The 113,438-nt window shown below is 70.0% G+C and carries 103 protein-coding genes, 1 tRNA gene and 1 pseudogene (1 of these 105 cut by a window edge); 50 read left to right on the plus strand and 55 right to left on the minus strand.

What is annotated here, in order from left to right; translation table 11 throughout:
* Window positions 1-13: 13 nt before the first annotated feature.
* From ACIHFB_RS22730 to ACIHFB_RS22770, 9 genes are all read right to left on the minus strand, one after another.
* Window positions 14-994 (minus strand): aldo/keto reductase, encoded by a 981-nt coding sequence (locus ACIHFB_RS22730; protein ID WP_400127725.1) that lies wholly within the window; start codon window positions 992-994, stop codon window positions 14-16.
* A 5-nt stretch (window positions 995-999) separates the two neighbouring features.
* Window positions 1,000-1,554 (minus strand): carboxymuconolactone decarboxylase family protein, encoded by a 555-nt coding sequence (locus tag ACIHFB_RS22735; protein ID WP_400127726.1) that lies wholly within the window; start codon window positions 1,552-1,554, stop codon window positions 1,000-1,002.
* Window positions 1,555-1,595: 41 nt separating this feature from the next.
* Entirely contained in the window at window positions 1,596-3,158 is a 1,563-nt protein-coding gene (locus ACIHFB_RS22740) for an FAD-dependent oxidoreductase (protein WP_400127727.1), read from the minus strand.
* A gap of 15 nt (window positions 3,159-3,173) precedes the next feature.
* A complete protein-coding gene (locus ACIHFB_RS22745; RefSeq protein ID WP_365272385.1) occupies window positions 3,174-3,467 on the minus strand; it encodes a putative quinol monooxygenase in 294 nt (97 codons plus the stop codon).
* Window positions 3,464-4,156: a histidine phosphatase family protein gene (locus ACIHFB_RS22750; protein ID WP_400127728.1), complete on the minus strand. Its 693-nt coding sequence runs from the start codon at window positions 4,154-4,156 to the stop codon at window positions 3,464-3,466. Before ACIHFB_RS22750 ends, ACIHFB_RS22745 begins: the two co-directional genes overlap by 4 nt.
* Window positions 4,157-4,159: 3 nt before the next feature.
* A complete protein-coding gene (locus ACIHFB_RS22755) occupies window positions 4,160-4,420 on the minus strand; it encodes a phosphopantetheine-binding protein (protein WP_365272391.1) in 261 nt (86 codons plus the stop codon).
* 91 nt (window positions 4,421-4,511) lie between these two features.
* Window positions 4,512-5,513: a beta-ketoacyl-ACP synthase III gene (locus ACIHFB_RS22760; RefSeq protein WP_400127729.1), complete on the minus strand. Its 1,002-nt coding sequence runs from the start codon at window positions 5,511-5,513 to the stop codon at window positions 4,512-4,514.
* Window positions 5,510-6,523 carry an AvrD family protein gene (locus ACIHFB_RS22765; protein WP_365272397.1) on the minus strand — a complete coding sequence of 338 codons (1,014 nt, stop codon included), beginning with the start codon at window positions 6,521-6,523 and terminating at the stop codon, window positions 5,510-5,512. Before ACIHFB_RS22765 ends, ACIHFB_RS22760 begins: the two co-directional genes overlap by 4 nt.
* Window positions 6,520-7,011, minus strand: a complete 492-nt coding sequence (locus ACIHFB_RS22770; RefSeq protein WP_400127730.1) for a hotdog fold thioesterase — start codon at window positions 7,009-7,011, stop codon at window positions 6,520-6,522. Before ACIHFB_RS22770 ends, ACIHFB_RS22765 begins: the two co-directional genes overlap by 4 nt.
* Before the next feature lie 237 nt (window positions 7,012-7,248).
* Between ACIHFB_RS22770 and ACIHFB_RS22775 the strand changes: the two genes are divergently transcribed.
* Window positions 7,249-8,226, plus strand: a complete 978-nt coding sequence (locus ACIHFB_RS22775) for an aldo/keto reductase (RefSeq protein WP_365272400.1) — start codon at window positions 7,249-7,251, stop codon at window positions 8,224-8,226.
* Between the two features lie 7 nt (window positions 8,227-8,233).
* Here the strand turns inward: ACIHFB_RS22775 and ACIHFB_RS22780 are convergent, their stop codons facing one another.
* Together ACIHFB_RS22780 and ACIHFB_RS22785 are read right to left on the minus strand one after the other, a co-directional pair.
* Complete coding sequence (locus ACIHFB_RS22780; RefSeq protein WP_365272403.1) at window positions 8,234-8,920, minus strand: LuxR C-terminal-related transcriptional regulator; 687 nt, start codon at window positions 8,918-8,920, stop codon at window positions 8,234-8,236.
* Between the two features lie 231 nt (window positions 8,921-9,151).
* Window positions 9,152-9,952, minus strand: coding sequence for a helix-turn-helix domain-containing protein (locus ACIHFB_RS22785; RefSeq protein ID WP_365272406.1), 801 nt, complete (start codon window positions 9,950-9,952; stop codon window positions 9,152-9,154).
* A 185-nt stretch (window positions 9,953-10,137) separates the two neighbouring features.
* Between ACIHFB_RS22785 and ACIHFB_RS22790 the strand changes: the two genes are divergently transcribed.
* Window positions 10,138-11,394: a beta-ketoacyl-[acyl-carrier-protein] synthase family protein gene (locus ACIHFB_RS22790; protein ID WP_400127731.1), complete on the plus strand. Its 1,257-nt coding sequence runs from the start codon at window positions 10,138-10,140 to the stop codon at window positions 11,392-11,394.
* Window positions 11,395-11,466: 72 nt separating this feature from the next.
* Here the strand turns inward: ACIHFB_RS22790 and ACIHFB_RS22795 are convergent, their stop codons facing one another.
* From ACIHFB_RS22795 to ACIHFB_RS22825, 7 genes are all read right to left on the minus strand, one after another.
* Window positions 11,467-12,786, minus strand: coding sequence for a cytochrome P450 (locus ACIHFB_RS22795; RefSeq protein WP_400127732.1), 1,320 nt, complete (start codon window positions 12,784-12,786; stop codon window positions 11,467-11,469).
* On the minus strand, window positions 12,783-13,676 hold the full coding sequence (locus tag ACIHFB_RS22800) for a menaquinone biosynthetic enzyme MqnA/MqnD family protein (RefSeq protein ID WP_400127733.1): 894 nt from the start codon (window positions 13,674-13,676) through the stop codon (window positions 12,783-12,785). The genes ACIHFB_RS22795 and ACIHFB_RS22800 overlap by 4 nt, the downstream gene beginning before the upstream one ends.
* Before the next feature lie 10 nt (window positions 13,677-13,686).
* A complete protein-coding gene (locus tag ACIHFB_RS22805; RefSeq protein WP_400127734.1) occupies window positions 13,687-14,481 on the minus strand; it encodes a class I SAM-dependent methyltransferase in 795 nt (264 codons plus the stop codon).
* 156 nt (window positions 14,482-14,637) lie between these two features.
* Window positions 14,638-15,327, minus strand: a complete 690-nt coding sequence (locus tag ACIHFB_RS22810) for a hypothetical protein (RefSeq protein WP_400127735.1) — start codon at window positions 15,325-15,327, stop codon at window positions 14,638-14,640.
* A 12-nt stretch (window positions 15,328-15,339) separates the two neighbouring features.
* On the minus strand, window positions 15,340-17,484 hold the full coding sequence (locus ACIHFB_RS22815; protein ID WP_400127736.1) for a glycoside hydrolase domain-containing protein: 2,145 nt from the start codon (window positions 17,482-17,484) through the stop codon (window positions 15,340-15,342).
* A gap of 15 nt (window positions 17,485-17,499) precedes the next feature.
* On the minus strand, window positions 17,500-18,036 hold the full coding sequence (locus ACIHFB_RS22820) for a peptidase inhibitor family I36 protein (protein ID WP_400127737.1): 537 nt from the start codon (window positions 18,034-18,036) through the stop codon (window positions 17,500-17,502).
* Entirely contained in the window at window positions 18,033-19,007 is a 975-nt protein-coding gene (locus ACIHFB_RS22825; protein ID WP_400127738.1) for a hypothetical protein, read from the minus strand. The genes ACIHFB_RS22820 and ACIHFB_RS22825 overlap by 4 nt, the downstream gene beginning before the upstream one ends.
* A gap of 190 nt (window positions 19,008-19,197) precedes the next feature.
* Between ACIHFB_RS22825 and ACIHFB_RS22830 the strand changes: the two genes are divergently transcribed.
* Window positions 19,198-20,229 (plus strand): winged helix-turn-helix domain-containing protein, encoded by a 1,032-nt coding sequence (locus ACIHFB_RS22830; RefSeq protein ID WP_365272430.1) that lies wholly within the window; start codon window positions 19,198-19,200, stop codon window positions 20,227-20,229.
* 35 nt (window positions 20,230-20,264) lie between these two features.
* Here the strand turns inward: ACIHFB_RS22830 and ACIHFB_RS22835 are convergent, their stop codons facing one another.
* The 5 genes from ACIHFB_RS22835 to ACIHFB_RS22855 form a co-directional block, all read right to left on the minus strand.
* Entirely contained in the window at window positions 20,265-22,547 is a 2,283-nt protein-coding gene (locus tag ACIHFB_RS22835; RefSeq protein ID WP_400127739.1) for a transglutaminaseTgpA domain-containing protein, read from the minus strand.
* Window positions 22,544-23,701, minus strand: coding sequence for a DUF58 domain-containing protein (locus ACIHFB_RS22840; RefSeq protein WP_400127741.1), 1,158 nt, complete (start codon window positions 23,699-23,701; stop codon window positions 22,544-22,546). The genes ACIHFB_RS22835 and ACIHFB_RS22840 overlap by 4 nt, the downstream gene beginning before the upstream one ends.
* Entirely contained in the window at window positions 23,701-24,681 is a 981-nt protein-coding gene (locus ACIHFB_RS22845) for a MoxR family ATPase (protein ID WP_365272439.1), read from the minus strand. Before ACIHFB_RS22845 ends, ACIHFB_RS22840 begins: the two co-directional genes overlap by 1 nt.
* Window positions 24,678-26,882: a hypothetical protein gene (locus tag ACIHFB_RS22850; RefSeq protein ID WP_400127742.1), complete on the minus strand. Its 2,205-nt coding sequence runs from the start codon at window positions 26,880-26,882 to the stop codon at window positions 24,678-24,680. Before ACIHFB_RS22850 ends, ACIHFB_RS22845 begins: the two co-directional genes overlap by 4 nt.
* Window positions 26,883-27,029: 147 nt before the next feature.
* Complete coding sequence (locus tag ACIHFB_RS22855) at window positions 27,030-27,425, minus strand: hypothetical protein (RefSeq protein ID WP_400127743.1); 396 nt, start codon at window positions 27,423-27,425, stop codon at window positions 27,030-27,032.
* A gap of 325 nt (window positions 27,426-27,750) precedes the next feature.
* On the opposite strand from ACIHFB_RS22855, the gene ACIHFB_RS22860 reads away from it, so the two are divergent.
* Together ACIHFB_RS22860 and ACIHFB_RS22865 are read left to right on the plus strand one after the other, a co-directional pair.
* On the plus strand, window positions 27,751-29,328 hold the full coding sequence (locus tag ACIHFB_RS22860; RefSeq protein ID WP_400127744.1) for a helix-turn-helix domain-containing protein: 1,578 nt from the start codon (window positions 27,751-27,753) through the stop codon (window positions 29,326-29,328).
* A 145-nt stretch (window positions 29,329-29,473) separates the two neighbouring features.
* Window positions 29,474-29,959, plus strand: coding sequence for a hypothetical protein (locus ACIHFB_RS22865; RefSeq protein WP_365272448.1), 486 nt, complete (start codon window positions 29,474-29,476; stop codon window positions 29,957-29,959).
* 41 nt (window positions 29,960-30,000) lie between these two features.
* On the opposite strand, the gene ACIHFB_RS22870 is transcribed toward ACIHFB_RS22865, so the two are convergent.
* Entirely contained in the window at window positions 30,001-30,633 is a 633-nt protein-coding gene (locus ACIHFB_RS22870) for a TetR/AcrR family transcriptional regulator (protein WP_365272451.1), read from the minus strand.
* Between the two features lie 239 nt (window positions 30,634-30,872).
* On the opposite strand from ACIHFB_RS22870, the gene ACIHFB_RS22875 reads away from it, so the two are divergent.
* Window positions 30,873-31,505, plus strand: a complete 633-nt coding sequence (locus ACIHFB_RS22875; protein ID WP_365272454.1) for a nuclear transport factor 2 family protein — start codon at window positions 30,873-30,875, stop codon at window positions 31,503-31,505.
* A gap of 119 nt (window positions 31,506-31,624) precedes the next feature.
* Here the strand turns inward: ACIHFB_RS22875 and ACIHFB_RS22880 are convergent, their stop codons facing one another.
* Entirely contained in the window at window positions 31,625-32,404 is a 780-nt protein-coding gene (locus ACIHFB_RS22880) for an MBL fold metallo-hydrolase (RefSeq protein WP_365272456.1), read from the minus strand.
* Between the two features lie 65 nt (window positions 32,405-32,469).
* Between ACIHFB_RS22880 and ACIHFB_RS22885 the strand changes: the two genes are divergently transcribed.
* Both ACIHFB_RS22885 and ACIHFB_RS22890 read left to right on the plus strand, forming a co-directional pair.
* Window positions 32,470-33,123, plus strand: a complete 654-nt coding sequence (locus ACIHFB_RS22885) for a TetR/AcrR family transcriptional regulator (RefSeq protein WP_400127745.1) — start codon at window positions 32,470-32,472, stop codon at window positions 33,121-33,123.
* 144 nt (window positions 33,124-33,267) lie between these two features.
* On the plus strand, window positions 33,268-34,902 hold the full coding sequence (locus tag ACIHFB_RS22890) for a serine hydrolase (RefSeq protein ID WP_400127746.1): 1,635 nt from the start codon (window positions 33,268-33,270) through the stop codon (window positions 34,900-34,902).
* A 50-nt stretch (window positions 34,903-34,952) separates the two neighbouring features.
* Here ACIHFB_RS22890 and ACIHFB_RS22895 read toward each other — a convergent pair.
* Window positions 34,953-35,026: transfer RNA gene (locus tag ACIHFB_RS22895), tRNA-Gly, on the minus strand.
* Between the two features lie 502 nt (window positions 35,027-35,528).
* On the opposite strand from ACIHFB_RS22895, the gene dcd reads away from it, so the two are divergent.
* On the plus strand, window positions 35,529-36,104 hold the full coding sequence (dcd, locus tag ACIHFB_RS22900; RefSeq protein ID WP_365272465.1) for a dCTP deaminase: 576 nt from the start codon (window positions 35,529-35,531) through the stop codon (window positions 36,102-36,104).
* A gap of 7 nt (window positions 36,105-36,111) precedes the next feature.
* Window positions 36,112-36,609: a phosphoribosyltransferase gene (locus ACIHFB_RS22905; RefSeq protein ID WP_400127747.1), complete on the plus strand. Its 498-nt coding sequence runs from the start codon at window positions 36,112-36,114 to the stop codon at window positions 36,607-36,609.
* 67 nt (window positions 36,610-36,676) lie between these two features.
* Here the strand turns inward: ACIHFB_RS22905 and ACIHFB_RS22910 are convergent, their stop codons facing one another.
* Window positions 36,677-38,890: a trypsin-like serine protease gene (locus tag ACIHFB_RS22910; RefSeq protein ID WP_400127748.1), complete on the minus strand. Its 2,214-nt coding sequence runs from the start codon at window positions 38,888-38,890 to the stop codon at window positions 36,677-36,679.
* A 52-nt stretch (window positions 38,891-38,942) separates the two neighbouring features.
* Window positions 38,943-39,449 (minus strand): hypothetical protein, encoded by a 507-nt coding sequence (locus tag ACIHFB_RS22915; protein WP_400127749.1) that lies wholly within the window; start codon window positions 39,447-39,449, stop codon window positions 38,943-38,945.
* 466 nt (window positions 39,450-39,915) lie between these two features.
* Here ACIHFB_RS22915 and ACIHFB_RS22920 point away from each other — a divergent pair, with 466 nt between their 5' ends.
* Window positions 39,916-43,470 (plus strand): chemotaxis protein, encoded by a 3,555-nt coding sequence (locus tag ACIHFB_RS22920; protein WP_400127750.1) that lies wholly within the window; start codon window positions 39,916-39,918, stop codon window positions 43,468-43,470.
* A gap of 3 nt (window positions 43,471-43,473) precedes the next feature.
* The gene (locus tag ACIHFB_RS22925; protein WP_400127751.1) at window positions 43,474-43,884 is read left to right on the plus strand and encodes a hypothetical protein; all 411 of its coding nucleotides are present in this window, start codon (window positions 43,474-43,476) and stop codon (window positions 43,882-43,884) included.
* Between the two features lie 75 nt (window positions 43,885-43,959).
* Here ACIHFB_RS22925 and ACIHFB_RS22930 read toward each other — a convergent pair whose 3' ends face one another.
* The 7 genes from ACIHFB_RS22930 to ACIHFB_RS22960 form a co-directional block, all read right to left on the minus strand.
* Window positions 43,960-44,988 carry a Yip1 family protein gene (locus ACIHFB_RS22930; RefSeq protein ID WP_400127752.1) on the minus strand — a complete coding sequence of 343 codons (1,029 nt, stop codon included), beginning with the start codon at window positions 44,986-44,988 and terminating at the stop codon, window positions 43,960-43,962.
* Between the two features lie 100 nt (window positions 44,989-45,088).
* Complete coding sequence (locus tag ACIHFB_RS22935; RefSeq protein ID WP_400127753.1) at window positions 45,089-46,558, minus strand: FG-GAP repeat protein; 1,470 nt, start codon at window positions 46,556-46,558, stop codon at window positions 45,089-45,091.
* Window positions 46,559-46,644: 86 nt separating this feature from the next.
* Window positions 46,645-48,090 (minus strand): hypothetical protein, encoded by a 1,446-nt coding sequence (locus ACIHFB_RS22940; RefSeq protein WP_400127754.1) that lies wholly within the window; start codon window positions 48,088-48,090, stop codon window positions 46,645-46,647.
* Window positions 48,091-48,125: 35 nt separating this feature from the next.
* Window positions 48,126-49,565, minus strand: a complete 1,440-nt coding sequence (locus ACIHFB_RS22945; RefSeq protein ID WP_365272479.1) for a hypothetical protein — start codon at window positions 49,563-49,565, stop codon at window positions 48,126-48,128.
* Between the two features lie 215 nt (window positions 49,566-49,780).
* Entirely contained in the window at window positions 49,781-51,079 is a 1,299-nt protein-coding gene (locus ACIHFB_RS22950; protein WP_400127755.1) for an FG-GAP repeat domain-containing protein, read from the minus strand.
* 80 nt (window positions 51,080-51,159) lie between these two features.
* Window positions 51,160-51,447, minus strand: coding sequence for a zinc-ribbon domain-containing protein (locus tag ACIHFB_RS22955; protein ID WP_400127876.1), 288 nt, complete (start codon window positions 51,445-51,447; stop codon window positions 51,160-51,162).
* A gap of 100 nt (window positions 51,448-51,547) precedes the next feature.
* Window positions 51,548-53,830, minus strand: coding sequence for a (Fe-S)-binding protein (locus ACIHFB_RS22960; protein ID WP_365272482.1), 2,283 nt, complete (start codon window positions 53,828-53,830; stop codon window positions 51,548-51,550).
* A 181-nt stretch (window positions 53,831-54,011) separates the two neighbouring features.
* Here ACIHFB_RS22960 and ACIHFB_RS22965 point away from each other — a divergent pair, with 181 nt between their 5' ends.
* From ACIHFB_RS22965 to ACIHFB_RS23000, 8 genes are all read left to right on the plus strand, one after another.
* Window positions 54,012-55,031 (plus strand): MraY family glycosyltransferase, encoded by a 1,020-nt coding sequence (locus ACIHFB_RS22965; RefSeq protein WP_365272485.1) that lies wholly within the window; start codon window positions 54,012-54,014, stop codon window positions 55,029-55,031.
* A gap of 94 nt (window positions 55,032-55,125) precedes the next feature.
* Window positions 55,126-56,976, plus strand: a complete 1,851-nt coding sequence (dnaK, locus tag ACIHFB_RS22970) for a molecular chaperone DnaK (protein ID WP_365272488.1) — start codon at window positions 55,126-55,128, stop codon at window positions 56,974-56,976.
* Window positions 56,973-57,626: a nucleotide exchange factor GrpE gene (gene grpE / locus ACIHFB_RS22975; protein WP_365272491.1), complete on the plus strand. Its 654-nt coding sequence runs from the start codon at window positions 56,973-56,975 to the stop codon at window positions 57,624-57,626. The genes dnaK and grpE overlap by 4 nt, the downstream gene beginning before the upstream one ends.
* A 45-nt stretch (window positions 57,627-57,671) precedes the next feature.
* Window positions 57,672-58,850, plus strand: coding sequence for a molecular chaperone DnaJ (dnaJ, locus tag ACIHFB_RS22980; RefSeq protein WP_365272494.1), 1,179 nt, complete (start codon window positions 57,672-57,674; stop codon window positions 58,848-58,850).
* 5 nt (window positions 58,851-58,855) lie between these two features.
* Window positions 58,856-59,305 carry a heat shock protein transcriptional repressor HspR gene (locus ACIHFB_RS22985; RefSeq protein WP_365272497.1) on the plus strand — a complete coding sequence of 150 codons (450 nt, stop codon included), beginning with the start codon at window positions 58,856-58,858 and terminating at the stop codon, window positions 59,303-59,305.
* A gap of 278 nt (window positions 59,306-59,583) precedes the next feature.
* Window positions 59,584-61,557, plus strand: coding sequence for a DNRLRE domain-containing protein (locus ACIHFB_RS22990; protein ID WP_365272500.1), 1,974 nt, complete (start codon window positions 59,584-59,586; stop codon window positions 61,555-61,557).
* A gap of 686 nt (window positions 61,558-62,243) precedes the next feature.
* On the plus strand, window positions 62,244-62,960 hold the full coding sequence (locus ACIHFB_RS22995) for an amidase domain-containing protein (RefSeq protein ID WP_365273409.1): 717 nt from the start codon (window positions 62,244-62,246) through the stop codon (window positions 62,958-62,960).
* A gap of 17 nt (window positions 62,961-62,977) precedes the next feature.
* Window positions 62,978-63,259: a hypothetical protein gene (locus ACIHFB_RS23000; protein ID WP_365272502.1), complete on the plus strand. Its 282-nt coding sequence runs from the start codon at window positions 62,978-62,980 to the stop codon at window positions 63,257-63,259.
* Window positions 63,260-63,328: 69 nt separating this feature from the next.
* On the opposite strand, the gene ACIHFB_RS23005 is transcribed toward ACIHFB_RS23000, so the two are convergent.
* Entirely contained in the window at window positions 63,329-64,744 is a 1,416-nt protein-coding gene (locus ACIHFB_RS23005) for a cellulose 1,4-beta-cellobiosidase (protein WP_365272504.1), read from the minus strand.
* Window positions 64,745-65,039: 295 nt separating this feature from the next.
* Here ACIHFB_RS23005 and ACIHFB_RS23010 point away from each other — a divergent pair, with 295 nt between their 5' ends.
* Window positions 65,040-66,146 (plus strand): substrate-binding domain-containing protein, encoded by a 1,107-nt coding sequence (locus ACIHFB_RS23010; protein ID WP_365272507.1) that lies wholly within the window; start codon window positions 65,040-65,042, stop codon window positions 66,144-66,146.
* A gap of 67 nt (window positions 66,147-66,213) precedes the next feature.
* Here ACIHFB_RS23010 and ACIHFB_RS23015 read toward each other — a convergent pair whose 3' ends face one another.
* From ACIHFB_RS23015 to ACIHFB_RS23040, 6 genes are all read right to left on the minus strand, one after another.
* On the minus strand, window positions 66,214-67,056 hold the full coding sequence (locus tag ACIHFB_RS23015) for a transglutaminase family protein (RefSeq protein ID WP_365272510.1): 843 nt from the start codon (window positions 67,054-67,056) through the stop codon (window positions 66,214-66,216).
* A 2-nt stretch (window positions 67,057-67,058) separates the two neighbouring features.
* Window positions 67,059-67,991 (minus strand): alpha-E domain-containing protein, encoded by a 933-nt coding sequence (locus ACIHFB_RS23020; protein ID WP_365272512.1) that lies wholly within the window; start codon window positions 67,989-67,991, stop codon window positions 67,059-67,061.
* Window positions 67,988-69,532, minus strand: coding sequence for a circularly permuted type 2 ATP-grasp protein (locus ACIHFB_RS23025; protein ID WP_365272515.1), 1,545 nt, complete (start codon window positions 69,530-69,532; stop codon window positions 67,988-67,990). Before ACIHFB_RS23025 ends, ACIHFB_RS23020 begins: the two co-directional genes overlap by 4 nt.
* A gap of 109 nt (window positions 69,533-69,641) precedes the next feature.
* The gene (locus tag ACIHFB_RS23030) at window positions 69,642-69,896 is read right to left on the minus strand and encodes a type II toxin-antitoxin system RelE/ParE family toxin (RefSeq protein WP_400127756.1); all 255 of its coding nucleotides are present in this window, start codon (window positions 69,894-69,896) and stop codon (window positions 69,642-69,644) included.
* Complete coding sequence (locus ACIHFB_RS23035) at window positions 69,893-70,240, minus strand: hypothetical protein (protein ID WP_400127758.1); 348 nt, start codon at window positions 70,238-70,240, stop codon at window positions 69,893-69,895. Before ACIHFB_RS23035 ends, ACIHFB_RS23030 begins: the two co-directional genes overlap by 4 nt.
* A gap of 64 nt (window positions 70,241-70,304) precedes the next feature.
* Window positions 70,305-70,742, minus strand: a complete 438-nt coding sequence (locus ACIHFB_RS23040; RefSeq protein ID WP_400127759.1) for an ATP-binding protein — start codon at window positions 70,740-70,742, stop codon at window positions 70,305-70,307.
* 232 nt (window positions 70,743-70,974) lie between these two features.
* Here ACIHFB_RS23040 and ACIHFB_RS23045 point away from each other — a divergent pair, with 232 nt between their 5' ends.
* Window positions 70,975-71,862, plus strand: a complete 888-nt coding sequence (locus ACIHFB_RS23045) for a helix-turn-helix domain-containing protein (RefSeq protein ID WP_400127760.1) — start codon at window positions 70,975-70,977, stop codon at window positions 71,860-71,862.
* A gap of 5 nt (window positions 71,863-71,867) precedes the next feature.
* The gene (locus ACIHFB_RS23050) at window positions 71,868-72,053 is read left to right on the plus strand and encodes a DUF397 domain-containing protein (RefSeq protein WP_400127761.1); all 186 of its coding nucleotides are present in this window, start codon (window positions 71,868-71,870) and stop codon (window positions 72,051-72,053) included.
* 67 nt (window positions 72,054-72,120) lie between these two features.
* On the opposite strand, the pseudogene ACIHFB_RS23055 reads toward ACIHFB_RS23050, so the two are convergent.
* From ACIHFB_RS23055 to ACIHFB_RS23085, 7 genes and pseudogenes are all read right to left on the minus strand, one after another.
* Window positions 72,121-72,318 (minus strand): annotated as a pseudogene (locus ACIHFB_RS23055) (IS256 family transposase); the annotation flags it as partial.
* A 551-nt stretch (window positions 72,319-72,869) separates the two neighbouring features.
* Window positions 72,870-73,619 (minus strand): ABC transporter ATP-binding protein, encoded by a 750-nt coding sequence (locus tag ACIHFB_RS23060; RefSeq protein ID WP_400127762.1) that lies wholly within the window; start codon window positions 73,617-73,619, stop codon window positions 72,870-72,872.
* Complete coding sequence (locus tag ACIHFB_RS23065) at window positions 73,616-74,089, minus strand: hypothetical protein (protein ID WP_400127763.1); 474 nt, start codon at window positions 74,087-74,089, stop codon at window positions 73,616-73,618. Before ACIHFB_RS23065 ends, ACIHFB_RS23060 begins: the two co-directional genes overlap by 4 nt.
* A gap of 95 nt (window positions 74,090-74,184) precedes the next feature.
* The gene (locus ACIHFB_RS23070; protein WP_400127764.1) at window positions 74,185-75,450 is read right to left on the minus strand and encodes a hypothetical protein; all 1,266 of its coding nucleotides are present in this window, start codon (window positions 75,448-75,450) and stop codon (window positions 74,185-74,187) included.
* 62 nt (window positions 75,451-75,512) lie between these two features.
* On the minus strand, window positions 75,513-75,872 hold the full coding sequence (locus tag ACIHFB_RS23075; protein ID WP_400127765.1) for a hypothetical protein: 360 nt from the start codon (window positions 75,870-75,872) through the stop codon (window positions 75,513-75,515).
* Between the two features lie 218 nt (window positions 75,873-76,090).
* Window positions 76,091-76,480, minus strand: a complete 390-nt coding sequence (locus tag ACIHFB_RS23080) for a DUF6281 family protein (RefSeq protein ID WP_400127766.1) — start codon at window positions 76,478-76,480, stop codon at window positions 76,091-76,093.
* A 12-nt stretch (window positions 76,481-76,492) separates the two neighbouring features.
* Window positions 76,493-77,509, minus strand: a complete 1,017-nt coding sequence (locus ACIHFB_RS23085) for a matrixin family metalloprotease (protein ID WP_400127767.1) — start codon at window positions 77,507-77,509, stop codon at window positions 76,493-76,495.
* A gap of 552 nt (window positions 77,510-78,061) precedes the next feature.
* Between ACIHFB_RS23085 and ACIHFB_RS23090 the strand changes: the two genes are divergently transcribed.
* Window positions 78,062-79,084 (plus strand): helix-turn-helix transcriptional regulator, encoded by a 1,023-nt coding sequence (locus tag ACIHFB_RS23090; RefSeq protein WP_365272539.1) that lies wholly within the window; start codon window positions 78,062-78,064, stop codon window positions 79,082-79,084.
* Here ACIHFB_RS23090 and ACIHFB_RS23095 read toward each other — a convergent pair.
* Window positions 79,047-80,030 (minus strand): helix-turn-helix transcriptional regulator, encoded by a 984-nt coding sequence (locus ACIHFB_RS23095; RefSeq protein WP_400127768.1) that lies wholly within the window; start codon window positions 80,028-80,030, stop codon window positions 79,047-79,049. The two genes, ACIHFB_RS23090 and ACIHFB_RS23095, sit on opposite strands and share 38 nt — an antisense overlap.
* A 23-nt stretch (window positions 80,031-80,053) precedes the next feature.
* Window positions 80,054-81,067, minus strand: coding sequence for a helix-turn-helix transcriptional regulator (locus ACIHFB_RS23100; RefSeq protein WP_365272542.1), 1,014 nt, complete (start codon window positions 81,065-81,067; stop codon window positions 80,054-80,056).
* A 276-nt stretch (window positions 81,068-81,343) separates the two neighbouring features.
* Here ACIHFB_RS23100 and ACIHFB_RS23105 point away from each other — a divergent pair, with 276 nt between their 5' ends.
* On the plus strand, window positions 81,344-81,682 hold the full coding sequence (locus ACIHFB_RS23105) for a hypothetical protein (protein WP_210585133.1): 339 nt from the start codon (window positions 81,344-81,346) through the stop codon (window positions 81,680-81,682).
* Between the two features lie 148 nt (window positions 81,683-81,830).
* Here ACIHFB_RS23105 and ACIHFB_RS23110 read toward each other — a convergent pair whose 3' ends face one another.
* The gene (locus ACIHFB_RS23110; RefSeq protein WP_365272546.1) at window positions 81,831-82,247 is read right to left on the minus strand and encodes a TIGR03618 family F420-dependent PPOX class oxidoreductase; all 417 of its coding nucleotides are present in this window, start codon (window positions 82,245-82,247) and stop codon (window positions 81,831-81,833) included.
* Between the two features lie 117 nt (window positions 82,248-82,364).
* Between ACIHFB_RS23110 and clpB the strand changes: the two genes are divergently transcribed.
* Together clpB and ACIHFB_RS23120 are read left to right on the plus strand one after the other, a co-directional pair.
* Window positions 82,365-84,962 carry an ATP-dependent chaperone ClpB gene (clpB, locus tag ACIHFB_RS23115; RefSeq protein WP_365272549.1) on the plus strand — a complete coding sequence of 866 codons (2,598 nt, stop codon included), beginning with the start codon at window positions 82,365-82,367 and terminating at the stop codon, window positions 84,960-84,962.
* Window positions 84,963-85,109: 147 nt separating this feature from the next.
* Complete coding sequence (locus ACIHFB_RS23120; protein ID WP_210585131.1) at window positions 85,110-85,637, plus strand: YbjN domain-containing protein; 528 nt, start codon at window positions 85,110-85,112, stop codon at window positions 85,635-85,637.
* A gap of 165 nt (window positions 85,638-85,802) precedes the next feature.
* On the opposite strand, the gene ACIHFB_RS23125 is transcribed toward ACIHFB_RS23120, so the two are convergent.
* On the minus strand, window positions 85,803-86,993 hold the full coding sequence (locus tag ACIHFB_RS23125; protein ID WP_400127769.1) for a pyridoxal phosphate-dependent aminotransferase: 1,191 nt from the start codon (window positions 86,991-86,993) through the stop codon (window positions 85,803-85,805).
* 129 nt (window positions 86,994-87,122) lie between these two features.
* Between ACIHFB_RS23125 and ACIHFB_RS23130 the strand changes: the two genes are divergently transcribed.
* The 8 genes from ACIHFB_RS23130 (at window position 87,123) to ACIHFB_RS23165 (ending at window position 95,068) form a co-directional block, all read left to right on the plus strand.
* Window positions 87,123-87,386 (plus strand): hypothetical protein, encoded by a 264-nt coding sequence (locus ACIHFB_RS23130; RefSeq protein ID WP_365272555.1) that lies wholly within the window; start codon window positions 87,123-87,125, stop codon window positions 87,384-87,386.
* Between the two features lie 385 nt (window positions 87,387-87,771).
* A complete protein-coding gene (locus tag ACIHFB_RS23135; RefSeq protein ID WP_365272558.1) occupies window positions 87,772-88,311 on the plus strand; it encodes a DUF2617 family protein in 540 nt (179 codons plus the stop codon).
* An 86-nt stretch (window positions 88,312-88,397) separates the two neighbouring features.
* Window positions 88,398-90,035 (plus strand): polyamine aminopropyltransferase, encoded by a 1,638-nt coding sequence (locus ACIHFB_RS23140; protein ID WP_365272561.1) that lies wholly within the window; start codon window positions 88,398-88,400, stop codon window positions 90,033-90,035.
* Window positions 90,036-90,142: 107 nt separating this feature from the next.
* The gene (locus ACIHFB_RS23145) at window positions 90,143-90,910 is read left to right on the plus strand and encodes an SRPBCC domain-containing protein (protein WP_365272564.1); all 768 of its coding nucleotides are present in this window, start codon (window positions 90,143-90,145) and stop codon (window positions 90,908-90,910) included.
* A gap of 119 nt (window positions 90,911-91,029) precedes the next feature.
* Window positions 91,030-91,827, plus strand: coding sequence for an aldose 1-epimerase (locus ACIHFB_RS23150; protein ID WP_400127770.1), 798 nt, complete (start codon window positions 91,030-91,032; stop codon window positions 91,825-91,827).
* A 10-nt stretch (window positions 91,828-91,837) separates the two neighbouring features.
* Complete coding sequence (gene pyrE / locus ACIHFB_RS23155) at window positions 91,838-92,389, plus strand: orotate phosphoribosyltransferase (protein WP_365272569.1); 552 nt, start codon at window positions 91,838-91,840, stop codon at window positions 92,387-92,389.
* Window positions 92,390-92,505: 116 nt separating this feature from the next.
* A complete protein-coding gene (fbaA, locus tag ACIHFB_RS23160) occupies window positions 92,506-93,537 on the plus strand; it encodes a class II fructose-bisphosphate aldolase (protein WP_365272572.1) in 1,032 nt (343 codons plus the stop codon).
* 64 nt (window positions 93,538-93,601) lie between these two features.
* On the plus strand, window positions 93,602-95,068 hold the full coding sequence (locus ACIHFB_RS23165; RefSeq protein WP_365272575.1) for an MFS transporter: 1,467 nt from the start codon (window positions 93,602-93,604) through the stop codon (window positions 95,066-95,068).
* A gap of 148 nt (window positions 95,069-95,216) precedes the next feature.
* On the opposite strand, the gene ACIHFB_RS23170 is transcribed toward ACIHFB_RS23165, so the two are convergent.
* The gene (locus ACIHFB_RS23170) at window positions 95,217-95,636 is read right to left on the minus strand and encodes a DUF3151 domain-containing protein (protein ID WP_365272578.1); all 420 of its coding nucleotides are present in this window, start codon (window positions 95,634-95,636) and stop codon (window positions 95,217-95,219) included.
* A gap of 147 nt (window positions 95,637-95,783) precedes the next feature.
* Between ACIHFB_RS23170 and ACIHFB_RS23175 the strand changes: the two genes are divergently transcribed.
* From ACIHFB_RS23175 to ACIHFB_RS23245, 15 genes are all read left to right on the plus strand, one after another.
* A complete protein-coding gene (locus ACIHFB_RS23175) occupies window positions 95,784-96,761 on the plus strand; it encodes an endonuclease/exonuclease/phosphatase family protein (protein ID WP_365272581.1) in 978 nt (325 codons plus the stop codon).
* A 71-nt stretch (window positions 96,762-96,832) separates the two neighbouring features.
* Window positions 96,833-97,999, plus strand: a complete 1,167-nt coding sequence (locus ACIHFB_RS23180) for a magnesium and cobalt transport protein CorA (RefSeq protein ID WP_365272584.1) — start codon at window positions 96,833-96,835, stop codon at window positions 97,997-97,999.
* Window positions 98,000-98,135: 136 nt separating this feature from the next.
* On the plus strand, window positions 98,136-99,233 hold the full coding sequence (locus tag ACIHFB_RS23185; RefSeq protein ID WP_365272587.1) for a magnesium and cobalt transport protein CorA: 1,098 nt from the start codon (window positions 98,136-98,138) through the stop codon (window positions 99,231-99,233).
* 149 nt (window positions 99,234-99,382) lie between these two features.
* Window positions 99,383-100,222, plus strand: coding sequence for a tryptophan 2,3-dioxygenase family protein (locus ACIHFB_RS23190; protein WP_365272590.1), 840 nt, complete (start codon window positions 99,383-99,385; stop codon window positions 100,220-100,222).
* The gene (gene kynU, locus ACIHFB_RS23195) at window positions 100,215-101,408 is read left to right on the plus strand and encodes a kynureninase (RefSeq protein WP_400127771.1); all 1,194 of its coding nucleotides are present in this window, start codon (window positions 100,215-100,217) and stop codon (window positions 101,406-101,408) included. Before ACIHFB_RS23190 ends, kynU begins: the two co-directional genes overlap by 8 nt.
* A gap of 269 nt (window positions 101,409-101,677) precedes the next feature.
* Window positions 101,678-102,613, plus strand: a complete 936-nt coding sequence (locus ACIHFB_RS23200; protein WP_400127772.1) for an alpha/beta hydrolase — start codon at window positions 101,678-101,680, stop codon at window positions 102,611-102,613.
* A 165-nt stretch (window positions 102,614-102,778) separates the two neighbouring features.
* Window positions 102,779-103,960 carry an alpha/beta hydrolase gene (locus ACIHFB_RS23205; protein ID WP_400127773.1) on the plus strand — a complete coding sequence of 394 codons (1,182 nt, stop codon included), beginning with the start codon at window positions 102,779-102,781 and terminating at the stop codon, window positions 103,958-103,960.
* 52 nt (window positions 103,961-104,012) lie between these two features.
* Window positions 104,013-105,239 (plus strand): acyltransferase, encoded by a 1,227-nt coding sequence (locus ACIHFB_RS23210; RefSeq protein WP_365273415.1) that lies wholly within the window; start codon window positions 104,013-104,015, stop codon window positions 105,237-105,239.
* Between the two features lie 93 nt (window positions 105,240-105,332).
* Window positions 105,333-106,694, plus strand: coding sequence for a sensor histidine kinase (locus ACIHFB_RS23215; protein WP_400127877.1), 1,362 nt, complete (start codon window positions 105,333-105,335; stop codon window positions 106,692-106,694).
* Window positions 106,691-107,365, plus strand: coding sequence for a response regulator transcription factor (locus ACIHFB_RS23220; RefSeq protein WP_365272598.1), 675 nt, complete (start codon window positions 106,691-106,693; stop codon window positions 107,363-107,365). The genes ACIHFB_RS23215 and ACIHFB_RS23220 overlap by 4 nt, the downstream gene beginning before the upstream one ends.
* 112 nt (window positions 107,366-107,477) lie before the next feature.
* Window positions 107,478-108,818 (plus strand): histidine kinase, encoded by a 1,341-nt coding sequence (locus tag ACIHFB_RS23225; RefSeq protein ID WP_365272600.1) that lies wholly within the window; start codon window positions 107,478-107,480, stop codon window positions 108,816-108,818.
* On the plus strand, window positions 108,815-109,480 hold the full coding sequence (locus ACIHFB_RS23230; RefSeq protein ID WP_210585113.1) for a response regulator transcription factor: 666 nt from the start codon (window positions 108,815-108,817) through the stop codon (window positions 109,478-109,480). The genes ACIHFB_RS23225 and ACIHFB_RS23230 overlap by 4 nt, the downstream gene beginning before the upstream one ends.
* A gap of 55 nt (window positions 109,481-109,535) precedes the next feature.
* The gene (locus tag ACIHFB_RS23235) at window positions 109,536-109,979 is read left to right on the plus strand and encodes a VOC family protein (RefSeq protein ID WP_400127774.1); all 444 of its coding nucleotides are present in this window, start codon (window positions 109,536-109,538) and stop codon (window positions 109,977-109,979) included.
* Between the two features lie 26 nt (window positions 109,980-110,005).
* Window positions 110,006-111,211 carry a cytochrome P450 gene (locus ACIHFB_RS23240; protein WP_400127776.1) on the plus strand — a complete coding sequence of 402 codons (1,206 nt, stop codon included), beginning with the start codon at window positions 110,006-110,008 and terminating at the stop codon, window positions 111,209-111,211.
* An 88-nt stretch (window positions 111,212-111,299) separates the two neighbouring features.
* Window positions 111,300-111,902, plus strand: a complete 603-nt coding sequence (locus tag ACIHFB_RS23245) for a Uma2 family endonuclease (protein WP_400127777.1) — start codon at window positions 111,300-111,302, stop codon at window positions 111,900-111,902.
* A gap of 10 nt (window positions 111,903-111,912) precedes the next feature.
* Here ACIHFB_RS23245 and ACIHFB_RS23250 read toward each other — a convergent pair whose 3' ends face one another.
* Window positions 111,913-113,438: the 3' portion of an ABC transporter permease gene (locus tag ACIHFB_RS23250; RefSeq protein WP_400127778.1), read on the minus strand. 79 nt of this gene lie beyond the right edge of the window; 1,526 of the gene's 1,605 nt are visible here — the last part of the coding sequence; its start codon lies off the right edge, out of view; its stop codon occupies window positions 111,913-111,915.

Consider the following 113,438-nt stretch of genomic DNA (forward strand, 5'->3'; position numbering starts at 1 on the left):
CTCCACCTGCCTGTCAGACGTATTCCACGACGGCGTGCGGCACATAGGGCGCCTCGAGCCGGGCCACTTCGGTGTCGTCCAGCTCCAGTTCCAGGGCGGCCACCGCGTCCTGGAGGTGATGCGGCCGCGTCGCGCCGACGACGGGCGCGGTGACCGCCGGCTGTCGCAGCAGCCAGGCCAGGGCGACCTGGGCCATGGGGACGCCCCGCTCGGCGGCGATCTGCGACGCCATCCGGGCGACCGCGCGGTCGGCCTGCTCGGTCGGGCCGTAGAACCGGTCCTGGATCGGGTCGCCCGCGGTGCGCACCGACTCCGTCTCCCAGTCCCGGGCGAGCCGGCCGCGGGCCAGCGGGCTCCACGGGGTGACGCCGACGCCCTCGGCCAGGCAGTACGGCAGCATCTCCCGCTCTTCCTCACGGTTGATGAGGTTGTAGTGGTTCTGCATGCTCACGAACCGCGTCCACCCGTGCAGGTCGGCGACGTACTGCGCCTTCACGAACTGCCAGGTGTGCATCGACGAGGCGCCGATGTAGCGGACCTTGCCGGCGCGCACCACGTCGTGCAACGCCTCCATGGTCTCCTCGACGGGCGTCTCGTGGTCCCAGCGGTGGACGATGTAGAGGTCGATGTGGTCGGTGTCCAACCGGTGCAGGCTGGCGTCGAGTTCGCGCATGATCGCCGAGCGGGACAGACCGCCCGACAGCGGGTTGGCGTCGAGCTTTTCGTACACCTTCGTCGCGACGACGACGTCCTCGCGCCGGGTCAGCTTCTTCAACGCGCGGCCGAGGAACTCCTCGCTCGTGCCGAGGGAGTAGATGTTCGCGGTGTCGAAGAAGTTGATGCCGAGGTCGAGGGCCTGGGCGATGAAGGGCAGGCTCTCCTCCTCGGGCAGCGACCACGGGTGGGTGCCGAGGCCGGGCTCGCCGTAGCTCATGCAGCCCAGCGCGAGGCGGGAGACCTTCAGGCCGGACGAGCCCAGTCGCACGTACTGCAACGCACTCAGCCCTTCACCTGGTCCTGCACCTCGGTCAGCCGGCCCCAGGAGGCGATGCCCTCGTCGAGCGGGATGTCCAGGCTGGCGAGGTACATGGCGGTCATGGCGCTGTGGCCGGCGAGGTGGGTGACCTCGGCGATCTCGTTCTCGGAGTAGTACTCGCGCAGGCCCCGGTACGCCTCCTCGCTCGCCTTGTGATCGACCATGCAGTCGGTGACGTAGCGGACCAGCGCGGCGCGGCCGGCCGGAAGTTCGTCGTACAGGCCGTCCTCGATCGCCTTGATCTCGGTGTCGTCCAGGCCGGCCTTCTTGGCGAGCGGGTAGTGCAGCAGACGCTCGAACTCACTGTCGCGCAGCTTGGCCACGCGCAGCACGATCACCTCGCGGTCCAGCAGGCTCAGCAGCCCGACCGTGAAGGTGCCGCCGAGCGCGAGGTGAGCGGCGGCCGAGTTCTTGGTCAGCAGCAGCGCGCGGGTCAGGTTGGACTCGAACTTCTCGTACACCGCGCGCTGTTCGGGCGTCATGTCGGCGACTTCGGTGAGGGTGACGCGAGGGGACATGCCGGGCTCCTTGTGTCTCGGAGGGGGTTGGTGAGTGAGGGTCATGCGGGTACGGCGGTGAGGGGCGCCGTTGCTGTGTCGCGCACATGGCGGGCGAGGGCCCGGGCGACCGTGTGCACACAGGTCTCGGGGGATCCGACGTCGAGTGGGACCAGGGCGTCCAGGTGACCGTCCGGGCGGACGGCCAACGCATGCGCCCCGCGCGGGAGTTTGCCGAGCAGCAGGCCCGGCGGCCGGCCGCCCAGGTCGACGAGCGCCGCGCCGGACACCTTGGCGTGCAGCGCGTCGACGACCTGCGTCCAGTACTCGTGGCGGTACTCCAGCCCCGGCCACAGCAGGACCGTGAAGCGGTCCACCGAGAGCACGGGCTGGGTGCTCGACTCACGCCAGCCCAGGGGCAGTCGCTCACCCGGCACCAGGGTGCGCCGCCTCGGCCGAGCACCGTAGTGGGTGTCGATCTGGGCGAGCCGGGGAGCGAGGGCCTTCTCCAGGGTCTGGGTCGCGGTGCCCAGCCGGTAGACGGCGTCGCGGGCCAGGGTCTGGCGCCGGGAGGAGTACAGCCCGATCCGGGCGAGCCGGGTGGACAGCGCGGCCACCTGGTCGACGGCCGGCCGGCGTTCGGGGTCGTAGCTGTCGAGCAGTTCGGGCCGGTAGTCGCCGCGCACCACACCGGCCAGCTTCCAGCCCAGGTTGACCGCGTCCTGGATACCGGTGTTCAGACCCTGCGCGCCGGACGGGCTCATGGCGTGCGCCGAGTCGCCGACGAGGAAGACGCGGTCGCCGCCGTATCGGGCCGCCGAGCGGACGTGCGCGGTGAAGACGCCGCTGAACCGCATCTCACCGAGGCGCCGGACCCCGGGAACGCGTTCGGCGAGCAGTGTCTCGAAGAAATCGCGGTCGGGGGTGTCGCCGGTGTAGTCGTCGGGCACGCTCGCGCCGACCCGGAAGACGCCGTCACCGAGCGGCGCCAGCACCATGTTGCCGGTGCGGGTCAGGTAGTAGGCGGCCTCGCTGCTGGTCGTCTCGCCCAGGATCTCGGCGTCGGTGATGGCCAGCCGGGTCCGCAGGGTGCGGCCGGTGAACCGGAAGCCGAACACCTCGCGGACGACGCTGCTGTAGCCGTCGGCGCCCACGACGTAGTCGTAGGCCCGGGTCTCCTCGGTGCCGTCGGGCAGGCGGAGCCGGCAGTCCACGCCGTGCGGATGCCGGGTGCCGTCGAGGAACGTGTGGTCGTAGTCGATGCCGCCGCCGAGCCCGGTCAGGTGCTCTTCGAGGATGGCCTCGGTGCGCCACTGCGGGATGGTGATGGCGAACGGGTAGCCGACGCCCCGCAGCCGGTCGAAGCGGACCAGGCCGATCATTTTCTTGTTCGAGTAGTAGTTCATCTGGTCGAAGTAGTGGCCGCCTTCGACCAGCTTCCGGCCCACACCCACCCGGTCCAGCAGTTCCAGGATGCGGGGCCACAGGATGGTGGCCCGGGAGTGCGGGCTCTGCCTGCGGAGCTTGGAGATCACATCGGCCCGGACCCCGTGTGCGAGGAGCTCGGCGGCGAGCACCATCCCCACGGGACCGGCCCCGACGACGAGGACGCGCGGTCGCTGCATGTCGCTCACCACGGGTCAGGCGTCGAGCGCGCGCAGGCGGTGGACGTACGGCGGGTTGACGAACGCGCCCTCGGTGCGGGCGAGGAAGTCGGCGACGTACGGCTCCTTCATGTGCAGGTCGATGGCCTCCTGGCCGGCCCAGTCCTCGACCAGCACGACGACGTTCGGGTGCTCCTCGGAGCGGAAGGCGTCGAAGCGCAGCGCGCCCTCCTCCTGCCGGGTCGCCTCGCACAGCTCCTGGAAGGCGGCCGCGACCGAGTCCATGCGGTCCGGTACGACGTCGAAGAGAACGGTGATCTCGATGCTCATGTGCGGGTCACTTCCTTGGCGATGAGGTCGTCGAGGTCGACGAAGGTGACAGGTGTGGAGGGCCGGTCGGTCCCGGCGCACTCCCGTGGGTCGGCGTTCCACCGGCCGAGCGCGATCCGGGCACGGCCCCGTGCGGTCCACTCGGCGTCCAGGCAGAGCGCACGGCAGGTGCCGACCATGGCCCGGGGCTCGTCGTCGTGAGCGGCGACGAGCGCTGCGGCCAGCAGGTTCAGCACCCCGCCGTGCGCCACGACGAGGAGCCGCTCGGCGGTCCGCTCCGCGGTGAGCACGGAGTGCAGCGCCCGGCAGAAGCGGGCCCGCGCGGCATGGCCGCTCTCGCCGCCCGGCGGGGCGTACCCGGGGTCGGTCAGCAGCCGTGCCATGGTCTGCGGATCGGTCCGGGCGAACTCGGCGCGGTGCAGCCCGTCGAGGCCGCCGAGATGGCGTTCGCTCAGGCCGTCGATGCGGTGGTGGGGCACGTCGAGCCGGCCTGCGGCGTACGCGGCGGTCTGGGCCGCCCGTGCCATCGGTGAGGAGTAGACCGCTGCCCAGCCGCCGGGCGGCAGTGAGCGCGCGGCCCGCTGGGCCTGCCGTACCCCGTCGTCGTTGAGCGGGATGTCGGCCTGGCCCTGAAAGCGGTCGGCGGCGTTGCGGTCGGTCTCTCCGTGCCGGAGCAGGACGACACGCACGGCTCAGACGGTGCCGGCGGCGGCCGCCGGCGCACCGAGGGACTCGACGGCACGGGCGGCCTCGTCGATGCTCTGCTGGGCGGACAGCACGCCTTCGGCGATCGAGACGCCGAGCCGCTTCTCCAGCAGCAGCGACATCTCCAGCAGGGCCAGGGAGTCCACCGCCAGGTCCTCGAAGACGGTGCTCTGGGCCACCTCCTCCTCCGGTATGTCGAACTTGCCGGTGAGGATTTCGATGATCATCGTGGATACGGAACCGGTCATGGGTCACCTCGAAAACGTGGTGGGTGCGGGGGAGTCGGGCAGGCCGCGACGCTGCGGTCTGCCGGGTTCGGCCGGAGGATCCGGCCGCGGCTCAGCCGATCGGCAGGTCGGGCCAGACGAGGGTGGCCGAGCCCCAGGTGGCGCCGCCGCCGAAGGCGGTCAGCAGCACCCGGTTGCCCTTCGTGAGGGTGCCGTCGGCCAGGGCGTCGGCGAGGGCGAGTGGGATGGAGGCGGCGGAGGTGTTGCCGACGCGCTCGATGTTGAGCACGGCGCGCTCCGGGGGCAGTCCGAGCTGTTCGGCGACGGCGTGGACGATGCGGATGTTGGCCTGATGGCCCACGAGCCGGTCGACTTCGGCGATCTCCCAGCCGGTGCGGGCCAGCACCGTGCGCGAGGACTCCGCCATACGGCGCACCGCGGCGAAGAACACGGACTTGCCGTCCATCCGGAAGTACCGGTCCTCCGGACGGGGCGTCCCGCCCCGGGACCGCTCCTCGGCCCCACCGCCGCGCACCGTGATCAGGTCCGCCATCGAGCCGTCGCTGCCCAGGTGGACGTCCAGCACGGCTCCCGGCTCGGTGCGCTCCCCGGCCCGCAAGAGCACCGCGCCCGCCCCGTCGCCGAAGATCACGGATGTGGTGCGGTCCTCGGGGTCCAGGATGGTGCTGTACGACTCGGCGCCGATGACCAGCACCCGTTCGGCGAATCCCGCGGTCACGGCGGACGCGCCGGCCTGGAGGGCGTAGACGAAGCCTGAGCACACGGCCGCCACGTCGTACGCCGGTACGTCGGTCAGCCCCAGGCGGGCGGCCACGGTCGGCGCCGTCGCCGGGCACGGGCGGTCCGGGGTGGTGGTGGCGACGATCACCAGGTCGGCGCCGCCCCCACCGGCGTTCTTCAACGCCCGTTCACCGGCCGCGGCGGCCAGGTCGCCGGTGCTGGTTCCCGGGTCGACGACATGGCGCCGGGCGATGCCCGTCCGGGTGCGGATCCAGTCGTCGGAGGTGTCCAGCCGCCGGGACAGTTCGTCGTTCGTCACCACGCGCGGGGGCACGAAGCCGCCCACGCCGGCGAGCACGGCCGCTCGGGTCATGCCGCCACGTTCCCTTCCGGGAGCTGGTGGGCGACCGCCGAGCGCACCTGGAGTCCGGCGAGTTCGGCCACGACGTCCAGCGTGCGCCAGGTGCCGCCGCCCATGTGCAGCAGACCGGGTTCGTCCAGCCGGGTCGTCACCGGTATCGCCTCCGTGGGGCGGTCCGGGCGTGAAGCGGTCAGCGTGGTCTGGCGCATCCACAGGGTGTTGCTGTCCTGACGGCGCATGCCGTCGAGGTCGTAGAGCATGATCTGGGCGAGTTGGAGGGCCGTGACAAAGGCGTCGATCATCGACACGGACGGCTGGTGCGCCCCCTCCAGGCCCGAGGCGGGCACCGCGGCGCCGTCCTCGTGGCCGACGGTCAGTGCCGCGTCGGCGCGCAGCGCCCGGTGGTCCACCGCCACGTCTCGGACGAGCTGGCGCCGGGTGGTGAACCCGGTACCGAAGTAGCGGTCCGCCGCCGGGCCGAGGAGGGCGTCCAGACCGGAGTACGTGCGTGCGTCCTGCGCCGTCCCCGTCGGCAGGGCGTGGACGATCTCGCACCGCACTCGCATGGTGCCGATCGTGCAGTCGACCAGGGAGACGGCGCGTCCGGGTTCCCCGACGAGCGGGTCGGTGCGGCGCAGCGTCGCCTCGGCCGGGAGCCGGTCGAGCTCCTCCTGCGGACTGGTGCCGGCCGTCATCCGTACCCTGCGCAGCCAGCCGTCGCGCAGGTCCGCCACGAGACCGGCGAGGCACGCCTCGGCCAACTGGGCGGCCACGACGAGGCCGTCGACGGTGCTGAAGTGGGGGCGCAGATCGGTGCCGGCCGCCTTCTTCGACCAGTCGGCCGGGTAGCTGACGCCCACCGAGGAAGCGGCCCGCCCGGTCCCGTCCGCGCCGCGGGTGAGGCGCAGTTCGCCGATGTCGTAGCCGACCCGGCGAAAGCCACGGCCGAAGAAGCGCTGCTCGGCCGGGCCGAGATGATCGTCGACGGACGCCACCACGGTCCGTTCTGAAGTCGGGGTCATCGGTGCTCCGTTCGTCTGGGTTGGTCCCCTGCCGGCCGCGGTACGGATGCCGTGCGCCCGCCCGGTCTGCGGCCACCGCCGCGCCGGATGGCGCACGTGAGCCGTGCCGTGCAGGTCCGGTTGCCGGAGTCATCGGTGATGACGATCTCGTACGAGGCCATGGCCTGCCGTTCGCTCAGGGGCCGGCACACTCCGGTGACGGTTCCCGAGGAGACCCAGCGGTGGTGGGTGCAGGACAGGTCGACGCCCACCGCGTTGCCGCCGGGGCCCGCGCATAGGAAGGCCGCGAGGGAACCCAGCGTCTCGGCGAGCACGGCGTTGGCGCCGCCGTGCAGAATTCCCACCGGCTGGCGATTGCCGGAGACGGGCATGGTGCCCACCACAAGTCCCGGTTCGCAGGTGATGATTTCAATACCCATGCGCCGGGTGAGTTGTTCGCCTTCGTATGCGCCGTCGACCCGCATCGGGCCGAGCATCAAGTTCGGCATCAAGGTCTCCGTCTGTTTCCGGGGCCCGTACCGGCGGGCCAATCCGAGTCAAACACCGTGAGGTGAGCGGCAACAGGCTCATGGCCTGTTGCTGCCAAGCAGTTGGCGCCTTTACCGAATCCAGGAATGCTTGTTCTGGAGAAGTAACCCGGCGGAAATATTGGAATGCTTCGGTGCGCTCACCCAACTGTGCTTGGGTGGACATGGGTTGAGGATCAGGAAGGGAGCGCGGTCTCAGTGCAGCGCGTTTTGCTCGGCGGGCTCGATGTATCACGCATCGGCCTGGGTGCCATGTCGATGTCCGACTACTACACGGGAGCGGGCAGCGACGAGGAGGAGGCCGTCCGCACCATCCGGCGGGCCTTGGATCTCGGCGTCGGCTTCGTCGACACCGCTGAGATCTACGGCCCGTTCGTCAATGAGGAACTCGTCGGGCGGGCGATCGCCGGACGGCGCGACGAGGTGGTGATCGCCACCAAGTTCGGGCTGGTCTCGCACGACGGTGCCGGCCCGAACGTGCTCGACAGCTCACCGGCCAATGTGCGCAGGGCGGTCGAGGGTTCGCTGAGGCGCCTGGGGACCGACCGCATCGACCTGTACTACCAGCACCGCGTCGACCCGGACACACCGATCGAGGACACCATGGGCGCACTGGCCGAGCTGGTGCGGGAGGGCAAGGTCCGGCACGTCGGGCTGTCGGAGGCCGGCCCGCAGACCATCCGGCGCGCCCATGCCGTGCACCCCGTGACGGCGGTGCAGATCGAGTACTCGCTGTGGTCCCGTGAGCCCGCCGAGACGCTGCTGCCGCTCTTCCGCGAGCTGGGCATCGGGCTCGTCGCCTACTCGCCGCTCGGCCGGGGCTTCCTCACCGGCACGATCCGCTCCACCCAGGAGTTCGCCCCGGACGACTTCCGGCTGACCACGCCCCGGTTCGCCGAGGGCAACTTCGAGCAGAACCTGCGGATCGTCGACGAGGTGGAAGCCGTGGCCCAGGACGTCGGGGCCACACCCGCGCAGGTCGCGCTGGCCTGGCTGCTGGCGCGGGGCGAGGACGTCGTCCCCATCCCGGGCACCCGGCGCGCGGCCCGCGTCGAGGAGAACGCCGCCGCGGACGCGGTCGTCCTCACGGCCGGGCAGCTGGCTCGGCTCGACGCCCTCACCCCGCCGGCCGGCGCACGCTACGCCGAGCAGGACCTGGCCCGAACGGGGCTGTAGGCCCGCGTCAGATCCAGCGCCGCCGAGCCGCTTCCGCCCCCGCCTGGAAGCGGCTCTGGGCACCCATCCTGGACATCATGCCCGCCACGGTCCGGCGAACAGTGCGGACCGACAGACCGGTCCGCCGGGAGATGCCCTCGTCGGTCAGCCCCTCCGCGAGCAGCAGCAGTGCCTCCCGCTCCCGCTCGTCCAGCGCGTCCGGCCCCGCCGTGCCGGCAGGGCCGTCCGTCGGTGCGGAACTCGCCCACACCTGGTCGAAGAGAGCCTGGTGGGCCGCCACCAGAAGCCGCCCGCGCAACAGCGTCGCCGAGGAGTCGCCCACCCCGGGGTCCGACGGCACGATCGCCAGGTCCCGGTCGGCCACGGCCATCCACACCGGCAGATGCGGCAGCGCCCGCAACTGCGCGCCGGACGCGGCGATCCGCCGCAGATCCTCGTCCTGGACGGGATCGCGGGCGAGGTCCTCCAGGTGCAGGACGCGCACCCGCGCCCCACGGCGCACGAGCTCCGCGCTGAGCAGGGCCGCCCGTTCCCGCACCCGGCGGTCGTAGGGGCGACGGGGCAGCGCGAGCCGTAACTCCCGCACCGTACGCAGGCGCAGGAGGTCCAGCTGGGCCGCCACGGAGTCCGAGTCGGTCAGTGGTTGAAGTGCCGTCCGGGTGGTGTCGGATCTGACGAGCGTCTGACTTTCCATGTCCCCGTTCCGCAGTAAAAGAGATACTCGGATCTGGCACGGACCCCCCGTGCATCAGGCGCCAACCCCAACAAGAGGTGAAGAGCCGGCTGTGCAGCCGGCGGAAACCAAATGGGTGTCAGTTGCGCCTGATTGAGGTTGCAAGGCTTGTTTAGGGCTTGTCAAGCGGCAAAAAGTTGCCGCTTGGCAGTCGTCGCTTTCTGTGTAGAGTTGGTTGCGGAGCGGGTGCTGCTACGCCGGCATCAGAGCCACGAAGCGGGCGCCTGTTCGGTACGGGGGGAGGAGGACCTGGGCGGTGACAATCAACTCGGTCTGTGAAATGTGGGGGAGTGCCAGGCGGAATCTTCCGCCCTGCCGAAACGCAATGATGCGTGGCCCGGCATTCCAGAGTTCACGGCACACCGGCTCGTGCTGGACGCGCGTCAGTAAATCATTCAGGGTCGGATCGTCCGGACTCCGGAAGAGTGCGAATCTCAACTGCGCAAGGTACAGCGCGGCCTGTTTCTTCCAATCCACTATCTGTTCACGCGATTCCGGGCTCAGTAGAACCCAGCGCATCAGATTGGCTTCCGGCTCACGGACCCAGGGAAACCACAGGGCCATGAGCGCGTTGTAGGCGATGACATTCCACGCGTGGTCGATGAGGTAGGCGGGAAACGTTGTCTGTGCGTCGACCAAATCCTTGAGTCGGCCGAACCTGCCGCCGTCGGCCACCGACTGCTTCTCGTCCGACACCTCGGTCAGCCGGTACCAGTACAACGCCGTACGTTCATCCGGGCCGAGGGCCAGTGCGTCCGCCAGCAGGGTCAACGTGTCGAGGGTGAGCGGAACTTGAGCTCCGCTCTCCAGCGCGCGGTACCAGCGCTCGCTGACGCCCATCCGCTGGGCGACCTCCTTCTGCGGGAGGGCTTTGCCGCGTCCCAGTTTGTTGCCTGCCTCGGTGCGCCAGGCGCGCAGCAGGTGCGGAAGGTCGGCGAATTCCAGCTGGAATTCCGCTGGTTCAGGTATGTCTGAATTGCTTGATTTCGTCATGGCTCCCCCGTTCGCGCTATGTGATCGAACGATCAAACAGTAGCCGGAGGCGCCATCGACCCCTTCAGACGTGAGCATGCCTGAAGACCGTCCGCTCCGCAGTCGATCAACCGGTCTGCCGGGACAACTGGCAGAGTTCACACGAGAACGAAGGGAAATCGTTCACCATGGGTAATGTCAGGTCCATGTCCAAAGTGGTCGTCACCGGACTGGGCGCCGTCACGCCACTCGGCGTCGGCACCGCATCCCTCTGGGAGGGGCTGCTCGCCGGCCGTTCGGGTATCCGGCCGCTGACGGGGCCCGAGTTCGCCGGCCACCCGGTCCGGATCGCCGGAACCGTCCCTGCCGACCCCGCCGGGCTGTTGCCCAAGCCGCAGGCACGGCGCATGAACCGGGCCGCTCTGTTAGCGGTGACGGCGGCCCGCGAGGCGTGGCGGGACGCCGGGTTCACCGAGGGCGGCTCCCGGAACAGCGGCCTGGACCCGGAGCGGGTCGGCGTCTGCGTCGGCACCATCATCGGCGGCGCCGGAGTACTGGTGGAGGGCGACCGCCGACTGCGGGACCGAGGGGTCCGGGCGGTGCCGCCGCTCACGGCGCCCATGACCGTGCCCTCCCAGGCGGCCTCCCAGATCTCGCTCGACCTGTGCATCACCGGGGAGGCCCGCACCGTGGTCAGTGCCTGCGCCTCCGGTACCGAGGCCATCGGGCAGGCCATCGACCGCATCCGGTACGGCCGTGTCGACGTCGTGCTCGCCGGCGGTGCGGAGGCCGCCGTGACGCCCGAGGTCATGGCCGCGTTCACCGCGATGCGCGCGCTGTCCGCCCGCAACGACACACCCGAGGCCGCGTCCCGGCCCTTCGCCAAGGACCGGGAGGGCTTTGTGAACAGCGAGGGGGCGGGCCTGCTGGTCCTGGAGTCGGAGGAACACGCGCTGGCCCGCGGCGCCCGGATCTACTGCGAGGCCGCCGGCTGGGGGCTGTCGGCCGACGCGCACCACATCGCCGCGCCGGACCCGACGGGCAGCGGAGTGGCGTCCGCCCTGCGGCGCGCGGTCGAGGACGCGGACGCCGGCACCGCCGATGTGCTGCACATCAACGCGCACGCCACCGCGACCGTCGAGGGCGATCTCGCGGAGGCCGCCGGACTCAGCGCCGTCTTCGGCAACGCGGAAGGCGTCGTCACCGTGCCGGTCACCGGGCTCAAGGGGAGCCTGGGGCACCTTCAGGGCGCTGCGGGCGGTGTGGAGGCGGTGGCAACGGCGCTCACCCTGCACCACGGGATCATCCCGCCGACCATCGGCTGCGACGACCTCGACGACGCGATCCCGCTCGACGTGGTCACGCGCCTCGCCCGCCCGCTGCGCGCCCGTGGCGACCTGGCCCTCAGCAACTCCTTCGGCTTCGGCGGCCACAACGCGGTCCTGGCGCTGCGGCGCCGTTGACGTGCGCGGTGGTTCGGCGAGGTCCGCGCAAGCCGGTGGGGTGCGTGCCTTCCGCACCCCACCGGCCCTGCGTCAACGGGCGGCCGTGCCGGGCTGGTCGGACCGTTCTCGGCGAGGTGGCGCCCAAGGAGTGGCGCGGTCGAGGATCGCCCGGGTGCGCAGAGGCAGGGACGCCGGGCCGCGCAGGACGACATGCGGACGGTAGTGGGGCGGTCCGTCGGCGAGTTCCGGCCCGACGACCCGCTGGGCGAAGCGGGTGAAGGCCAGTTCGGCCTCCAGCCGGCCCAGCGGCGCGCCGAGACAGTAGTGCGTGCCCAGGCCGAAGGACAGGTGGCGGGAGGCATCTGCGCGCTCCGCGTCGAAGCGGTGCGGGCAGCCGAACGCGGCGGAGTCGCGGTTCGCACCGGCCAGGAGCAACACCATGGTGGTGCCGCGCGGGACGGGGGTGCCCCGTACCTCCATGTCCTCGCGGGCGTGCCGGTGAACGAGCTGGAGCGGTGGCTGGAGCCGCAGCAACTCCTCGACCACGGCGGGCGCCGTCGCCACGGGGTCGTCGCGCAGCGCGGCCAGGGTGCCGGGGTGGTCGAGGAGGGTCAGTAACCCGTTGGCGATCAGGCTGACCGTCGTCTCGTGCCCGGCGTTCAGCAGCAGCCGGCAGGTGGTGACGATCTCCTCGTCCGTGAGCGGTTCACCGTCGATCTCCGCCGCCAGCAGACGGGAGACCATGTCATCGCGCGGCTCGACCCGCCGCTCGGCCGCCAACCGGCCGAAGAACTCGGTGAGTTCGGCCTCGGCCCGCCGACGTTCCGCCAGGCCCGGCGCGGGTACTCCGAGGAACGCCAGGTAGGGGTCGACCGCCTGGCCGAGCAGGGAGGAGCGGGTGCGGTACCACTCCCGCTCTCCGGTGTCGATGCCGAGCACCCGGCAGATGACGGTCACCGGCAGTGGAGACGCGAGGTCCGCGACGCCGTCCAGGTGTCCTCTGGCCGCCGCCTCGTCCAGCAGGTCGTCGGTCAGCTCCCTGATCATCGGCGCCAGCCGCCGCACGGCCCGTGGAGTGAAGCCAGGGGCTGCCAGGCGGCGCAGGGCGCTGTGCCGGGGCGGATCCATGAACAGGAACGACGGGAGTTCCGCCGGGACCGGCGCCGCACCGCCCGCGGTACCGGGCGGCCGGTGCAGCAGGGCGTGGTGGCGGTCGTTGCTGGCCCGCGGGTCGCGCAACACCGCCTCGCACGCCTCATGGGAGGCGAAGACCACCACGGGGCGGCCCGGCACCCACACGGGTTCCGCGGCTCGGACCTCCTCGTACAGGGGATACGGGTCCGGCCTCGACCGGGGATCGAGGATGTGCGGCAACACCACCACCGCGTCCTGCCCGGCCTCGTCCCTCATGGCGCCCCCTCGAACCGGCGGATGGCCCAGTCCTCGGAGAGCAGTCCACGGTGGGCGGCCAGGTCGGCGAAGTGGCGGATGGCGTGCTCGCCGTCCCGCGTCAGTTCATAGCGCAGGGTCTCGTAGTACGACAGCAGTTGTGCCGAGGTGAAGTCCGATGTCCGGGCCGCCTCGGCGGCGACCTGCGGCAACTGCGCCAACCCGCAGTCGCGGGCGGCCAGCAGCGCCCGGTGCACCGCGGCGACCGCGTGCGGCTCCCGCTCGGCGTACTCCCGTCGGACCGCCCACACGGCGAACACCATGGGCAGCCCGGTCCACTCGGTCCACAGCTCCGCGGTGTCGTGGACGATCGTGCGGCCGTCCTGTGGCACGCCGTCGAAGTGGACCCGCAGTGCGGGGTCGCCGATGACGACCGCCGCGTCGCCCCGGCGCAGCAGGGCTGCCGGCTCGGGCGGTCCGGTGAAGTAACGCGGTGTCAGCCCCAGCCGCTCCTCCAGCAGCAACCGGGCCAGCAGCACCGTCGTACGGCTGGTGGACGTCAGCCCCACGCGCAGGTCGGCGGGTACTTCGTGCAGCGGGGCCCGCGTCACGATGTGGCACGACATGACGGGCCCTTCGGCCGCGATGGCGAGTTCCGGAAGCAGCAGCAGGTCGTCGGTGTGCCGCAGGTACTCGGCGAGGCTGACCGGCCCCAGGTCGAGTCGGCCCGCGATCAGCCGGTCACCGGCCGCCTCAGGGGAGAGCGACAGCAGGTCGAGCCCGGGCAGGAGCCCGAGACGCCGCAGCCCCCACAGGACCGGACGGCAGTTGAGGAACGAGAGGAGACCGACGCGGGGCGGCCGCTCGGCGACGGCCTCCGGACGGGTGGCGGTGGTGCTGGTCGGCGACATGGACGCGCCCCTACTTGTGGCCCCAGGACTGCACCAGGGCGGGTGCCAGGTCCCAGAAGCCGTCGTCGCGCAACAGGCCGTAGAACTCGTCCAGTTCGTACGGCGTCACGAAGCCGCCCGCGATCAGCTGTTCGCGCGACATGTCCACGGTCAGTCGCCAGAAGTCGGCGAGCTGCGTGCCGCCGCGCAGGTTCTGGGTGACCGTGTTCGCACCGACGTCGCGGTAGCCGTAGTCGAGGAAGGACCCGGGCTGGCTGCGAGCCCACCAGCTGTCCGTGCCGAGCGTCCCGCAGATGAGGCTGCTCCAGCGCTGCATCACCTTGCGGTACGTCGGATGCGGCGCACTGTCGATGGGGAACCAGCAGAACGACTCGATCAGCACGAACCCGCCGGGACGCAGCCAGCGCATCATCCGCCGCATGACGTCGTCGCGCTGCGGGAGGTGGCTGAGCACCAGCCGGGCGTGGATGACGTCGAAGGAGCCGTCCGGGAACGGGTCGGTGGTGACGTCGTGCACCAGCCGGCGCAGCCGGGGCTCCGCTACGCGTTCGAGCAGACGCAGGTCCAGGTCCGTGGCGATCACTTCGCCGTCCGGGGCCTGCCCGCACAGCCACTGCGCGACGGACCCGGAACCGGCCCCCACCTCCAGGCAACGGGCGTCACGGGCCACGCCGAGCGCGTCGAGGGTGCGCGTGCACAACGGGTCGAAGACCTCGGCGAGCAGACGCAGACGTATCTCCTCGTCCTGGTCGAGAGCGAAGAGCGTCTCGCCGTATTTCTCCATCTCGGGCCCTCCGGAAGACATCGGATTCCTGGGAACTCCGGGCAGCCAAACAGCTGAACGGCGGCCGCACCGCGCGCTCCGGGCTTACTGGCCGGTTGCTGCCAAGTCCCCGTGGGCCGAGCACTCGGGTCGGGGGGCGTGCCCGCTGTGGCACGCCCCCCGACCGTCACGTCCTGCTCAGTTGCCCTGAATCCGTTGCAGGCGGCGTGCCTTGGCCCGGCGGGACGGGGCGGCCGGGTCGGCGACCGTGCCCGCTGTCTGGGTCCGGGACGCCGTGGGCCGGCCGGTGTCCAGCCGGGCCGCGACCCGGGCCAGGGTGCTGTCCCCGGGCCGGGCGGCGATGTGGAAATGCGAGACCTTCACCGGGGTCAGATCGCCGCCCCAGACGACCGTGCCCTCGCAGTCCGCGAGGATGTCCCGCACGATCGCCTCCTGGTGCGGCCACAGCCCCTCGCTCCCCTTCAACGGGTAGGCCGTGGGGTGAAGGGCGACGGCGGTCCCGGAGAGGTGGTTCGATTCGAAGTCGGCGCCGACCGTACGCCGTGTGAGGTGGCCGGTGACACCACCGCCCTCGCCCGTGTCGAGCGGGGCGATCTCGTAGTGCCATCGCCGTGCGACGTGCAGCAGCACGGCTCCGGCGTCACCACGCCGCAGGCCGAGCGAGGCCGCGGACCCTTCGACATGGTGGACGGTGACGGAAGCCGGGGCGATCCGCCAGCCGTTGGCGGACACGTCACCGGACCACTGCCCCGCCGACGGCGCGGCGGCGGAGACGGGTGTGTTGAGTGCGCCCGACGCCACGGCGAGCACACCGGTGCCGGCGGCGGCACGCAGGAGACTGCGTCTGGAAATCATCGGCCTCGTCATCGGCATCCTCCTTCACCCTTGGCCGACGGCGGACACACCGGGATCACTGCCGTCACGCCAGATGTTGTGGTCCAGGCCCCAGCCCGGCTGGAACGCGTACTCGTGGATCTGGTTGAGCGACCAGTTCTCCGGCAGCGGGAAGCCCAGGTTCCCGGAGAATCCCCAGGACATCCCGGAGACGAACGACCAGCGGGCCCCGGCGTCCTTCGACACCCGGATGCACACGTTGCGGGACCCGTAGACGCCGAAGGTGTAGCGGCCGCCCAGCTCGGCGAGACCGGCCTTGACGCCGTTGAAGTACGGCACCACATGACTGGTGATCTCCTCCTCCGTGGCGTCGTAGTCGACCCCGAAGTAGATGCACGTGCCGGCGCCGATCCCGTGTTCCACGGCTTTCTGGTGGGCCTTCTTTCCCTGGTCGTATCCCTTGTCGTAGGTGAAGTTGCCGAGTTCCGTGCCGTTGTACTGGAAGATCGGGAACAGCCTCAGCCCGGCGTTCAGAATGGTCTGCGGCTCACCGGGCTTGAGGGCCTTGCCCAGGTAGTCCGGGTCACCCGGGGCGAGATGCTCGTCCAGATAGCGCCCGACGATGCGGTAGCCGTTGGCCTTGAGCAACTGCCCCCGCTGCGGGGTGATCTCCGTGATGCAGTCGCAGCCGGTGGCGTCCCGAGAGGTGTCACCGGACGACACGAGCAGCTGCGCCCAGGTCGTGTAGTCGTTGTGGCCCGTGACGGGAATCTGCGAGAACCTCTGGAAGGACTGGAGCCACCCCAGGTGCGTGCCGGTCTGGGCATCGGTGCCGAGGTCCGCCGCCAGATAGTCCGCCTTTCCGTTCGCCGTGTACGTCGGTGAGTTGAAGTAGCACGCGGCACGGAAGAGGTACCTCAGATCGCCCGTGAGGGTCGCCGCCCCCTTTCCCTTGAGGGCGGCCTGCGTTCCCGGCCCGAAGTATCCGTTGATCGACCCCGGGGCGATCCCGATCTCGTACTGGATGGCCATCATGAGCCCCTGCTGGACATCGCGGGAGTAGATCCCGTCGCAGGGCACCAGACTCATCGCGGGAATGCCGATGCCCGCGACATAGCGGGAGTTCAGCCGCTGCTGGATCGCCCTGACATGGGGGTCGCCGCCGGGCACGAGCCGGAACTGGTCCATGCGCAGCAGCGACTTCAGCACATGCGGCCACATGGCCAGGCGCTGCTCGACGTTCCCGTAGTCCAGGCCCATGTCGCCGTAGAGCCGCTGGAGGGAGGACTGGGAGTCGTCGCCCCAGCCGACGAGGAAAGGGGAGGCCCAGTAGCCCTTGGACCACAACGCCCCGTTGTAGAGGCGCAGGAGGTTCTGGTTCGGCTCGGCATCCGGCAGCAGCCGGCGGTTCTTCACCGCGTCGAACGTTCCGGGGCCGAAGTTCTGGACGGTGGGAGATATGCCGAGTTCGTGCTGGAGTCCCTGGGTGAGGGCGAGCACGGTGTTCCAGCCGGTGTAGCCGGTCTCGGGGCAGGCCACGTACCCGGGTGCCGTCTCGTAGGTCTTGTTCACCCACCTCTGCGTCCGGGACACGTAGATGTCGGGGAGCGCTCGCCACGTCGCGGACGGGTCGACCACCGATCCGGGCCGCGCGTACATGTGCAGGTCGCCGGGGCAGTCGGTGTCCCATCCGAAGGAGTGCGGAAGGATCATGTTGCCGGTCTTGCGGGTGGCGTAGTTGCGCAGGTGGTCGATCAGACCCCTGATCCCGCGCACCAGTGCCTCGCTCGCCACGTCCCCGGAGCGGATCATGCCCACGATCGAGTAGAAGCCCTCGTTGCGCCCCGCCCCCTCGATGAGTTCGCCTTCGCCGGCGTTCCCCTCGCCGCGTTGGTCTCCGCGCCCCTCGTAGACGTGGCCGTGCGGGCAGACGAGGTAGTTGTAGGCGATGTCTCCTTCGAATTCGCCACCGGTCTTGTGGTCCACGTAGACCTCGGCGATCGCCTTGCGGCAGTCCTCTTCCGTTTGGAGGTCGCTGGTGCTGCCGGGGCCGAGGTAGTGCAGGAACACGCCCTTCGCGCCGGTCCATTTCGGATTCTTGCTCTCCTCGGGAGGAGCGGAGGCGTGTTGCTCCAGGTACCAGGGGGCGTACTGCCCCCAGGTGGCACGCGGGTTGATGGTGATGGCCACAGTTCCTCGCTTCGGTCAGCAGGCGTAGTGCGGGTCGTGGATGTAGTCCGCGTCGTCGGTGAACCAGCGGTGGCCGCTGACCTGGTTGTCCGCCCAGCCGCCGTCGAGGAACTTCTCGTAGCCGAGGGACAGGTCGCCGTAGTAGTTGCCCGCCTCGATGCAGAACACCGACTGGTTCGTGCTGGGGTTCACGTCACGGCGGAGCGAGACCTCGCTGAACAGGCCGGGGAACCCGTTGTTCCACACGGAGGTGGCGCGGTCGTTGAAGTTGCCGCAGTCATTGCCCCACCACTCGTCGTCGCGGTCCCAACGGCACCAGTCGCCTTGGAAGTTGGGCAGGTCGTAGGCGTAGAGGTAGCCGTCGGCGCCGTCGGCCGCGGCCAGCCCGCTGAGATCGGCGCCGGGCCGGACCGGGGTCGGCGCGCCGGACGCGGCGTCGGCCGTCGCCGGTGCGGACGGCCTCGCGTCCGAGGCGGCCATGGCGGGACCCGCTGTGGCGACCAGCCCGATCACGGCCGCCGTCGTCAGGACGCTCCGTAGATACTGCTTCATCTCGTACCTCTCTTCTGGGTGTTGCTCCGGGTGTTGCTCAGGGCGTTGTTCTGGTTGTCGGGCCGCGACGGGTCTTCGTCGCGGACGATCTGTTGCGCCTTCGGCAGCGCGGCGAGCCGCATACGACGGGCGTTGGTCACGTCGGCGAGATAGCGCTCGCGCACCTCGGCGAGATGCCGTTCCCCGACGTCCACGGCGACCTCCGCCAGGCCGGAGTCGACGGCGCACTCCGCTTCGGCCACGGCGTACTCGATCTCCTTGGCCGTGGGCGCCGAGTCGCCCAGCGCGGCCCGCAGGCGTTCCGGCGACTCATGGGGCAGTCCCCGTCCGGTCACGCAGTCCGACCAGTTCCGCAGCGCTTTCGTGTAGGCGGGATCCGCCTGCGTGCGGCTCATCGCCAGCGCGCTGACACCGCGGTCCACGGCGTCCGCGCCGAACCACACACGGAAGTCGCCGTACAGCTCACCGCGCGCCTCGCTGGTGCACCCGCGGGTGCTCCGCCCCGTCGTCGCGCCGCCCGGCAGGGTGACTTCGACGGTGTCCACGCCGCCGCCCTGCCACACGCGCAGCGCCTCGGCGCGCCGCTTCGGCGACAGGGCACGCAGGTAGTCCCCGACCGGGTCGTTCGCCCGCAACCGGGCGGTCTCCTCGGGAGTACGGACGCGGGAGCCGTAGCCGTGCTCGCGGGCCCAGTCCGCATCGGCGAGGACGAGCGCCATCGGTGGTGGCTCGGTCCCGGTCCGGGCCGGTTCGGGTGCCGCCGGCAGCCGGAACCCGGCGCGGGCCATGCAGCGGCGCTCCAGGATGTCCTCGGCCCGGCGCAGCGCCGTCAGCTCACCGGTGGTGGCCTCACGTGGCAGCGCCGCGTCGGGCGCGGTGCGCTGAGCGGGCGCGGCCGGATCACCGGGCCCGCAGGCGGTGAGCGTTCCGATTCCGAGCAACAGCACTGACAGCACGGCGAATCCACGCACCAGGTCTCCCCCCACACCCGCACGTCGTCGGTCGCCATCAGGGTGTCCGGGGGGCCGAGCGCACCGCACACACTTTCGGTCTCAACCGAAAAGCCCAGCCACACAGGGCCCTTGTGCACGGAACGAGGCAACTATCACCCCGGCGTCGCACTCTTACTGCGCAGCCAGTCACCTCGGGGGGGATCTGCCTGTGCTGAACATTCATTTTTCTTCTGAAGATCTGGGCCGGGTCCGCCTCGCCTCGGCGCCGGACCCGGCCTGGGAGATGCTCCTGAGCCTGCACGCGCTCGGCGGTTCACCGGACCACGTCGTGTTCGGACCCTGGCGGGCCACGGCCCTCAACCCGCTCGACCCGTCCATCTCCTTGCTGCGAGGCCTCACGCCACCGCGCGGCTACTCGCCCGACTTCCTGACGCCGGGCGCGGGCACCACCCTGGAGACCGCGGTCGACGCCGTCATGAGCGTCGGTCGTACCCGGCTGCGCAGCGAACTCGCCCTGCTGCCCGCCCGGCGCCACACGGCTCCATGGATGCGTCGACTGGCCCAGGGGGAACCGGAGGCGATGCGCCGGCTCGGCGGCGCCGTACGCCGCTACCACCAGCGGGTGCTCGCCCGCCCGTGGCCCCGCATCCGCGCGGTGATCGAGGGCGAACGGGCCCTGCGGGCGCGCGATCTCCTCGACGGCGGCGTCGAACGGCTGCTGGGCAACATCCACCCGCTGGCCCGCTGGGAGCCACCCGTGCTCAGAGTGGACTACCCGGTACACCAGGACCTGGCCCTGAACGGCCGGGGCCTCACCCTGATCCCCTCGTACTTCTGCTGGGGCCGCCCCATCACGCTCCGCGACGCCGACCTGAACCCAGTACTGGTCTACCCCGCCAACCGCAGCCTCCAGTTACTCACGGAGGACCCGGCGACACCTCAACTGACCGCTCTGGTACGCCTTTTAGGACGCACCCGTGCGGCGGTCCTGGAAGAGATCGCCACCTCCAACGGCACCACCGGAGGGGAACTCGCCCGACGGCTGGGCATATCGGCCGCTTCGGTGAGCGAGCACGCGGCGACCATGCGGGACGCGAACCTGATCATCAGCCAGCGGGTGACGAACACCGTATGGCACACCCTGTCCCCTCTCGGCCAGGCGCTCCTCGAAGGGCGCCGGCCGAGCGGGGAGCCGGACCCACCGGCCCGGGTCCAGGCAGGAGGCCCTGTTCTCGTCTAGCAACGGCCGGGTGGATGCGGTGGATGCGGGATCTGTCACGCCCTCCGCCCACGCCCCGGGACAGCGGCGCGCAGGAGCCGGAGCAGTCGGGTGCGGCGCGGAACGCGTTGCCGGACGGTCTTCTCGACCGCGTCGCAGCCCGCCCACGCGGCGTCGGCGGCCGCGGCGTCAGGTCTGCGGCCCGCGTACTCGACCTCGTTGACCAGCGTGGCCAGTGCCGGCAGGCGCCGGCCCGCGGAGCCGCCCACGCGCTCCGCGCCGAAGTCGGCGACCTCCTGTGCCGTGTGCGCTCCCGTGGCGGGAAGGCCGATCTCCGTGAGGCGTTCGACGATCTGCTGCCAGGCGCCGAGGACCCTGCGTCGCGCGTCCGGGTCGCCTCGCCGTCTGCTGCGCCTGCTGTACGGCAGCCACAGCGCGTACAGCACATAGGCCGTGGCGAGCAGGAGCAGTGCGAGCGGAGCAGCGAGCCAGCCGGGCGGACCGGAGCCGGACGCACCCCCGGCGGCGGGGGCCGCTTTGTCCGGCGTGCGCGGCGACGTCGACGGCCGCGCCGTTTCGGTGGTCTCCCGGTCCGCGTTCTGACGTTCCTCGGGCTCCTGCGCCGATACGGCGGCGGAGCCGCCCTGAGCGGCCTCGCCGGGCGTCGGGTGGAACGGCACCCAGCCGACACCGGCGAACTCCACCTCCGGCCAGGCCAGCACGTCGCGCCCCCGCACCTGCCAGGTGCCGGCGCCGGTCCGCGTGCCGGGGCGGAACCCCACGGCCACCCGGGTCGGAAGACCCAGGGTGCGCGCCAGAACCGCGAACGCGGCGGCGAACTGCTCGGACGTGCCGCGCCCGCCGTCCGCCAGGAAGAACTCCAGACTCCGGTAGGTGTGGCCGGGCAGCGCCCCGGGGTCGAACCGGTACGTCGTGCGCAGCCAGTCGGCCAGTCGTACGGCCTGCTGGTAGGGGCGGGTGCTGCCCCCGGTCACCCGTTCGGCGATCTTGGTGAAGGACTGTACGGAGGGGACCGGCTGCCCGGCCGCGTCGACGCCGGGAAGGTCCACCCGTGCCGGGTCGTCGTCGGCGGCCGCGTACCGCAGCCGCTCGGCGTCGTACCGGGGGAGGTGCGAGGTCGCGGTGTAGGTGAAGCCGGGCGGGACCGTCTTTCCCGTGGAGAGCACTCCGCTGTCCGCGGCGACGGACAGGGAGGTGCCCTCGGGCGTGCTCACGGACGAGGGCCGGTCGGCGGCCGGGAGCCAGATGCCGGGCAACGACTGCACGGTGAAGCGCTGTTCGAGCGTCTTGGTACGGTCCGGGTCGGCGCCCTGCTCCGCCGGAACCCGGCCACCGGTACGGGTCAGCCCGGCGCTGCTGGTCCAGGTCGTCCCGTCGTACCGGTCGAGGACCGCCAGCCGGTAGTTCCCCGGGGCCGCGCCCGAGGTCCGTACGGTGAAGACCTCCTCGTCGCCGTTACGCATCCAGGCCGCGACCTGGTCCAACGGGCTGGTGAACTGCGGCCGTACGGTCGTCGCCGTGACCGTCTCCCGGAAGTCGTGGGGGGCGCCGAGACCGGGAAGGTGCGGACCCAGCAACACCGCGACGAGGGCGGGCGCGGCCACGACCGGCAGCCCGAGCGCGATGGCGCGCAAGGGGAGCCGGGCCCGTGAACGCACCAGCAACAGCAGGGCAGTTGCCCCGGCCAGCACACCCGCGGCCGGGTACGACGACCCCGGGCCGTCCGCGCCGAGCACCAGCGGGAAGCCGAAGGCGAGGACCGGGGGGAGGGCCGGGAGCAGCGGGGCGCGGGTGCGCAGGGCGAGTTCCGCGGAGACGGCGGCGGCCGTCCACACGACGGCGTGCGGCAGCACCAGCAGCTCGGGCTCGCCGGGCGCGGGCAGGATGGTGGAGAGCAGCGCGTACGGGGCGTCGAGCAGCGCGGACCACGCGGCCCGCAGCGCGGGCCCGCCGGGCAGGCCGTCGCTGACCTCGTGGAACAGCGTCGCGCTGACGACGACGGCCCAGGCGACGGCGGTCAGCAGCACGGACGGCCAGAGCGGCAGGGTGGCGCGGCCCTCGCGATTCCTGACGTTCTCGCGGGCGGGGCGGCGGCCGAGCAGGCCCGACAGCACCGCGGACAGGACGACGGGCGCGAACACGGCCACCGCCAGCACCGGAAGCAGCTCGGACGGTGGGAAGACCCGCGCGAATCCGTACCCCGCCGCGCCGGACATGGCCGCCACGGGCAGCAGCGACCACAGCCGTCGGGCCCGGTCCGGCTCCGGGGGTACGGCGCCCTGTTCGGGCGGAGAGGCCACTGCGGCCGTGGTGCTCATCGCACGGCCTTCCGGCGCCATACGGACATCAACTCGTCCAGCGACGCGACGGGCAACTGCGGTACGCCGGAACCGGGGCCGGACACCTCACGCGTGGCCGCGGCTTCGGCGCCGACGCGCAGCATGGTCACGCGGTCGAAGCGGCGCCGTACCCGGTCGACGGCTTTGAGCCCCCGGGTGTCGCCGGTGCCGGTGACGACGACCAGCGTCCCGCCCCCACGATGGCTTTCCAGCCCGTCGAAGGCGGCGGCCACGGACGTCAGTTCCGAGCGGCGGACGACGGCCAGCGTGTCCAGGAGCGCCTCGCCGTCGCTGCCCGAGCCGTCGGTGTGCAGAAGCGGTCCGGCCTCGCCGACCAGGTGCACGGGGAAGTGGGAGCGGGCGGCCGCGTATGCGACGGAGGCCGCACAGTCCACGGCCAGCTCGAAGTCGTCCTCGGAGGCGTAGGCACGCCGGCGGGTGTCGAGCACGAGCGTGGTGTGCGGGAGCGACACGTCGACCATCTGACGGACCATCAGCGTGCCGGTGCGGGCCGTCGACCGCCAGTGCACCCGTCGCAGGTCGTCGCCGAGTACGTACTCGCGCAGCGCGTGGAAGGTCAGCGAGCCGTCCTCGGCGGTGTCGGAGGCCGGCCCCTCCACATGGTGCGCCCGCCCGGACGGCAGTACGGGCAGCGGGCAGATCCGGGGCCGTACGAGCAGCGTGTCCGAGCCGCCGTACGGGCGCATGCGGCGGGCGAGCCCGAGCGGGTCGGTGCGTTCCAGCCGCAGCGGCCCGACCGGGACGCGGCCGCGGCGGGCGGTGGGCAGCGCGTACCGCAGTTCGTGGGACGTGCCCGGGCGCAGCGGCGGCACGTCGACGGTGATGTCCCCGTCGCCGCACCGGTCGACGGCGCGCAGGCTCCGCCGGGTGCGGCCCCCGGTGTTGGTGAGGGTGACGACTCCCTCGGCGGGATCGCCGTGGGCCACCCTGCTCGGCGTGATCCGTCGCTCGGCGCCCAGTACGGGGGCGGGCAGAGCCCACAGGACGGCGACGGTGACGGTGAGCAGACCGGTCGTACCGAGCACCGCGGCCTCGCCGTACCCGAACGCGTAACCGGCGGCGGTCAGTACGGCGCTCCCGGCCAGCGTGCCCCACCCAGTGGCCGACAGCATCAGACGCGTGCCCCGCTGTCCAGGGGAACGGTGGCCAGTACTTCGTCGATCACGTCCGTGCCGGTGCGGCCGCTCAGCTCGGCCTCCGGGGTGAGGATCAGCCGGTGCGCGAGGACGGGCCCGGCCAGTGCCTTGACGTCCTCGGGGAACACGTACGGCCTGGACTGCGAGGCCGCACGCACCCGGACCGCGCGCAGCAGGGCGACCGAGCCGCGCGGCGAGGCACCGAGACGTACGTCGGGAAGGGACCGGGTCGCCGCCACCACCCGCACCAGGTAGTCGTAGAGGGCGTCGGCCACCTGCACCTCGGCGGCGGCCTCGACGAGTTCCGCGATCTCCCGGGCGGTGGCGACGGGGGTCAGCGACTCGGGGGCGATGTCGGCGCCCTTGGTGAGGACCGCGATCTCGGAGGCGTGATCGGGGTAGCCGACGGTGATCCGCATCAGGAAGCGGTCGAGCTGCGCCTCGGGCAGCGGGTAAGTGCCGCCCATGTCCACCGAGTTCTGGGTGGCGAGCACCAGGAACGGGCGGGGCACCGGGTGGGTGGTCCCGTCGGCGGTTACGCGGCGCTCCTCCATCACCTCAAGCAGCGCGGACTGGGTCTTGGGGGAGGCTCGGTTGATCTCGTCGCCGAGCACGATGTTGGCGAAGACCGGACCGGGCAGGAACTCGAACTCGCCGGTGTTCTGCCGGTAGACGGTGACGCCGGTGATGTCGGACGGCAGCAGGTCCGGGGTGAACTGCACGCGCGCGAAGTCGGCCTCGATGGAGGCGGCGAGGCAGCGGGCAAGGGTGGTCTTGCCGGTGCCGGGCACGTCCTCGATGAGGAGATGACCTTCGGCGAACAGGCAGGTCAGGGCGAGTTCGATGGTGTCGCGCTTGCCCTTGACGACACGCTCGACGTTGTCGGCGAGGGCGTGGAAGCGGTCGGCTAAGCGGGCGGTGCTGTCGGTGGGGGGTGGAGTGGGGGGAGGGGTCATTCGCATTCCCAGACGTCGGGGTTGAAGCGGGCGTGGACGTAGACGTCGAACGTGTATCCGCTCATGCCCAGGTAGGTGATGCGAGCCCAGATGTCGGTCGTCTCACCGGCCTGCGTGAGTTCCTGGCCCTTTGTGTAGCAGGTGACGGTGACTTCGGGGCTCGTCATGCCTGGGATGCTGCCTGCCCGTTCGCCTTCCTGGATGCTGGGCTTCGTGCGGATCCCGACGGAATTGTTGTTGCTCTGATTGTTCACGATGGTCATCGTCTGAGGGCGTGGGATCAGGTCGAGCGTCCCGATCGCCGCGCCGCCCGACCCCGCGGGGTTGCGTGCCGTCACCGACACCACATGGGTGTAGCCGTTCTTCAGGTTCGCGTACGTGCGACCGGTGTCCCTGGTCTCCACGGTCCCGTCGGGTCCGCTGACGGTGTACGCCACCGGGCCGCCGGCATCTTGCGGCGGCTGCCAGGTCACCGTGCCGCCGTGACCTCCCTGGGCGGGAGTCACGGTGAACTCCTGCGGTGCCCCCGGCGCGATACACGGGCGGGCGCGTGCCGAGGGCGCGGACTCCTTGCCCGGTCTGCCACCGCCGTACTCCGCGACCACGGTGAAGCTGTACTGCTCCTCGCACGAGCCGCCCGAGACGTCGAACGTGAACGGGCCGTCGGGGCCGATCTCGTCCGGGGTGACCGTCTGGTCCGGGGCCAGTCCCTTGAGCACATAGCGCTCCGGGGTCGCGCCCAACGCCTCGGCGAAGGTGAGCCGGATACCGCCCGACCGTGACTCTGCCTGCGGTGCTCCTGGGGCACCGGGCTCCTGGGTCGGCGGGTCGGTCGGTTCCGGCGGGTCCGGCGGGTCCGAGGGGGCCGAAGGGTCTGAGGGGGCCGTCTGCGCCGGCCCGTTGACGGGCGTCTCCGGTGCCTGCCCGGAGGGGTCGTTCGGGGCCGGGGCGGCCGCCTGGGGTGGTGCCCATGCGGTGGGGACGCTGTCCTCGACGGGAGTGTCCCCGGGCTTCCGCGCGGACGGCACATCCGTCGCGTACTTGCCGATGTGCCTGACCTCGCCCTCGGCGTCGATCACCGCGGCGGCGGCACCGTCCTGGTCGTTCACCCACAACAGGCCGTCGCGGACGAAGAGTTCGAGCTCACCTGCCCCGTCGGTGACCGGCACCGGTTCGGCGAGCGAGGACAGGGAGGTGTCGTAGACCAGCAGTCGGCCGGTGGACTCGTCCGGTACGTAGACCCGCTTGCCGAGCAGCTGGGGTGCTCCCGGTTTCTGGCCCACGGGCACGCGGGCCCGCAGGGTGTGCCTGCTGCGGACGTCCACCACCATCAGATCCCCGCTGCCGGCGGCCAGCACCGGCACCTCGGAGCCGTCGGTGCCGGCCGGGACCAGGACCTCGCCCGGGTCGCCCCCGGCGAACGCGTCGCCGAGTTCGAAGGTGTTCCGTACGCCCGTGACCGTCAGCACCTTCATCGCGGCGGCGGTCCTGTCGGTCACCACGGGCCGGCCGTCGGCCAAGGTCAGCGCCAGATCGTGGCCCGCTTCGGCCACCTTGACCGCCGTACTCATCCGGCCCTGGACGAACGGCAGCACCGTGCCCTTGGCCGGCAGCGGCACCCACAGCGTGCCGTCCCCGTCCACCACGGCGGCTCCCGGCTTCCCGCCCAGTTCCACGGGCGGGCCCTCGGCCGTCGTCATCGCCGGGTCGATCGACTGGACGGTGCCTCTCGCGGGGTCGAGGACATACGCGTACGCGCCGCCGGCGACCAGTTGCAGCCCGGCCGCACCGTAGTCCGCGGACTGTTCGGCGGTCAGCTGGGAGGCGTCGATCCGTACGACCCGGCCGGTCCGCTCGTCCAGCACCAGAGTCGTGTCGCCGTCCTGCGCGACCGAGACCGGGTGGCCCGCCATCCCGGCCGGCAGGGCGGCCTTGCCGTCCACCGCGCCGGTCAGGCCGTGGGCGTGGGCGACCTCGCCCTTCTCGCTGCTCGCCAGCCAGGCGCCGATGTCGGCGAGCCTGGGCCGGGTGCCGGACGCGCCGGCTCCGACGGCGAGCGAGGTGCCGATGAGCGCGCCGACCGCGCCGATCGCCAGGTAGCCGGTGACGCGGTTGCCGGTCGGCCGCAGCCCTGCCCGGGCAGCCGTGACCAGCGTCGCACAACGTTGTCGGACCCCCGGCCTCGCGGATTCCCCCGACATCTCGTGCTCCCTGGTGAGACGCGCAACTCGTCCTGGCGTCAGGGTAGTTGACAGACGCGCGACTGTCAGGGACGGATCAAAACGCGGACGAGCAGCCGGAGTTCCCCCGAACGGACCCCGGCTGCCCGCACCTCCCGCGGTTCGACCTCAGTACGCGGTGATCCCGCTGTTCGCCCGGTCGAACTGCAGGTAGAACTTGGTGCCGTTGTTGACGTCGGTGGCCGCCAGTCCCCACGTGCCGGCGGCTATCCAGCGCTTCGCGTTGCAGTAGATGTCGCCGCTCGTGGGGTCGAAGCAGGTCTGCACGTAAGTGCCGCTGTTCGGCTTCACGTTGATGTCGGCGCAGTTGGACGTGGTGTAGGCCCAGGCCGGGTACGCGGGCCAACTGAGCAGGGAGTCCGTGGAGTAGTTCTTGGCGCTGCCGTAACAGGACTGGGCCACGGCGGGTGCCGCGCTTGCCGTTGCGGCGGTGGCGGCGGTCAGGCCGCCCGCCGTCAGCACGACGGTCGCCAGGATTCCGGCAGTACGTGAACGGATGTGCATGTTTCCCCTTGTGGTCGACTTCTTGCGGCTGCGCCCACGGATGTGTGCGCAGCGGCCCGGGTGTGGTGCGACCCTCGTGATCGGCCGATGCCCCCGTGGTCCGGCGGGCCGGAGAGCCGGTGCCGTGCCCGAGCCGTGCCGACGCTGGCAGGACGCTCCGGCGCCTGGCAACGAATCGCCGTCCGGTGGGATGCTGGGACGCCGACACACGTGGTGACCATGCACTCCGGGGGGCCTGCTGGGACGCCGGTGGGACGGGGGCAGTGGCGCGGCATGTCAGTGGGGCCTAGTGGGGCCCAGGTAAGGGCCAAGGGGGGCGGGACAAATGGCATCGCAGCCCGTGGAGTTCGACGAGTTCGCGGCCTGTCTGCGGGCGCTCAAGGAACGGGCGGGCCTCAGTTACGGTGCGCTGGCCGGCAAGACCGGAATCAGCGGCTCCAGCCTGCACCGGTACTGCTCCGGCTCGTACGTCCCGCAGGACTACGGGTCGGCGCACCGCTTCGCCACGGCCTGCGGGGCGTCACCGGCGGAACTGCGCCGATTACACCGGCTCTGGGCCCTGGCGGACGCGGCGCGGGATCCGGGGCGGGGGAGGGATGCGGATGGGAGGCCGGATGGCCAGGGCGACGGTCGTGGTGCAGACCGGGGTGCCGATCAAGAAGGCGACCAGGACGGGCCCCATGGAACGGCCGTGGACCCGGCCCCGACCTCGGACCCAGCCCTGTACCCGCACTCTGCCCCTGCCCCTGCCCCTGACCCAGCCGCCGTACCCGCCGCCTCGCGTCCGCCATGGCATCGCAGGAGATCATCGGCTCTCGTCGTGATCGTGCTGTCCCTGGCGTTGGGGGCGACGGCATGGGGCCTCACGGCCGGGTCCGGAAGCGGATCGGCCGACGACGAGGACCGCCCGCTGTTCTCGGCGGCGTGCACCGGGCCGGTCACCATGGGTCAGCGTGGCGCCTGCGTACGGGAGGTGCAGCGGCTCCTGGCCAGGGCCGGGGCCGAGCTGGCCGTCGACGGCGAATTCGGCCCGGAGACCCTGCGTCGGGTGACGGCCTTCCAGGTGCTGTCCCGGGTCGACGCCACCGGGGTGGTGGGCGACGAGACCAAAAAGGCGCTCTACGCATCGAAGACCCGCATGGACACCTGGTCGCCCGAGAAGGTGCGCCGGCGGATCCGCGAGGTGTTCCGCGAAGCGCCCGACCGTGCGGTCGCCATCGCGGACTGCCAGTCGTTCCTCGATCCGCTGCATGTCCTGCCGAACACCGATGGCACTCGGAACTGGGGCGTTTTCCAGATCTCCGATGCCACGCTACGGAAGCTCGGCGGCACACCTCGCGATGCCATGGACCCGGAGTGGAACATCCAGGCCGCCCACCGCTTGTGGAGCCGCGCGCAGAACTTCGAGGACTGGCCGCACTGCGACCGGGCGGCATCGCCTGCGACCGTCGGGCCGACCCTGGTGAAGGCGGTCGAAGGCCGGCCGGCGACACCGCCACCGGACACCCCCGCGTCCGACACGTCCGCAGCCGCCAACTGCCCAGCGCCGGGGCAGCGGTTCAGGACGTCAACCAACGACCGGGTGTACCTGGTCGGCCCCGGCAGCCGTCTGTACTACATCCCCGACGAGACCGTCTACCTCAACCTCTGGGACGACTTCCAAGGTGTCGCCACCGTCAGCGGCGGCATCTTCGCGGACTGTGCGTGGGACGAAGCGCGCGAGCTGGCCGATGCGTTCCTGGCCAAGAGGAGCGGGAGCTTGCGGGCCTACATCTGGGACGCGTGGTACGGCTACCGCTGGATCACGAACTGGACCGTCTTCAACAAGTACGGGTTCTCGGTGGCGAAGATCCAGACACGACCCTCCCTGTCCCCCGTCAGCGGCGACAGCAGGTGGCAGTGAGCGGGCCTGTCCCACGGTGGCCCAGCCCCCAGTCCCCAGTCCCCAGTCCTCAGTCCTCAGTCCTCAGTCCTCAGTACGCAGAACGCGGCCCGGGCCGCCGACCGAAGCACAGTCCACACCACCCACCGGCGGAAGCACGACTCTCATGACGGATGAACTGCGCGCGGGCGAAGCCGAGATGCGCATGCTGGTCACCACGCTCCGCATAACCGGCGAATCAGCGCCGGTGGTCTCGACGCAGGCCGGCCACCACCGCCAGGCCATACGGCGCGGCACGGATCGGTGGGGGATCGACGAACCCCGACTGCTGGTCGACTTCAACGGCGGCCTGCCCCTGTTGTTCGCGGACGGACAGCAGGTCGGCGGGCGTCACAGGAACACCGTACGACTGTGGTCCCAGGAGTACGACATCCACCGCCAATGGCTCTGGCCGAAGCTGCGCTTCACGGTCACCGCAGGTGAGTCCGCCGTTCTGCGGGTCCGCGAGCGGCTCGGACGCGACGGCGGCGCCCGCGTCTTCGACACGCAGAGCGACGCCGGACTCGACCCGCTCATCACGCTCGCCCTGATCCTGCTGGAGGGACGCCCCCACAAGATGGGCCTGGGCCGCGGCGACTCCTCCCCACCCTGAGCCGGTCGTCGTCGCCCGGGGAGATGCGGTATCAGCCCGGTTCAGCCGGCGTTCGGGGAACCGCACAACGCCCCGGCCAACACGGGGACCAGCCACCGCTCGATCTGCTCAGGGGGCTCGGCGGCCAGGTCGGTGCCTATGGGCGCCAACATGAGCCAGTTCAGCAGGCCGGCCGCGCACCGGATGCGGAAGTTCAACTCCCGCTCGTCGACTCCGGGAACCTGCGCCGAGAGCTGCCGGACGATGTCCCCCCGGGACTGCTGGAACTTCGTCGTCAGTCGCCCCCAGCCCTCAGGGGGGTCGATCCCGACGCGAGCCACCGTCCGCATGATCGCCAGATCCCGTCCACCGGCCACCAGCGCACGCATCATCGGCCCGGCGAACGCCGCGGCCAGATCTTCGACGCTGGATGAGGTGTCGAGCGAAGCGACCTCGTCGATCTGTGCGTCCAGGTACCGCTCCAGCGCGTTCTCGATCGCCGAATCGCACAGCGCCTTCAGCGACCCGAAGTGGTAGCTCACCGCGGAGACGTTGGCTCCCGCGCGGTCCGTGATCTCGCGGAGGGTCACGCCCTCCTGACCGCTTCGCGCGAGCAACTCCTGCGTGGCGGCCAGCAGGCCGTCCCGCGTCCGCTGCCCGGCCTCGCGGCGCTGATCTGCCCGTTCTGTCGCCATGGACAGAACTCAAACAGCTGCTTGATTTTGTTGTCAAGCGGCCAAGCGGACGCCCGTCCCCTCAGGGTCGCGCCCCCTCCCAACATATAAATCAAACATTCGCTTGACATGTCTCTCGCGTCATCCATACAGTCAATCGAGCGTTTGATTTGAAAAGTGCCGAGCCGGGTGCGAACCCGTCTCGACGAATCCCGGACCTCGGGAACAGGACCCCGAGAACCAGCATGGAGGAGCACGACATGAAGTCGCTCGGATGGAAGACGATCATCGCCACGGCCACAGTGGCGAGCCTGGCCGGTCTGGCCATCGCCGCCGCACCGACACAGGCCGCGAACCCCGCTGCCGGCTCGGAGGCCCACGCGGCCCTGAGCCCTCGCGAACTGGCGGCGCTGCCGCTCACCGACCGCCACCTGACCCGGCACGAGATAGCCAATCTCGCCGTCGTGCTGAACGCGTACCACGTGGCGGAGGGCAAGAATCTGGACGTCCCCGCCTTCGTCAACAGCTTCGCCAAGGACGGCGTCTTCAACGACGTGGTCGCCGGCCAGAGCTACCAGGGCAAGAAACTCGGTGACGTTCTGCCCTACATGGCCAACCTCTTCCCCGATGTTCACCGTGACCTCAAGCGCATCACCGTGAACGGCGACGTGGTCAGCATCGAGCTGTCGATCCAGGGCACCTTCGAGGGACCGCTCCAGTCCCCGGCGGGCACCGTCAAGCCGACCGGCGCGAAGGTCGACGTACCGACCGCCGACTTCTGGTCCCTGCACAACGGCAAGGTCAAGCAGTTCAACTGCTACGTCGGCTACACGAAGATGTACGCCGACATGGGCGTGAACCTCGACTGGTCCTCAGCGGTCAACAAGCCCTGAGCCGGTCGTGTGCCGTCGGCGCTCTTGTGCACATGCGCCACCGGTCCGCCGCCCGGGGGAACCCGGCAGACGGTGAAGAACTCACGTCGATTCCTTGGCAGGTCAGGCAGGAAGGAAGGTCAGTGGACGCCGAACTGCCGTGCCTGTCGGGTGGCGGTTCGGATGCCTCCGGCGAAGGGCTCACCGTGACCGGGTAGCAGCAGTTCCGCCGACGGTTCCGCCGTCAGTTCGTCGAGGCGGTCGAGCGAGGTGAGTGCGGCCCGGCTGTCGTGGGTGAAGCAGCGGCTCACGATCGTGGGTCCGGTGCGGTCGGTGAAGCCGTCGGCGGTGACCAGGGCGTCGCCGGTGAAGAGCAGTCCGCGGTCGGCGAAGAAGTACGCGGTGCTGCCGGGGGTGTGGCCGGCCAGCGCGACGGCCTGCGGAGCGCCGGGGACGCCCTTCAGCACCTGGTCGGCATCGAAGACCCGCGCACCTCGCACGGCAGGAGCGGTGAAGGCTCCGGCGCGGGCCAGCCGGAGGGGGAGGGCGAGTGCGGAGGGCCTGCGCAGCAGGTACGGGAGCATCGAACGCTCGGGCTTGGCATGGCGCATCGAGCTCCGCGGGCCGTCGCGCAGGATGGCGGCGTCCCGCTCGTGGATCCAGAGGTCGGCGCCGGCTTCTCGGAGGGGGTGGGCCAGTCCGGTGTGGTCGGCGTGGCCATGGGTCAGGAGTACGGCACGGACGTCGGTCACGGAGCGGCCGAGGCCCGCCAGCAGCGTGCGCAGCTGCTTCAGATGGGCGGGTGTTCCGGCGTCGACCAGGACGAGACCGTCGGGGTCCTCGATCAGGTAGAAGTTGACGTCATGATCGCCGAGGCGGTGGACACCAGGTGCGACCGGCGTGGGCGCGGGACGGGACATGTAAGCCTCCGGCGATCGGGCAATATTAGATACAGTTGACTGTAACAGAATTGGGGGGTGTGCCGATGGCAGCCGGAACGCCACGTCGGTCCTACAACTCCGAGGGCCGGCGCGAGGCCGCGCGCCGCAACCGTGCCGCGGTGCTGACGGCCTGCCGTGAGCTGCTCTTCCGGGAGGGCTACCACGCCACGACCGTGCGGGCGGTGGCCGAGCGGGCGGGCGTCTCCGCCGAGACGGTGTACAAGTCGTTCGGCGGCAAGCCGGGCATGGTCAAGGCCCTGTGGGACATCACGCTGGCCGGGGACGACGAACCGGTTCCCATGGCGGACCGCCCCCAGCTGCAAGAGATCCTGCGGACCGGAGAGTTGGGCGCCAAGCTCCGGCTCTACGCCGCGTACGCACGCGGCATCCATGAACGGATCGCCCCGCTGTTCGCCCTGTTGACCCAGGCCGGGCCGGACGTCGGGGAGGTCCTGGAGACCGGTGAGCGGGAGCGGCTGACCGGCGTCACCGCGTTCGTCGCGCATCTCGACGAGGTCGGCGCGCTGGGCCCGGAGGCGGATCCGGCCCACCTGGCGGACGCCCTCTGGGCGCTGGCCGGCCCCCAGTTGTACACCCAGTTCACGGCAGGACGGGGCTGGTCCGCCGACACGTACGAGGAATGGCTGGCCGCCACGCTCACCGCCACGCTCCCGCCCCCTTCACCCGGGAAGCGGTAGGCGCTCACCGCGCCCCCTCACCACCTCCAGCCAAGTTCGGGCACGTTTCTCAACCGACGTATTGACTGTGACGGCGTCATGCCGGACCCCCCGAACGGCCGCCAAGGCGCGACAGGTGCCGGGGGCGGGATTTCCATGGAAGACATGCCCCGACCCGACAGTGCATGCCCCCGCCCCCTTCGCTCCGCCGCGGCACTGGGCCTGGTCGCGGCACTGGCCGTCGGCTGTACCGGGTCCGATGCCGACACCACCGTCGCCGGGCGTGCGGCCGTCGCGACGTCGCCGCTGCCCACCGTCCCACCCGCCCAGCCACCGCCACAGCTCACCCGGGCGGAGGTCGAGAGCGCGGTGGGCAAGCTGGACGACGTCGTACGGGATGCCATGCGCCGCACCGGTGTGCCCGGTGTCGCCGTGGGCGTGGTGCACGACGACGAGGTGCTGTATGTGAAGGGGTTCGGCGTGCGGACGGCAGGCACGAAGGACGAGGTCGGAGCGGACACCGTCTTCCAGCTCGCCTCGGTCTCCAAGCCCCTTGCGTCCACCGTGGTCGCCGCGGCCGTGGGCGAGAAGACCGTCGGCTGGGACGACCCGGTCGTCGAACACAGCCCCGGCTTCGCGCTGAAGGACCCGTGGGTCACCCGCCATGTCACGCTGGCCGACCTGTTCTCGCATCGCAGCGGACTGCCCGACCACGCGGGAGACCTCCTGGAGGACCTCGGCTACGACCGCTCGTACATCCTGGAGCACCTCCGCTACGAACCGGCCGCCCCCTTCCGTGCCCACTACGCGTACACCAACTTCGGTCTGACCGAAGCCGGCGTCGCCGCCGCGCGAGCAGCGGGGACCAGCTGGGAGAAGCTGTCCGCCGAGAAGCTGTACCGGCCGCTCGGCATGGACTCCACCAGCTCTTCCTTCGCCGACTACGAGAAGGCGGACAACAAGGCCGCCTTGCATGTGAAGACCGGGGACACCTGGCGTGCCGAGCATGTGCGCGACGCGGACGCCCAGAGCCCGGCGGGCGGGGCCAGCTCCACGGCCCAGGACATGACGAAGTGGCTGCGCCTGCAACTGGCCAACGGCACATTCGAGGGGCGCAAGGTCGTCGACGCGGACGCGCTGGAGCAGACCCACCTGCCGCGCATGGTCTCCGAGCCGCCGCACGGGCCCGCGGGCAGGGCCGGGTTCTACGGGCTCGGCTGGAACGTGAGCTACGACGACCAGGGCAGGCTGAAGCTCGGCCACTCCGGCGGCTTCGCGCTGGGGGCGGCCACCAACGTCGCGTTGTTGCCCTCGGAGAAACTCGGCATCGTCGTCCTGACCAACGGCGAGCCCATCGGCGTGCCCGAGGCGATCGCCTCCACGTTCCTCGACACCGCGCAGACGGGCGGGCCGACCGTCGACTGGCTGACGTTCCTCGGGCCGATCTTCAAGCAATCCCTGCACGGGGAAGAGTCGTCGGTCGACTACAGCAAGCCTCCGGCCTCGCCCGCACCCGCCAAGGCGAACAGCACCTACACCGGAACGTACGCCAATGACTACTACGGCCCGATGACCGTCAGCGCCCAGGGGGACGAACTCACCATGCAACTTGGGCCCAAGAAGCAACGGTTCGCCTTGCGCCACTACGACGGTGACACCTTCAGCTACCGCACCACCGGCGAATTGGCCGTCGGCCTGTCCGGCGTGACCTTCACCGTCGGGCCCGGCGGACGCGCCGACAAGGTCCGGGTCGAGAACCTCGACACAACCGGCCTCGGCACCTTCACGAGGAACGACTAGGACCTGCGGACAACAAACAACCCCCAGGCCGCTGGCCTGGGGGCAAATTCTGGAGCGGGTGACGAGAATCGAACTCGCGCTCTCAGCTTGGGAAGCTGATGTTCTACCATTAAACTACACCCGCGTAAGACGCCGGTCAGGACCGGTGTCGGAACGCGTGGTCACTTTACCTCATGTCGGGCCCCCGGTGCTGAAGCCGTGGGGCCCGAGGGCGTTTTGAGGGGGTGATGAGGCTGCGAGGGGCGGGAGTTGGGGCGTACGGTGGAGGGGTGGAAGAGGGTCTGGGCGGGACCGGAGTGCCCCCTGGAGAGCCGTCCCATTCATCCCGTAATGTGGCCTTTCGTCGTCCGGCGGGCAGCAGCCGGACGCGGCTCTTGGGGAAGGGACTCTTGGACTTGATGGAGCGCACCGTCGTCCGATGTGCCGATGGGCACGTGTTCAGCACCGCTTCGTTCCCGATGCAGCAGGCCGAGCGGCTCGGACCCGGACGGCTCGTCCGATGTCCGCGGTGCGCCCGGCTCCGCAGTGTCGTGCAGGTGACGCTGGAGAAGCGGTAAGCGATCAGAAACAGGCGCGTGGAGTCGTCCGATTGTGGTGGCTCCGCGCGCCTTGCGTATCCTCGGGGCGTGCTTCTCTCAGACAAGGACATCCGGGCCGAGATCGATGCCGGGCGGGTACGGATCGATCCCTACGACGAATCCATGGTGCAGCCGTCGAGCGTGGACGTGCGGCTGGACCGCTATTTCCGGGTGTTCGAGAATCACCGGTACCCCCACATCGACCCCTCCGTCGAGCAGGCCGATCTGACGCGGCTCGTGGAGCCGGAGGGCGACGAACCCTTCATCCTCCACCCGGGCGAGTTCGTCCTGGCCTCCACCTACGAGGTCATCTCGCTCCCCGATGATCTTGCGTCCCGGCTCGAGGGCAAGAGTTCCCTCGGGCGGCTCGGGCTCGTCACCCACTCCACCGCCGGGTTCATCGACCCCGGTTTCTCGGGGCATGTGACGCTGGAGCTGTCCAACCTCGCCACGCTCCCCATCAAGCTCTGGCCCGGCATGAAGATCGGCCAGCTGTGTCTGTTCCGGCTCAGCTCGCCCGCCGAGTTCCCGTACGGCAGCGAGCGGTACGGATCGCGGTATCAGGGACAGCGGGGGCCGACCGCATCCCGGTCCTTCCTCAACTTCCACCGGACGCAGGTGTGATGGCGGCATGAGCGACGTACGGGAGAACCTCACCTACGAGACGTTCGGCACCGCGGTACGCGAACTCGCGCAGACCATCGCCGACGACGGGTACGAGCCCGACGTCGTGCTCAGCATCGCCCGCGGCGGCGTCTTCGTGGCCGGCGGGCTCGCCTACGCCCTGGACTGCAAGAACATCCACCTGGTGAACGTCGAGTTCTACACCGGCGTGGGCCAGACCCTCGAAATGCCCGTCATGCTCGCGCCCGTCCCCAACGCGATCGACTTCTCCAACAAGAAGGTCCTGATCGCCGACGACGTCGCCGACACCGGCAAGACCCTCAAACTCGTCCACGACTTCTGCGTCGACCACGTCGCCGAGGTCCGCTCCGCCGTCATCTACGAGAAGTCGCAGTCCCTCGTGAAGTGCGAGTACGTGTGGAAGCGGACGGATGAGTGGATCAACTTCCCGTGGTCGGTCGAACCGCCCGTCGTGAAGCGCGTGGGACAGGTCCTCGACGCCTGAGAGGGCCCTCGACGAAGGTCGAGGGCCCTCTCCGTTGCCGGGTCAACGGGGTTGACTGGCTGGCTGCTTACCGGGCCGCGTGGCCGAAGCGGTCGCCGGCCGCCGGGAGGCCGCCGGTGCCGGGCTGGTAGGTGGTGACCGCGGCGACCGTACCGCCGGCGGTGACATTGGACAGGGGCAGGGCGTAGAGGGTGCCGTAGCTGCTGGGGCCCAGGGGCAGGCCGACGTAAAGCCGGGTGCCGGTGTAGTGGATGCTGCTGCCCAGCTTCTGGCCCGCGCCCGGGGTGCCGGGGATGCCGTCACCGTCGCCCGCCTCGATCCAGCGGTCGTTCGCGCCGGGCGTGCCGAGGAGCGAGAAGGTGGCGAGGGCGCCCGCGCTCGCGGTGGTTTCGATGGCCTCGTCCGGGATGCCGACCGCGAGCTTCATCGTCGCCGTGGTGCTCACCGCACGCGGGGCGGTGTTCACCGCGGTCAGGGTCTGGCCGAAGTGGTCGCCGGCCTCGGAGGTGCCGGAGACGTCGTCGTCGCCGGTGCCCGAGTCGTAGCCCTGGAGCTGGCTGAACGCGCCCGCGGCGGTGATCCGGAAGGTAAGGACGAAGCCCGCCTCGGCCTTGCTCGCGCCGTCCACGGTCAGAGCCTCGCCGGGCGCGCCGACCGCGAGGATCGACTCGGTGGCCGCTGCCGCACCCGAGGGGCGGTAGGGGACCAGGGCCAGGGACTGGCCGAACAGGTCACCGGCTTCGGCGGCGCCGGAGACGGTGTCGAGGTCCTGGTCCAGGCCGAACCGCGGGGTGGGACGGCCCTCGGAGTTCAGCGTGTGGGCGAAGACGGCCAGGTTGCCGGCGTTGGCGTCGGAGCCGATGGCGTCACCGGGCGCACCGATGGCGATGTGATTGGCGTCGGCGGCGACGCTGGTGCCGAAGCCGTCGTTGGCCTCCGCCGCGCCGCTCACCCCGGTGGCCTCCTGGTTGACGGCGATGTTGGTGGTGCCGTGCAGGTAGATCGCGGTGCCGGCCTTGGCGATGGAGCCGAGGGCCTCGCCGGGCGCGCCCATCACCACGAACGGCTCACCGGCGGCGGTGGTGCCCGCGGCCAGGGCGTGGCCCAGGCGGTCGCCGCTCTCGCTGGTGGACGCGGCGAGCGAACCGGTGCCCGCGCCCTGCTCGAAGTGGGTGTCCTTCTTGGCGCCGGTGCCCAGGCCGCCGGTCGCGCCGTGCAGGATGTCGACCATGCCGGCGTCGGCGACGCTGCCGATGTCCTCAGCCGGGGTGCCGACGACCAGGTCGGTGCAGCCGTCCTCGTCGTAGTCGACGGTGGCCAGGGACTCGCCGAACGAGTCGCCGGCCTCGGCGGCGCCCGACACCCAGTCGAGGTCCTGGTTGATCTCGGCGGTGCCCTTGCCGCCGCCGTAGACGATCCGGACCAGGCCCGCGGTGCCGGCGCTGCCGACGGTCGCCCGTGGGTCGGAGACCGCGATGTCCTCGACGCCGTCGCAGTTGAAGTCGGTGACGCGGACCGCGCCGGTGGCGGAGTTCACCCAGGAGGCCAGGTCGTCCACGCGCGTGACGATGCCGCTGGTACGGGTCTCGGTGGCGTCGATGCCGTAGCAGCCGCCCTGGTACGACCGGCTGCCCAGCGCGGCCAGTTGGGCGGTGCCGCCACTGACCCGGACCAGGGGGCCGCCGGTGTCGCCCATGCACGCGGCCACGCCGTCCGTCCCCGTGACCGAGGCGGTCGTGGTGGTGGCGGCGTCGACGGTGAAGGTGCCGGTGTGCAGGCTCAGCGGTGCCCACTCGCTCGCGGTACGGCCGTAGCCGGCGAGCGTGAGGGTCTCGCCGGTGGTGGGCGCGGTGGTGGCGAGGGCGATCGGGGCGACGTTCGTGACCGGGCGGTTCAGGCGGGCCAGGACCGCGTCGCGGTCGGTGCGCGGGACGAGTTCGACGATCTCGCGGGCCGCTCCGGCGGTGCCGGTCAGGTCGGAGCGGCCGATGACCGCGGTGGTCTTGCGGGCCGGCTTGCCGGCGGGCACGGTCAGGCTCACGGCCGGGTCGTCGGCGAAGCAGCTGGCGGCGGTGAGCAGCCACTCGCGGTCGACCAGGACGCCGGAGCAGCCGCGCTCGTGGTCGCCGATGGTGATCTGGGCGGCGTAGGCGTGGGTGGTGTCGGCGGCGGCGACGGCGGGGCCGGTGACGGCGGCGGCGGGGCCGGCCGCCAGCGCGGCGGAGGTCAGGGTCAGGGTGGCGGCCAGTGCGGCGAGGCGCACAGGTCTGGCGTAGGTCATGAGGTGGGTTCCCTGGTGGTGGCGGATTCGGGCAGGAGGACTGGGCGGGGCGCTACTTGGAGGTCCGAAGCTCCAGGAGCGTCCACCAACGGGCCTGCTCGTCCGCGCTCTCACCCACGGGGGTCCAGGTGTTCTTGGTGATGTCGTACGTCGTTTCCTCGGTGCCGACCGTCATGTCCGCCTCGGTGGCGTAGTCGTTGCCCCGGATGAGGTAGACCGAGGGAAGTTCCAGGGTCAGCCAGCCGGAGTTGCCCTTGACGTCGAAGCAGATCTTGCTCTTGTCACGCGCCATGACCTCCAGCTGACCGGTGCCGGTCACACAGTCGGCGAGCGTGATGTGGCCGTCGCCCCGCTTGAGCAGGATGTTCTTCTCGGCGAGGATCTTGTCCGCCTGCGGGTAGTCGAAGGTCTCGACGGCGTAGCCGGGAGCCTCGTCGGCCACGGCCACCGCTGCCCCGGACGCGGCACCGCCCGCCGTGACGGCCCACGCCAGGGCCCCGGCTGCCACAGCCGCCAAGGCTGTGCCTATGAGTCTTTTGCGGTGCGATCTCGACGGCATGGGCAAACGTCCCTTCATCACAATCCTGGCTCGTTGCTCCGGACGAGGAATTACAGGACGGAATGCATTTCGCGCACGGGTGTGAAGGAATGCGAAATCAATGCGCAGCCCCCCACTCCCGGCAGTGAATAGCCCCCCCTGAGCACCCACCGGAAAACTGCTTGAGCGGCCTATGCAACATCGCGTTCTTGGACCTGTCCACTTCGTGAACTCTCATAAATCGGGCGATCTGTGGAGAGTTGATATGGGGTCGGTCACACTCCCGGAAGGTTGTGCAGGTTTGCATAAAGAAAGGATAACGAGAGGTTACGAGAGTCTGTCCTGAATGGTGAACAGTGGTGACGGTTTGGGTTAAGGGAGCTGTTGAAATTGCCCTTGAATCCGGTGTGGAAACTGTAAGGTGCGGTTAAAGAGATACGTGCTGAATTCAACGAGCTGAATCTCGACGGAACGAGGGAGTAACACGTTGAGTGTCAGATTGCGGGCGGTGCCGGGATGGCGCGGCTCCGTGGCGGCGCTGATAGCCGCGGTGATGGTCCTGGGTATCGACCCGAGTCCGGCGTCGGCCGAGGACGAGACATGGGTCTACTACCGGTCCGACGTACTGGAGGCCTGGGAGTACGGCGGTCCGGGCGTGCGCGCGGCGGCGGAGGTGGCCCTGGCCGGCCCGGACGCCGACATCCAGACGTTCATGAGCGTCGACATGCCGAGGCTGGAGGTGGAAGACCTCCGGGTGCAGGCGGCCACGCTCATGGCCGCCGGAGGTCCGGCCGTGCGGGACGCGGCAGGTACCGCCCTGAGCGGCGGCGAGGAGGAACTTCACACCTTCCTGGACAACGGATTCACCACCGCCTTCGAGGAGGATCAGCGCGTTCAGGTGGCGCAGATCATGGCCTTCGGCGGTCCGGGTGTGAAGAAGGCCGGCAATGCGGCGCTGAGCGGCACGGCCGACGACGTGAGCGCGTTCCTGAAGTCGGGGCAGTACACGGCGCGGGCCGACGACAACCGGGTCCGGGTCGCCCGGCTGCTGTACACCGGCGGCACGAACGTGAAACTGCTCGCGGGACAGGCGCTGGACGGTACGGACGACGACGTACAGGAGTTTCTGGACGATGGGTGGGCGGTCGCGGCCGCGCGCGACCAGGAGACGATCACCGTCGCGCAACTCGCCGAACTCGCCGACGCGGCGCAGAAGCGGGCCACCGAGCTGACCGAGACCGCCAAGGAAGAGGCGGCGAAGGCGGCGAAGGCCACGCAGGAGGCCAAGGAGGCGGCGCAGATCGCGGCGGCGGAGGCTGCCGAGGCCAAGGAGTCGGCCGGTGCGGCGGCGGCAGCCGCGTCCCGCGCCGCTGCCGCCGCCGACCGAGCGGCCCAGGCGGCCCGTACGGCGGTGTCCGCTGCTTCGGCGGCGAACGCGACCGCGCGAGTCGCCGCGACCGCCGCCGCCCAGGCGGCCTACGCGGCCAGCCGGGCGGGTGGCGCGGCCTCCGCGGCCAGGTCCGCCGCAGCGGCGGCGGCAGGCGACGCAAACCGGGGCGAACAGGCCCGCATTGCCGCGCAGAAGGCGCGCGACGCCGCCTCCGGGGCGGAGAAGGCGGCGGACGCCGCAGATCAGGCAGGCATCGCCGCCGACAACGCGGCGAAGGCCGCTTCCGCCGCGGCCAGCGCGGGCGCCAACGCTGCCGCTGCCGCGGCCGCCGCGGCCGACGCGGGCCGCTGGGCCGGCGAGGCCGGAGCCAAGGGTGACCAGGCCGTCGCTGCGGCGGCGCGGGCCAAGCGGCTCGCCGATCAGGCCACACGCGCAGCCAACTCCGCGCAGAGCAACGCCAACCAGGCCGCCACCGCGGCCCGGCAGTCGCGGGACGCGGCCAATGACGCGGCCGCGCACGCCAGGGCCGCCGCGACGGCGGCCGACGCGGCAGCCGACGCGGCGGGCGAGGCGGTGGACGCCGCCGCGGCGGCCACCGAGGCGGCGAACGGCGCAACCGCGGCCGCGAACAATGCGGTGAAGGCCGCGGAGCAGGCCTCGACCGTGGTGGAGCTGGCGCGCAAGGCGGACGCCGAGCGGCTGGCCCAGCAGCAGGAAGAAGAGGTGCTGTCGGCCGAGGAGGCAAGTCTGGCCTACGACTCCCGAGTGGCCGCCGCCCAGCACGAGATGGGCCGGCAGCAGGAGCTTCAGGCCCGGACGCGGCAACTGCTGACGGATGCCGCGGCGGCCGTCGACCCGGCGGTGAAGGCCGCCAAGGGCCGACAGGCCGCGGTCAATCTGCTGCCCGGCGCCGGGACCTGGGTGAAGCAAGCGGCCGAGATGGCCCTGGAGGGCACCGACGAGGACGTGGCCGAGTTCGTGGACACCACGCTCGCCGTGGCCATGGAGCAGGACGACCGGGCCAGCGTCGGCCACATCGCGGCGACCACCCAGATCTCCGCGCAGCAGGATGCCGCCCTGGATGTGATGGACGACCCGGTCGACCAGGTGCGCGAGTGGCTGAGCACCCGTGCCTATCCGGGCAAGGAGGACGACGACCGGGTCGCCGTGGCCAAGATCGCGGCCGCGGGCGGTCCGGGTGTGAAGGCCGCCGCGAGCAAGGCACTGGACGGCACCGCGGCCGACCTGGCGGAGTTCCTGGAGACCGGGCAGTACGAGGCGCGGGAGGACGACGACCGCGTCGCGGTCAGCGAGGCCCTCGCCACCGGCGGCCCGGAGGTCCAGGCCGCGGCGCAGGCCGTGCTGTCGGGCCCGCCGACCGGGCTGCGTCCCTTCCTGGAGATTGGTCTGTACAAGGCGCGCCAGCGGGACGCCAACGCCGCCGCGCACATCGCCGAGGTCAACGTCCTGCTGCTGGCCGCCCACAAGTCGGCGTCGCTCGCGCAGAAGGACGCCGCCGAGGCACAGAAGATCGCCGCCGAGGCTCGTAAGGACGCTGAGGACGCCATCGCGTGGTCCAACGCGGCAAATGAGTCCGCCGCGCGGGCGAACACGTACGCCGAGCAGGCCGATGAGTCGGCAGACCAGGCCGAGGACTCCGCGGACAAGGCGGCGCAGTCGGCCAAGACGGCCAGGAACGCAGCCGCGTCGGCCCAGCAGGCCGCGCAGTCGGCCGCCCGCTCGGCGCAGTCCGCCCAGCACTCCGCCGGAGTGGCCAGAGGGTACGCCGCGCAGGCGGACCAGTCCGCCTACGAGGCGAAGTTGTCGGAGCTGGCGGCGGGGAAGGACGCCGTCGCGGCCGCCCAGGCATACGCCGACGCGCTGACGATCACCGCGGAGAAGCTCGTCACGGAACTGAAGGCGCAGATCGAACAGGAACTCCAGGAGTCCAGCAAGCCGATCACGGACCAGGAGCTGCGCGAGGCGCTGGAGAAGCGACTGGTCCAGTACCGGCACGCCAACTGGGGCGACATCAAACCGGGTGAGACGCTCCTGGTCTGCGGCTCCGACGGAGCCGGCGGTATGGGCTGCATCACCAGCACGTACCTGGACCGCCTCATCGCCTCGTACGTCGGCGCGGAAGAGATCGAGAAGTGCCTCACCAAGCCGGAGGTCTCGTGCTTCGAGGGCCTCGCGATGTCGGCCCTGCACATCAAGCTCAAGGGCGTGAAGGCGCCCTGCGTGAAGAGCCTCAGCGGCATGTCGACCATGTCCCTGTCCGCGTCGTCCGACCAGTGCAAGCTGTGGGACAACCTCGAACCCGACGACAAGCCCATCCCGCTGGAGAGGGTGCCGCTCGAGAAGCTGGACGACCTGCACGAGGCGACCGGCCGGTTCGTGTACGTGGTTCTGCCGGGCGGTGAGCTGCGAGTCACCCGGATCGGCAGCATCTACGGGCACATCGACCTCGCACAGGGGCAGAAGGTCATCGCCGCCGGCGAGCTGAAGCTCTGGCAGGGCAACATCAAGTCCATCGACAACAGATCGGGTCACTACCAGCCGAAGGGACCGGAGGCACGGGCCGCCGCAGAGGAAGCCTTCCGTGGCGCCGGGTTCGAAGTCGGCGAGAAGTCCTACAAGGAACGGTGGTAACGGATGTCTCCATCGGAGCCGCAGCGGATGTACGAGCTGCTCGTCGACGGATTCCAGCAGGTGTCCGGGATCCTCGACGAGCGGAAGTCGACACTCGCTGCGGACCCAGTGCTGGCGGAGCTGGCGGACCGGGTGGCGGCGGCACCGGATCCGGAGTCGGACGAGGTGAAGCGGGCCTTCCTGCATGCCCTCGACTCCCGGGAGCTGTCCGCGGCCGCCGAGGTCGTCCAGTACTTCGCTCACCGGTTCCGGTGGGCCTGGCTGCACGCTGAAGTGGAACAGCGCCATCTCGACTGCCTCACACGGGTGGACCGCAGGCTCACCCGGCACTACGAGAGGATGCTGGAGGCGTTCTCCCCGGACTGGGAGGACAGGGACCTCTTCCCCAGTCTGGCGAAGCACAGCTCCCCATGAGCCAAGAGCTCCTGAGGTAAAGCGAAGGGCTCCCGGCCTCGGCCGGGAGCCCTTCGTCGTCGCAGCGCGCGAAAACTAGAACGTGCCCAGCTTCACGATCGACAGCAGTGCGATCAGCTGGATGGCGGACGCGCCGAGGGCCTTGGGCCAGGGGAGGTCGTGGGAGCGGGTGACCATGACGGTGAGGAGGGCGCCGGCGGCTACCCAGGTGGCCCAGCCGAGGAGCTGGACGAAGCTTGCGTCGCCGCCGAGGAACATGGCGACGACCAGGCGGGGGGCGTCCGTGATGGACATGATCAGCATGGAGAGGCCGACCGTGGGCTGCCAGGCGCCGTCGCCGCCGAGCTGGCGGGCGAGGGTGTGGGTGACCACGCCCAGGATGAAGGAGGAGAGGACCATCGCGACGGCGGTCGTCAGGACGATCGGGACCGCGTTCGAGAGGGTCGCGTTGATCGCGTCCTCGCGGGCGCCGTCGAAGCCGAAGACCGCGAGCAGGCCGTAGAGGAACGAGACGATGAGGGCCGGGCCCCACATCGCGTAGTCGCGCATCTGGAGGAAGGTCTGGTTGGGGGCGACCACGATGCCCCTCAGCAGCGCCTTCCAGCGCAGGCGCGGGCCGATGGGGCCGGACGGTGCGGCCGAGCCCGCGTGGTACGTCCCGCCCTGGTTGTACGGCTCCTCGCCGACCGTGAACGCCTGGGTGTGACCGGCGTTGTTGGCCGCGTACGGGTCCTGCCCGGGCTGCGGCGCGTGCGCGCCGCCGTCGCCGAAGTACTCCGGCTCGTCGTAGCCCCCCGCGCCCCGGCCGCCGCCGTAGGCGCCATGGCCGACATGGCCCTGGCCGCCGTAGCCCCCGCCCTGGCCGCCGCTGCCCTGCGGCCACTGCTGCTGCGGGGCGTACGGCTGCGGAGCCGTGGGATTGCCGTACGGCGGACCCGGTGGGGTCTGTCCGTACGGAGGTTGTTGCGGTCGCGCGTGAGGAGCGCCGTTGCTTCGGCCGCGTCCGATCCTGAATCCAGCCACGTCATCGAACGTACCTGGTTCTCGGGGGTCCCGTGCCGGGCCCGGGGTTTCGGGCCCGGCTTTGCTGCCGAGCTGTGACATCCCCTAAGGGGCGGATGGGGCTGTTCTCCGTGGTCGGTCAGGGTGGAGCCCTAGGGAAGGGTCCTTGACCTCCCGGTCAGAAGGGTCCTCGACCTCCCGGTCAGCCGGTGAGACCGGCGCCGAACGCGCCGTAGGTGCGGGCGAGGCCGAAGGTTCCCGGGCCGAAGGACTTGGCGCCGGTGGTGGTGATGCCGGAGGCGCCGCCCCGCAGGCCCCACACCGCGCCGACGCCCACGTCCTCGAAGCCGGCCGTGATGGTCAGGTCGGCGCGGCCGTCCTTGGTGACGTCGGAGAGGAGGACCTCCGAGCCGAAGTAGTCCGTCGACTCGGAGGAGCCGGGGACGCCCGGGGTGTTCTGGGAGAACGTACGGGCCCCGGTGCGGGAGACGCCCTCGGCCGAGCCGTTCATCAGGACGACCAGACCGGTGTCCTCGGCCGCGCCGATGTCCTTGAAGGTGACGCCGATGGCGAGTTCGCCGTAGCCGTCGCCGTTGACGTCGCCGATGGAGAGCGAGCCGCCGAAGGCGTCGCGTTCCTTGTCGGTGCCGGGGACTCCCGTGGAGGCCTGGGTGAGTTCGGCCATGGGGGCGTCGCCGTTGATCGGGCCGCCCCTGCTGCCGCGGATGACGACGACCTGGCCGCCGAGGGTGCCGGTGTGGTCGTCGTCCTTCCCGAAGACGTTGCCGATGGCGATCTCGTCGTAGCCGTCGCCGTCGATGTCGCCGAGGGCCAGGGTGGTGCCGCCGTTCAGCGGGCGCGGCTGGGTGACGACCACGCCGGTGGAGGCGCCGAGGTAGGCGGCGCCCTTGGACCAGCTGACCGTCTCGTCCGAGGGGAGCGGAGTGCGGTAGGTGAGCACCAGGTCGGCCTTCTTGTCGCCGTTGGTGTCGCCCGCGTCGATCGTGTCGATGCCGAACTCGGCCTTGTCGGGGGTGGTGACCTTCTGCGTGCCGCCGGTGGTGCCGGACTTGGTGAAGCCGCCCTTGACGATGTAGGCGTACGAGGCGCTGGTGCCGGAGGCCAGGTCGGTCTTCTTGTCGCCGTTGAAGTCGCCGGCGGCCAGGTTCCTGCCCCACCCGTTGTGCCTGGTGGGCGCCGGGTCCTTCACCGACGTGCCGTTCTTCAGGCCGCTCGCGGAGCCCCACAGGATCGTGACGGAGCCGCCGTCGATGTCCGAGCCGTTGTCCTCGCCGGGGGCGCCCACCGCGAGGTCGGTGTAGCCGTCGCCGTTGAGGTCGGCCACGGCGAGCGCCTCGCCGAAGGTGTCCTCGGCCTCGGCGGTGCCGGGGACGCCGGCGGTGTTCTGGCTGACGACGGTGCGTTTGGCGGTGTTGAGGCCGGAGGCGCTGCCGTAGACCACGGCGACATAGCCCGCCATGCCCTTGCCGGCGACCTTGGCGAAGGGGGCGGCGAAGGCGACGTCGCCGTAGCCGTCGCGGTTGAAGTCGGCCTGGAAGGCGCGGGCCGGTGTGGCGGCGGTCGCCGTGGGGGCCGTGAAGGTGAGCAGGCCGCCGGTCAGTGCGGCGGCGGTGACCGTCGCGAGGGCGAGTCTGCGGTGGTGTCCGATCATGAGGGATCTCCTGTGCTGAGGTCGGAGTCGGAGGGGGTGTGGCGACCGCGGTGGTCAGCCGCTCGGCGTCGCCCGTGGACGTGGCGTCAGCCGCCCAGCCTCGATCCGAAGCCCGGGGTGCCGGAGGTCGAGACGCCGGTGGTCGCCGGCCCGAAGCTCACCGCGCCGGACGTCGTCGGGCCGGTGGTCGTGCCGCGCAGGGACCAGACGCCGCCGTCCCCGGAGTTCTCGCCCGGCGCCGAGACGGTCAGCTCGGCGCGGCGGTCGCCGGAGTGGTCCAGCAGGGAGGTGCGGCCGCCGAAGCGGTCGGACTTCTCGTCGGCGCCGGGGACGCCCGCGGTGTTCTGCGTGTACGAGGTGGCGCCCGAGAGCTTCAGGCCGGAGGCCGAGCCGTACAGGACGGTGACCGAGCCGGTCGTCGCCGCGGCACCCGTGGATTCGCCGGACGCGCCGATCGCCAGGTCGGCGTAGCCGTCGCCGTTGATGTCACCGAGGGAGACACCGGAGCCGAAGGCGTCGGCGGTCTCGGCGGTGCCGGGGACGCCCGCGGTGGCCTGGGTCAGGACGAGTGGGGCGCGGTCCGGGTCCTGGCCGTCCGGGCCGCCGTAGACGACCGTGACCTTGCCGCCCTTGGCGCCCGCGGGGTCGGCGGACGTCTCGCGGTGGTTGCCGACGGCGATGTCCGCGTGGCCGTCGCGGTCGATGTCGCCGACCGCCGAGACGTAGCCGGCGGGCAGGTCCACCAGCCAGTCGGTGAAGTTGCCGATGCTGCCGTCCACCAGGCTGGTGACCGCGTCGTCGGTGCCTTCGAGGCGTCCGTGCACGACCAGTTGGTCGAACCCTCGGCCCATGACGTCGCCGGTGGAGAGGTATTCGATGCCGTACGACGCCGCGAGCGGGCGGGAGCCGTACGCGAAGGACCCGCCGTTGCCGCCGCCGCTGAAGTCGCCGGTCCTGGTGAAGGGCCCGGAGACGAAGTTGAGTTCGAAGCGGCCGGTCGAGCCGGTCGCGATCTCGGGCAGGCCGTCGCCGGTGAAGTCGCCCGCGGCCACCGCCTTGCCGTAGCGGTCGTTCTCGCGCTGGTTGTGGTTGACGAGCGTACGGCCGCCGGACAGCCCGGACTTGGAGCCCCAGACGATGACGATCGTGCCGTCGTTGGTGTCCGCCTCGTCCTCGCCGGGGGCGCCCACCACGAGGTCGGCGTAGCCGTCGCGGTTGAGGTCGGCGGAGGCGAGGGAGGAGCCGAAGGCGTCATCGGTTCCGGCCGTGCCGGGGATGGCCGTGGTGTTCTGGGTGATCAGCTTGTACGAGGACGGCTTGAGGCCGCTCGCGCTGCCGTACACGACGGACACGGCACCCGCCCGCGCCTTGCCGCCGACGGTGGCGCCGGGCGCGCCGATGGCGAGGTCTCTCCGGCCGTCGCCGTTGAAGTCGTACGGGGCGGCGGGCGTGGCCGCGTGCGCTGCGGGGGCGGAGAGCATGAGCGGGGTGAGGGTGGCGGCGAGGAGCGCGGCGGTGGCGCGGAAGCGCATGGGAGTCCTTGATCCATGAGGGAGCCGACGGGTCGTCACTGGGAGATCACCCAGCCGAAATCGGCACTGCCCTTGAGGGAGACGCCGGCGGCGGTGAAGGACTTGGCACCGGTGGTGGTCAGGCCGGAGGCGCTGCCGCGCAGGACGGTGATCGCGCCGTGTCCGTTCTCGTAGCCGGAGCCGGCGACCAGGTCGGCCTTGCCGTTCTTGTCGAGGTCGATCAGCCGGACCGAGATGCCGAAGGCGTCGCCGTACTCGTTGCTGCCGGGCACCCCGGGCGTGTTCTGCGTGTACGACTTGGCGCCCGAGCCCTTCAGACCGGTGGCCGAACCGAACAGGATCGTCACGGAACCCGAGTGCTTGGCGGTGCCGTTGGTCTCGTCGAAGGCGCCGACCGCGACGTCGGCGAACTTGTCGCCGTTGACGTCGCCGACGCCCACCGCCGAGCCGAAGAAGTCGCCTGACTCGCCCGCGCCGGGCACACCCGCGGTGTCCTGGTGGATGACGGTCGGCTTCTGCGCCGGGTCGGGCCCGTTCTCGGAGCCGTACCAGACGGCGATCTGGCCGCCCTTGTGTCCGGTGCGCTTGGTGGACGTCGGGTCCTGGGGGTCCCCGAGGACGAGGTCGCCGTAGCCGTCGCCGTCGATGTCGCCGACCGCGCCCACGGAGCCGTCGGCCTTCGGCAGGCCGATCCGGGCGTAGTCCGACTCGGGGTGGTCGGGCTCGCCCGCCGGGTCGTGACGGAAGTAGCTGATGTCGCCGCCCTCGTCGCCGTCGACGGCGAACGGGTACACGCGCTCGGCTGTCCGGTCGCCCGTCAGATCACCCGCGAACACCTCGTACGTCGAGCCGAGTTCATGGACGCCGGTCCAGCTCGCCGGCTTGCCGGTGCGGGCGAAGGGGCCCTTGTAGAGGCCGGTGTAGCTCTGCCCGGTGACCGTGACGTCCGTCTTGCCGTCGCCGTCGAAGTCGCCGGTCGCGACGCCGGAGGAGTGGCCGCCCCACTCGTTGAGCTGCGTCGCGGGCGGCTGCGGCAGGGCCGAGCCGCCGGTCAGTCCGGACTTGCCGCCCCAGATGACGGTGGCGGTGCCGATGCCGTCGCGGTCGCCGAAGCTCTCGTACTGGGAGCCGACGACGAGATCCGCGTAGCCGTCGGCGTTCAGGTCGCCGGCGGCGAGGCTGTTGCCGAAGCGGTCGCCGAACTCGGCGGTGCCCGGGACGCCGGTGGAGTTCTGCGTGACCACGGTCTTCTTGGCGGCCGAGACACCGGAGGACGAGCCGTACAGGACGACCACGGCACCGGCGTTCTGCACGGAGCCGACGTCGGCCCCGGACGCCCCGACGGCGATGTCGCGGTAGCCGTCACCGTTGAAGTCACCGGCCAGTCCGGACGGTGCGGCGGCGGCGCTCCCGGGCAGGGCGGTGAGCAGGCCGGTGGTCAGAGTGGCGGCCAGCAGAAAGGTGCGCGTGCGCAAGGCGGGTCTCCAACGGCGGGCGGGGATGCCACGCGGGCATCCGCAGTCAGCGGGGCGCGGACCGCTGCCACGCGCTGCGTCCGGCGCGGAGAGGTCGGCGATCAAGAGACCGCCGTTGGGGCGCAAGGGTTGTACGTGAGTTCGGTGGATCTTTGCGTCGGCTGTGCGGTTCGGCCCCCGAGCAACTCAGCAGATCCATGCGTCGGCTGTGCGGCTCAGCGTCCGAGGAACTCCGACGTGGAGAAGGTCGCCGAGGGTTCGGCAGCGATCAGCCCGTTCTTCTCGCCCGGGTAGACGGCGACGGTGTCCTTGGTCTCGCCCAGATACGTCCGTACGGCCAGGTCTGCCCGTCCGTCGCCGTCGAAGTCGGTGGCGGCCAGGACGCGGGTGGTGCCGCGTGCGGCGGGCTCGACGGTCACCGGCTGTGCCGCGGACAGTCCGGCCGTACGACCGCGGAACAGCCGTATCCGCGAACCGCTGGAGACGAGCTCGTCCTTGCCGTCGCCGTCGAAGTCGGCGGCGGTGAGCATGGAGCCGGGGGAGGGGAGGGTGGCTCGGGTGGGGATGGGCAGGTCGTAGCGGAGGGCGGTGTGGTCCATGGCGCCGATGGCGGCGTCGAGTCGGGGGCCTGTGCCGAACGCGCCGAGGGCGATGTCGATGCCTTCGGGGAGTTCGGCTCCGGTGCGGGTCGGTCCGGTCGGGCCGCCGAGGACGAGCGCCGCGCCGGCGGTGCCTTCTGCCGTACGGACGACCAGGTCGTCGTATCCGTCGAGGTCGACGTCGGCGGCGGGGCCGGTGGGCAGGTTGCCGGGCGCGGGGATCGGGGCGGTGGCGGCGCTCGGAGCGCCCTTACGGCCGAACGGGCCGGGCAGGAAGCTGAGTTGCTGGTCGGAGGCGTGGACGACCAGGTCCTCGGCTCCGTCGCCGTCGAAGTCGCCGCACACCGGCTGGTCCGGCCAGTCGTTGCCGGCGCGGGCCCGGTCGGGGATGGCGAGGGTGACGGCCTTGCCGGTCAGGCCGTCGGGGGAGCCGAAGAGGAGTTGGAGGGGGACCGGGGGCCGGCCCTGGCCGTCGTAGGGCGGGTCGGTGGAGACGACGAGGTCCGTGAAGCCGTCCCCGTCGAGGTCGCAGGCCGCCTCGGCGTCGAAGAGGGCGGGGAGTTGGCCCTTGGTGCGTGCGGCGTTCCTGGCCGGGGTCAGCAACTGCCGGGCGGCCGGGACGAGTCCGCGGGCCGAGCCGTAGACGACGCCGATCCCGGCGTCGTCGGCGTGGCTCTGCTCCTTCACCAGGTCGTCGAGGACCAGGTCGCGGTGGCCGTCGCCGTTGAAGTCGTCGGCGACCTTGCTCCCCTTGCCGCGGGGGACGGGAAGCCGGGCGGGACCGTCGTCCTTCGCGGCCTTCACGGGGGTCTGCTCGGCGGCACCGGTGTGCTGGGTCGGCCCGCAGGCGGCGAGTGGAAGAAGCCAGGCGATGGTTGCCGCCGCCACACCTACCGCGCATCTCCGCACGCGCACCGCTCACCTCGTCAGCCTCTTTGACAACGACTCGGTAATGATGCGCGTGTTCGGGCTTCGAGTTAAGAGGTGTGACGTGTTCAGGACTGATACGGCTGCTGCTGGTGCGGCTGTCCGTACGGCTGGCCGCCGCTCGCCGCCTGCACCTGAAGCTGTTCCGCCTGCTCCTTGGTGATCTTCTGCTCCGCGCCGCAGAAGGTGCACTGCGTCGTGTACTTCGTCGAGAACGGGAACAGCGGCACGAAGAACAGCGTGAACTTGGTGACGCGCTTGCGCAGCGTGTGGGCCGACGGGTTGCCGCAGTGTCCGCACACCAGCGTCAGTATCGCGAGCTGGTACAGGTAACCCTTGGTACCGAAGATGAAGATCATGCCGGGCCTTTCTCGGGGACCAGGCGGTCAGCGTACGGTGACGCCCCCTGCCCGGGAGGGACAGGGGGCGTGACGGTACAGAGCTGTACAGCGGTTGTTACTTCACCGGCTCCGGCTCCGGCGCGCTCGCCGTCTCCGTCTCGCCCGCCGGATCGACCGGCGTCCTCACGGAGTCCAGCAGCAGCTGGGCCACATCGACGACCTGGATCGACTCCTTCGCCTTGCCGTCGTTCTTCTTGCCGTTGACCGAGTCGGTCAGCATGACGAGGCAGAACGGGCAGGCGGTGGAGACGATGTCCGGGTTCACGGACAGCGCCTCGTCGACGCGCTCGTTGTTGATGCGCTTGCCGATCCGCTCCTCCATCCACATCCGCGCACCACCGGCGCCGCAGCAGAAACCGCGCTCCTTGTGGCGGTGCATCTCCTCGTTGCGGATGCCCGGGACGCTGGCGATGATCTCGCGCGGCGGCGTGTAGATCTTGTTGTGGCGGCCCAGGTAGCAGGGGTCGTGGTACGTGATGATGCCCTCGACCGGCGTCACCGGGATCAGCTTGCCCTCGTCGACGAGGTGCTGGAGCAGCTGGGTGTGGTGGATGACCTCGTAGTCGCCGCCGAGCTGCGGGTACTCGTTGCCGATCGTGTTGAGGCAGTGCGGGCAGGTCGCGACGATCTTCTTCGCGGACTTCGGCTTCTTGGTCGACTCGTCCACCCCTCCCTCCTCGTTGAGGGACTCACCGAACGCCATGTTCAGCGCGGCCACGTTCTCCATGCCGAGCTCCTGGAACAGTGGCTCGTTGCCCAGCCGCCGTGCGGAGTCACCGGTGCACTTCTCGTCGCCGCCCATGATCGCGAACTTGACGCCCGCGATGTGCAGCAGCTCCGCGAAGGCCTTGGTGGTCTTCTTGGCCCGGTCCTCCAGCGCGCCCGCGCAGCCCACCCAGTACAGGTACTCGACCTCGGACAGGTCCTCGATGTCGCGGCCGACCACCGGGATCTCGAAGTCGACCTCCTTGGTCCACTCCAGGCGCTGCTTCTTCGCCAGACCCCAGGGGTTGCCCTTCTTCTCCAGGTTCTTGAGCATCGTGCCCGCCTCGGACGGGAACGCGCTCTCGATCATCACCTGGTAGCGGCGCATGTCGACGATGTGGTCGATGTGCTCGATGTCCACCGGGCACTGCTCGACGCAGGCACCGCAGGTGGTGCAGGACCACAGGACGTCCGGGTCGATGACGCCGTTCTCCTCGGCGGTGCCGATCAGCGGCCGCTCGGCCTCGGCGAGGGCCGCCGCGGGGACGTCCTTGAGCTGCTCCTCGGACGCCTTCTCCTCGCCCTCCATGGACTTGCCGCCACCCGCGAGCAGGTAGGGCGCCTTGGCGTGCGCGTGGTCCCGCAGCGACATGATCAGCAGCTTCGGGGAGAGCGGCTTGCCGGTGTTCCAGGCCGGGCACTGCGACTGGCAGCGACCGCACTCGGTGCAGGTCGAGAAGTCCAGCAGGCCCTTCCAGGAGAACTGCTCGACCTGCGAGACACCGAAGACGTCGTCCTCACCGGGGTCGGTGAAGTCGATCAGCTTGCCGCCGGACGTCATCGGGAGCAGGGCGCCCAGCGAGGTCCCGCCGTCCGCGTTCCGCTTGAACCAGATGTTCGGGAAGGCCAGGAAACGGTGCCAGGCGACGCCCATGTCGGTCTTCAGGGCGACCACGATCATCCAGATGAAGGAGGTCGCGATCTTCAGGCCGGCGAAGAAGTAGGTGAGGTTCTGGAGCGTGGAGAGGTCCAGGTGCTCAAGACCGGACACCACCGGGTACGAGATGAAGAACGACGCCTCGTAGCTGTCGACGTGGTGCTGGGCGCCCTCCAGCGCGTGCAGCATGAAGATGCAGACGCCGACGGTGAGGATGACGGCCTCGACGAAGTACGCCTGGCCGAAGTTGGAGCCGGCGAAGCGGGACTTGCGGCCCGGCTTGTTCGGCTTGCTCAGCTGGCGGATCACGATCAGGACCAGGATGCCGAGCACGGTCATGGTGCCGATGAACTCGACGAACACGTTGTACGGCGCCCACTCGCCGATGATCGGCAGCAGCCAGTCGGCCTGGAACAGCTGGCCGACGGCGTTGACGATGGTCAGCAGCAGGGAGAAGAAGCCCACCGCCACGAACCAGTGCGCGACGCCGACGATGCCCCAGCGGTTCATCCGGGTGTGGCCGAGGAACTCCTTGGCCACGGTGACCGTGCGCTGCACGGGCTCGTCCGTGCGGGTGCCCGCGGGCACGTTCTGGCCGAGCCGCATGAAGGTGTAGATCTGTAGGACGGCGCGGGCGAACAGGGCCACGCCGACCACGATCAGAACCAGCGACACGATGATCGCGGCGAGTTGCATTTCGGGGCTCCTCGGGCCTGCGAGGGTCATTACTAAGCGGTAACTTATGTCCGTCTGAGACTACCCACATCTTCCGCCGCACTGTAGCCAGATGCACCGTGATCTGGATCGCTGAGGGTTGCCTCAGGAGTGGACCGTGTTATTCGTACCAATTACGGCAATTTATGACTAATTTAAGACGGTGATCTACGGGATCGTCGCCGCCTCCACCGCCTTCCTCCTCGCCGCCGTCCTCGCCGCACTGCTCCGGATGCCCGCCCAGCGGATCGGGCTGCTCGACCGTCGATGGCAGCGACCCGTACCGGTGGTCGGCGGGGTGGCCGTCGTGCTCGCCACCTGCGCCGTGGCGGCCGTGGGGGACCGGACGGAGTTCGCTCCGCTCGGGCCCGGCGTCGGCGCGCTCGTCTGTGCCGCCGGCGCCGTCGCCGCGCTCGGGCTGATCGCCGACCTCAGACGGGTCAAGATGCGGTTCCTCGTGGGCGGTACGGCGATCGCGGCGACCTGTGTGGTGCCGTACCGCGAGACGGGGCTCGTCGTCGGCGCGCTCGCCGTCGGCTGGATCGTCTTCGTGGCCATCGGGTTCCGGGCGCTCGATCACGCGGACGCGCTGGCGGGGACCGTCGGGGTCGTGACCGCCTTCGGTGCCGGGGCCATCGCGGCGGCCGAAGTCCTGGACGGGCTCGCGGTGTTGCTGAGTGTGCTGGCCGCCGCGCTCACCGGGTTCCTCATGCACAACTGGCCGCCCGCGCGCGTGGCGCTCGGCTCGTGCGGGTCGCTGTTCACCGGGTTCCTGCTGGCCTCGACGACCGTGTTCTCGCGGGCCGGCGGTGATCCGGTGACGGGCGCGGGGGTGCTGTTCTCCCTTGCCGCCGTCGCCGGCGCCGATGTCGTCCTCGTGCTGCTGTCCCGCCGGCTGGCCGGGCGGCCCCTGCTGCGGCGCGGGCCCGACCATCTCGCGCACCGGCTGCGGCGGCTCGGGCTCACCCCGCAGGGGGCGGTGGTCATCCTCGCCGTCGGCGCGTTCTCGGCGGTGTTCGTCGGGGTGCTGGTACATGTCGGGTGGGTGGTCCGATCCGCCGTGCTGTGGGTGGCGGGAGGTGCCTTCGTGATCGTGGTCGGGTTGCTCTGTGTACCGGTGTACGGGCCTCGACGGTCTGCGTCTCCGCAGGTCACGACCCAGTTGCGTGTAAGGAACGGATAAGAGTTGAGTCCCTGCGACTCAGGTCTGTTGACCCAGTCGCGGACGTCATGCACACTTGAGTCCGTTCCACTCAAGTCAGCTGGAGGAATCAACCATGGCACGTGCGGTCGGCATCGACCTGGGCACGACTAACTCCGTCGTCAGCGTTCTTGAAGGCGGCGAGCCCACCGTCATCACCAACGCAGAGGGCGCCAGGACCACGCCGTCCGTCGTCGCCTTCGCGAAGAACGGCGAAGTGCTCGTCGGCGAGGTGGCAAAGCGTCAGGCGGTCACCAACGTGGACCGGACGATCCGGTCCGTCAAGCGTCACATGGGCACCGACTGGAAGATCCAGCTGGACGGGAAGGACTTCAACCCGCAGCAGATCTCCGCGTTCATCCTGCAGAAGCTGAAGCGCGACGCCGAGTCCTACCTGGGCGAGAAGGTGACCGACGCGGTCATCACCGTCCCCGCGTACTTCAACGACTCCGAGCGCCAGGCGACCAAGGAAGCCGGCGAGATCGCCGGTCTCAACGTCCTTCGTATCGTCAACGAGCCGACGGCCGCCGCCCTGGCGTACGGCCTCGACAAGGACGACCAGACGATCCTCGTCTTCGACCTCGGCGGCGGCACCTTCGACGTGTCCCTGCTGGAGATCGGCGACGGCGTCGTCGAGGTGAAGGCCACCAACGGTGACAACCACCTCGGTGGTGACGACTGGGACCAGCGCATCGTCGACTACCTGGTCCAGCAGTTCCAGGCCGGCCACGGCGTGGACCTCGGCAAGGACAAGATGGCGCTCCAGCGCCTGCGTGAGGCCGCCGAGAAGGCCAAGATCGAGCTGTCCTCGTCCACCGAGACCTCGATCAACCTGCCCTACATCACCGCCTCCGCCGAGGGCCCGCTGCACCTGGACGAGAAGCTCACCCGGGCTCAGTTCCAGCAGCTGACGGCCGACCTGCTGGAGCGCTGCAAGACCCCGTTCTTCAACGTCATGAAGGACGCCGGCGTCTCCATCAACGAGATCGACCACGTCGTCCTCGTCGGTGGCTCCACCCGCATGCCCGCCGTCGCCGAGCTCGTCCGCGAGCTGACCGGCGGCAAGGACGCCAACAAGGGTGTCAACCCGGACGAGGTCGTCGCCATCGGCGCCGCTCTCCAGGCCGGTGTCCTCAAGGGTGAGGTCAAGGACGTCCTGCTCCTCGACGTGACCCCGCTGTCCCTCGGTATCGAGACCAAGGGCGGCATCATGACCAAGCTCATCGAGCGGAACACGACGATCCCGACCAAGCGGTCCGAGATCTTCACCACCGCCGAGGACAACCAGCCCTCCGTGCAGATCCAGGTCTACCAGGGCGAGCGCGAGATCGCGGCGTACAACAAGAAGCTCGGGATGTTCGAGCTGACCGGTCTGCCGCCGGCCCCGCGCGGTGTCCCGCAGATCGAGGTCGCCTTCGACATCGACGCCAACGGCATCATGCACGTGACCGCGAAGGACCTGGGCACGGGCAAGGAGCAGAAGATGACCGTCACCGGTGGCTCCTCGCTGCCGAAGGACGAGGTCAACCGGATGCGCGAAGAGGCCGAGAAGTACGCGGAGGAGGACCACGCCCGCCGCGAGGCCGCCGAGACGCGCAACCAGGGCGAGCAGCTCGTCTACCAGACGGAGAAGTTCCTCAAGGACAACGAGGACAAGGTCCCCGGCGAGATCAAGACCGAGGTCGAGGCCTCCGTCGAGGAGCTGAAGGAAGCCCTCAAGGGGGAGGAAACCGCCGAGATCCGCACGGCCACCGAGAAGGTCGCGGCCGTCTCGCAGAAGCTCGGCCAGGCCATGTACGCCGACGCCCAGGCCGCGCAGCAGGCCGCGGGCGGTCCCGAGGGTGCCGCCGAAGGCGGCGCCAAGGCCGACGACGACGTCGTGGACGCCGAGATCGTGGACGACGAGCGCAAGGACGGTGCGGCGTGACCGAGGAGACCCCGGGCTTCGACGAGAAGCCCGACGTCCCCTCCGGCGCGACCCCTGACGACGCCGAGCCGAAGGCGGCTCCCGAACAGGGGGCGGCCCCGGCCGGGGACGTGAACGCGGACGCGGGCCTGCTGGCCCAGCTGGACCAGGTGCGTACGGCGCTCAACGAGCGCACCGCGGACCTCCAGCGGCTCCAGGCCGAGTTCGCGAACTACCGCCGCCGGGTCGAGCGTGACCGGATCGCGGTCAAGGAGATCGCCATCGCGAACCTCCTGACCGAGCTCCTGCCCGTGCTCGACGACATCGGCCGCGCCCGGGACCACGGCGAGTTCGTCGGCGGATTCAAGTCCGTCGGGGAGTCGCTGGAGACCGTCGCGGCGAAGATGGGACTCCAGCAGTTCGGCAAGGAGGGCGAGCCCTTCGACCCGACGATCCACGAAGCGCTGATGCACTCCTACGCGCCGGATGTCACCGAGACGACCTGCGTCGCGATTCTCCAGCCGGGGTATCGCTTCGGCGAGCGCACCATCCGCCCCGCGCGGGTGGCCGTCGCCGAGCCCCAGCCGGGTGCGCAGACGGTCAAGGCCGAGGACGGGACGGAGACGTCCGCCGCGGACGAAAAGGAGAGCGGTGGCCCGGACGAGGGCTGACGTTGAACTGACGACAAGAGCGACGAGAGAGGAGGGACGTCGAGGATGAGCACCAAGGACTTCATCGAGAAGGACTACTACAAGGTCCTCGGCGTCCCCAAGGACGCCACCGAGGCCGAGATCAAGAAGGCGTACCGGAAGCTCGCCCGCGAGTACCACCCGGACGCCAACAAGGGCAACGCCAAGGCCGAGGAGCGCTTCAAGGAGATCTCCGAGGCGAACGACATACTCGGCGACCCCAAGAAGCGCAAGGAATACGACGAGGCACGCGCCCTCTTCGGCAACGGCGGGTTCCGTCCGGGGCCGGGCGGCGCGGGCGGCGGCAACTTCAACTTCGACCTGGGTGACCTCTTCGGAGGCGGCACCCAGGGCGGGGCGAACGCCGGCGGCTTCGGCGGCGGCATCGGTGACGTCTTCGGGGGCCTGTTCAACCGCGGCGGCGCCACCACACGCACCCAGCCGCGGCGCGGCCAGGACATCGAGTCCGAGGTCACCCTCAGCTTCACCGAGGCGATCGAGGGCGCGACGGTCCCGCTGCGGATGTCCTCGCAGTCACCCTGCAAGGCCTGTTCGGGCACGGGCGACGCGAACGGCAACCCGCGGGTCTGCCCGACGTGCGTGGGAACCGGCCAGGTGGCCAGGGGCTCGGGCGGAGGCTTCTCCCTCACGGACCCCTGCCCGGACTGCAAGGGCCGCGGTCTGATCGCGGAGAACCCCTGCGAGGTCTGCAAGGGCAGCGGCCGGGCCAAGTCCTCGCGCACGATGCAGGTCCGCATCCCGGCCGGGGTGTCGGACGGCCAGCGCATCCGTCTGCGCGGCAAGGGCGCACCCGGCGAACGGGGCGGCCCGGCGGGCGACTTGTACGTCGTCGTGCATGTCGACGTACACCCGGTCTTCGGCCGCAAGGACGACAACCTGACGGTGACCGTGCCGGTCACGTTCACCGAGGCGGCGCTGGGCGGAGAGGTCCGCGTCCCGACGCTGGGCGGCCCGCCCGTGACCCTGAAGCTGCCGCCGGGCACGCCCAACGGCCGCACCATGCGGGCGCGGGGCAAGGGCGCGGTCCGCAAGGACGGCACACGCGGCGACCTGTTGGTCACCGTCGAGGTGAGTGTCCCGAAGGACCTGACGGGGAAGGCTCGTGACGCACTCGAGGCGTATCGCGAGGCGACCGCGGGCGAGGATCCGCGGGCTGAGCTGTTCCAGGCAGCGAAGGGAGCTTGATGGAGATGGACGGCCGTCGACGCAACCCGTATGAGCTGACCGAGGAGACCCCGGTCTACGTCATTTCGGTGGCGGCCCAGCTGTCCGGCCTGCACCCGCAGACACTGCGCCAGTACGACCGTCTGGGCCTCGTGTCTCCGGACCGCACCGCCGGGCGCGGCCGCCGCTACTCGGCCCGCGACATCGAACTGCTGCGCACCGTGCAGCAGTTGTCGCAGGACGAGGGCATCAACCTGGCCGGCATCAAGCGCATCATCGAACTGGAGAACCAGGTCGCGGCGCTTCAGGCCCGGATGTCCGAGATGCAGGCCGCGCTGGACGGCGCGGCGGCGGCGATGCAGCAGCGGGAAGCGGCCGTCCATGCCTCCTACCGCCGGGACCTGGTCCCGTACCAGGAGGTCCAGCAGACCAGCGCGCTGGTGGTGTGGCGGCCGAAGGGACGGCAGTCGGACTGACCGACGCGGACGTGTGGAGAGGGCCGGGAGGTTGGCGAACCTCCCGGCCCTCTCCACGTCGTGATCACCTTTCGATCACAGATCCGCGATTTTTCGAAGATCAATTGTATATCTTGCGCTCCACCCCCGGAAAGCATCAAGGGGACTCTCCAAAGGAGTTGGAGTGCAACGCACCAACCGAAGACGGTGGATCCAGGCCGCGGCGGCGATGACGCTGGCCCGGATTCCTGGCCGGTGACCCGTCGGTCGCGCCCTTCCCGGCGCAGAGCGACGAGATCGTGAACAGTCCCGCCCAGGCCGTCACCCTCGGCGACGCCGCCCCGGACATAGCCGAGCTGCTGGGCCTCAGCGAGGAGCAGGCCGCCCGGCGCAACGCGAAGATCCGGAACCGGCGCATCGAGCTGGTCTCCCAGCGCACCGAGACCTCCTCCGTGTATGTGAACCCGGACGGCACGCTGACCGCCGAGTCGTACGCCGGGCCGGTGCGGGTCCAGCAGGACGACGGCTCCTGGCAGCACATCGACACGGAACTCGCCGACGAGGGCGCCGCGTTGGAGCCCGAGGCCGCAGCCGCCGACATCACCGTCTCCGACGGCGGCGACAAGAAGCTGGCCTCCGTCTCGGAGGGCGGCGCCTCCATGGCGCTCGGCTGGGAGGACACCCTGTCCACGCCGACCGTCAAGGAGGACACCGCCTCCTACGACCTGGGCGACGGCCAGACCCTGACGGTCACCGCCCTGAAGCAGGGCTTCTCCCAGAACGTCCTCCTCGACGAGGCGCCCACCGGCGACCTCACCTACCGCATCCCGGTCATCCTCAAGGGCCTGACCCTGTCCGAGGCGGACTCCGGACACCTGCTGCTGAAGAACAAGGCGGGCAAGCTGGTCGCCGAGGCCCCGGCGCCGATGATGTGGGACTCCTCGGTGGGCAAGAAGTCCGGTGAGTCCAAGCATCTCGCCGCCGTGGACACCGAGATCGAGACCGCGGCCGACGGCGCCCAGACCCTCGTACTGCGCCCGGACGCCGACTACTTCACGCAGGACCTGACGTACCCGGTCACCGTCGACCCGACCAGCACCCTGGCGGTCACCACCGACACCTGGGTCGCCACCAACTACCCCGACTCCCAGGTCTCCTCGACCGAGTTGAAGTCGGGCACGTACAACGCCGGTACCACCGTGGCGCGTTCGTTCCTGAAGTTCGATCTCGCGGGCTACGAGGGCGTCCACGTCATCGACACCAACCTGGCGCTGTACTCGTACTGGTCCTCCGCCTGCACGGTGGGCACCGGCACGGCCGTGCGGCGGATCACCGAGTCCTGGTCGTCGTCCACCGTCACCTGGGCCGATCCGCCCGCCGCCACCACCACGGGGCAGGTGATCAACACCGCCGCCAAGGGCTACTCCGCGGACTGCCCGGCCGGCACGATGAACTTCGACATCGACACCATCGTCAGGGCGTGGACCAGCGGCACGGCCAACCACGGCCTGCTGGTCCGCGGTGTCGACGAGACCGACTCCTCCACCTGGCGGCGCTTCCACTCCGCCAACCACGTCTCCGGCGACGGCTCTACGGAACCGCACCTGACGATCACGTACAACTCCTACCCCGAGGTGCCGGCCGCGCCCGCCCTGGCGCCGGTCACCGGCACCAACGTGATCACCTCGACCACGCCCGTGCTGTCGACCCTGGTGAACGACGGCGATCCGCAGCGGGCGCGCGCCCAGTACGCCATCGAGCCGGACCCGGCGTACAACGACACGACGTACACGCTCACCACGGACACCCCCTACGTCGACACCATGGAGGTCGCCACCCTCGCCCTACCGGTGGAGAACCCGCTGCCCAACGGCAAGCACCTGAGGGTGCGGGCCCGTGCCTACGACGGGAGCGACTACTCCACGGCCTGGAGCGCCTGGAAGACCTTCATGGTCGACACCTCAAAGGCCCCGCGCCCGAGGTGCCCACCGACCTCGCGACCGGTGCCGTCCAGACCACGACCCCGCTGCTCACCGGCGTCGTCACGGCCGCGGGCCGGGGTGCCGTGTCCGCCGAGTACCTGCTCTACGACGCCGCCGGCAACGCCGTGGGCCAGCCCCTCACCGCCGCCGTCCAGGACGGCGACCGGGCCGTCGCGAAGGTGTCGGACGGGCTGCTCACCGACGGCGCCACCTACCGCTGGAAGATGCGAGCCTGCGCGGACGGCGTGTGCTCCGCCTACACCGCGCTGCAGACGTTCACGCTGGACGTGACCGAGGAGACCGGGAGCTCCGGCACCACCGGCACCGCGCCCGAGGCGGTCACCGACCTCAAGGCCGTGCCCGGCGAGCACGGCGCCCTGGTGACCTGGTCCGCGGCGGAGTTCACCGGTGAGGCGACCGACGTGGTCACCTACACCGTCACCGCGACGGCCAACGACGGCACGACGGTCGGCACCAAGACCACCACGGGCCTGTCCGCGGTCTTCGACAACCTCGACGCGGACGCCGGGGACGTCACCTACACCTTCAAGGTGACCGGTAAGAACGCCTACGGCACCGGCCCGACCGCCACGTCGGGCGGCATCGTGCCGGCGGCCGTGACAGGCGGTACGGACGCGTACTCGACGGCCATGCAGGCCTACCACTTCGCCCGGGGCGGCCTCGTCCAGGGCAGCTATGTCGACGCCAACGACGCCGCCGCGAACAGCGCGTACGGCGCCCAGTTCGTCAACCGTCTCGCCAAGGACCAGGAAGCGCTGCTGCGGGAGCGGGTCGCGGGCTCCGAGGACGACTCGGACAACATCTCGCCCGATGCCACGTTCACCGATGTGCTGGCCATCCCGTCGGCCGACGGGACGAAGGTCACCCTGCGCGCGACGGTGCACACCTCGGACACCATCGTCACCGACGTCAGCACCGCCACCGCCGACCCGACCGAGCAGACCGGCCAGACCGAGATGCGTTACACCTTCTCCGCCGGTGCGGAGCCGGTACTGCTCTCCGTGGTCACCGCGGCCGCCAAGGAGGTGGTGGTGCGGCCGACCGGCGCCGCGTTGGACGACTTCGCCAACGCCGTCGAGGGAGACCTTCAGGCGGACGGCCTCGAACCCTCGGCGTTCGACGGCGACTCCACGGACGACGGCAGCGAGACCACCGCCACCACGGTCTCCTTCGACGCCCTTCAGGCCGGTACCTACCTGCGCACGGGAGCGGCCACCTGGGCCGTGACCAATTGGAACGCGCCGGCCATGTATGGCTCGGACTGCACCAACTTCGTCTCCCGGGTGATGCACTTGGGCGGTGACATCAGGATGAAGGGCTCCGGCGACGAGAACCACAAGAGCAAGGACTACTGGTGGCGCAAGCCGAGCAACTGGATCCACGAGGAGACCTGGACGTGGATCAACGCGGCTTACCTCAAGACGTTCATGGAGCGGCACATGCTGCACTCCAAGCGGAACACGAGCAACGCGTTCACCGGTGACATCATCCTCTACGACTGGAAGAACGACGGGAAGGTCGACCACGCCTCGATCATCAGCAAGATCAGCAACGGGAAGATCTATGTGACCCAGCACAACAAGAACTACAAGTACCGGGCCCTGTCGGCCCAGAAGGCCGCCGAGCCGAAGATGAAGATCTGGATCTACCGGCCCAAGCCGGAGTGGTACTGATGCGGCGGGGAGCCTGGGTGTGGATCGTCGCTGCGGAGGCGGTCCTGACCCTGCTCGTGGCCCGGACCCTGTGGACCTGGCATGACGACCCGTACGTCTTCCTCGCGGACGTTCCGTACATGGAGTGGTCCAGCGTCGGACTCGCGGTCTCGCTCCTGCTGACCCTGGCCCTCGTCTCGCGTGAGCAGTTGTGGCCCCGGCGGGTGGGCTGGTCGCTCACCGCGGCACGGCTGTGTCTGCTGCCGTGCCTCGCGCTGGCGTGGTACCCGGCGATGTCGCCGTACATCTCCCTCTGGTGAAGCACTACCGGTAGAAGCACCACCGGTAAAGGAAGCCGGGCCCGTATCCATGGGCCCGGCTTTTCCGACCTACTGCGTCAGGTCCAGTTCGGTCGCGATGACGATCTGGGCCTCGCCGGTCCACTGGAAGGAGGAGTTCCCGTCGTCGTCCACGGCGTCGACGATGAAGCAGGACTTCTCGCCGTCCGGGACGGTCTGGTACTCGTACGAGGTGGCCTCCGGGCCCACGTGGTAGCCCGGGTAGAGGGAGCAGATCCGCTGCTCCTCGTCCCCCCACAGCTCGCCCCTGCGCACGACGTAACTCGCCAGGTCGGGGGCCGGGTTGGCGTCCCAGGTCACATGGAAGCCGTACTCGGTCGGGGTGACGGTCACCCCGGTCACCGCGGGCGGCGGGGTGAGGTCCTTGCGCGTGCCGCTGACGGCGGCGGACAGCGCGGACTCGTTGCCGGCCGCGTCGAGGGAGGTCACCCGGTAGTGGTAGGTGCCGTCTTCGGCGGCCGAGGTGTCCACGTACGAGACCCCGGAGGCGCTCCCGACCCGCGTGTACGTCCCGTCCGCGGTGGCCGCCCTGTACACCCGGTACGACACGGCACCCTCGACAGCGCCCCAGCCGACCCGGAGTCCCTCCGGCTCGGAGACGGTGCTCAGCGAACCGGGCACGCCCGGCGCCGTCCGGTCGGCCGTGGTGACGGTCAGCGGAGCCGTCCCCGACGACGCGTTGCCGGCCTTGTCGTAGGCGCGGACGGAGTACTCGTAGGCGGCGCCGGTCACCGGGAGGGTGGAGTCCGTGTACGACGTCGAAGCCGTCGTCGCCAGCGGTGGGCCGGGGTACGAGCCGCCCTTGGCCCGCCGGTAGATCCGGAACCCCGCGAGGTCCATTTCCTTGTTCTTCGCCCAGGTCAGCTTGGCCTTGCCCGTGGCCGTGTCGTACGACACCGAAGTGCCCGTCGGGGGCAGCGGCTTCACCTTGTCGACGCTCGCCGAAGTACGGGGCTTATAGCCGAACTTGACCTTCGCGCTGCCGGTCCAGTTGACGTAGTCGATGCGCAGGGTGTGCTTGCCGGAGGGGATCGTCACGTTGACGGTCTTGGAGACGGTCGTCGAGACGTTCTTCCAGAGGTTGATCTTGCGGGCGTTGTCCGTACCCGGGTCGAGGTAGACGCGGATGCCGTCCAACCCCGAGGCATTGAGGCTGAAGGGGCCGCCTGAGCCGAAGTCCCGCGTCACGGTCCAGCGGACGCCGAAGTTGTTGCTCGGCAGGCCGGTGGCGGGGGCGCCGCTCCAGGTCTGGTCGATCGCGCTGTCGCAGTCCGTTTTCTTGGGGGTGCCCGAGAAGGTGGTGTTCGCGAAGAACTGGCGCTTGAAGACGGGGGATGCGCAACTCACGGCCGCGGAGGCCGGGGCGGCGGTGCTGAGCAGGCCGCCGGTGGTGACGAGCACGACCGCGGTCGCCGCCGCGGCGGTCCTGCGTCTGGCTGGGTTCATTCGGCCCTCTGGTCGGGATCGGAACGACAGAACGATGCTGCGGTGATCATGACTCGCGAGGAATGGCGTTGGTTGTACGGATCTTCGCCCACACAGTTACATGCGTCGAATGGAGGGTCCGTAAAGGGAGCTTGGAGAGGTATCTGCCAAGTCTTCACAAGCAAGCGGAGGGTGATGTTGTCATCTCGTTAAGTAGTTCCGCTTGACGCCGGTGGGCACGTACGCGTTGGCTTTTCAGTCACCTGGGTCGCAATGCTGCGCCCACGTCCAGAAGACACCAGAAGTGAGCCCCTTCATGCGTCGTACCGCCATAGCACTGGCCGCGTCCACGATGACCCTGTCGCTTGCCTCGTGCGGCGTGCTCAACGCGTCAGGGAACGCCAGTGACGCGAGCCCGACCAAGGGCAACGACATCACCCTGGGGCTGCTGCTGCCGGAGAAGGCGAACTCCCGGTACGAGAGCTTCGACTACCCGATCATCAAGAAGAAGGTCGAGTCCCTCACCAGGAACCAGGGCAAGGTCGAGTACGCCAACGCCGAGGCGAGCGCCGACAAGCAGGCGAGCCAGCTCCAGCAGATGATCGACGACAAGGTCGATGTGATCCTGCTGGACGCGGTGGACGCGCACCTCATCGCGGGCGGCGTGAAGAAGGCCAAGGAGGCCGGTATCCCGGTCATCGCCTACGACCGGCTGGCCGAGGGGCCGATCGACGCGTACATCTCCTTCGACAACTCACTGGTCGGCGAGGTCCAGGGCCGCTCCCTCGTCGAGGCGCTGGGCAACGGCGAGGACGCCACCAAGAAGATCGTCATGATGAACGGCTCGCCCACCGACCCCAACGCCAAGCAGTTCAAGGCGGGCGCGCTCGACGAGCTCACCGGCAAGGTGGTGATCGCCGAGTCCTACGACACCAAGGACTGGAAGCCGGAGAACGCCGAGGCCAACATGGAGGAGGCGATCGCCGCGATCGGCGTGGACAACATCGCCGGTGTCTACTCCGCCAACGACGGCATGGCAGGCGGCATCATCAAGGCCCTGAAGAACGCGGGCGTCACCGACATGCCGCCGATCACCGGCCAGGACGCCGAACTGGCCGCCGTGCAGCGGATCATCGGCGGCGAGCAGTTCATGAGCGTCTACAAGTCGTACCCGCAGGAAGCCGAGGCCGCCGCGGAGATGGCCGTCGCCAAGATCCAGGGCAAGGGCATCCAGTTCGACGCCCTCACCCGCGACAAGGTCGACAGCCCCACGGACAAGGACATCCCGGCCCAGCTCGTCCCCGTCGTCGCACTGACGAAGAACACCATCAAGGACACGGTCCTCGCCGACGACATCTACCAGCTGTCGGACATCTGCACCTCCAAGTACAAGTCCGCGTGCGCGGAGATCGGGCTGGACTAGGCGCTCCGCTGGACAGGCGGTTCGTCTTCCGCGGGCCGGAATGCCTCCGGCCCGCCCTCCCGTCCGTTCATCCCACCCGCGTGAACTCCACCGTCACCTCCGGCGGGCCGCCCGCCACGCCGCGGTAGATGCCCTTGTGCGGGGTCACGTCGTCGTAGTCGCGGCCCCGCCCGACCACGACATGGGACTCGTCGGCCCGGGTCCGGTTGGTGGGGTCGTAGCCGCACCAGTCGCCCGCCCAGTACTCGATCCAGGCGTGGCTCTGGCCGGCGACCGGGCGGTGCAACTCCGCGTCGCGTTCGGGGTGGAGGTAGCCGGAGACATAGCGCGTGGGAAGGCCGAGGCCCCTCAGGAGGGCGATCGTGACGTGGGCGATGTCCTGGCAGACGCCCGCGCCCTGCTCCCAGGCCTCCGCGGCGGACGTGTTCACGCCCGTGGTGCCGGGGAGGTAGGAGACCCGGTCGGCGACCAGCGCGGACACCGCGATCGCCGTCCGGTGCGGGTCGAGGCCGGCGGAAGCCTCCCTCGCCTTCGCCACGAGCTCCGCCGGGACCGTCGTACGCGCTGTTGCGTTCGCGAATTCGAGGAGGCGGGAGTCCGCCGTGCGTCCCGCGATCTCGGTCCACTCGGGCGCCTCGGGCAGGGCCTGCGGCGGGGCCGTCTCCACCAGGCTCGTCGCCGTGATCGTGAGGTCGGCGTGCGGGTCCATGAGGTCGAAGCCGGTCACCTGGGTGCCCCAGTAGTCCCAGTACGACCAGGTCGCCGTCGCCGGGGTGATGCTGACCCGGGCGTCCAGGGTGGTCTGGCCGGGCACCGTCAGCGGGGTCATCCGGACCTCGTTGTGGGACGAGGCGGCCGGCTGCGCGTACGAGACCTTCGTGATGTGCTTGATACGGAGGCGGCTGGTCATGCTCACGCCCCTTCCTGGGCCCACTCGACGGGCCCCTGGTACGGGAAGAACCGCTCCGCCACCGCCTCCGCGGAGGCCATGCAGGACTGCTGCAAGTCGCTCAGCAGCAGGGGCAGTTGCTCTTCCAGGGCATGGGAGTCCAGATACTCCAGGCGGGTGCGCATCCGGCCGATCGGGCGGCGCGCCGGGTCCTGGCGCGGGCGGCCCAGCGCCGTCAGGCACTCCTCGGCCGTCGTCAGCGCGTGCAGCGCCGAGCGCGGGAACGCCCGGTCCAGGAGCAGGAATTCGGCGACCCTCGGGCTGTCGCCGAAACCGCTGTACACACGCGCGTACGCCTCGTCCGCCCCGCTCGCGCTCAGCAGCGTCGGCCAGTCCGGCGCGTGGGCGGCGTCCAGCACGCGTACGGACAGCAGCCGTACGGTCATGTCCACCCGCTCAAGACTCCGGCCCAGCACGACGAAGCGCCAGCTGTCGTCCCGGCTCATGGTGGAGTCGGCGAGGCCGAAGAAGAGCGCGGCCCGGCTGCGGACCAGTTCGAGATAGGCGTAGGGGCCGGTACGGCGGGCAGCGCGCCGCTGTTCGCCGAGCGCGTGCCAGGTCGCGTTGAGGCACTCCCACATCTCGGAGGACACCGCCTCACGCGCGCTGCGCGCGTTCAGCCGGGCCGCGCCCAGCGCGCCCTCGATGGAGCAGGTCGAGTGGGCGTCGAACGCCAGCTGGTCGAGGACCTGTTGCATGTCCACGCGGGCGTCGCCCGCGTCGACGCCCAGGATCGCGTACAGCGACCGGCAGGCCACGTCCTCGTCGCGCCAGGGGTCCTCCAGCAGGCGGTGCAGATACGCGTCGAGGATGCGCCCGGTGGCGTCCGCCCGCTCGACATAGCGGCCGGTCCAGGTCAGCGCCTCGGCGATACGGGACAGGATCACGTCGTTCACTGCTGCTGCGCCCCTTCCTGTACGACGGTGGGGGAGCCGTCGGGTCCGAGCTGACGGGGTGCGACGCCCGGCGGGCCGGCGGTCGGCGCCGGTTCCGGACGGTCGGCGGGGCCCTCGGCCAGCACCCACGTGTCCTTGGAGCCGCCGCCCTGACTGGAGTTGACGATCAGGTTGCCCTCCTGGAGGGCGACCCGGGTGAGACCGCCGGGCAGCACCCAGACATCGTTGCCGTCGTTCACGGCGAAGGGGCGCAGATCGATGTGGCGGGGAGCCATCCGCTCGCCCGCGAGGGTGGGGGAGGTGGACAGCGCGACCGGCCGCTGGGCGATCCAGCCGCGGGGGTCGGCGGCGACGGCCTTCCGGGCCCGCTCCAGCGTCTTCCGGTCCGCCTTGGGCCCGATCACGATGCCCTGTCCGCCGGCCCCGTCGACCGGCTTCACGACCAGCTGGTCGATCTGGTCGAGGACCGCCTCCAACTGCCCTGGTTCTTCGGGCCGATAGGACTCCACATTGGGGAGAATCGGTTCCTCGCCGAGGTAGTAGCGGATGAGATCCGGGACGTACGTGTACAGCAGCTTGTCGTCCGCGATGCCGTTTCCCACGGCGTTCGCGAGTGTGACGTTGCCCGCCATGGCGGCGCTGAGGATGCCGGGGCAGCCGATCACCGAGTCGGGCCGGCAGTGCAGCGGATCGAGGAAGTCGTCGTCGAGCCGCCGGTATACGACATGGACGGGCACCTCCCCGCGCGTGGTCCGCATCCAGACCCGGTTGCCGCGGCACACCAGGTCGTGCCCCTCGACCAGCTGCACACCCATCAGCCGGGCGAGCAGGGCGTGTTCGAAGTAGGCGGCGTTGCTGGGCCCGGGCGTCAGGACGACGACCCGGGGATCGGCGGTACCGCCGGGCGCGGCGGCCCGCAGCGCGGCGAGGAGCCGCTGCGGGTACCCGTCCACCGGCAGCACATGCTGCTCCGTGAAGAGCGAGGGGAAGACCCGGGTCATCGCCCTGCGGTTCTCGATGACGTACGACACCCCGCTCGGGACCCGCACATTGTCCTCGAGCACCCGGAAGTCCCCGGCCTCGTCCCGTACGAGGTCGATGCCGGCGACATGGATGCGCACGCCCCCGGGTGGTTCGACCCCCTGGGCCGCCCGGTGGAAATGGGCCGAGTTCAGCAGCAGCCGCCAGGGCACGACGCCGTCCTCGAAGGCTCGGCAGTGTCCGTAGGCGTCGGCGAGATAGGCCTCCAGGGCCCGCACCCGCTGGCTCACCCCGCGTTGTATGAGATCCCATTCCAGGGCGTCGAGGATCCTCGGCACGAGGTCCAGCGGCCATGGTCGCTCCTCGCCCGCGAAGGCGTAGGTCACGCCCCGGTCGGTGAACGCCCGGGCCATCTGGTCCGCCCGGAACCGCAGTTCACTCGGCTCGATCGGCTGAAGCGCCGCCAGCACCGGCTCATAGGCGGTCCTGACCTCACCCGGCCGCACAAACATCTCGTCCCACGCATCGGCCAATGCGTATGCGTCAAATATGTCCGCCATGGAGGGACGTTAAGGGCGGTACGTAACACAACGATCACTTGGTGATTTCCGGCAGCTCACGTGGTGCTCGGGAACTCCTGTGCCGAGGCCGCCCATGTCTCTGCTGTGGTCAGAGTGGTGTGCTGCCGACCATGAGGATCTTGATCGACACCGCAGGGCCGTCAATCTCGTAAGTGGCCCGGTATACGCCGATGCGTAACCTTCGCAGGCTGGTGCTGCCGAGCTTGCTACTCGCGGCGGGCTCCGGGTCGTCGGCGAGCGCGTTGATCGCTTTGAGGAGCGGCTTCACGGCGTCGCCGTCACGGGTCCTGAGGCGCTTGAGGCCTTCGGAAGCGGCCCTTTCCCAGATGATGGTGTGGCTCAAGAGGCCCCCGCTCCGGAGATGAGCGCTTCGACCTCGGCCTGGGTGGACGTGGGACCGCCTGTGGCTCGTGCGTACAGGGATACGGCCACGTCTGCGAAGTCGATTGCTTGCTCGCGTGCGTCCTCGTCCGCTGCCGAGTCGGCGAGTGCCTGGGTCCACCAGTGGTTGAGGAATGCGTCGAAGCCGGCGGAGTCGGCCAAGACGCCCAGCTCCGTGTAGAAGTCGGCGCGGTGGTCAAGCCGCAGGGCAGCTCCGATTCCGTCGACGGTTCGCTGGACGACCTTGTCCGTGAAGCCGGTGACTTCCCGAGCCTCGGCAACGGCGCCCTGCCACTCGATCGCCATGTGCGTCTCCTTTCGCCGTGCGGCCAAGCTACCGCTGCGGCACCTTCGCAGGCGGCCGAGCAGACTACGCATCCGCAGCTCCCCGAATGTCCAGCTCTGCCCAAATCGTCTTGCCGACAGTGAGCTTCTCCACTGCCCAGCGGTCGGCGAGCATGCGGACGATGAGCAGGCCCCGGCCGAACTGGTCATCGGCGGCGGAGGGGCGGGAGTACGGGAGCCGTTCGCCTCGCGGGTCGGTCACGGCGACGCGCAGCGCAGCGCCCGTGAGGGACGTCTCCACTCGGAACAGGCGGTCCCGCAGACACCCGTGCACCAGGGCGTTGGTGCACAACTCGCTCGCGAGGAGTGCCGCGTCGTCGGCGGCGCCGGGGTGCCCCCAGTCCATGGCGAGTTGGGCGACGTGTCTGCGGGCGCGGGGGATGTTCTGCGGGTATGGCGTGTAGCTGGCGGTGTCGTAGCGGTCGTACGGCTTCGGGTTGCCGGGCGGGCATGAGCCAGTCACGGAGCACCTCCTTGTGCAATGCCGGGAGTTGGGGTGGCTCGCCAAATGCGGATGTGGTCCGCGCAGCTGGTGCACTTCCGCCAACTGGTGTCGCAGAGTGGGTGATTGAGTACCGACCGTAGCGCTCACGATGGCATGCCATCAAGTCGTTCGCCAGAAAGATGTAATCGAACGGGCTTGCTTGCAATAAGGTGCTAGGAACCGTGACCAACCCAGCGAGAGGGCAGACGGGATGACAGGCAGGGAGCGGGACCCTGACCGCGGCAAGATCGTGTCAACGGTGCTCGCGCGCAGACTGGGGGGTGAGTTGCTGCGCATGCGTGAGGCCTGCGGCATGCGGCAGCCCCATGCGGCGGAAGTGCTCTCAGCTTCTGTGTCCAAGGTCGCCAAGATGGAGCGAGGCGGGGTGCCCATGCGGGAGCCGGACATCCGTGCGCTGTGCCACCTGTATGGCGAGACCGACGACGCGGTGATCGGGCGGCTACTGGCGCTGGCGCGCACGGATCGGGAGAGGCGCAAAGCCCAGGGATGGTGGAATCAGTATCCGCAGCTTCCCGCGATGGTCGAGTACGTCGCGCTGGAGGACATCGCCACCAGCATCCGAACCTGGCAACTTTCCTTCATTCCCGGGTTGTTGCAGACGCCGGACTACGCGCGGTCTGTTGCGGTGGGCGCAGGTTCGTGGGAGGACCCGAGCGAGATCGAGCCTTTCGTAGAGGCGAGGCTGGCTCGCCAAGCCCGACTGCGGTCGGAACGCCCACTGGAGTTGTGGGCCGTGATCCATGAAGGTGCGCTGCGTCAGCTCGTCGGTGGCCGTGACGTGATGCGGCAACAGCTGGGGCATCTGCTCGAAATGGTTGCCTTGAACACGGTGAAGATCCAGGTGGTGCCGTTCCTGGCGGGCGCCAATCCCGGCATGATCGGGGCGTTCAGCATCGTCTCGTTCGCCGAGCCCGCGGCGTTGGACGTCGTACACATGGACGTACCTTCTTCTACCCTCTGGTTGGAGAGTGGGGAGGACGCCGCCCGTCATGGCGGGACCTTCGACCGCATCGCGCGGGTCGGGCTGGCGGAGCGCAACGCCGTCGATCTGATCGAGACCATTCGCAAGGAGTTGTAGGCCCGGTGACCGAGTTCGAGTTCGTCAAGTCCAGCTACAGCGGCGGAGACGCCGGCCAGGAGTGCGTCGAAGTCGCCCGCAACATACCCGGCACGGTCGCGGTCCGGGACTCCAAGGACCAGGACGGTCCGATACTCCGGCTCGCGGCGGAGGTATGGGCAGAGTTCGCCGCGTATCTGGGGAGGCGTTAGCGGGGGTGTCAAGCCTCGCCCGCCCCATCGACACCTGGTGGCAGGGGCGCCCGCGGCATCGACGTTCGGGGCGCTCGACGAGCTGGCCGCGTTCGAAGCGAGCGCTGGCGCGGACGAGGGCGACGAGGTGTGGTGCGTTCACCGCCCGCCACCGTTGTTGGGCGGACTCGATGAGCTTGAAGACCATGGCCAGGGCGGCGGTGCGGCAGCCTGCGCCTCGGGTGACCTTGGTCCGCAAGCGGACGGTGGAGAAGGTGGACTCCAGTGTTATCTCGAGCTCGTTCTCGATCGTTGGCTGTGACCTGGTTGTTCATGTCGTGGATGGTGTCCGTGACGCAGGTGTCGTGGGTGACACCGGCGTGTTCAGCAGGGCCCGATCGTTCCCGAACCGCGATGTGGTGAACGGTCCTCACGGTGGGCAGCAGCTCGCTGATCGCCGAGTGCGTGAGCGAGCCGGCGGCGAGGCCGCCGGTTCTCCTCGGCAAGTTGGCGGGTTCGCTCGTTGGCTGCTTCCAGCCGCGTGAGCAGGGGCTCTTCGGAGGCTCGTTGCCTTGCCGGGCGGAGCTGGCTGCGGGGCGGTGGTGCTGGCGGAGGCGTTCGATCTCGGCTCGCAGGTCGGGTTAGGTGTAGAGCCAAGTCCTGCCACTCATGCAGCGGGTGGGCGCTGACTTGAGGTTTCTCGGCGATATGTCCGTTGACCTGCGAAAACTCCTCTCCGTAGTCTTGCCGGTCAACGCCGTTTCCCAGGCTAATGTGCCCTGGATGTGCCCTCGGGGGCTGGTGTACCCCGGACGGCGTGTTGACCGTCGGAGAAGGTTACTGAACACCGAGGGCGCGTAGACCGAGGTCTGAAACGAGGGCGGTGTAGGCCGCCTCCGCACGACGGCCCTCTGGCGTTTCTGCCGGGGCGTGAGCGAGAAAGTCCCGGGTGGTTCCCGTAAACGTGATTTCGCCGCCGATGAGGACGCTGACGTGATCGGCTTCCTCGGCCAGATCCGCGACGTCGTGGGTCGACATCAGGATGTTCACGTCGTTGGAGAGTGAGGCAAGTACGTCGCGGAAAGTACGACGTTGTTGAGGGTCGAGGCCGGCGGTGGGTTCGTCCAATAGCAAGAGGTGGGAGTCGTGGACGAGCGCTGCCGCGAGACCCAGACGGCGTAGTTGTCCGCCGGACAGCTGGTTGGTCTTGATCTTGGCCTGTCCGGTGAGGTCGACTCGATCGAGCGCGGTGGACGCACGGTCCTGGGCAAGGGCGGTGCTCATGCCTTTGAGCCACCCCACGTAGGCGACGTATTCATGAGCAGTGAGCTGGGGAATGGGCTGGACATGCTGGGGAAGCCAGCTGACGTCCTCGCGGTATGAGCGCCTGGTGGAGGCCAGGCCACCGAGGGTGACGGTACCTCGGTTGGGCCGCAGGACACCGGAGGCAAGTTTCAGGAGAGTGGACTTGCCAGACCCATTGGGGCCGAGAAGGACGGTCAGACCGTCCGGCAATTCGTAGGAGAGGTCGGCCAGGACCGGCCTGGTCCAGCGGCGGTAGGCGTATGTCACATGGTCGATGATCAAGACTGCTCCGGGCGGGCGCACAGGTGGAGGACAAGACCAGCAGCCAGCGCAACTGCGGCGGCGAGTATGGCATTAGGGGCGGAAGCAGGCTCCGGAAGCACCGTCCACGGATCGGGGTCCGGCCAGGGGCGTCTGCTGAGAAAGACGACGAGGGCGATCCATATCACCGGGACCATTACCGCGGCCTGGCGAGCGAGAGGACGCGTCAGCAACATCAGCCCGGTGAGGAAGGCGGCGTTGCGTGTCACACACATCGCGGTGTCGGACTGGACGGCCAGCGCGGCGCACAGGCAGGCCAGGAGGGTCATCACAACGAGTGCGGCGTCACGGAGGGGAACGGCACGCACCGCAGAGGCTTCGAACGCGGCCAAACGTGATTCCAGGGACAGGGCGAAGCACGCGACTACGGGAATAGGCAGGAATACGACGAGAACGGCGGCTTGCGCGCCGGAGAACAGCGACGGAAGCACGATCTGCTGGTCCCCGACCAGAGCCCCGAGCAGCGTCGAAGTAGTGGCTCCGGCTACAACAAGCGTGTGGACACGGCGAGTCCTGATCCACCACCTCATCGAGCACACGCAGTTTCTACAGCTTGGGTGAACCACGCAGCCTGCACGGCAGGCTTCTTGGACAGCACCTTTTTCAATTCACCATCCACATCACCTGGTTCTCCCTGCCGGTCGATGCTGGCGCGCAATTTCTGCCAGGAGGCATCGGTACCGGTGAGATGCGCGGTCCAGGCGATGATGACACGACGCAGGAACGGATCGGGCTTGGAGCAGTCCATGCCGGTAGCGGCGAGAGCGACAGCGAAGCGGAGATCGTTGTGTTCGGCCGCGAGTGACAGGGGGACCCGCCATGTTGAGGCCGTTGAAGGGGAGGAGAAGCGTCCCTCCGGAAGTGTGTCGATGACTTGCTCGGGTCTGCGAGGAAGGCCGGCGCGGCGGAAGTCCTGTAGCACGCCGCTGACCGCCACAGTGGCGGCGGTCAGATCACGTGAGGTCACTGACGGCATGCAGACACTTACCGTCCCGCTTGCCTTGCACGTCATGGCGGCGGCGTAGTTCTTGAGAGGCGGGTTGTAGCTGTAGTCCTTTACAGCCTCGTACGTGCCGACTGTCCCACCCAAAGCCACAGCAACTGCAGTGAGGTAGACGACGGCCAGACGACGGGTGGGGACCCATAGCAAGGCGACGGCCAGCGCTACGCTGCCGGTGAAAGCGACGTGTGGCCACAGGCCCGCGAAGACGGGGGCTTCGCCGAACTCAAGTGGCTCGTAGTGCTGACCGGACACATGCCTCACCCAAGGTTCGTCCACGGTGATGGTGAACGCCACAGCGACCCATGTTCCGATGGCGATCACTGGGGCGGCGACGATACGCGGGACGTGAAGGCCGACGGCGAATCCGATCACAGCGTGTTCCACGCTCACGACCATCCCGACCGCGAGGGGCGAAACGCTGTCCCATGTCGGCCACACTCCCGCCCGCATCAGTGCCAGAGCGGGGGGAATGATGAGAGTGAGCCAGGCCAGGCCGACGACCGGCAGGAGAGAGTGGGCGGCGATCCGGTAGCGGGAGCGCGTGTAGTTCATCTCCCACACGCGTGCCTGACGCAGCGTTCCCGACACCCACACGCCAAGCGCGGAAGCGACGGCGTAGGCGAACGGGTAGGTGTACATCAAGGGGTACGAAGTGATGGTCGGCGCATACCCGTAGTTGTCTGCCGGGGGCTGACCGGGCCCGCCGAGGTAGTAAAGCAGCGGCAGCCCGATGGCGATGGGCGCGGCCCATACGGCAGGTGAGGTCCGGATCAGGGTTGCAAGTCTCACGCGTGCTCTCTCAGTGGGGCTGCGGGGCACCCGTTCCTGCTGGTCGGGTGCCCCGCAGCTTGTCAGTCCGCTGCGGTGTTGTCGACGAAGACGACTTCAACGCTCACCTCCGACGAGCCGCCGATGCCGGCGATGTCGAAGTAGAAACGGCCATCGGGCAAGCCGGTCCACTCGCCGTGGCTCTGGGCCATGTAGCCGTCGAAGCACTTGGTGAAGGTCTTCGTGTCGTAGTCGTCGTTCGGCCATAGCTCCCGGTAACGGTGCATCTGGACCTTGACGTTGTACGGGTCACTGGGCCCGGAGCAGTTCCGGAAGATCACCTCGGAGTATTTCTCATCGCTCCAGGTGCGGGACTTGAAGCCCACGGGGGCCTCGAAGAGATAGCTGTCCCACAGGGAGTCCTCTGCGGATGCCGTGGTCACGGACAGACCGGTGATGACCGCAGTCAGAGTGGCGACGATGGCTCCGCGTCTGGTACGCGGGCGGCATATAGCACGCACTGGCTCAACCTCTATCCGGGTATTGGGTGTTGGTGCGGGGGTCGGTAGCGTGGGGACGGAGGGCGCACTCGGCCCAGGGATTGGCCGATTGACCATCCCTACGTACGGGCTAGTTGGGCGAGATGCGCCTGTCGGGCGGGCTAGTCTCCGTCGATGAGTTTCTTGACCTCGGTGGGTAGGTCGTTGTCGGGATTGACGGCAACGAAGATGGCCTCGCTGGGCGTTTCACCCACCGCGAGAGCAATGTCGGGATCGAGGCCCCGTACTGCGTAGGCAGTTGATGTAGTGGGGCTTTCCTTGGGACCTTCGTTCGTGTCGTCGCAGGCCGGGAGAGTGACGGTGCCGAGTTTCTCGCCGACCTCGAATCGGACGTTGGCCACGTCGCCGTAGGTGTGGCCCTCGTACACCACGCGATAGTCGCAGGACGCCGACTCGTCGCCGTCGTCCGAGCCGGAGGAACCGCATCCGGTCACCGCTGCGACTGCGGCTACTGCCATCAGGATCCGTACGGGAATTGCACGACCGGTCACGGCTGCACCTTCCTAGTAGAGGCTCCGAAGGCCGAGCACGTCTCCCTTGCCCAGGGTTCGGGCGGTGGTCTGACACTTGAACGAGTTGGTGTACATGGTCAGGTTCTCGTGACCTGAGCCGACATGGCCCAAGCCGAAGACGTGACCGGCCTCATGAGTAGCGACGGAGCGGAGGTCGAATTTGTTCGAGCAGTTGCTCCTCACGACGTTGGTGAAGTCCTTGTCGTGGGTGTTGAAACGGACATCGGCCTCGCGAAGGTCGTTTGCTGCCCCGGGGTAGACCCAGTGCCACGAGCAGGTGTAGGCGACGTGAGAATCCTTGAGATCGCCCGCGTCCCAGACGCTGATCCCATCGTTGTCACCGCAGCCGGAGCTGCTGTTGATGCTGGCCTCTCGGCTCGTCTCGGAGAGGAAGTTGGTCTTCGCGCCGACCTGATCGGAGTAGCCGCAGTTGTTGTAGCTGTCGGTGATGTTGTCGATAGCGTCGTAGATGGCCCACTTGGCATCGGTCCGGGACAGCCCCGCGGGCATACCGCCGTCGCCGATGTACCAGTTGTAGGTGCCGTATTCCTTGAGGTCCTTCTTCGTATAGGCTCCGTCGCTGCAGGGGGCGGATGAGCTGAGGGCTTCGACCTCTTCCATCAGCGGGCTGGTGTCGTCCGCCGGGTCGACTGCCTCGGCGCCGGTGTCCGCTTCTGCTTCGGAGGCATCGCCCTCGGGGTCAGCAATGATGGGGTCTGGGATATCCCAGCCGTCTGCCACGCTCTCGCCGCTCTCGCCGACTTCGTGGCCGAGGTTGTAGGAGAGGGTGCCGTCCTTGGCGACATCGACACCGAACTCGACGGTTCCCCCGTCGTCCGTCAGGGCCTCACCCAGTACGCCGACCCCGGGCTCCGGAATGGTGACGGAGAGTCCTTCGTGCGTGACTACACGTCCGACGGCGCTGCACTTGATTGCGGACGATCCGTCCGGCAGGTCACTGACGGTCAGTACGCCTTCGTCCAGCACGCAGCTGTTGTCCAGCGCCACCGCCTGCGAAGTTGCGGACAGCGTTGACAGACAGGCGATGAGTGCGAACGCAGCTCCTGCGAACCGCTGGCCTGTACTGCGTCTCTTTCTGCCCGTTCCTATTCGCCCGATCATGGGCGGCCCTCCCCTGGTCAGTGAGTTCTGGACTTGCGCAGCTCATCTATCCGTGTCGACAGAAGGCTGGCGCGGGCTTCCCGCCGGTCACCGGCTCAGGTCCGGTGAGTCCATGTATGGCCGCCAACATCCTTGGTGGTTGCCGGAGTTACCCCTTCTGGTGTTTTGCTGCAGGGCGCGCGGCAGCTTATGAAGCCTTTGTCCGCTCCCACTTGATCAACCATGCGTGGCATGGGCGCGTCGAGATAAGCCTCATGATGTGCACATGCCTGATGCTGAGGGGGGATAAAAACGTACACATAGTGCATTTGGGGTGCGGCATCGGGCTGGAAACTGTGTGGACGGGTAGCGGCATTGGACCTGGGCTGTGTTGCGGTAGCGAGGCCCTCCGCGCATAGTTGCGCTGCGGAAGACCGAGAACCGGGGGTGGGATGGGCGATGGCCGGGCACGCGACGGACGAGCATCCACACGGTGCTGACCGACTGTGCGGGGCCGGGGATCGCGTGTATTCCCGGGCCGTACGGCGGGGCCGCGTGCGACGTCAGGACGCGGAGCCGGTGCCGTGCCTGCTTGAGCTGGCCCTGCTGCACCCCGACCCCGACGACATGGACTGGCTGGTCCCCACCTCCCCGCAGGAGGTCATGACCCGGCTGCTGCGCGGGGTGTATGACGAAGTCAGCGCGAGCCAGCGGCGGGTCGGGTCGGTCGTCGCGGCCGTCGAACGGTTCGCCGGGCTCGGTCCGCGACTGTCGTCGGCGTCCGTCGAGGGCACCTCGCTCCGTGTCCTCGACGGCCTCTCCCGTATCCAGGCCGCCATGGACGAGGCGACCGAGGCGTGTACGACGGAGGTGCTGACCGTGCAGCCGGGCGGCATCCGCCCCGAGCACGAGCTGACGGAGGGCCTCCACCGCGCGCTCGCCCTGCGCGGCCGGGGCGTGCACATGCGGGACCTGTACACACACGTGGCGCGCCACGGCCAGGGCCTGCGGAACTACCTGGAGTTGATGGGCGACGCGGTCGAGGCGAGGACCCTCGACGAGGTCATCGACCGGCTGATCCTCTTCGACCGCACGGTGGCCTTCATCCCGGCGAACACGGACCGCACCCTCGCCCTGGAACTGCGCCATCCGGCGCTCGTCGGCTATCTGGTGACGGTCTTCGAACGCCTCTGGCGCCTGGCGATCCCCTTGACGGCACCGCTTCCGGACACCGGCATCGAGGGCATCTCACACCGGGAGCAGTCCATCGCGGCCCTGCTGGCGGAGGGCCACCAGGACGCGGTGATCGCGGAGCGGCTGGGGATAAGCGTCCGTACGTGCCGTGCCCACATCGCGCGTCTGTCGGAAACCCTGGGCGCGGCCAGCCGTACGCAGTTGGGCGTCCGCATCGCCCAGGTTGGCCTCAACGGCCCGCCCCACTCCCTCACCCTTCCGGGTCAAGAATCCCCGACTGTCCGATGAGATAGCCCAGTTGGGCGCGGCTTTCGCTGCCGAGGGTGGCGGCGAGTTTGGCGATGTGTACGCGGGCGGTGCGGATGTTCATGCCGAGGCGGTTGGCGATGACGGCGTCGGTGTGGCCTTCGATGAGGAGGCTTGCGATGGCTTGTTGGCGGGGGGTGATGCCGTTGAGGGTGGGGCGTTGGACTGCTTCGGGGTACATGGGGGTGGCGAGGCGCCAGAGGCGGTCGAAGGTGGTGGCCAGGTAGGAGACGATCGCGGGGTGGCGGATCTCCAGGGCGGCGGTGCCGTCGGGGTTGGCGGGGATGAAGGCGACGGTGCGGTCAACCATGATCAGGCGGTCGGTGAGCTCGTCGAGGGATCGCGCCTCGGCATCGCCCCGGAGCTGTTCGTAGCGAGCCAGGACGAGGGGCACGTGGCGGAGGGTGTGCTGGTAGAGGGTGCGGATGCGGCCGCCGCGGTCGAGCAGGGCCTGGTCGCGGGCGAATGCCACGGCCTGGGCTGTCTCGCCGCGTCGGTCGGAGTAGTGGGTGTTGGGCTGGACGCAGAGGACTTCGCGGGCTGCGTCGGCCATGGCCTGGCTGATGGCTCGGTTGATCTGTTCCGTGCCGCCGAGGGCTGTGACCGTCGGGGTGTCCGCCGCCGTACTGCCGTTGTCGATCTGCATGAGCGGTCCCAACGCTTCGGCCAGCTGGGACTCGCGTCGTCGCTCGTCCGCGATGCGCTCCGCAGAGGTACGCAGGAGCCGGTGCAAGGTGATGGCCGGCGGGACGGGACGCAGTCGGTGTGAGTCCTCCAGGTCCGGATGCAGCAGCCCGGCGTTGACGGCACAGGGCAGGTCTGCTGCATCCGCTGCCGGTATGTCGCCCTCTTGCAGCGCACGGGTGTACAGGCTCAGGGACTGCTCGCAGATCTCCTCCGCACCGTGGGTGTGCGCGTCTCTCGTCACGTGGGGGTCTCTTCGGTCGACGGTCACTGCTCAGTGGCTTTGTCCAGCATTCCGGACTGGGCTATGAGGTAACCGAGTTGAGCGCGGCTACCGCTGCCGAGGGCGGTGGCCAGCTTGGCTATGTGGGCCCGGCAGGTGCGGACGTTCATGCCCAGGCGGCGGGCTATGGCCTCGTCGACGTGGCCTTCGACGAGGAGTTTGGCGATCGAGTGCTGGATGTCTGTGATGCCGTCCTGCGCCTCATAGGGGGTGCCGGCACTCAATGGGACGGACCGGTCCCACAGGTATTCGAAGAGCTTGATCAGATACCGGATGAGGCCGGGGTGGCGCAGTTCCAGGGCAACCTGCTGATCATCGCGGGCGGGGATGAAGGCGACCGTCTCGTCACAGATGATCAGACGCTCCACCAGCTCGTCTATCGTGCGGTATTCCGCCTTTCCGTCGGAGAGCCGGGCCGCGTAGGCCAGTTGCTCGGGGTTGTACCGAGCCGTGTGCTGGTAGAGGGTGCGGATCCGCACCCCGCGTTCGATCAGCGGCTTGTCGCGCTCCAGTCCACGCTCGAGGCTGCGCTCGGACATGCGGTCGCTCGGCTGGACGGTGAGCATCTCGGCCTGGCACTGGGCCGCGGCCATGTTGAGCGCGGCGTTTATTCGCTCGCCGCCCTCCAGCACCGTGATCGAGTCACTGTTCGCGACTACCTGGGTACTCAAGGCCATGAAGGGCTGAAAAATGGTTGACAGCTCGATTGCCAGTCGCCTGCGCTCGGCTATCTCGTGTTCCAGGGGATTCAGCTGTCGAGACAGGGCGATCACCGGGGGTACCGGGCGCAACCAGTTCGGGTCGTCAGGATCAGGGTGGAGCAGGGCGAACTCCACTAGGCAGGGGGCGAACTCCACATCGGTGCGGGCGATGCGTCCTGTCCGCAGAGCGGCGGCATATAGACGGCTGCCCGCCTCGCACCACTCGGTCACCGAATGGGGATGTGTCCCCTTAGTCCGGCTCGTTACCAAATCTCCACCCCCCAGGGTCCTGAACATGCAGGAACATGATGCATCGATTGTGTGGCCATGACGTGCCTGAATGAGCCATCGTCTTACCTGACGGGGGAAAAGGGGACCTTCAAGTGAGGACGAAGCCGACTATGCGTAACAAAATGCTTCGCTCGGTGCTTGTCGCCGCCTTCTCCGCCGTTGTGGCCCTCGGTGCACTGAGTGGCTTCTCCGATGTGAAGGATGATCTTCGGGCGAACAGCAGCTGGCCGACTGTGGCTGTCAGTACCATCGCCGGCGACGCGGACGGAGCCGGGAGCTGACATGACCACCCCACCGGACGACCGCTCCTTCCGCCGCGAAATGGCCACCGCCTACCGCTCCGGCTGGCACTTCATCGACCTGGCCACCGCCATCCCCCACAGCGGTGACTCGCTGATGGTGACCGTGTTCGGTGAGCCGGTCGTCGTCACCAGGGACGACGACGAGGACCTGCGGGCGTACCGGTGTCTGCGGCGTCCGCGAGGCGCGCCGCAGCCGGTGAGGTGTGCCATCCGGTACGGAATGATCTTTGTGAACCTCGACCAGCGTGACCACCAGCTGGACGAGCCCGAGGCCCCGGCCGCCCCACAGGCCGTCCCAGCCACCCCCCGCAGTGCCTGACGCGATTCCCCCGTCGTAACAGATCGCTCAGGTGCTTCCCCCCGCAGCGGCGTCACCGTGACCTGAACACGGTGACGCCGCTGCAGTTTTACGGGATATTTCCGCATATCGGCGCTCCGTATCCATGGTCGTCCATGGCCGGAAAACATCAGCCCCGCCCCATCGCACGCGTCACCTCGATCTCGATCACCACACGTGACGGATTGGGCCGTGGCGCCCGCTCGTAACGCTCGGTATAGCGCCGCTCCGCCTCCGCGACCGCCTCCGGCTCGGCCCTTACACGGGCCCGCCCCTCCAGCGTCGCCCAGCGCCGCCCGGCCAGCTGGCACACCGCCACCCGTGCCCCGTCCGCCCCGGCCACCAGCACGTTGCGGGCCTTCGCGCTCGCCTTGTCCGTGATGACGCGAGCCAGTCGGGCCCCGGGATCGTATGTAACGCCGACGGGGACGACGTGCGGGGTGCCGTCCGGGCGGAGGGTGGTGAGGGTGCACAGGTGCCGTTCCCGCCAGAAGCTGAGGTACGACGGGTCGGGATCGTCCGGGTCCACGGAGTATGTCGTCGCCATGAGGGGGAACTTAGCCGCCGTACCCTCCCGGCCGCTTACTTGAGTGGAATAGACTCAACTTTGTGTACGTTGCTCAAGTCAGTGTGTACGGCTGACGCCTAGGAGGAGAACGGATACGTGGACGCCGAGCTGACCAACCGGAGCCGGGACGCGATCAACGCGGCCAGTAATCGGGCCGTGCAAGAGGGACACCCCGATCTCACCCCCGCTCACCTGCTCCTCGCGCTGCTCGCGGGGCAGGAGAACGAGAACATCACCGACCTGCTCGCCGCGGTCGACGCGGACCAGGCCGCCGTACGCACCGGCGCGGAGAAGATCATCTCCGGGCTGCCCAGCGTGACCGGGTCCACCGTCGCACCGCCGCAGCCCAGCCGTGAGCTGCTCGCGGTGATCGCCGACGCGCAGGCCAAGGCCAAGGACCTCGGGGACGAGTTCCTGTCCACCGAGCATCTCCTGATCGGGATCGCCGCGAAGGGGGGTCAGGCCGGCGACGTACTCTCCCAGCAGGGCGCCAGTGCGAAGAAGCTGCTGGAGGCGTTCCAGAAGAGCAGGGGAGGACGCCGGGTGACCACACCCGACCCCGAGGGCCAGTACAAGGCGCTCGAGAAGTTCGGCACCGATTTCACCGCCGCCGCGCGCGAGGGCAAGCTCGACCCGGTCATCGGGCGGGATCAGGAGATCCGGCGCGTGGTGCAGGTGCTCAGCCGCCGTACCAAGAACAACCCGGTTCTCATCGGCGAACCCGGCGTCGGCAAGACCGCCGTCGTCGAGGGGCTGGCCCAGCGGATCGTGAAGGGCGATGTGCCCGAGTCGCTCAAGAACAAGCGGCTCGTCGCGCTGGATCTCGGCGCCATGGTCGCCGGCGCCAAGTACCGCGGTGAGTTCGAGGAGCGGCTGAAGACCGTCCTCGCGGAGATCAAGGACTCCGACGGGCAGATCATCACCTTCATCGACGAGCTGCACACCGTGGTGGGGGCCGGTGCCGGCGGCGACTCCGCCATGGACGCCGGCAACATGCTCAAGCCCATGCTCGCCCGCGGTGAGCTGCGCATGGTCGGCGCCACCACCCTCGACGAGTACCGGGAGCGGATCGAGAAGGACCCGGCGCTGGAGCGGCGCTTCCAGCAGGTGCTGGTCGCCGAGCCGTCCGTCGAGGACACCATCGCGATCCTGCGCGGGCTGAAGGGGCGCTACGAGGCCCACCACAAGGTCGTCATCGCCGACAGCGCGCTGGTCGCGGCGGCCACCCTGTCCGACCGGTACATCACCTCCCGCTTCCTGCCCGACAAGGCCATCGACCTCGTCGACGAGGCGGCCTCACGGTTGCGGATGGAGATCGACTCCTCGCCCGTCGAGATCGACGAACTCCAGCGTGTGGTCGACCGGTTGAAGATGGAGGAGCTGGCGATCGGCAAGGAGACCGACCCGGCCTCCCGCGAGCGCCTGGACAAGCTGCGCCGCGATCTCGCCGACAAGGAGGAGGAGCTGCGCGGCCTGACCGCCCGCTGGGAGAAGGAGAAGCAGTCCCTCAACCGGGTGGGTGAGCTGAAGGAGAAGCTCGACGAACTGCGCGGACAGGCGGAGCGGGCCCAGCGCGACGGTGACTTCGACTCCGCGTCCAAGCTGCTCTACGGCGAGATCCCGGGCGTGGAACGGGACTTGGAGGCCGCCTCCGAGGCCGAGGAGGAGGTCGGCCGGGACACCATGGTCAAGGAGGAGGTCGGCCCGGACGACATCGCCGACGTCGTCGGCTCCTGGACCGGCATCCCCGCGGGCCGTCTCCTGGAGGGCGAGACACAGAAACTCCTGCGCATGGAGGAGGAGTTGGGGCGTCGACTGATCGGCCAGACCGAGGCCGTGCAGGCGGTGTCGGACGCCGTACGGCGCACCCGGGCCGGTATCGCCGACCCCGACCGCCCGACCGGCTCGTTCCTCTTCCTGGGCCCGACCGGTGTCGGCAAGACCGAACTCGCCAAGGCGCTCGCCGACTTCCTCTTCGACGACGAGCGGGCCATGGTCCGGATCGACATGTCGGAGTACGGCGAGAAGCACACCGTCGCCCGCCTGGTCGGCGCCCCGCCCGGCTACGTCGGCTACGAGGAGGGCGGACAGCTCACGGAGGCGGTGCGGCGCAGGCCGTACAGCGTCGTGCTGCTCGACGAGGTCGAGAAGGCGCACCCCGAGGTCTTCGACATCCTGCTCCAGGTGCTGGACGACGGCCGGCTGACGGACGGTCAGGGCCGGACCGTCGACTTCCGCAACACCATCCTGATCCTCACCTCGAACCTCGGCAGCCAGTTCCTGGTGGAGCCGCTGACGAGCGAGGAGGAGAAGAAGCAGCAGGTGCTGGAGGTGGTCAGAGCCTCCTTCAAGCCCGAGTTCCTCAACCGGCTCGATGACCTGGTCGTCTTCTCCGCGCTGAACAAGGAGGAGCTGGAGCGCATCGCCGGGCTCCAGATCGCCCGCCTCGCCAAGCGGCTCGCCGAGCGACGGCTCACACTGGAAGTGACACCCGAGGCGCTCGCCTGGCTGGCGGACGAGGGCAACGATCCGGCGTACGGTGCCCGGCCGCTGCGCCGACTGGTCCAGACCGCGATCGGCGACCGGCTCGCCAAGGAGATCCTGGCGGGCGAGGTCAAGGATGGCGACACGGTCCGGGTGGACGCCTTCGGGAACGGTCTGATCGTCGGGCCGGCCACGGGGAAAACCCTGTGACCGGCTCCGAAAAACCCGGTGACCGGCTCGGTAAACACGCTCTGAGCTGAATTACGCCAATGAGAGGTGAACCGTCCGGGGCGGGGGTTGCCACCCCCCGCCCCGCATGGGGGAGGATGGCGGAATCCGTACGAAGGGAAATTCACGGTGACCATCGACCCGTCCTCGATTCCGAACTTCGGGGGCCAGCCCGAGCCGCAGCCCCAAGGACCGGCGGGCCCCGTCGTCCCGGATCAGGACCTCGTGAAGCAGCTCCTCGACCAGATGGAGCTCAAGCACCTCGTGGACGAGGAGGGTGACCTCGTCGCGCCGTGGGAGCAGTTCCGTACGTACTTCATGTTCCGCGGCGAGGGTGACCAGCAGGTCTTCTCGGTACGGACGTTCTACGACCGGCCCCACAAGATCGACGAGAAGCCGCTGCTGCTGGAGTCCATCGACGACTGGAACCGGCGGACCCTGTGGCCCAAGGTCTACAGCCACACCCACGACGACGGCACCGTCCGCCTGATCGGCGAGGCCCAGATGCTGATCGGCACGGGCGTGAGCCTGGAGCACTTCGTCTCGTCCACGGTCAGCTGGGTGCGGGCCGCGATCGAGTTCGACAAGTGGCTCGTGGAGCAGCTCGGCCTTGAGCAGGAAGTCAACGACGCGGAGACGCCGGAGGACGACGAGTAAGTCCCGGCCACAGCGGAGCCCGGCCAGGGCGTGGGCCAGTGCGGCCACACGCCGGGCCGGGCTCTCGTCGTCCACAGCCTGTGGAAAACTCTGCCGATCCCGGCACTCGCCCGGCCTGACCTCCGTATCGGCCCAACCTGACCGCCGTATCCGCCCGACCCGGCCTCAGCCCGTGAGGGCCTTGAGCCGCTTCACCGCCTCCTCCAGCACCCCCGTCTGCTTGCAGAACGCGAACCGCACGAAGGGTGCGCCTGCCTCCCGGTGGTCGTAGAAGACGGCGTTCGGGATGGCGACCACCCCGGCGCGCTCCGGCAGGGCGCGGCAGAAGGCGAAGCCGTCGTTCTCGCCGAGGGGGCGGATGTCGGTGGTGATGAAGTACGTGCCGGCGGGCTTGAAGACCTTGAACCCGGTCTCCGCCAGGCCCGCGGCGAGAAGGTCCCGCTTGGCCAGCATGTCCGCGCGGAAGGCGGAGAAGTAGGTGTCGGGGAGGGCCAGGGCCTCGGCCACCGCGTACTGGAACGGGCCGGACGCCACGTACGTCAGGAACTGCTTCGCCGACCGCACCGCCGTGACCAGCTCCGGCGTCGACGTGACCCAGCCGACCTTCCAGCCGGTGAAGGAGAAGGACTTCCCGGCCGAGCCGATGGTGACGGTCCGCTCGCGCATCCCCGGGAACGTGGCCAGCGGCAGGTGCTCGGCGTCGTCGAAGACCAGGTGCTCGTAGACCTCGTCCGTGACGACGAGCAGATCCCGCTCGACCGCCAGCTCGGCGATCGCGGTCAGCTCCTCGCGGGTGAGGACGGTGCCGGTCGGGTTGTGCGGGGTGTTGATGAGGAGGAGCCGGGTGCGGTCGGTCACCGCGTCGCGCAGCTCGTCCAGGTCCAGGCGGAAGCTGCCGTCGTGCGGCCGCAGAGTGACCGGCACGCGCGTGCCGCCCGCCATCGCGATGCAGGCCGCGTACGAGTCGTAGTACGGCTCGAAGGCGATCACCTCGTCACCGGGTTCCAGCAGGGCCAGCAGCGACGCGGCGATCGCCTCGGTGGCACCCGCGGTCACCAGGACTTCACGGTCCGGGTCGTACGACAGTCCGTACCGCCGCTGCTGATGCGCCGCCACGGCGCCGCGCAGCTCGGGGACGCCGGGACCCGGCGGGTACTGGTTGCCGCGGCCGTCGCGCAGGGCGCGCACCGCCGCCTCCCGGATCTCGTCGGGCCCGTCGGTGTCGGGGAAGCCCTGGCCGAGGTTGATCGAGCCGGTCCGCAGGGCCAGGGCGGACATCTCGGCGAAGATCGTCGTCCCGAACTCGGCGAGCCGGCGGTTGAGGAGCGGGCGTGCGCTGGAGGTCATGCCCGCCATCCTGCGCCCAAGCTCTGGACTTCCTCAACTCTGCTTTGACAGTCGGGGCGGCCGGGCATTCCCAGGTCACGCAACCAGCGAGGCGCCCACGGGGGGCCGCTTCGGGGGAAACGGAAGGAGGGTGGCGCCATGACCTTCGGCATCATCCTGACGGTCTTCATCATTCTGTTCTTCGCAGCCCTGGTCGCCAATGTGCGCAGGGGCGGCCGGTCACGCCGGCGCGCGGGGCGGTACAGCAGGAGCGGCGGCAGCGGAGGCAGCGGCAGCAGCTGGTGGGCCGGCGGAGGAGACAGCGGCGGCGGCTCGTCGTGCGGCGGCGGGTCGTCCTGTGGCGGCGGGTCGTCGTGCGGGGGCGGCGGCGGAGGCGGCGGATGCGGTGGAGGAGGCAGCTGACACGGGGCAGCTGAGCTCCGAGCAGGGGGAAGCGCATCCGCACCACGGGGCCCGCACTCTGTGCCGGGCCCCGATCCGCGCCCGCCGGGACCAGATCCCGGCGGGCGCTCGTGCACTCCGGCGCGCGCTGTACGCGCTCAGGCGTACGCCGTAGTTGAACAGTTGAGCTGTAGAGCCCACTGAGGGATGGAAACCCCACGAAGTTGGGTAAAAACGCTGTGGCGGCGTCTCAGTTCATGATTCCCTCTAAATCACCAAAGCGGCCCCTCGGACATCCCGCGGACACCTGTTCCCGACCGGGCTGACCGGGCCGATCTCCCGGCGTGGGCCGGGGATGCGCCGGACCCACCCCTCCTCTTCCTTTGCGTGCTAGCGGAGCCGACCCATGCTCACGACCCTGACAACCTCGTACACCGACACGCGCGCGGCCGACCTCGCCTGGGCGCTGGGGCGGGAGCCGCTTCCCGCACTGGCCACCCTCGATCTCGAACTTGCCGGGGGCAAGCTCCAGTTGAGACTGCTCGGCGCGTCCCACCAGGTGCTCCTGGAGGAGGAACGCGGCGTGTGCTCGGAGACGGTGGCGTGCATTCCGGGCAGCAGCACACCGCTGCCGCTCGGCGTCGCCAAGCGGGTGGGCGACTGGGAGTACGAGTTCGCGGCCCGTGTCGAGGTGCTCTCCCCGGGCTCTTTCGCAGGCCGCGCCCAGGAGTTGCTGGCCCTGGTCTCCGACCACCCCCATGGTCTCGCCGGAGTCTTCCCCGGCAGCCCGCACGCCTTCACCGCGCTGCTGGCCCAGCGGTACGAGGGGCAGGTGCACTGGCGGACCTGGCACGCGTACCCGCAGGACGGGCAGTTGGTGGCGACGCGGACCCGGGTGGGGGTGCGGGTGCCGGTGGGCCGACTGGGCCCTGTCGGGGGATCTTGAGCCCCAAACCGGTATCCGGCGACTGTAAACCGACTCCACACGTGTGGGTGACGAAGCGTGCCCGCGGTGTGACGTACCGTCGCAAGGTGATCGAACCGCACGCGCCCGCCCCACCCGGCACACCGCCGCCCTGGGGCAGCCTCGCGCGGCTGCCCGTCCGGCCCGGCGTGGGCCGGTTCCTGGTCCTGGCGGGGGTGTTCGTCTGCGCTGCCTGCGGACTCGTGTACGAACTCGAACTCGTCGCCCTCGCCTCGTACTTGATCGGCGACTCGGTCACCCAGGCCTCCGTCGTGCTGTCCGTGATGGTGTTCGCGATGGGCATCGGCTCCCTCGCGGCGAAACGGCTGCGCAGTCTCGCCGCGGCCGGCTTCGGCGCGATCGAGGCGACGCTCGCACTGGTCGGCGGGTGCAGCGCGATGGCCCTGTACGCCGTCTTCGCCTGGACCGGCGACTGGGGCGGGCTGTGGGTGCACGGCCCCCGCCTCCTGCTCGTCGCCTTCTCCCTCGCCATCGGCCTGTTGATCGGCGCCGAAGTGCCGCTGCTGATGGAGCTGATCCAGCGCATCCGGCGCCAGGACCCGGGCGGCGCGGTGGCCGATCTGTTCGCGGCCGACTACGTGGGCGCGTTGGTCGGCGGATTGGCCTTCCCGTTCGTACTGCTCCCCCTGCTGGGCCAGTTGACGGGTGCGCTGATCACGGGCGCGGTCAACGCGGTGGTGGGCGGCGCGCTGGTGCTGGGTCTGTTCCGCAGCGATCTCACCGTGCGCGCCCGGTGGTTGCTGGTGCTGGCCAACCTCACCGTGCTCGGCGCCCTCGCGGCCGCCGCCGTCCATGTCGACGACTTCGAGCGGGCGGCCCGGCACGCGGTGTACGGCAGGGACGTCCGTGTGGCCGTGCAGACCGACGTCCAGGAGGTCGTCCTCACCGGCGGCACCGAGGGCCGGCCCCTCGACCTCTATCTCGACGGCCGGCTCCGGGTCGGCGGCCACGACGAGCGCCGCTACCACGAGGCGCTGGTCCACCCCGCGATGAACGGCCCGCACGCGCGCGTGGTGATTCTCGGCGGCGGGGACGGGCTGGCCGCCCGCGAGGTCCTGCGCCACCGGGACGTCCACCGCGTCGACGTCGTCGAACTCGACGCCGGGGTGGTCCGCCTGGCCCGCACCGACCCCGCGCTCTCCGCGCTGAACGGCCACGCCTTCGACGACCCCCGCGTCCATGTGACCACGGCGGACGCCTTCGCCTGGCTGCGGTCGGCGCCCAGATCGGCGTACGACGTGGTGATCTCCGATCTGCCGGACCCCGGGATCACGGCCAGCACCAAGCTGTACTCACAGGAGTTCTACGGCCTGGCCGGGCGGGTGCTGGCGCGGGACGGCCGGCTCGTCGTGCACGCCGGCCCGGTGTCCTCGCGCCCGCAGACGTTCTGGACGGTCGACACGACGATGCGCGCCGCCTCCTTGCGTACGTCCCCCTACTGCGTGGCCGGCCGCGACGCGGGCTACCTCGCGGGCCCCGACCGCTCGACCGGCGGCACGGCCCGGACCCCGCACGACTGGGGTTTCGTCCTGGCGACGACCGGGAGGAGACCGCCGCTGAGCCTTGCCGCGTCGCCGACACTCCGGACGCTGTCCCAGGGGGAGTTGGAGACGGGGGCGAGGGCGCTGGAGGGGATGCGGGTGCGGGGGCTGGAGGCTTCGACGCTGGTGCATCCGCGGTACTGAGCGACGCCGGATCGATCATCGGCCCCGGTCGACGCCCGCACAAACGCCGAGCGAGTTGCGGGCAACGGCGAGCATACGAACCGTTCCTGCGGGTACCCTCGGCCGACATGGAGCATGAGGTGTTCGTTCCGGTTCCGGCCGAGCGGCTCAGGGAGGCGCTGGCCGACCCCGCACGGGTCGCCCGGGCGGTCCCCGGGCTCCAGCAGGACGCGGGCGCCGAGCCCGTCACCGGCAGACTGAAGGTCCGCATCGGCGGCCACACCATCACCTACCGCGGTTCCGCCCGGCTCTCCGGCCAGGACGACGGTTCGTACGCCGTCGAGGGCGACGCGACCGAGGCCCGCGGCACCGGTTCGGTCAAGCTCGCCCTCACCGTCCGCCTCCGGGACACGGACGGCGGCACGACGCTCACGTTCGACGGGGCCGCCACCGCCGACGGACGGGTCACGGAACTCCCGGCGGAAACGGTCGCCTCTGCCGTGACCCGTCTGCTGAACCGTTTCGCGGAGAACCTGGGCGTCGAGGCGGTGGAGGAGCCTGAGGAGCCGCGTGGCGCGGAGTCCGAGGATGCCGTCGCCGAAACGGAAGCGCCTCAGCCGCCTTCCGTGTTCGACACGGAGGTGCCTCCGCCGCCCCTCGACGCCGTGGAGCCGCCCGTCGCCGAACCCCCCGCCGAAGCCGCCCATGCCCGGCGCACGATGATCGGCCGCAGCGCGGAGGAGGTCGACCACGCCCCGCCGCGGGGCCGCTATGCCCCTGTGCCCGCGCCCCAGACGGTCGCCTCTCACTCGACGCTGCGCTGGGCTGCGCCGGCTGCGGCGTTGGTATTGGCGTCGGCGATCGTCGTCGGCCGGGTGCTGCGCAAGCGTCGCTGAGGCAGTCGTTCGGGTGCGGGCTCGTCGTGGCTGGTCGCGCAGTTCCCCGCGCCCCTGGGGCGTTGCCGCTGACCGGCGTAGCGGAGCCGCCCTCTTGATCCGCCCAGTAGGGTCATCCCGTGAGTAACGAAGACATCACTCTGACCGCGGGCGACGCGGAGGTGACCGTCGCGCCGGGGAACGGTGGCCGGGTGAGCGGCCTGCGGGTCGGCGGGGCCCAACTGCTGCGGCAGGGCGACCGGTTCGGCTGCTTCCCGATGGTGCCCTGGTGCGGGCGGGTCCGGGACGGACGGTTCCGGGACGGGGCCGTCGTCCAGCAGATGCCGCTCAACTCCCCGCCGCACGCCATCCACGGCACCGTCCGCGACGGCGCCTGGCGCATCGCCCGGGCCACCACCGACGAGGCCGTCATCACGTACGACCTCGTGGACCCATGGCCCTACCCCGGCCGTGTCACCCAGGTGGTGAGCCTCACCGAGGACGCCCTCACGCTGACCATGGCGGTGGAGACGTACGACTCCTCCTTCCCGGCGCAGATCGGCTGGCACCCGTGGTTCAACCGGAACCTGGGAGCGGAGGACGTTCTCCTCGACTTCGCCCCCGCCTGGCAGGAGGAGCGCGGCGAGGACCACCTGCCCACCGGGAAGCGGATCGACCCCGCGCCCGGCCCCTGGGACGACTGCTTCGGTATGCCCGGCGGTGTCGATGTCACCCTCACCTGGCCGGGACAGCTTCAGCTGACCGTCAGCAGCCGTGAGGAGTGGGTCGTCGTGTACGACGAGCAGGAGGCGGCCGTGTGCGTGGAGCCGCAGACCGGGCCGCCGGACGGGCTCAACAGCCTGCCCCGCCTGGTCACCCCGCTGGAGCCGCTGGAGGCCACGACCACCTGGGCCTGGCGGCGACTGTCGGCTGTCTAAGCTGACAGGCATGACGACGGACGTACGCGGCGCGCTGCTGCAGCAGATCAAGGACAAGGCCGTGGTGCACGGCAAGGTGACCCTCTCCTCGGGCCTGGAGGCCGACTACTACGTCGACCTGCGCCGGGTCACCCTCGACGGTGAGGCCGCCCCGCTGGTCGGGCAGGTGCTGCTGGACCTCACCTCCGAGCTGGACTTCGACGCGGTCGGCGGCCTCACCATGGGCGCCGACCCGGTGGCCGCCGCCATGCTGCACGCCGCCGCCGCGAAGGGGCGGAAGCTGGACGCCTTCGTCGTCCGCAAGGCCGCCAAGGCGCACGGCCTGCAGCGTCGGGTCGAGGGTCCGGAGATCGCCGGCCGCCGTGTCCTCGTCGTCGAGGACACCTCCACCACCGGCGGCTCCCCGCTGACCGCCGTCGAGGCCGTGCGGGAGGCCGGTGCCGAGGTCGTCGCCGTCGCCACCATCGTCGACCGGGCGACCGGCGCCGCCGAGAAGATCCAGGAGGGCGCGGGGGTGCCGTACCTCTTCGCTTACTCGAAGGACGAGCTGGGACTGGACTGACGGGGCGTCCCGATCAGCCGGTGCTGTCTGGAAAGATGGGCGCGACGATGACGTCGCCCCCTAGGTCAGGGCCGTAAGCAAGCAGAACGCAACCCGCACAATCAAGGAGCGGACAGATGCCCATCGCAACCCCCGAGGTCTACAACGAGATGCTCGACCGGGCGAAGGCAGGCAAGTTCGCCTACCCGGCCATCAACGTGACCTCGTCCCAGACCCTGCACGCGGCCCTGCGCGGTTTCGCGGAGGCGGAGAGCGACGGCATCATCCAGATCTCGACGGGTGGCGCCGAGTTCCTGGGCGGCCAGCACAGCAAGGACATGGTGACCGGTGCGGTGGCCCTGGCCGAGTTCGCGCACATCGTCGCCAAGAAGTACGACATCACCGTCGCCCTGCACACGGACCACTGCCCGAAGGACAAGCTCGACGGGTACGTACGTCCGCTGCTGGCCGTCTCGGAGGAGCGGGTCGCGCGCGGTGAGAACCCGCTGTTCCAGTCCCACATGTGGGACGGCTCCGCCGAGACCCTGAACGACAACCTGTCCATCGCCCAGGAGCTCCTCGCGCGCGCCCGCGCCGCGAAGATCATCCTGGAGGTGGAGATCACCCCGACCGGCGGTGAGGAGGACGGCGTCTCGCACGAGATCAACGACTCCCTCTACACCACCGTCGACGACGCCCTGCGGACGGCGGAGGCGCTCGGCCTCGGTGACAAGGGCCGCTACCTCCTCGCCGCCTCCTTCGGCAACGTCCACGGTGTGTACAAGCCGGGCAACGTCGTGCTCCGTCCCGAGCTGCTGAAGGAGCTCAACGACGGTGTGGCCGCGAAGTACGGGCAGCCGGCCGGCTCCCAGCCCTTCGACTTCGTCTTCCACGGCGGCTCCGGCTCCACCGCGGAGGAGATCGCGACCGCGCTGGAGAACGGCGTCGTCAAGATGAACATCGACACGGACACGCAGTACGCCTTCACGCGTCCCGTCGCCGACCACATGTTCAAGAACTACGACGGCGTCCTCAAGGTCGACGGCGAGGTCGGCTCCAAGAAGACCTACGACCCGCGCACCTGGGGCAAGCTGGCCGAGGCGAGCATGTCCAAGCGCGTTCTCGAGGCCTGCGGCAACCTCCGCTCCACCGGCACGAAGATCAAGTAGCCGCAACCGCACGTTTGCAGCGAGCCCGGTGCCACGGCGCCGGGCTCGCTGTATACCTGAGGTCATGCCTGACGTCCGGATCGCCTCCCCACAGGGCAAGTGGATCCTGCTCACCACCGTCCTCGGCTCCAGCATGGCCCTGCTGGACTCCACCGTCGTCAATGTCGCCCTCCCCCGGATCGGCGAGGACCTCGACGCGAACCTGTCCGCCCTCCAGTGGACCGTCAACGCGTACATGCTCACGCTCGCCGGTCTGATCCTCCTCGGCGGTTCCCTGGGAGATCAGTACGGCCGCCGCAAGATCTTCGTCATCGGCGTCATCTGGTTCGCCGTGGCCTCACTGCTGTGCGGGCTCGCCCCGAACGCCGGTGTGCTCATCGCCGCGCGGGCCCTCCAGGGCATCGGCGGCGCGCTCCTCACCCCCGGCTCGCTCGCCCTGATCCAGGCCTCCTTCCATCCCGAGGACCGGGGCCGGGCGGTGGGCCTGTGGTCCGGCTTCGGCGGAATCGGCGCGGCCGTCGGTCCGTTCCTCGGCGGCTGGCTCGTCGACGGTCCCGGCTGGCGCTGGGTCTTCCTGCTCAACGTCCCGCTGGCGCTGCTGTGCGTCCCCATCGCCCTGCGTCATGTCCCCGAGTCCGGGGACGGCCGCAAGCACGGCCACTTCGACGTCCTCGGCGCGGCCCTCGGGGCGCTGTCCCTCGCGCTGGTGACGTACGCGCTGATCGAGGCCCGCGGAGGGTCCCTGGTCGTCACCGTCACCGCGATCGCCGGGATCGCCGCCGGGGTCGCCTTCGTATACGTCGAGAAGCGGCGGCAGGACCCGATGATGCCGCTCGGGATCTTCGCGTCCCGTCAGTTCACCGCGGTCAACCTGGTCACCATGTGCGTGTACGCGGCTCTCGGCGGTTTCTTCTTCCTGGCCGTGATCCAACTCCAGGTGGTCGTCGGCTACTCGGCGCTCGCCGCCGGTACGGCCCTGCTGCCGTCCACCGTCCTGATGCTGCTGTTCTCCGCCCGCTCCGGCGAACTCGGCGAACGCATCGGGCCCCGCATCCCGCTCACCGTCGGCCCCCTGGTGTGCGCCGCCGGCCTGCTGCTGATGCTGCGCGTCGGCCCGGACGCGTCGTACGTCGCCGACATCCTGCCCGCCGTGCTCGTCTTCGGCGTCGGCCTGGTCACCCTGGTCGCGCCCCTGACGGCCACCGTCCTCGGCTCCGTGGACACCTCGCGGGCGGGCCTGGCCAGCGGCATCAACAACGCGGCGGCACGGGCGGCCGGCCTGATCGCGGTGGCGGCACTGCCGCTGCTGGCCGGGATGGGGGAGGACGCGTACCGCTCCCCGGACGCCTTCGACGACGCCTTCGGCCGGGCGATGCTCCTGTGCGCCGGCGTGATGGTGGTGGGCTCCGCCGTCTCCTTCGCGACCGTACGACGGCTGCCACCGGACTGCCGCCGCCCGGAATGCCGCACCTTCGGCTCGATCACCGCCCCGCCGCTGGAGGGGGAGCGGGCGAAGGGCCGTATCGAATAGGGCCACGTTCAGCGGCTGATCGGCTGCGGTTCAGCAGCGCCCCGCAGGGGCGCGGGGCTGTATCGATATGCGGCTCCGCCGCGTGGGCGCGACCAGCCCCCACGGACCCGCAGCCGACCTACGACCTATCGCGGCACCCAGCGGAGCGCTACCGCTTCAAGGCGGTGTACGCCTCGGCGCTGCTGTCCTGGAGGAACTGCCAGCACCGCTCCGTCTCGTCCTTCTCGTTGATCTCGCCGGCGGCGCGGGCGAGGGCGGCGAGGCAGCGCAGGAAGCCGCGGTTGGCGCGGTGGTCCCAGGGGATGGGGCCGTGGCCCTTCCAGCCGGCCCGGCGCAGGGAGTCGAGTCCGCGGTGGTACCCGGTACGGGCGTAGGCGTACGACTCGATCACACGACCCGCCTCGAAGGCGTCGTCCGCGAGCATCGCCCAGGCGAGCGAGAACGTGGGGTGCTTCGCCGCGACCTCGGCCGGCGCCATGGAGTCCTCGCCCAGCAGGCGGTACGCCTCTTCGTTCTCCGGAAGGTATGTGGGCTCCGGGCCGCCGAGCAGGTTCTTGTGAGTCGTCATGAATGCAGTCTCCCACTTGCGGCCGGGCGTTCGGGAAGCACGTACGGCCCTCCGGGGCCGTAGGGGCGGGCCTTCGCGGCAGTTCCGTCGCCTCTTCCGCAACGCAGTGCGCAGCCTTCATCCTGACTCCCAAGGGGAGGGGATCGTGTGCTGAACGAGGGACGAGTGACGCGTCGCCAAAGCCTGCGGACCGTGGCGGCGGTCGCCATGGCCGCACCGCTGCTGACCATGGCGGGATCCACCCGGCAGCCCACCACGCCGGAGTCCGTCCGGCCCGCCACGGCCGGGGCCAACCGGCCCGGCCCGGTCGCCGGGCCTCCGCCCGAGCTGAACGTCATGACGTACAACGTGCGCTTCGCGAGCACCACCGGCAGCCACCGCTGGCCCGTGCGCCGCCCGGCGATGCGGGAGCTGCTGCGCCGGGAACGGCCGCATGTCATCGGCACCCAGGAGGGCCTCTACCAGCAGCTGCGGACGATCGAGCAGGACATCGGCCCGCGCTACGACTGGATCGGCACGGGGAGCGGGGGCGGCCGCAAGGACGAGTTCATGGCGATCTTCTACGACACCGGACGGCTGACGCCGATCGAGTCCGACCACTTCTGGCTCTCCGACACGCCCTATGTGATCGCCTCCAATACCTGGGGCGCACGCTTCCCGCGCATGGCGACATGGGTACGGTTCAGCGATCTGAGCGACGGCGGCCGGGAGTTCTACGTCCTCAACACCCATCTGGACCATGTGAGCCAGTACGCGCGCGAACGCTCCGCGGAGCTGATCGCCCGGACGCTCACCCGGTTCGAGCGCTCCTTACCGGTCCTGGTGGTCGGCGACTTCAACGCCGCGGCCCACGACAATCCCGTCTACGACACCTTGCTGGCCGCCGGGCTGGTGGACACCTGGGACACCGCGGCCGAGCCGGGCCCGCAGTACGCCACCCTGAACAACTTCCGGGCGCTGGAGCCCGGCGGCCCGCGCATCGACTGGATACTCGCCACCACCGGCGTGAAAACGCACTCGGCGGCGATCAACACCTTCTCCAGGGACGGCCGGTTCCCCAGCGACCATCTGCCCGTGCAGGCCTCGCTGGCCCTCGGCCGAGCCGCCCGCTCCACGAAACCGTAGTGGCGCGTGTTGCCCGGCCCGGGACTAGCCTGATCCCCGGGGACCAGGCAAATCCTCCGGAGGTTGCAGCCATGTCCGACTGGCGTGGACGCGCGGTACGAGCGGGCAAGCGGCCGTTCACCCGCTCACCGGGCGGCAACGGCAAGGAACAGGCGCCCGAGCACACGATGGACCCCTGGACCGACGAGTCCACGGAAGCGCCCGCCCTGTCCGTGGAGCGCAGTCTGGTCGACGCCGCCCTCTACCGGAACGGTCACCGGGTCGAGGCCACCACCTCACTGGCGGAGATCTACCGGCAGCTGCCCGGCGAGCCCGGCACCATGGCCTGGATCGGGCTGTACCGACCGGCCGAGGCGCAGCTACTGGCCGCCGCCGAGCAGTTCGGCCTGCACGAGCTGGCCGTCGAGGACGCCATCGTCGCCCATCAGCGGCCCAAGCTGGAGCGCTACGGCGACACCCTGTTCGTCGTCCTGCGCGCGGCCCGCTACATCGACGAGGCCGAGGAGGTCGACTTCGGGGAGATCCACCTGTTCATCGGCCCCGACTTCGTCCTCACCGTGCGCCACTCCCAGGCCCCGGACCTCGGCGTCGTACGCCGCCGTCTCGAAGCGGACCCCGAGCTGCTGGCCCTCGGCCCCGAGGCCGTGCTCTACGCGGTGCTGGACGCCGTCGTCGACGGCTACGCCCCGGTGATCGCCGGGCTCCAGAACGACATCGACGAGATCGAGACCGAGGTCTTCAGCGGCGACCCCAGGGTCTCCCGCCGTATCTACGAACTGTCCCGCGAAGTGATCGACTTCCAGCGCGCCGCCCGCCCCCTGCTGACGATCATGCGGGACCTGGAGGCCGGCTTCGAGAAGTACGGCACCGACGAGGAGCTGCGCCGTTACCTGCGTGACGTGGCCGACCACGCCACCACCGCCGCCGAGCGGGTGGACGGCTTCCGGCAGATGCTGGAGAACATCCTCACCGTCAACGCCACGCTGGTCTCCCAGGCCCAGAACGAGGAGATGAAGCTGCTGGCCGAGGCGAGCCACGCGCAGAACAACGAGATCAAGAAGATCTCGTCCTGGGCGGCCATCCTCTTCGCCCCGACCCTGATCGGCACCGTCTACGGCATGAACTTCGACCACATGCCCGAGCTGGGCTGGGTCCTGGGCTACCCCTTCGCCATCGTTCTGATGGCCGTGGTCTGCGTCGGCCTCTACCTGGTCTTCAAGGGCCGCGACTGGCTCTGAACCGTCGACCCGTCACCTCCGTCACCCCCGTCCACCTGGTCTTCCGTCACAGACGCGGCCCTTACACCGATCTCACCGCCTCCTGGCACACTGTCCGGGAACCAGCGGTCCGAGCTCAGGTGGAAGAGAGTCCCGTATGTCGATGGTGGGCAACCTGCGCAGAGTGGCCCGGCTGGCCCGGCGGGGCGGCCGACGCGTGGACCTCAGCCACCCGGCCCGCTCCCCGCTCGGCTCCGCGGTGGTCAACTGCGTCGTCTACCGCGACGGCGTCCGCCAGCCCGGCACGGACACGGTGGACGAAGCGATACGGCAGGTCCGCAAGCACAGGGACGGGTTCGTCTGGCTGGGCCTGCACGAGCCGACGGAGACGGAGTTCGAGGGGGTGGCCGAGCTCTTCGAACTGCACCCGCTGGCCGTCGAGAGCGCGGTCCAGGCCCACCAGCGCCCCAAGATCGAGCAGTACGGAGACGTCCTGTTCGCCGTGTTCAAGACGGTCGAGTACGTCGAACACGAGCAGCTCACCGCCACCAGCGAGGTCGTGAACACCGGCGAGATCATGATCTTCGCCGGCCCCGACTTCGTCGTCACCGTCCGCCACGGCCGCCACGGCTCCCTCGGCCCCCTGCGCGAGGACCTCGAGGCCGACCCGCGGCAGCTGGCCAAGGGCCCGTCCACGGTGCTGCACGCCATCGCCGACCATGTCGTCGACGACTACCTCACCGTCACCGACGCCGTGCAGGACGACATCGACCAGGTCGAGACCGACGTCTTCTCCCCGCGCAGCCCCCGTTCCGCCGACGCCGGCCGTATCTACCAGCTCAAGCGCGAGCTGCTGGAACTGAAGCGGGCCGTGGTGCCGCTGACCCGCCCCCTGTCGAAGCTCGCCTTCGAGCCGATGCGCGCCGTCGACCAGCAGATACAGGCGTACTTCCGGGACGTCGCCGACCATCTCGCCCGCGTCTGCGAGCAGATCAGCGCCTTCGACGCCCTGCTCGACTCCATCCTCCAGGCCCATCTCGCGCAGGTGACCGTCGCCCAGAACGAGGACATGCGGAAGATCACCGCCTGGGCCGCGATCGTCGCCGTACCGACCATGATCTGCGGCGTCTACGGCATGAACTTCGACCACATGCCGGAACTGCACTGGACCTTCGGCTACCCGCTCGTCCTCGGTGTCATCGCGGTCGCCTGCTTCGTCATCCACCGCGGGTTCAAGCGCAACGGCTGGCTCTGAGCCGTACTCGCAGGGGCCCGTCGGGTGTGACCAGGCGGGCCTTGCCTTTTCGTCGGACCATCGAAGAGGATGCCCGGCGGGGACCGGGGCCCCCGTGTCGGCATCGGCAGGGGCGGACCGCTACCCGGAGTACACAACAGGAGACAGCGATGTCCCACGAGGCTCACGAAACCCAGGAGCCCGAGACCCCGCATCTCGACTTCGCAGGTACGACGCCGTACGAGGACTACGTCAAGGCGGACGTGCTCACCCACCTCCAGCACACCCTTTCCGAGGATCCCGGAGAGATGGTCTTCCTGGTCACGACCCAGGTGATGGAGCTGTGGTTCACCGTCATCGTCCACGAATGGGAGACCGCCGCGCTCGCCCTGCGCGAGGACCGGGTGCCGGTCGCGGTCGACGCGCTGAAGCGTTCGGTACGGGAGCTTCAGGCGCTGAACGCCTCCTGGAAGCCCCTCGGACAGCTCACCCCGGCGCAGTTCAACTCCTATCGCTCCGCGCTCGGCGAGGGCTCCGGCTTCCAGTCGGCCATGTACCGCCGCATGGAGTTCCTGCTCGGCGAGAAGTCCGCGTCCATGCTGGTCCCGCACCGCGGCGCGCCCCGTGTCCACGCCGAGCTGGAGAAGGCACTGCACGAGCCGAGCCTGTACGACGAGGTCCTGCGGTTCCTCGCGCGGCGCGGGCACGCGATCCCGCCGTCCGTCCTCCAGCGTGACGTAGCGCTGCGGTACGAGCCGTCGCCCGAGGTGGAGGCGGTCTGGACGGCCGTCTACTCGGGCGATGCGGACAGTGAAGTCGCCCGGCTGGGCGAGGCGTTGACCGATGTCGCCGAGCTGGTGTGGCGCTGGCGCAACGATCATCTGGTCGCCACCCGCCGGGCCATGGGCGCCAAGGCCGGCACGGGCGGCTCCGCCGGGGTCGCCTGGCTGGAGAAGCGCGCGCAGAAGAACGTCTTTCCCGAGCTGTGGACGGCGAGGTCCCATGTCTGAGCAGGCGATGCGGGCAGCGAAGCTGGACGCGGCCGATGAACTCGCCGGGGTGCGTTCGCGGTTCGTGCTCGACGACGTCGTGTACCTGGACGGCAATTCGCTGGGCGCGCTGCCCGCGCACGTCCCCGGCCGGGTCGAGGACGTCGTCCGCCGGCAGTGGGGCGAGTTGCGGATCCGCTCCTGGGACGAGAGCGGCTGGTGGACCGCGCCCGAGCGGATCGGCGATCTGATCGCTCCGCTGGTCGGGGCGGCGGCGGGGCAGATCGTCGTCGGGGACTCGACAAGTGTCAATGTTTTCAAGGCACTTGTGGCAGCCGTCAGGATGGCCGGCTCCGGTCGGGACGAGATCGTCGTCGACGCCACGACGTTCCCCACCGACGGCTATATCGCCGAGTCCGCCGCCCGGATGACGGGCTGCACGCTGCGGCCGGTGGCGCCGGGGGAGGTGCCGGGGACGCTGTCCGACCGTACGGCGGCGGTGCTGCTGAACCACGTCGACTACCGGACGGGCCGGCTGCACGACCTGCCGTCCTTGACGTCCGCGGTCCACGCGGCCGGCGCCGTGTCGGTCTGGGACCTGTGCCACAGCGCGGGCGCCCTGCCGGTGGGACTCGACGAGCACGGGGTCGACCTGGCCGTCGGCTGCACGTACAAGTACCTGAACGGCGGCCCGGGTTCACCGGCGTACCTCTACGTGCGCCGTGAACTCCAGGACCGGTTCGACTCCCCGCTGCCCGGCTGGAACTCGCACGTCGAGCCCTTCGGCATGCGGCCGGCGTACGAACCGGCGGCGGGCGCGCTGCGGGGCCGGGTCGGCACGCCCGACATCCTCTCGATGCTGGCGCTGGAGGCGGCGCTGGAGGTCTGGGACGGTGTCCCGATCGCGTCGGTCCGCGCCAAGTCCCTCGCGCTGACGGACTTCTTCCTGGAGTGCGTGACGGCATACGTCCCCCCGGGCAGGGTCGAGTCCCTGACGCCGGGCGCGCACCAGGAGCGGGGCAGCCAGGTGGCGCTGCGCTGCGAGGACGCCGGCGACGTCATGAAGCGGCTCATCGAGCGGGGCGTCGTCGGCGACTTCCGGGCTCCGGATGTGCTGCGGTTCGGGTTCACGCCGCTGTACGTCGGGTTCGCGGATGTGGAGCGGGCGGCGCGGGTGCTGGGGGAGACGCTCACAGGGGCCGGGTGACGCACCGGGGCGGCGGGTTCAGGGGCCCGCGGGCGACGGCACGCACGGTACGCGTCTCGGTGCGTACCGTGCCGTGACCGGCGGACAAAACGCCCTCATGGGGACACCCGGGCTCCGGTCTACCGGTGCCACGTCTCTGCAGAACCGTTCCCCCTCACCGAGCGTGACATCCGCGTGTCCGCGCACGTCACCGGCCTGATACCGTCCCCGCCAACGGCCGAATTCTCTCCTGGTCCGCCAAATCCGTTTCCTTGCTGAGAGGTTGGAGCATGCCGGACGACGCCGCAGCCCGAGCCGCCGCCGAAGAGGAGTCGGCCTTCTCGCACCCGCCCGTCGACCCCGACGCCACCGCGGCCTACGGCGACCACCCCGACCAGGTGATCGACTTCTACGCCCCGCGCACCCCCGAACCGGCGTCCTCGGCGCCCCCGGCCCCCCTCTCCCCGCTGGTCGTCGTCCTGCACGGCGGCGCCTGGCGAGCCCCGTACGACCGCCGCCACATGACGCCGTTCGCGGACTACCTGGCCCGGCGCGGCTTCGCGGTGGCCAACGTCGAGTACCGGCGCGGAGGGCAGGCGAGCGGAGGGCAGTCGAGCGGAGGGCAGTCGAGCGGGGCGCAGGAGAGTGGGGCGGCCAACCCGGTCGCCGGTCGCTGGCCGGACACCTTCGACGACGTGGCGGCCGCCCTCGACGCGCTCCCCGCGCTCGTACGCGAGATCCTCCCGCACGCCGACCCGCGCCGCATGGTGGTCACGGGCCACTCCGCGGGCGGTCACCTGGCCCTGTGGGCGGCCGCCCGCCACCTCCTGCCGGACGACGCGCCCTGGCGAACGGCACGCCCCGTCCCCCTGCGCGGAGTGGTCGCCCTCGCCCCGATCGCCGACTTCGCGATCGCCGAGAAGCTCGATGTCTGCGGTGGTGCGGTACGTCAACTCCTGGGCGGCGACGACAGGTTCCCGGAGCGGCAGCCGTACGCCGACCCGGCGCTCCTGCTGCCCACCGGCATCGCCACCACCCTCGTCCAGGGCCGTACGGACCTCGACGTCCCGCAGGCGGTGGCCGAGTCCTACGCGGACGCGGCGGCGAAGGCGGGCGAGGTGGTGGGCCTGACGCTCCTGGAGGACGTCGGCCACTTTCCCCTGATCGACCCGGCGGCGGACGCGTGCGCGGTGGTGGCGGAGGAGATCGCCCAACTGGCCTGGTGACAGGGGCTGTTCGCGGTCGTGACTGCCGGCCCCCTTCATACCCGTAATACCTGAGAGCTACGGCGCAGGTGAGCTCCCTGGCGTGACGCGGACGACGTCCGTTGATCCGTAACTTCCTTTCCGGACAGGCCCGATGGCCGGGCGGAGCTGGAAGGGGAGACGACCATGGGGCTGGACGCGAGGGCGACGACGGAGGGTCGCCGGGGTACGGCGGGGGAATCGGCGGACGGCCCTGAGCGGGTCCGGCGAGGTTCGTTGCGGTTCAGCGGCGCCCCGTTCATCCGCGCCCCGAAGGAGCGCGGGGCTGTATCCATATGCGGCTCCGCCGCGGGGCGCGACCAGCCACAACGGACCCGCAGCCGATCGACGGCAGATCACGCCCCTTCCCGTCTCACCCCCAGATGGCTTCGCACCATCCTGGCCACCCTCATCGCCGGCGCCGTCGTGTTCCCCCTCTCCGCCGCCGCACAACCCGAGATCCCCGCGCCGCCGCCCGCGGCCCTCGCCCCGGTGACGGCGGCCACGCTGGACGAGGCGTACGCGGCCAACCGGGCGAACGCCGCGGAGGCGTCCCGGATGGCCGCCGCACACGGGGACACCCGTCGCGCCGCGGCGGACGACTCCTTCGCCGCCCCCTCCCGCCAACTCCTCACCTTCGACGGCCGTGGCGAGGGCGAGGCGGTCGAGGTCTTCGGCGACCTGGCCACCGCCGACCACATTGCGGTCCTCGTCCCGGGCTCGGACACCTCCCTCGACACCTACGACCGCTTCCGCGCGACGGCCCTCGCGCTACGGGACCAACTCGCGCGGGCGTCCCCGAAGGGCACCGGCACCGCGGTCGTCGCCTGGCTCGGCTACGAAACGCCGGGCACGATCAGCGCGACGGTCACGACGACCGGCCGAGCCGAGCAAGCGGCCCCGGAGCTGCGGGAGTTCATACGGGAGATGCGCAGTGTCGTCGGCCGCGAGGCACAGGTCTCCCTGCTCTGCCACTCGTACGGCTCCGTGGTCTGCGCCCGGGCCGCCGCCGGTCTGGACGTCGACGACATCGTCCTCGTAGGCAGTCCGGGCACGGGCGCCGACACCGCCGCCGACCTGCGCACGCGCGCCCGCGTCTGGGCGGCACGCGGCGCGGACGACTGGGTGGCGAACGTTCCGCACGTCAGCACCGACCTGTTCGGCACCACCGTCGGGTTCGGCACCGACCCGATCTCCCCGGCCTTCGGCGCCCGTGTCTTCGCGGCGGGCCACGGCGGCCACAGCGACTACTTCGCCCCGGGCTCGGCCTCCCTGGCCAACCTGGCCCGGATCGTCCTCGCCGAGACCTCGGAGGTGACCCATGCGTGAGCTGCGGCTGCGCGACACAGAGGAGCGCAAACGGAAGGACCTACGGCACGGCATGGGCAAGGACATACGGCACGACATCCGGCACGACATAGGGAAGCGCATACGAGAGGGCGCCGCCCGCGTCGACGCCGCGACCCCCGCTGACCGGGACCGTGCGGTCGACGCCCTGCGCGCCTTCGCGATCCTCGGCATAGTGCTCGGCCACTGGCTGGTGACGGCCCTGGTCGCGGACGGCGGCACGCTGCACACCGCAAGCCCGCTCCAGCACATGCCCTGGCTGGCCCCGATCTCCTGGGCCTTCCAGACGCTCGCCGTGTTCTTCCTGGTGGGCGGCCATGTGGCCACCCGCGGTTACGCCTCGGCACGCGCCCGCGGCACGACCTACGGACAGTGGCTGTCGGCCCGGCTGTCCCGGCTGTTCAAACCGGTGGCGGCCGTCCTCACCCTGTGGACGGTGGCCGCGGTCGCCCTGCTGCTGACGGGCGCGGAGTTCGAGACGGTCCGCACCCTGGTCAAGCTCGCCCTGTCACCCCTGTGGTTCCTGGTGGTCTTCGCGGCGCTGACGGCGGTCACACCCCTGCTGATGCGGCTCCACCCGCTCTGGCCGCTGGCCGTCGTCCTCCATGTGGACCTGGTGCGCTTCGGCCTGGGCGGCCCGTCCTGGCTCGGCTGGGTGAACGTGGCGGCGGGCTGGCTCGTCCCCTTCACCCTGGGCGCCGCCTGGACCCGAGGCGAACTGGACCGTCGCCGCGCCGGCTGGATCCTCCTCACCGGCGGTGCGGCGGCGACCGCGGTGCTCATCGCATGGGCGGGCTATCCGGCGTCGATGGTGGGCGTGCCGGGAGCCGGTGTCTCGAACCTCAACCCGCCGACCCTGGCCGCCGTCACCTTCGGCCTGGCCCAGTGCGGCCTGGCGCTGCTGCTGCGCGACCGGCTGCGCCGCACGATGCGCCGGCCGCTCGCCTGGGCGGCCGTGGCGCTGGTCAACCTCTCGGCGATGACGATCTTCCTCTGGCATCAGACGGCCCTGATGGCGACCACCGCCACGGCCCTGACGGCCGGCCACCTCCCCGGCCTGCACACCCGCCCGGACGACCTGACCTGGGTGGCGTACCGCTGCGCCTGGCTTCCCCTCTTCGCCCTGGCCCTGACGGTCTGCTGGGCGGCCTTCCGGACCTACGAACAGTCCTCCGGCCGCCGCAAGTCCCGCCCCTCCCGGGTGATCCGATCCCACGCCAACCCCCGGACCCCCCAAGCGAAGGCCTCCCACCGTGCCTAGGGTTGACCCGTGAACGGCGCGGAGAACGGCCCCCCGGCGAAGGAGCCGAAGCACTCACCCGTACCCACCCCGCTCCGCCGTCTCGGCAAAGCCCTGGGCGCATCCCCCTCCCGAATCTCCCCCCACCTGTCCAGGTACCGCTGGTTGCGCTGGTTGACGGATCTCCTCGTCTTCTCCATCGCTCTGGGCATCTTTCTGGCCGGGAGCGGCACGATCCGCACCCAGTACGACCTGTCCACGGGACAGGGTTGGCTGGCCGGCCTCGCGCAAGGGGCGGCAGTCGTCCTGGCCCTGTGGCGCCCGACCCCCGCCTGGGCCCTGTCGCTCGCCGCCACCGCCATCACCGCCCTGACCGCCCGCCCGGCCCTGGAAGGGGCCGCGCCCTCGGCCCCCGACTGGCCGTGGAGCCCACCCGCGCTCATTGCCCACGCCGTCGTACTCCTCCTGCTCGCGCTGCGGGTGCGCACCCGCGGAGCGGTCGCGGCGCTGGCAGTGACCGGTCTGGTGACATTCGTCCTTCAGGTGGGCGTCGACGCCCAGAACTACTCGGGCACGGGCGTGGTGGCGATGGCCGTCTTCGCCGTGGCCGTCCTCGTGGGCATCGCACTGCGCGGCCGCAGTGAGGCCCGCAGCCGGCTCGTCGAACAAGAGACGATCACCGCCGAGGAGCGGGCCCGTCGCACCGTGCTGGAGGAGCGCAGCCGTATCGCCCGTGAACTGCACGACGTCGTCGCCCACCACATGTCGGTGATCTCCATCCAGGCCCAGGTCGCCCCGCACCTGGTCGAGAACGCGTCGGACGAACTGAAGGAGAACCTCGCGGGCATCCGGCAGAACGCCCTGGACGCCCTCACCGAACTGCGCCGGGTCCTGGGCGTCCTGCGCTCCGAGAACCCCGACGACCCCTACGGCCTGGCCGAACCGGGCACCGGCTCCGCCCCGCAGGCCCCGCAGCCCACGCTCGACCGTCTCGACGCGCTGATCGAGAACACCCGGGCCGCGGGGCTGACGGTCGTCACCGACATCAAGGGCCAGGCGCCCCCGTATCCGCCGGGCGTGGAGCTGTCGGCGTACCGGATCATCCAGGAGGCGCTCAGCAACGCCCTGCGGCACGCGCCGGGTTCCAGTGTGCGGGTCGAGATCACCCACTTCCCCCGCGGTCTGTACCTCGGTGTGATCAACTCCCGTCCGGAGCACCCCGTCCCGCCCTCGCCGGGCACCGGCCACGGACTGCTCGGCATGCGGGAGCGCGCCGCGATGCTCGGCGGCCACCTCACCGCCACCCCGACCCTTCAGGGCGGCTTCTCGGTCTCGGCCTTCCTCCCGCGAGACGGCATCGCGGACCCCGACGACACAGGGCCCGTCGAGCCGGCCGACACCATCACGCCCGTGTTCGGCCCCGACGTCTTCGAGACGGACGTAATCCGACCCATGACCGGAGAAGAGAATCCATGACGAGCGGCACCATCCGCGTACTGATCGCCGACGACCAGCAGATGGTCCGGCAGGGCTTCACCGTGCTGCTCAACACCCAGCCCGACATTGAGGTGGTCGGCCAGGCGGTCGACGGCCTGGACGCGGTCTCCAAGGTCGCCGAACTCGCCCCGGACGTCGTGCTGATGGACATCCGCATGCCCGAACTGAGCGGCATCGAGGCCACCCGCCGCATCATCGCCGTGACCCCGCACATCAAGGTGCTCGTGCTCACCACCTTCGACCTCGACGAGTACGTGTACGAGGCGCTGCGCGCCGGCGCGTCCGGGTTCCTGCTGAAGGACGCCTCCGCGGACAAGCTCGCCGAGGCGGTCCGGGTGGTGGCCGACGGTGACGCGCTGCTCGCGCCGGGCATCACCCGGCGGCTGATCGCCGAGTTCTCCCGCCTCGGCGACAAGCCGCGCGCCCCGCTCAAGTCACGCGTCGGCGATCTGACCGAGCGCGAGACGGAGGTGCTGGCGCTGATCGCGCAGGGCCTGTCGAACGCGGAGATCGCCGAGCGCCTGGTCGTCGCCGAGCAGACCGTGAAGACCCACGTGGGCCGCATCCTGGTGAAGCTGGGGCTGCGGGACCGGACACAGGCGGCGGTGTTCGCCTATGAGTCGGGGCTGGTCAGACCCTCGGGGTACTGAAGGCCGGTCCCTGAGCCGCTCCAGGGGCTACCCGTAGTACCTGAGACGGATCCCGGAGAACCCTTCTCGCTGGTGACGACCGATACCCCCGTTGACCTCTACCGTCTTGTATGTGACCGAGACGACCCAGACGCCGACGCCGCCGGGCGGCGAGTTCGATGCGTATCAGCCGCGCAGCCCGGAGTTCCGACTGGCCGTGGACGCCCTGCGCGGGCTGCGGCAGGACCTGTTCCATGAGGCGTTCGCCTACCGGCCGCTGCCCCGCAGGGGTGTGGACGGCCCGATCGTCCGGCGACTGCCCGGCCGTATGCGGGAGTCCGCGGCGTGGCTGCCGCACGCCCTGATCACCGGGGCAGGGCTGCTGGCCCTGCTCGTCGGCTCATCCGACGCCAACCTGCTTGTCGGCCTGTGCGTGCTGGCTCCGGTCCTGCTGACCATGGTCCGGCCGATCGGTGCGTTCTGGCTGTCCCTGGCGGTGACCCCGGTCGCCGCCGTGCTCGGCAGCAGCGGGGACGGCTGGCCGTGGCAGCCCGCCACCTACATCTGCCATGTGGTGGTGCTGTACGTGGTCGCGGTGCGCACCCGGCCTCGCACGGCCGCCTGGATGTGGGCGCTGACCGCACTGTACGGACTGATGGCGGAGAGCATCGGCGGCGGGGGATACGGATACAACGGCTCGGACCTCGTACCGATGCTGTTCTTCACCGCCCTGCTCCTGCTGGGCGTCACCGTCTGGCACATCCGCCGCGAGGCCCGGCAGGAGGTGACCGCCCAGCAGACGGTCACGGCACACGAGCGCTCCAAGCGCACGCTGCTGGAGGAGCGCACGACGATCGCCCGAGAGCTGCACGACGTGGTCGCCCACCACATGTCGGTCGTCGCCATCCAGGCGGAGGCCGCCCCCTACCGGGTGGAGAACCCGCCGCCGGAGCTGGAGCGAGCCTTCGCCACCATCCGGGAGAACGCGGTGGCGGCCCTCACCGAACTCCGCCGAGTCCTGGGCGTCGTCCGGGCCGAGGACTACGAAGCCCCGGACGCCCCGCAGCCCACCCTCGCCGACCTCGACGCCCTGCTGGCGAACGTGCGGGACACCGGCCTGAGCGTGGAGAAGACGGTCACCGGGGCGGTGCGTGAACTCCCGCAGGGCGTGGAGCTGTCGGCGTACCGAATAGTCCAGGAGGCCCTGAGCAACACCCTCAGACACGCACCCGGCGCAAGCGCCGGCGTGGAGATCGGCTACGTCCTGGGCGGCCTGGGCCTGCGCATCGTCAACGGTCCGCCACCCGTCCCCGCCCTGGTCAAGCCCTCACCCGGCGCCGGACACGGCATCACGGGCATGCGGGAGCGCGTCTCGATGCTGAACGGCGAGATGACGGCGGCCCGTACCGACGACGGCGGCTACGAGGTGGCGGTGTTCCTGCCGGTCTCCGCGGTGATCGAAGGTGAGGCATGACGATCCGCGTCCTGGTCGCGGACGACCAGATGATGGTCCGCGAGGGCTTCTCGGTCCTGCTGAACGCGATGCCGGACATCGAGGTCGTCGGCGAGGCCGTCAACGGCCGGGAGGCCGTGGACCGGGTCCGTGAACTCGCCCCGGACGTCGTGCTGATGGACATCCGCATGCCCGAGCTGAACGGCATCGAGGCGACCAGGGAGATCGTCGCGGCGGACGGTGCGGCGAAGGTGCTGGTGCTGACGACGTTCGACCTCGACGAGTACGTGTACCAGGCGCTGCGCGCGGGAGCCTCGGGCTTCCTGCTGAAGGACGCCTCGGCCCGCCAACTCGCCGACGGAGTACGGGTGGTGGCATCCGGCGAGGCCCTCCTCGCCCCCTCCGTCACCAAGCGCCTGATCACCGAGTTCTCGAAACTCTCCGAGGCCCCCCGCCTCATGCCCTCCGCCCAGGCGGCCTACGGCGACCTGACCGAACGCGAGACGGAGGTCCTGGTCCTGATCGCCCAGGGCCTGTCGAACGCGGAGATCGCGGAGCGCCTGGTCGTCGCCGAGTCGACGATCAAGACCCACGTCAGCCGCATCCTGGTGAAACTGGGACTGAGGGACCGGACGCAGGCGGCGGTGTTCGCGTATGAGGCGCGGCTGGTGACGCCGGGGTGAGGCGGGCGGACGGCTTGGCTGGGCCGTGCCCGGGAGGCGGACGTACCGTGAGGGCATGGAACAGCGAGTCACTCTGATCACGCTCGGCGTTTCCGATCTCGCGCGGGCCAAGGCCTTCTACGAGGCTCTGGGCTGGCGGGGGCAGGAGGTCGCGGAGACCGTGTTCTTCCAGGCGGGTGGGCTGGGGCTGGTGCTGTGGGGGCGGGAGAAGCTCGCGCGGGACTGCGGGCTGGAGCCCGGGGCCGGGGCGGCGGGCGGTTTCGGCGGGATCGCGCTTGCGCACAACGTGCGGTCCGAGGCGGAGGTCGATGACCTCCTCGCCGCCGCTGAGGCCGCCGGCGGTACCGTCACCAAGCCCGCCGCGGTGAACGAGATCGGCTTCTACTCCAGCGCGTTCACCGACCCGGACGGCCACGCCTGGGAGGTCGCGCACAACCCGGGGTTCCCGCTCGCCGAGGACGGCACGGTCACGCTCCCCGATTTCGGCCCTGGTCAGTGAGGGGTCTGCCGGGCTAGCGTCCGTTCATGGCAGCCTTCGATCCCTGGGACCCGGCGTTCCTCGCCGACCCCTACCCCGCCTACGGCGAGCTCCGAGCCAAGGGCCGGGTGCACTACTACGAGCCCACGAACCAGTGGCTCGTCCCGCATCACGCCGATGTCTCGGCGCTGCTCAGGGACCGCCGGCTGGGGCGGACCTACCAGCACCGCTTCACGCACGAGGACTTCGGACGGACGGCGCCCCCGGCCGAACACGAGCCGTTCCACACGCTCAACGACCACGGGATGCTCGACCTGGAGCCGCCGGACCACACCCGTATCCGGCGCCTGGTGTCGAAGGCGTTCACGCCGCGCACGGTGGAGCAGCTCAAGCCGTATGTGGCCAGGCTGGCCGGGGAACTGGTCGACGGGCTGGTGGAGCGGGGCGGCGGCGATCTGCTCGCCGATGTCGCGGAACCGCTCCCCGTCGCCGTCATCGCCGAGATGCTGGGCATCCCGGAGTCCGACCGGGCCCCTCTCCGCCCCTGGTCGGCGGACATCTGCGGGATGTACGAACTGAATCCGTCGCAGGAGACGGCGACGAAGGCGGTGCGGGCCTCGGTCGAGTTCTCCGACTACCTCCACGAGCTGATCGCCGAGCGCCGCAAGGAGCCCGGCGACGACCTCATCTCCGGCCTGATCGAGGCGCACGACGAGGGCGACCGGCTCACGGAGCAGGAGATGATCTCCACCGCCGTCCTCCTCCTGAACGCCGGCCACGAGGCCACGGTCAACGCGACCGTGAACGGCTGGTGGGCCCTCTTCCGCAACCCCGACCAGCTGGCCGCCCTCCGCGCGGACCACTCCCTCGTCCCCTCCGCCGTCGAAGAGCTGATGCGCTACGACACCCCGCTCCAACTCTTCGAACGCTGGGTCCTGGACGAGATCGAGATCGACGGGACCACCATCCCCCGGGGTGCCGAGATCGCCATGCTCTTCGGCTCCGCCAACCACGACCCCGAGGTGTTCCGGAACCCCGAGCGCCTCGACCTCGCCCGCAAGGACAACCCGCACATCTCCTTCAGCGCCGGCATCCACTACTGCATCGGGGCTCCGCTGGCCCGTATCGAGCTGGCCGCCTCCATGACGGCCCTCCTCGACCGCGCCCCGACGCTGCGGCTTGCGGCGGAGCCGGAGCGGAAGCCGAACTTTGTGATCCGGGGTCTGGAGGGGGTGAGCGTGACAGTGTCCTGAGAACTCATTCGGATGATCAGGAAGGCCTCTCGGCCCGTGATCCACAGGAGCCTCGCCACACTGGCCACAACCTGAGAGGGGGTGCACCATGACGGTTATGGCAGAGCGCGCGTTGCAGACGTCCCAGATGTCCGTGGAGGAGTTCGAGAGGATCGCCGCCTTCGCTGCCAAGGAGACCGAAGACGCCGTCAGGTTCGAGTTCATCAACGGGCGGATCGGGGTCAAGAAAGTGGCGGACGGGGACCACGACACCATCGTGATGTGGCTGGCGCGCCGGTGTATGCGTGCGAGGCCCGACCTCGATCTGTATCAAAGCCGGGGCCTGCATGTGGAGAAGTACCGCGAGGGCCGGGCCCGGCCTGATGCGACTCTTGTGCCAGAGGCGCACTTTGCCGGGCACGGCGAGTGGGCCGATCCGAGCGGAGTGCTTCTGGTTCTTGAGGTCACGTCGTACGACTCCGACACAAACCAGCGCGACCGGCAGGAGAAGCCGGTCGCATACGGTGCCGCGGGTATCCCCTTCTATCTGTTGATCGACCGTGACGCCTGCACAGTCAAGCTGTACAGCGATCCGGACCCCGAAGTCGGCTACCGCGAGCTTCGCAATGTGCCCTTCGGCGACAGACTTCTGCTCCCCGAGCCCCTCGGAATCGAACTCGACACCGAGAAGCTCAAGGAGTACGTCGACTGAGCCGCCACAGTCACGTCGTCATGTCACGTCGCCGCAGTCCCGCCAGTCCCGCGACGGCCAGCACCATCGCCATGGCGACGAGCACCAGCACCGGCCCCCACTCCATCCCCCCGCCCGGCAGCTTCGGCAGATGGCCGAACGGAGACAGGTCCAGCAGGATCTGCGGGGCGTCGAGGGCCGGGCCCACCCAGCCGATCAGCAGGACCGCCCCGGCCACTCCCCAGGCAGCCATCGCGGCCTGCGGCAGGACGCCGTAGAGCAGGACGGCGAGAGAGCCGATGACCCAGATCGCCGGGAGTTGCACCAGACAGGCCCCGAGGAGCGGGCCGATCTCCTTGCCGTAGCCGATCGCGAAGCCCAGCCAGGCGAGCAGCATGATCAGTGCGGAGCCGGCGAAGGCGATCACGAGGTGGCCGGCGGCCCAGCGGAGTCGGCCGACCGCGTTCGCCAGGATCGGTTCGGCCCGCTGTGAGGTCTCCTCGCCGTGCAGCCGCAGCACCGACGCCACGACGTACAGCGAGGCGATCAGGCCCAGCATCCCGACCATCGAGGCCAGGAACGCGTCGGTGATGCCGGACTGGCCGCCCATGCGCTCGAAGATCTCCCGGGCGTTCTCGTTGTCGCCGACCAGGTCGGCCACCCCGTCGGTGAGTCCGCCGTAGACGATGCCGGCGAGGAAGAAGCCGATGCTCCAGCCGAGCACGCCGCCGCGTTGCAGCCGCCAGGCCAGTGCGCCCGCCGTGCCGAGGCGGCCCTCGGCCGGTCCCGGACGGGCGGGCAGGAAGCTCATGCCCACGTCCCGGCGTCCGGCCAACTCGTAGGCGACGAAAGCCTGTACCGCCACCGCCGCCACGAACAGCAGCAGCACCCACCAGCGTTCCTCGGCGAAGGGCCGCAGGTTCTCCAGCCAGCCGAGCGGGGACACCCATGTCAGTGCCGACGAACCGTCGTCCGAAGCCGAGTCGCCCGCCGCGCGCAGCACGAACGCGGCGCCCAGCAGCCCCGCCGTGAGCCCCCGCGCCAGCCGGGCGCTCTCCGTGAACTGGGCGACGATCGCCGCCATCGTGGCGAAGACCATGCCGACCCCGGCCAGGCCCAGCCCGAAGGCCAGCGCCCCGGAGACGCCCTGCCCCGCGAGTCCGACCGTGACCAGGAGGGCCAGTGCGGCGTTGGCGACCACCGCGGTCAGCAGCGCAGCCGTCAGGGAGGCCCGGCGGCCCACCATCCCGGACGCCACCAGCTCCTGACGGCCGCTCTCCTCCTCGTCCCGGGTGTGCCGTACGACGAGCAGCAGGCTGACGACGGCCGCCAGCGCACCGGCGTACACACCGACTCGCCAGGCCGTGATCGCGCCGATCGAGTCGTCGAAGAGCGGGCCGATCAGCGCGCGGAACGAGGCGTTGCCCGCGGTGTCCTCGATCAGCTTGGCGCGGTCGGCCGGGGTGGAGTACAGGCCCTCCACCGTGCCCGGCATGGAGAGGATCATGAGTGCGTTCACGGCCACCCAGACCGGGATCATCAGCCGGTCACGGCGCA

Origin of the sequence: Streptomyces sp. NPDC051963 (genome assembly GCF_044593495.1) — a bacterium.
Lineage (GTDB): Bacteria > Actinomycetota > Actinomycetes > Streptomycetales > Streptomycetaceae > Streptomyces.

Excerpts from the sequence above, each read along its gene's own strand:
- ACIHFB_RS23200 (WP_400127772.1), top strand. The coding sequence starts at position 101,678 with ATGCCGGACGACGCCGCAGCCCGAGCCGCCGCCGAAGAGGAGTCGGCC.
- ACIHFB_RS22930 (WP_400127752.1), bottom strand. The coding sequence starts at position 44,988 with ATGTCACAGCTCGGCAGCAAAGCCGGGCCCGAAACCCCGGGCCCGGCA.
- ACIHFB_RS23105 (WP_210585133.1), top strand. The coding sequence starts at position 81,344 with ATGACCACCCCACCGGACGACCGCTCCTTCCGCCGCGAAATGGCCACC.
- ACIHFB_RS22985 (WP_365272497.1), top strand. The coding sequence starts at position 58,856 with ATGGACGGCCGTCGACGCAACCCGTATGAGCTGACCGAGGAGACCCCG.
- ACIHFB_RS23210 (WP_365273415.1), top strand. The coding sequence starts at position 104,013 with ATGGGCAAGGACATACGGCACGACATCCGGCACGACATAGGGAAGCGC.
- ACIHFB_RS23090 (WP_365272539.1), top strand. The coding sequence starts at position 78,062 with ATGGCCGGGCACGCGACGGACGAGCATCCACACGGTGCTGACCGACTG.
- ACIHFB_RS23180 (WP_365272584.1), top strand. The coding sequence starts at position 96,833 with ATGTCCGACTGGCGTGGACGCGCGGTACGAGCGGGCAAGCGGCCGTTC.
- ACIHFB_RS23230 (WP_210585113.1), top strand. The coding sequence starts at position 108,815 with ATGACGATCCGCGTCCTGGTCGCGGACGACCAGATGATGGTCCGCGAG.
- ACIHFB_RS23110 (WP_365272546.1), bottom strand. The coding sequence starts at position 82,247 with ATGGCGACGACATACTCCGTGGACCCGGACGATCCCGACCCGTCGTAC.
- ACIHFB_RS22905 (WP_400127747.1), top strand. The coding sequence starts at position 36,112 with ATGAGCGACGTACGGGAGAACCTCACCTACGAGACGTTCGGCACCGCG.
- ACIHFB_RS23220 (WP_365272598.1), top strand. The coding sequence starts at position 106,691 with ATGACGAGCGGCACCATCCGCGTACTGATCGCCGACGACCAGCAGATG.
- ACIHFB_RS23235 (WP_400127774.1), top strand. The coding sequence starts at position 109,536 with ATGGAACAGCGAGTCACTCTGATCACGCTCGGCGTTTCCGATCTCGCG.
- ACIHFB_RS23005 (WP_365272504.1), bottom strand. The coding sequence starts at position 64,744 with ATGAACCCAGCCAGACGCAGGACCGCCGCGGCGGCGACCGCGGTCGTG.
- ACIHFB_RS22960 (WP_365272482.1), bottom strand. The coding sequence starts at position 53,830 with ATGCAACTCGCCGCGATCATCGTGTCGCTGGTTCTGATCGTGGTCGGC.
- ACIHFB_RS23205 (WP_400127773.1), top strand. The coding sequence starts at position 102,779 with ATGGGGCTGGACGCGAGGGCGACGACGGAGGGTCGCCGGGGTACGGCG.
- ACIHFB_RS22860 (WP_400127744.1), top strand. The coding sequence starts at position 27,751 with ATGGCATCGCAGCCCGTGGAGTTCGACGAGTTCGCGGCCTGTCTGCGG.
- ACIHFB_RS22890 (WP_400127746.1), top strand. The coding sequence starts at position 33,268 with ATGCCCCGACCCGACAGTGCATGCCCCCGCCCCCTTCGCTCCGCCGCG.
- pyrE (WP_365272569.1), top strand. The coding sequence starts at position 91,838 with ATGACGACGGACGTACGCGGCGCGCTGCTGCAGCAGATCAAGGACAAG.
- ACIHFB_RS22820 (WP_400127737.1), bottom strand. The coding sequence starts at position 18,036 with ATGAAGCAGTATCTACGGAGCGTCCTGACGACGGCGGCCGTGATCGGG.
- ACIHFB_RS22875 (WP_365272454.1), top strand. The coding sequence starts at position 30,873 with ATGAAGTCGCTCGGATGGAAGACGATCATCGCCACGGCCACAGTGGCG.
- ACIHFB_RS22870 (WP_365272451.1), bottom strand. The coding sequence starts at position 30,633 with ATGGCGACAGAACGGGCAGATCAGCGCCGCGAGGCCGGGCAGCGGACG.
- ACIHFB_RS22805 (WP_400127734.1), bottom strand. The coding sequence starts at position 14,481 with ATGTCTTCCGGAGGGCCCGAGATGGAGAAATACGGCGAGACGCTCTTC.
- ACIHFB_RS22915 (WP_400127749.1), bottom strand. The coding sequence starts at position 39,449 with ATGCCGTCGAGATCGCACCGCAAAAGACTCATAGGCACAGCCTTGGCG.
- ACIHFB_RS23245 (WP_400127777.1), top strand. The coding sequence starts at position 111,300 with ATGACGGTTATGGCAGAGCGCGCGTTGCAGACGTCCCAGATGTCCGTG.
- ACIHFB_RS22735 (WP_400127726.1), bottom strand. The coding sequence starts at position 1,554 with ATGTCCCCTCGCGTCACCCTCACCGAAGTCGCCGACATGACGCCCGAA.
- ACIHFB_RS23185 (WP_365272587.1), top strand. The coding sequence starts at position 98,136 with ATGTCGATGGTGGGCAACCTGCGCAGAGTGGCCCGGCTGGCCCGGCGG.
- ACIHFB_RS22925 (WP_400127751.1), top strand. The coding sequence starts at position 43,474 with ATGTCTCCATCGGAGCCGCAGCGGATGTACGAGCTGCTCGTCGACGGA.
- ACIHFB_RS22755 (WP_365272391.1), bottom strand. The coding sequence starts at position 4,420 with ATGACCGGTTCCGTATCCACGATGATCATCGAAATCCTCACCGGCAAG.
- ACIHFB_RS22845 (WP_365272439.1), bottom strand. The coding sequence starts at position 24,681 with ATGACCCCTCCCCCCACTCCACCCCCCACCGACAGCACCGCCCGCTTA.
- ACIHFB_RS23240 (WP_400127776.1), top strand. The coding sequence starts at position 110,006 with ATGGCAGCCTTCGATCCCTGGGACCCGGCGTTCCTCGCCGACCCCTAC.
- ACIHFB_RS22800 (WP_400127733.1), bottom strand. The coding sequence starts at position 13,676 with ATGTCGCCGACCAGCACCACCGCCACCCGTCCGGAGGCCGTCGCCGAG.
- ACIHFB_RS22840 (WP_400127741.1), bottom strand. The coding sequence starts at position 23,701 with ATGCTGTCGGCCACTGGGTGGGGCACGCTGGCCGGGAGCGCCGTACTG.
- ACIHFB_RS23145 (WP_365272564.1), top strand. The coding sequence starts at position 90,143 with ATGGAGCATGAGGTGTTCGTTCCGGTTCCGGCCGAGCGGCTCAGGGAG.
- ACIHFB_RS23025 (WP_365272515.1), bottom strand. The coding sequence starts at position 69,532 with ATGGCGGACATATTTGACGCATACGCATTGGCCGATGCGTGGGACGAG.
- ACIHFB_RS23045 (WP_400127760.1), top strand. The coding sequence starts at position 70,975 with ATGACAGGCAGGGAGCGGGACCCTGACCGCGGCAAGATCGTGTCAACG.
- ACIHFB_RS23190 (WP_365272590.1), top strand. The coding sequence starts at position 99,383 with ATGTCCCACGAGGCTCACGAAACCCAGGAGCCCGAGACCCCGCATCTC.
- ACIHFB_RS22790 (WP_400127731.1), top strand. The coding sequence starts at position 10,138 with ATGTCCAAAGTGGTCGTCACCGGACTGGGCGCCGTCACGCCACTCGGC.
- ACIHFB_RS22760 (WP_400127729.1), bottom strand. The coding sequence starts at position 5,513 with ATGACCCGAGCGGCCGTGCTCGCCGGCGTGGGCGGCTTCGTGCCCCCG.
- ACIHFB_RS23015 (WP_365272510.1), bottom strand. The coding sequence starts at position 67,056 with ATGACCAGCCGCCTCCGTATCAAGCACATCACGAAGGTCTCGTACGCG.
- dnaK (WP_365272488.1), top strand. The coding sequence starts at position 55,126 with ATGGCACGTGCGGTCGGCATCGACCTGGGCACGACTAACTCCGTCGTC.
- ACIHFB_RS22880 (WP_365272456.1), bottom strand. The coding sequence starts at position 32,404 with ATGTCCCGTCCCGCGCCCACGCCGGTCGCACCTGGTGTCCACCGCCTC.
- kynU (WP_400127771.1), top strand. The coding sequence starts at position 100,215 with ATGTCTGAGCAGGCGATGCGGGCAGCGAAGCTGGACGCGGCCGATGAA.
- ACIHFB_RS22885 (WP_400127745.1), top strand. The coding sequence starts at position 32,470 with ATGGCAGCCGGAACGCCACGTCGGTCCTACAACTCCGAGGGCCGGCGC.
- ACIHFB_RS23125 (WP_400127769.1), bottom strand. The coding sequence starts at position 86,993 with ATGGCGGGCATGACCTCCAGCGCACGCCCGCTCCTCAACCGCCGGCTC.
- ACIHFB_RS22770 (WP_400127730.1), bottom strand. The coding sequence starts at position 7,011 with ATGCCGAACTTGATGCTCGGCCCGATGCGGGTCGACGGCGCATACGAA.
- ACIHFB_RS22745 (WP_365272385.1), bottom strand. The coding sequence starts at position 3,467 with ATGAGCATCGAGATCACCGTTCTCTTCGACGTCGTACCGGACCGCATG.
- ACIHFB_RS22810 (WP_400127735.1), bottom strand. The coding sequence starts at position 15,327 with ATGACGAGGCCGATGATTTCCAGACGCAGTCTCCTGCGTGCCGCCGCC.
- ACIHFB_RS23130 (WP_365272555.1), top strand. The coding sequence starts at position 87,123 with ATGACCTTCGGCATCATCCTGACGGTCTTCATCATTCTGTTCTTCGCA.
- ACIHFB_RS22740 (WP_400127727.1), bottom strand. The coding sequence starts at position 3,158 with ATGCAGCGACCGCGCGTCCTCGTCGTCGGGGCCGGTCCCGTGGGGATG.
- ACIHFB_RS22780 (WP_365272403.1), bottom strand. The coding sequence starts at position 8,920 with ATGGAAAGTCAGACGCTCGTCAGATCCGACACCACCCGGACGGCACTT.
- dnaJ (WP_365272494.1), top strand. The coding sequence starts at position 57,672 with ATGAGCACCAAGGACTTCATCGAGAAGGACTACTACAAGGTCCTCGGC.
- ACIHFB_RS22785 (WP_365272406.1), bottom strand. The coding sequence starts at position 9,952 with ATGACGAAATCAAGCAATTCAGACATACCTGAACCAGCGGAATTCCAG.
- ACIHFB_RS23170 (WP_365272578.1), bottom strand. The coding sequence starts at position 95,636 with ATGACGACTCACAAGAACCTGCTCGGCGGCCCGGAGCCCACATACCTT.
- ACIHFB_RS23010 (WP_365272507.1), top strand. The coding sequence starts at position 65,040 with ATGCGTCGTACCGCCATAGCACTGGCCGCGTCCACGATGACCCTGTCG.
- ACIHFB_RS22940 (WP_400127754.1), bottom strand. The coding sequence starts at position 48,090 with ATGCGCTTCCGCGCCACCGCCGCGCTCCTCGCCGCCACCCTCACCCCG.
- ACIHFB_RS22865 (WP_365272448.1), top strand. The coding sequence starts at position 29,474 with ATGACGGATGAACTGCGCGCGGGCGAAGCCGAGATGCGCATGCTGGTC.
- ACIHFB_RS22765 (WP_365272397.1), bottom strand. The coding sequence starts at position 6,523 with ATGACCCCGACTTCAGAACGGACCGTGGTGGCGTCCGTCGACGATCAT.
- fbaA (WP_365272572.1), top strand. The coding sequence starts at position 92,506 with ATGCCCATCGCAACCCCCGAGGTCTACAACGAGATGCTCGACCGGGCG.
- ACIHFB_RS22855 (WP_400127743.1), bottom strand. The coding sequence starts at position 27,425 with ATGCACATCCGTTCACGTACTGCCGGAATCCTGGCGACCGTCGTGCTG.
- ACIHFB_RS22995 (WP_365273409.1), top strand. The coding sequence starts at position 62,244 with ATGCGTTACACCTTCTCCGCCGGTGCGGAGCCGGTACTGCTCTCCGTG.
- ACIHFB_RS22850 (WP_400127742.1), bottom strand. The coding sequence starts at position 26,882 with ATGTCGGGGGAATCCGCGAGGCCGGGGGTCCGACAACGTTGTGCGACG.
- ACIHFB_RS22935 (WP_400127753.1), bottom strand. The coding sequence starts at position 46,558 with ATGATCGGACACCACCGCAGACTCGCCCTCGCGACGGTCACCGCCGCC.
- ACIHFB_RS23100 (WP_365272542.1), bottom strand. The coding sequence starts at position 81,067 with ATGTTCAGGACCCTGGGGGGTGGAGATTTGGTAACGAGCCGGACTAAG.
- ACIHFB_RS22835 (WP_400127739.1), bottom strand. The coding sequence starts at position 22,547 with ATGAGCACCACGGCCGCAGTGGCCTCTCCGCCCGAACAGGGCGCCGTA.
- ACIHFB_RS23135 (WP_365272558.1), top strand. The coding sequence starts at position 87,772 with ATGCTCACGACCCTGACAACCTCGTACACCGACACGCGCGCGGCCGAC.
- ACIHFB_RS23035 (WP_400127758.1), bottom strand. The coding sequence starts at position 70,240 with ATGGCGATCGAGTGGCAGGGCGCCGTTGCCGAGGCTCGGGAAGTCACC.
- ACIHFB_RS22795 (WP_400127732.1), bottom strand. The coding sequence starts at position 12,786 with ATGAGGGACGAGGCCGGGCAGGACGCGGTGGTGGTGTTGCCGCACATC.
- ACIHFB_RS23165 (WP_365272575.1), top strand. The coding sequence starts at position 93,602 with ATGCCTGACGTCCGGATCGCCTCCCCACAGGGCAAGTGGATCCTGCTC.
- ACIHFB_RS22910 (WP_400127748.1), bottom strand. The coding sequence starts at position 38,890 with ATGACCTACGCCAGACCTGTGCGCCTCGCCGCACTGGCCGCCACCCTG.